This window comes from Chitinimonas koreensis (genome assembly GCF_014353015.1).
In the GTDB taxonomy this organism is placed as follows: Bacteria; Pseudomonadota; Gammaproteobacteria; order Burkholderiales; family Chitinimonadaceae; genus Chitinimonas; species Chitinimonas koreensis.
Map to the genome: position 1 here is coordinate 3487725 of NZ_CP060704.1, position 115088 is coordinate 3602812.

At 64.3% G+C, this 115088-nt stretch carries 102 protein-coding genes, 1 tRNA gene and 2 pseudogenes (1 of these 105 only partly in view); 41 read left to right on the forward strand and 64 right to left on the reverse strand.

Translation table 11 applies throughout. The annotated features are described in order from the left end of the window. Positions 1–843: 843 nt before the first annotated feature. The 9 genes from H9L41_RS25785 to H9L41_RS14470 form a co-directional block, all read right to left on the reverse strand. Complete coding sequence (locus H9L41_RS25785; protein WP_308419515.1) at positions 844–2037, reverse strand: methyl-accepting chemotaxis protein; 1194 nt, start codon at positions 2035–2037, stop codon at positions 844–846. Then, positions 2001–2474: a PAS domain-containing protein gene (locus tag H9L41_RS24925; protein ID WP_265583790.1), complete on the reverse strand. Its 474-nt coding sequence runs from the start codon at positions 2472–2474 to the stop codon at positions 2001–2003. Before H9L41_RS24925 ends, H9L41_RS25785 begins: the two co-directional genes overlap by 37 nt. A 205-nt stretch (positions 2475–2679) precedes the next feature. Next, on the reverse strand, positions 2680–3147 hold the full coding sequence (locus H9L41_RS14450) for a HipA domain-containing protein (RefSeq protein ID WP_084299672.1): 468 nt from the start codon (positions 3145–3147) through the stop codon (positions 2680–2682). A gap of 20 nt (positions 3148–3167) precedes the next feature. Continuing rightward, entirely contained in the window at positions 3168–4343 is a 1176-nt protein-coding gene (locus H9L41_RS14455) for a DUF3322 domain-containing protein (RefSeq protein WP_308417290.1), read from the reverse strand. Then, positions 4343–5725 (reverse strand): ATP-binding protein, encoded by a 1383-nt coding sequence (locus tag H9L41_RS25790; RefSeq protein ID WP_308419516.1) that lies wholly within the window; start codon positions 5723–5725, stop codon positions 4343–4345. Before H9L41_RS25790 ends, H9L41_RS14455 begins: the two co-directional genes overlap by 1 nt. Continuing rightward, the gene (locus tag H9L41_RS25795) at positions 5674–7170 is read right to left on the reverse strand and encodes an ATP-binding protein (RefSeq protein WP_308419517.1); all 1497 of its coding nucleotides are present in this window, start codon (positions 7168–7170) and stop codon (positions 5674–5676) included. Before H9L41_RS25795 ends, H9L41_RS25790 begins: the two co-directional genes overlap by 52 nt. Continuing rightward, on the reverse strand, positions 7071–7730 hold the full coding sequence (locus H9L41_RS25800) for an ATP-binding protein (protein ID WP_308419518.1): 660 nt from the start codon (positions 7728–7730) through the stop codon (positions 7071–7073). Before H9L41_RS25800 ends, H9L41_RS25795 begins: the two co-directional genes overlap by 100 nt. Next, positions 7723–8271: a DUF4194 domain-containing protein gene (locus H9L41_RS14465; protein WP_308419668.1), complete on the reverse strand. Its 549-nt coding sequence runs from the start codon at positions 8269–8271 to the stop codon at positions 7723–7725. The genes H9L41_RS25800 and H9L41_RS14465 overlap by 8 nt, the downstream gene beginning before the upstream one ends. 139 nt (positions 8272–8410) lie before the next feature. After that, positions 8411–9982 carry a DUF3375 domain-containing protein gene (locus H9L41_RS14470; protein ID WP_308417292.1) on the reverse strand — a complete coding sequence of 524 codons (1572 nt, stop codon included), beginning with the start codon at positions 9980–9982 and terminating at the stop codon, positions 8411–8413. Positions 9983–10437: 455 nt separating this feature from the next. On the opposite strand from H9L41_RS14470, the gene H9L41_RS14475 reads away from it, so the two are divergent. Further along, positions 10438–10884 (forward strand): SRPBCC family protein, encoded by a 447-nt coding sequence (locus tag H9L41_RS14475; protein WP_028444429.1) that lies wholly within the window; start codon positions 10438–10440, stop codon positions 10882–10884. Positions 10885–11454: 570 nt separating this feature from the next. Then, positions 11455–14703, forward strand: coding sequence for a di-heme oxidoredictase family protein (locus H9L41_RS14480; protein ID WP_157461768.1), 3249 nt, complete (start codon positions 11455–11457; stop codon positions 14701–14703). Positions 14704–14793: 90 nt separating this feature from the next. Here the strand turns inward: H9L41_RS14480 and H9L41_RS14485 are convergent, their stop codons facing one another. From H9L41_RS14485 to H9L41_RS26495, 5 genes are all read right to left on the reverse strand, one after another. Beyond that, positions 14794–15660, reverse strand: coding sequence for a HEPN domain-containing protein (locus tag H9L41_RS14485; protein ID WP_051318624.1), 867 nt, complete (start codon positions 15658–15660; stop codon positions 14794–14796). Positions 15661–15714: 54 nt separating this feature from the next. Next, on the reverse strand, positions 15715–16068 hold the full coding sequence (locus tag H9L41_RS24930) for a hypothetical protein (protein WP_265583791.1): 354 nt from the start codon (positions 16066–16068) through the stop codon (positions 15715–15717). Positions 16069–16341: 273 nt separating this feature from the next. Continuing rightward, positions 16342–17514 carry a hypothetical protein gene (locus tag H9L41_RS14495; RefSeq protein ID WP_187523432.1) on the reverse strand — a complete coding sequence of 391 codons (1173 nt, stop codon included), beginning with the start codon at positions 17512–17514 and terminating at the stop codon, positions 16342–16344. Positions 17515–17590: 76 nt separating this feature from the next. Continuing rightward, a complete protein-coding gene (locus H9L41_RS24935) occupies positions 17591–18337 on the reverse strand; it encodes a PD-(D/E)XK nuclease domain-containing protein (RefSeq protein WP_506256281.1) in 747 nt (248 codons plus the stop codon). Continuing rightward, positions 18307–18501 carry a PD-(D/E)XK nuclease domain-containing protein gene (locus H9L41_RS26495; protein WP_506256282.1) on the reverse strand — a complete coding sequence of 65 codons (195 nt, stop codon included), beginning with the start codon at positions 18499–18501 and terminating at the stop codon, positions 18307–18309. The genes H9L41_RS24935 and H9L41_RS26495 overlap by 31 nt, the downstream gene beginning before the upstream one ends. A gap of 248 nt (positions 18502–18749) precedes the next feature. On the opposite strand from H9L41_RS26495, the pseudogene H9L41_RS26225 reads away from it, so the two are divergent. Continuing rightward, positions 18750–18926, forward strand: a pseudogene (locus tag H9L41_RS26225) (hypothetical protein); the annotation flags it as partial. A gap of 444 nt (positions 18927–19370) precedes the next feature. On the opposite strand, the gene H9L41_RS24940 reads toward H9L41_RS26225, so the two are convergent. The 4 genes and pseudogenes from H9L41_RS24940 to proA all read right to left on the reverse strand — a co-directional run bounded on the left by H9L41_RS24940 (position 19371) and on the right by proA (position 25995). After that, complete coding sequence (locus tag H9L41_RS24940; RefSeq protein ID WP_265584059.1) at positions 19371–20117, reverse strand: DUF3320 domain-containing protein; 747 nt, start codon at positions 20115–20117, stop codon at positions 19371–19373. Positions 20118–20174: 57 nt separating this feature from the next. Further along, positions 20175–20429 (reverse strand): annotated as a pseudogene (locus H9L41_RS26230) (PDDEXK-like endonuclease domain-containing protein); the annotation flags it as partial. Continuing rightward, positions 20393–21112 carry a DEAD/DEAH box helicase gene (locus H9L41_RS24950; RefSeq protein ID WP_265584060.1) on the reverse strand — a complete coding sequence of 240 codons (720 nt, stop codon included), beginning with the start codon at positions 21110–21112 and terminating at the stop codon, positions 20393–20395. The gene H9L41_RS24950 and the pseudogene H9L41_RS26230, both read right to left, overlap by 37 nt. Continuing rightward, complete coding sequence (proA, locus tag H9L41_RS14510; RefSeq protein ID WP_265583793.1) at positions 21001–25995, reverse strand: anti-phage protein ProA; 4995 nt, start codon at positions 25993–25995, stop codon at positions 21001–21003. The genes H9L41_RS24950 and proA overlap by 112 nt, the downstream gene beginning before the upstream one ends. Positions 25996–26150: 155 nt before the next feature. Here proA and H9L41_RS14515 point away from each other — a divergent pair, with 155 nt between their 5' ends. Next, positions 26151–27353: a Fic family protein gene (locus tag H9L41_RS14515; RefSeq protein WP_308417293.1), complete on the forward strand. Its 1203-nt coding sequence runs from the start codon at positions 26151–26153 to the stop codon at positions 27351–27353. A 176-nt stretch (positions 27354–27529) separates the two neighbouring features. Here H9L41_RS14515 and H9L41_RS14520 read toward each other — a convergent pair whose 3' ends face one another. The 14 genes from H9L41_RS14520 to H9L41_RS26240 all read right to left on the reverse strand — a co-directional run bounded on the left by H9L41_RS14520 (position 27530) and on the right by H9L41_RS26240 (position 40630). Beyond that, entirely contained in the window at positions 27530–28723 is a 1194-nt protein-coding gene (locus H9L41_RS14520; protein ID WP_084299676.1) for a DUF3322 domain-containing protein, read from the reverse strand. Then, on the reverse strand, positions 28720–32109 hold the full coding sequence (locus tag H9L41_RS14525) for an ATP-binding protein (RefSeq protein ID WP_028444433.1): 3390 nt from the start codon (positions 32107–32109) through the stop codon (positions 28720–28722). The genes H9L41_RS14520 and H9L41_RS14525 overlap by 4 nt, the downstream gene beginning before the upstream one ends. Beyond that, entirely contained in the window at positions 32102–32779 is a 678-nt protein-coding gene (locus H9L41_RS14530; protein ID WP_028444434.1) for a DUF4194 domain-containing protein, read from the reverse strand. The genes H9L41_RS14525 and H9L41_RS14530 overlap by 8 nt, the downstream gene beginning before the upstream one ends. Before the next feature lie 24 nt (positions 32780–32803). Continuing rightward, positions 32804–34258 (reverse strand): DUF3375 domain-containing protein, encoded by a 1455-nt coding sequence (locus H9L41_RS14535; protein WP_028444435.1) that lies wholly within the window; start codon positions 34256–34258, stop codon positions 32804–32806. 21 nt (positions 34259–34279) lie between these two features. After that, positions 34280–35149, reverse strand: a complete 870-nt coding sequence (locus H9L41_RS14540) for a nucleotidyl transferase AbiEii/AbiGii toxin family protein (RefSeq protein WP_034605844.1) — start codon at positions 35147–35149, stop codon at positions 34280–34282. Continuing rightward, entirely contained in the window at positions 35140–35994 is an 855-nt protein-coding gene (locus tag H9L41_RS14545; RefSeq protein ID WP_245589151.1) for a type IV toxin-antitoxin system AbiEi family antitoxin domain-containing protein, read from the reverse strand. Before H9L41_RS14545 ends, H9L41_RS14540 begins: the two co-directional genes overlap by 10 nt. 206 nt (positions 35995–36200) lie before the next feature. Further along, positions 36201–36377: an HAD hydrolase-like protein gene (locus H9L41_RS26235; protein ID WP_169730126.1), complete on the reverse strand. Its 177-nt coding sequence runs from the start codon at positions 36375–36377 to the stop codon at positions 36201–36203. A gap of 78 nt (positions 36378–36455) precedes the next feature. After that, entirely contained in the window at positions 36456–36830 is a 375-nt protein-coding gene (locus H9L41_RS14555) for an HAD family hydrolase (protein ID WP_157461772.1), read from the reverse strand. Beyond that, the gene (locus H9L41_RS14560; protein WP_308417296.1) at positions 36815–37384 is read right to left on the reverse strand and encodes a 3'-5' exonuclease; all 570 of its coding nucleotides are present in this window, start codon (positions 37382–37384) and stop codon (positions 36815–36817) included. Before H9L41_RS14560 ends, H9L41_RS14555 begins: the two co-directional genes overlap by 16 nt. Before the next feature lie 42 nt (positions 37385–37426). Then, positions 37427–38335: a Mu transposase C-terminal domain-containing protein gene (locus tag H9L41_RS14565; RefSeq protein ID WP_169730127.1), complete on the reverse strand. Its 909-nt coding sequence runs from the start codon at positions 38333–38335 to the stop codon at positions 37427–37429. Next, positions 38296–38700 (reverse strand): TnsB C-terminal domain-containing protein, encoded by a 405-nt coding sequence (locus H9L41_RS14570; RefSeq protein ID WP_187523433.1) that lies wholly within the window; start codon positions 38698–38700, stop codon positions 38296–38298. The genes H9L41_RS14565 and H9L41_RS14570 overlap by 40 nt, the downstream gene beginning before the upstream one ends. Positions 38701–38753: 53 nt before the next feature. Then, positions 38754–39359 (reverse strand): hypothetical protein, encoded by a 606-nt coding sequence (locus H9L41_RS14575; protein ID WP_187523434.1) that lies wholly within the window; start codon positions 39357–39359, stop codon positions 38754–38756. An 82-nt stretch (positions 39360–39441) separates the two neighbouring features. After that, positions 39442–39957: a hypothetical protein gene (locus H9L41_RS14580; RefSeq protein WP_265583794.1), complete on the reverse strand. Its 516-nt coding sequence runs from the start codon at positions 39955–39957 to the stop codon at positions 39442–39444. A 502-nt stretch (positions 39958–40459) separates the two neighbouring features. Beyond that, positions 40460–40630, reverse strand: a complete 171-nt coding sequence (locus H9L41_RS26240) for a helix-turn-helix domain-containing protein (protein ID WP_265583795.1) — start codon at positions 40628–40630, stop codon at positions 40460–40462. Positions 40631–41068: 438 nt separating this feature from the next. On the opposite strand from H9L41_RS26240, the gene sbcD reads away from it, so the two are divergent. From sbcD to H9L41_RS14610, 7 genes are all read left to right on the forward strand, one after another. Then, a complete protein-coding gene (gene sbcD / locus H9L41_RS14590) occupies positions 41069–42070 on the forward strand; it encodes an exonuclease subunit SbcD (RefSeq protein ID WP_308419519.1) in 1002 nt (333 codons plus the stop codon). Continuing rightward, positions 41962–42288 (forward strand): exonuclease SbcCD subunit D C-terminal domain-containing protein, encoded by a 327-nt coding sequence (locus tag H9L41_RS25805; RefSeq protein WP_308419669.1) that lies wholly within the window; start codon positions 41962–41964, stop codon positions 42286–42288. The genes sbcD and H9L41_RS25805 overlap by 109 nt, the downstream gene beginning before the upstream one ends. Further along, positions 42285–43409, forward strand: coding sequence for an AAA family ATPase (locus H9L41_RS24955; RefSeq protein ID WP_265583796.1), 1125 nt, complete (start codon positions 42285–42287; stop codon positions 43407–43409). The genes H9L41_RS25805 and H9L41_RS24955 overlap by 4 nt, the downstream gene beginning before the upstream one ends. After that, positions 43364–45706, forward strand: a complete 2343-nt coding sequence (locus H9L41_RS14595) for an SbcC/MukB-like Walker B domain-containing protein (protein WP_265583797.1) — start codon at positions 43364–43366, stop codon at positions 45704–45706. Before H9L41_RS24955 ends, H9L41_RS14595 begins: the two co-directional genes overlap by 46 nt. A 110-nt stretch (positions 45707–45816) precedes the next feature. Further along, positions 45817–47046: an ABC-three component system protein gene (locus tag H9L41_RS14600; RefSeq protein ID WP_034605847.1), complete on the forward strand. Its 1230-nt coding sequence runs from the start codon at positions 45817–45819 to the stop codon at positions 47044–47046. Then, complete coding sequence (locus H9L41_RS14605; protein ID WP_051318630.1) at positions 47036–47695, forward strand: ABC-three component system middle component 1; 660 nt, start codon at positions 47036–47038, stop codon at positions 47693–47695. Before H9L41_RS14600 ends, H9L41_RS14605 begins: the two co-directional genes overlap by 11 nt. Then, entirely contained in the window at positions 47670–49991 is a 2322-nt protein-coding gene (locus H9L41_RS14610; RefSeq protein ID WP_034605927.1) for an AAA family ATPase, read from the forward strand. The genes H9L41_RS14605 and H9L41_RS14610 overlap by 26 nt, the downstream gene beginning before the upstream one ends. A gap of 293 nt (positions 49992–50284) precedes the next feature. On the opposite strand, the gene H9L41_RS14615 is transcribed toward H9L41_RS14610, so the two are convergent. The 3 genes from H9L41_RS14615 to uvrB form a co-directional block, all read right to left on the reverse strand. Then, positions 50285–51343 carry a ribonucleotide-diphosphate reductase subunit beta gene (locus H9L41_RS14615; RefSeq protein WP_308419520.1) on the reverse strand — a complete coding sequence of 353 codons (1059 nt, stop codon included), beginning with the start codon at positions 51341–51343 and terminating at the stop codon, positions 50285–50287. A 260-nt stretch (positions 51344–51603) separates the two neighbouring features. Continuing rightward, complete coding sequence (locus H9L41_RS14620; protein WP_051318631.1) at positions 51604–54519, reverse strand: ribonucleoside-diphosphate reductase subunit alpha; 2916 nt, start codon at positions 54517–54519, stop codon at positions 51604–51606. Between the two features lie 802 nt (positions 54520–55321). After that, a complete protein-coding gene (gene uvrB / locus H9L41_RS14625) occupies positions 55322–57340 on the reverse strand; it encodes an excinuclease ABC subunit UvrB (protein ID WP_028444442.1) in 2019 nt (672 codons plus the stop codon). 137 nt (positions 57341–57477) lie between these two features. Between uvrB and H9L41_RS14630 the strand changes: the two genes are divergently transcribed. After that, the gene (locus H9L41_RS14630; protein WP_187523436.1) at positions 57478–59571 is read left to right on the forward strand and encodes a putative bifunctional diguanylate cyclase/phosphodiesterase; all 2094 of its coding nucleotides are present in this window, start codon (positions 57478–57480) and stop codon (positions 59569–59571) included. 206 nt (positions 59572–59777) lie between these two features. On the opposite strand, the gene H9L41_RS14635 is transcribed toward H9L41_RS14630, so the two are convergent. Then, positions 59778–60650 carry a head GIN domain-containing protein gene (locus tag H9L41_RS14635; protein WP_028444443.1) on the reverse strand — a complete coding sequence of 291 codons (873 nt, stop codon included), beginning with the start codon at positions 60648–60650 and terminating at the stop codon, positions 59778–59780. Between the two features lie 228 nt (positions 60651–60878). Further along, the gene (gene cysB / locus H9L41_RS14640) at positions 60879–61817 is read right to left on the reverse strand and encodes an HTH-type transcriptional regulator CysB (RefSeq protein WP_028444444.1); all 939 of its coding nucleotides are present in this window, start codon (positions 61815–61817) and stop codon (positions 60879–60881) included. Between the two features lie 167 nt (positions 61818–61984). On the opposite strand from cysB, the gene H9L41_RS14645 reads away from it, so the two are divergent. The 19 genes from H9L41_RS14645 (at position 61985) to H9L41_RS14730 (ending at position 79621) form a co-directional block, all read left to right on the forward strand. Then, entirely contained in the window at positions 61985–62764 is a 780-nt protein-coding gene (locus H9L41_RS14645; RefSeq protein WP_157461776.1) for a sulfite exporter TauE/SafE family protein, read from the forward strand. A gap of 65 nt (positions 62765–62829) precedes the next feature. Beyond that, entirely contained in the window at positions 62830–63549 is a 720-nt protein-coding gene (locus H9L41_RS14650; RefSeq protein ID WP_028444446.1) for a phosphoadenylyl-sulfate reductase, read from the forward strand. A 74-nt stretch (positions 63550–63623) separates the two neighbouring features. Beyond that, a tRNA-Ser gene (locus tag H9L41_RS14655) sits at positions 63624–63714 on the forward strand. 186 nt (positions 63715–63900) lie between these two features. Beyond that, on the forward strand, positions 63901–64431 hold the full coding sequence (locus tag H9L41_RS14660) for a hemerythrin domain-containing protein (RefSeq protein WP_034605850.1): 531 nt from the start codon (positions 63901–63903) through the stop codon (positions 64429–64431). Next, positions 64428–65630, forward strand: coding sequence for an NnrS family protein (locus tag H9L41_RS14665; protein WP_028444448.1), 1203 nt, complete (start codon positions 64428–64430; stop codon positions 65628–65630). The genes H9L41_RS14660 and H9L41_RS14665 overlap by 4 nt, the downstream gene beginning before the upstream one ends. A gap of 158 nt (positions 65631–65788) precedes the next feature. Then, complete coding sequence (locus H9L41_RS14670; protein ID WP_308419521.1) at positions 65789–67921, forward strand: nitric-oxide reductase large subunit; 2133 nt, start codon at positions 65789–65791, stop codon at positions 67919–67921. Then, positions 67918–68061: a hypothetical protein gene (locus H9L41_RS25810; RefSeq protein ID WP_308419522.1), complete on the forward strand. Its 144-nt coding sequence runs from the start codon at positions 67918–67920 to the stop codon at positions 68059–68061. The genes H9L41_RS14670 and H9L41_RS25810 overlap by 4 nt, the downstream gene beginning before the upstream one ends. A gap of 19 nt (positions 68062–68080) precedes the next feature. Beyond that, on the forward strand, positions 68081–68551 hold the full coding sequence (locus H9L41_RS14675; RefSeq protein WP_028444450.1) for an RrF2 family transcriptional regulator: 471 nt from the start codon (positions 68081–68083) through the stop codon (positions 68549–68551). A gap of 70 nt (positions 68552–68621) precedes the next feature. Continuing rightward, positions 68622–70064, forward strand: coding sequence for an oxygen-independent coproporphyrinogen III oxidase (hemN, locus tag H9L41_RS14680; RefSeq protein ID WP_028444451.1), 1443 nt, complete (start codon positions 68622–68624; stop codon positions 70062–70064). Between the two features lie 121 nt (positions 70065–70185). Beyond that, entirely contained in the window at positions 70186–72171 is a 1986-nt protein-coding gene (locus tag H9L41_RS14685) for a ribonucleoside triphosphate reductase (RefSeq protein ID WP_028444452.1), read from the forward strand. A 56-nt stretch (positions 72172–72227) separates the two neighbouring features. After that, positions 72228–72371 carry an anaerobic ribonucleoside-triphosphate reductase gene (gene nrdD / locus H9L41_RS14690; RefSeq protein WP_265583798.1) on the forward strand — a complete coding sequence of 48 codons (144 nt, stop codon included), beginning with the start codon at positions 72228–72230 and terminating at the stop codon, positions 72369–72371. Then, positions 72331–73083 carry an anaerobic ribonucleoside-triphosphate reductase activating protein gene (locus H9L41_RS14695; RefSeq protein WP_028444454.1) on the forward strand — a complete coding sequence of 251 codons (753 nt, stop codon included), beginning with the start codon at positions 72331–72333 and terminating at the stop codon, positions 73081–73083. The genes nrdD and H9L41_RS14695 overlap by 41 nt, the downstream gene beginning before the upstream one ends. A 145-nt stretch (positions 73084–73228) precedes the next feature. Beyond that, positions 73229–73411, forward strand: a complete 183-nt coding sequence (locus tag H9L41_RS14700) for a type II toxin-antitoxin system HicA family toxin (RefSeq protein ID WP_028444455.1) — start codon at positions 73229–73231, stop codon at positions 73409–73411. Between the two features lie 11 nt (positions 73412–73422). Next, positions 73423–73815 (forward strand): type II toxin-antitoxin system HicB family antitoxin, encoded by a 393-nt coding sequence (locus H9L41_RS14705; protein ID WP_028444456.1) that lies wholly within the window; start codon positions 73423–73425, stop codon positions 73813–73815. A gap of 234 nt (positions 73816–74049) precedes the next feature. Then, positions 74050–74727, forward strand: coding sequence for a Crp/Fnr family transcriptional regulator (locus tag H9L41_RS14710; RefSeq protein WP_028444457.1), 678 nt, complete (start codon positions 74050–74052; stop codon positions 74725–74727). A gap of 80 nt (positions 74728–74807) precedes the next feature. Next, a complete protein-coding gene (locus tag H9L41_RS14715; protein ID WP_028444458.1) occupies positions 74808–76424 on the forward strand; it encodes a methyl-accepting chemotaxis protein in 1617 nt (538 codons plus the stop codon). 95 nt (positions 76425–76519) lie between these two features. Next, positions 76520–76843: a DUF2249 domain-containing protein gene (locus H9L41_RS14720; protein ID WP_187523437.1), complete on the forward strand. Its 324-nt coding sequence runs from the start codon at positions 76520–76522 to the stop codon at positions 76841–76843. Beyond that, the gene (locus H9L41_RS14725) at positions 76840–78189 is read left to right on the forward strand and encodes an aldehyde dehydrogenase family protein (protein ID WP_034605852.1); all 1350 of its coding nucleotides are present in this window, start codon (positions 76840–76842) and stop codon (positions 78187–78189) included. Before H9L41_RS14720 ends, H9L41_RS14725 begins: the two co-directional genes overlap by 4 nt. A 46-nt stretch (positions 78190–78235) precedes the next feature. Further along, positions 78236–79621 carry an FAD-binding oxidoreductase gene (locus tag H9L41_RS14730; protein ID WP_028444460.1) on the forward strand — a complete coding sequence of 462 codons (1386 nt, stop codon included), beginning with the start codon at positions 78236–78238 and terminating at the stop codon, positions 79619–79621. A 48-nt stretch (positions 79622–79669) separates the two neighbouring features. Here H9L41_RS14730 and H9L41_RS14735 read toward each other — a convergent pair whose 3' ends face one another. From H9L41_RS14735 to H9L41_RS14785, 11 genes are all read right to left on the reverse strand, one after another. After that, on the reverse strand, positions 79670–80722 hold the full coding sequence (locus H9L41_RS14735; protein ID WP_187523438.1) for a hypothetical protein: 1053 nt from the start codon (positions 80720–80722) through the stop codon (positions 79670–79672). 201 nt (positions 80723–80923) lie between these two features. Next, entirely contained in the window at positions 80924–82306 is a 1383-nt protein-coding gene (locus tag H9L41_RS14740; protein WP_028444462.1) for a 4Fe-4S binding protein, read from the reverse strand. Then, positions 82303–83097, reverse strand: coding sequence for an FTR1 family iron permease (locus tag H9L41_RS14745; protein WP_028444463.1), 795 nt, complete (start codon positions 83095–83097; stop codon positions 82303–82305). Before H9L41_RS14745 ends, H9L41_RS14740 begins: the two co-directional genes overlap by 4 nt. A gap of 7 nt (positions 83098–83104) precedes the next feature. Next, positions 83105–83428, reverse strand: coding sequence for a cupredoxin domain-containing protein (locus H9L41_RS14750; RefSeq protein WP_028444464.1), 324 nt, complete (start codon positions 83426–83428; stop codon positions 83105–83107). A 12-nt stretch (positions 83429–83440) separates the two neighbouring features. Next, a complete protein-coding gene (locus H9L41_RS14755) occupies positions 83441–83977 on the reverse strand; it encodes an iron transporter (RefSeq protein ID WP_034605854.1) in 537 nt (178 codons plus the stop codon). A 919-nt stretch (positions 83978–84896) separates the two neighbouring features. Further along, a complete protein-coding gene (locus H9L41_RS14760) occupies positions 84897–85364 on the reverse strand; it encodes a putative zinc-binding protein (protein ID WP_084299684.1) in 468 nt (155 codons plus the stop codon). Positions 85365–85380: 16 nt separating this feature from the next. Then, on the reverse strand, positions 85381–85791 hold the full coding sequence (gene ubiT / locus H9L41_RS14765) for a ubiquinone anaerobic biosynthesis accessory factor UbiT (RefSeq protein ID WP_028444466.1): 411 nt from the start codon (positions 85789–85791) through the stop codon (positions 85381–85383). Continuing rightward, positions 85788–86678 carry a U32 family peptidase gene (locus tag H9L41_RS14770; RefSeq protein WP_028444467.1) on the reverse strand — a complete coding sequence of 297 codons (891 nt, stop codon included), beginning with the start codon at positions 86676–86678 and terminating at the stop codon, positions 85788–85790. Before H9L41_RS14770 ends, ubiT begins: the two co-directional genes overlap by 4 nt. Then, positions 86669–87682 carry a ubiquinone anaerobic biosynthesis protein UbiU gene (gene ubiU / locus H9L41_RS14775; protein ID WP_034605857.1) on the reverse strand — a complete coding sequence of 338 codons (1014 nt, stop codon included), beginning with the start codon at positions 87680–87682 and terminating at the stop codon, positions 86669–86671. Before ubiU ends, H9L41_RS14770 begins: the two co-directional genes overlap by 10 nt. Positions 87683–88031: 349 nt before the next feature. Beyond that, a complete protein-coding gene (locus H9L41_RS14780) occupies positions 88032–89291 on the reverse strand; it encodes a hypothetical protein (RefSeq protein WP_028444469.1) in 1260 nt (419 codons plus the stop codon). Beyond that, positions 89288–89728, reverse strand: coding sequence for a hemerythrin domain-containing protein (locus tag H9L41_RS14785; protein ID WP_028444470.1), 441 nt, complete (start codon positions 89726–89728; stop codon positions 89288–89290). The genes H9L41_RS14780 and H9L41_RS14785 overlap by 4 nt, the downstream gene beginning before the upstream one ends. Positions 89729–89918: 190 nt before the next feature. Here H9L41_RS14785 and H9L41_RS14790 point away from each other — a divergent pair, with 190 nt between their 5' ends. Then, a complete protein-coding gene (locus H9L41_RS14790) occupies positions 89919–90530 on the forward strand; it encodes a YitT family protein (RefSeq protein ID WP_028444471.1) in 612 nt (203 codons plus the stop codon). Between the two features lie 20 nt (positions 90531–90550). Here the strand turns inward: H9L41_RS14790 and H9L41_RS14795 are convergent, their stop codons facing one another. Then, entirely contained in the window at positions 90551–91219 is a 669-nt protein-coding gene (locus tag H9L41_RS14795) for a response regulator (protein ID WP_028444472.1), read from the reverse strand. 16 nt (positions 91220–91235) lie between these two features. Then, the gene (locus tag H9L41_RS14800) at positions 91236–93173 is read right to left on the reverse strand and encodes a type IV pili methyl-accepting chemotaxis transducer N-terminal domain-containing protein (RefSeq protein ID WP_034605858.1); all 1938 of its coding nucleotides are present in this window, start codon (positions 93171–93173) and stop codon (positions 91236–91238) included. 160 nt (positions 93174–93333) lie between these two features. Between H9L41_RS14800 and H9L41_RS14805 the strand changes: the two genes are divergently transcribed. Next, positions 93334–93714 (forward strand): SirB2 family protein, encoded by a 381-nt coding sequence (locus tag H9L41_RS14805; RefSeq protein WP_028444474.1) that lies wholly within the window; start codon positions 93334–93336, stop codon positions 93712–93714. Positions 93715–93773: 59 nt separating this feature from the next. Here H9L41_RS14805 and moaD read toward each other — a convergent pair whose 3' ends face one another. The 13 genes from moaD to H9L41_RS14870 form a co-directional block, all read right to left on the reverse strand. Further along, a complete protein-coding gene (moaD, locus tag H9L41_RS14810) occupies positions 93774–94040 on the reverse strand; it encodes a molybdopterin converting factor subunit 1 (protein WP_028444475.1) in 267 nt (88 codons plus the stop codon). Then, positions 94037–94570 carry a molybdopterin-guanine dinucleotide biosynthesis protein B gene (mobB, locus tag H9L41_RS14815; protein ID WP_028444476.1) on the reverse strand — a complete coding sequence of 178 codons (534 nt, stop codon included), beginning with the start codon at positions 94568–94570 and terminating at the stop codon, positions 94037–94039. The genes moaD and mobB overlap by 4 nt, the downstream gene beginning before the upstream one ends. Continuing rightward, a complete protein-coding gene (locus tag H9L41_RS14820; protein ID WP_028444477.1) occupies positions 94567–95235 on the reverse strand; it encodes a carbonic anhydrase in 669 nt (222 codons plus the stop codon). Before H9L41_RS14820 ends, mobB begins: the two co-directional genes overlap by 4 nt. Position 95236: 1 nt before the next feature. Then, positions 95237–96235, reverse strand: a complete 999-nt coding sequence (gene moaA, locus H9L41_RS14825) for a GTP 3',8-cyclase MoaA (protein ID WP_028444478.1) — start codon at positions 96233–96235, stop codon at positions 95237–95239. A gap of 402 nt (positions 96236–96637) precedes the next feature. Then, positions 96638–97180: a hypothetical protein gene (locus tag H9L41_RS14830; RefSeq protein ID WP_265583799.1), complete on the reverse strand. Its 543-nt coding sequence runs from the start codon at positions 97178–97180 to the stop codon at positions 96638–96640. A gap of 135 nt (positions 97181–97315) precedes the next feature. Then, positions 97316–98062 (reverse strand): peptidylprolyl isomerase, encoded by a 747-nt coding sequence (locus tag H9L41_RS14835; protein WP_028444480.1) that lies wholly within the window; start codon positions 98060–98062, stop codon positions 97316–97318. A 46-nt stretch (positions 98063–98108) separates the two neighbouring features. After that, positions 98109–98792: a respiratory nitrate reductase subunit gamma gene (gene narI, locus H9L41_RS14840; RefSeq protein ID WP_028444481.1), complete on the reverse strand. Its 684-nt coding sequence runs from the start codon at positions 98790–98792 to the stop codon at positions 98109–98111. Between the two features lie 17 nt (positions 98793–98809). Continuing rightward, the gene (gene narJ / locus H9L41_RS14845) at positions 98810–99454 is read right to left on the reverse strand and encodes a nitrate reductase molybdenum cofactor assembly chaperone (protein ID WP_028444482.1); all 645 of its coding nucleotides are present in this window, start codon (positions 99452–99454) and stop codon (positions 98810–98812) included. 76 nt (positions 99455–99530) lie between these two features. After that, positions 99531–101099 (reverse strand): nitrate reductase subunit beta, encoded by a 1569-nt coding sequence (gene narH / locus H9L41_RS14850; protein WP_028444483.1) that lies wholly within the window; start codon positions 101097–101099, stop codon positions 99531–99533. Next, on the reverse strand, positions 101096–104833 hold the full coding sequence (locus H9L41_RS14855; RefSeq protein ID WP_028444484.1) for a nitrate reductase subunit alpha: 3738 nt from the start codon (positions 104831–104833) through the stop codon (positions 101096–101098). Before H9L41_RS14855 ends, narH begins: the two co-directional genes overlap by 4 nt. Positions 104834–105308: 475 nt before the next feature. Continuing rightward, entirely contained in the window at positions 105309–105620 is a 312-nt protein-coding gene (locus tag H9L41_RS14860; protein WP_028444485.1) for a hypothetical protein, read from the reverse strand. Positions 105621–105961: 341 nt separating this feature from the next. After that, positions 105962–107347: a NarK family nitrate/nitrite MFS transporter gene (locus H9L41_RS14865; RefSeq protein ID WP_028444486.1), complete on the reverse strand. Its 1386-nt coding sequence runs from the start codon at positions 107345–107347 to the stop codon at positions 105962–105964. 54 nt (positions 107348–107401) lie between these two features. Next, complete coding sequence (locus H9L41_RS14870; RefSeq protein ID WP_034605859.1) at positions 107402–108673, reverse strand: MFS transporter; 1272 nt, start codon at positions 108671–108673, stop codon at positions 107402–107404. Positions 108674–109095: 422 nt separating this feature from the next. Here H9L41_RS14870 and H9L41_RS14875 point away from each other — a divergent pair, with 422 nt between their 5' ends. The 7 genes from H9L41_RS14875 (at position 109096) to H9L41_RS14905 (ending at position 113815) form a co-directional block, all read left to right on the forward strand. Next, positions 109096–109536: a BON domain-containing protein gene (locus H9L41_RS14875; protein WP_028444488.1), complete on the forward strand. Its 441-nt coding sequence runs from the start codon at positions 109096–109098 to the stop codon at positions 109534–109536. A gap of 173 nt (positions 109537–109709) precedes the next feature. Continuing rightward, positions 109710–111149, forward strand: coding sequence for a cardiolipin synthase (gene cls, locus H9L41_RS14880; RefSeq protein WP_084299688.1), 1440 nt, complete (start codon positions 109710–109712; stop codon positions 111147–111149). Between the two features lie 906 nt (positions 111150–112055). Further along, positions 112056–112253 carry a CsbD family protein gene (locus H9L41_RS14885; protein WP_028444490.1) on the forward strand — a complete coding sequence of 66 codons (198 nt, stop codon included), beginning with the start codon at positions 112056–112058 and terminating at the stop codon, positions 112251–112253. A 118-nt stretch (positions 112254–112371) separates the two neighbouring features. Next, on the forward strand, positions 112372–112533 hold the full coding sequence (locus tag H9L41_RS14890) for a DUF1328 domain-containing protein (RefSeq protein WP_028444491.1): 162 nt from the start codon (positions 112372–112374) through the stop codon (positions 112531–112533). Positions 112534–112608: 75 nt separating this feature from the next. Next, entirely contained in the window at positions 112609–112905 is a 297-nt protein-coding gene (locus H9L41_RS14895) for a DUF883 family protein (RefSeq protein ID WP_028444492.1), read from the forward strand. 11 nt (positions 112906–112916) lie between these two features. Then, the gene (locus H9L41_RS14900; RefSeq protein WP_034605860.1) at positions 112917–113483 is read left to right on the forward strand and encodes a ferritin-like domain-containing protein; all 567 of its coding nucleotides are present in this window, start codon (positions 112917–112919) and stop codon (positions 113481–113483) included. A 65-nt stretch (positions 113484–113548) separates the two neighbouring features. Next, the gene (locus H9L41_RS14905) at positions 113549–113815 is read left to right on the forward strand and encodes a hypothetical protein (RefSeq protein WP_028444493.1); all 267 of its coding nucleotides are present in this window, start codon (positions 113549–113551) and stop codon (positions 113813–113815) included. A gap of 198 nt (positions 113816–114013) precedes the next feature. Here the strand turns inward: H9L41_RS14905 and H9L41_RS14910 are convergent, their stop codons facing one another. Beyond that, positions 114014–114913: a LysR substrate-binding domain-containing protein gene (locus H9L41_RS14910; protein ID WP_028444494.1), complete on the reverse strand. Its 900-nt coding sequence runs from the start codon at positions 114911–114913 to the stop codon at positions 114014–114016. An 89-nt stretch (positions 114914–115002) separates the two neighbouring features. Between H9L41_RS14910 and H9L41_RS14915 the strand changes: the two genes are divergently transcribed. Further along, positions 115003–115088 carry the 5' end (the start) of a DMT family transporter gene (locus tag H9L41_RS14915; RefSeq protein WP_265583800.1) on the forward strand. Its footprint extends 745 nt past the window's final position, so only the first 86 of its 831 coding nucleotides appear in the window; the start codon lies at positions 115003–115005; its stop codon lies off the right edge, out of view.

Here is a 115088-nt window from a genome sequence, read left to right on the forward strand (position 1 = left end):
GTCGCGTTCTCGAAACCGATCCATGGCCGGCAGGTCTTGCGAGCCCATCCCGCGATACGGGACTGCGCGCGGCAACCATGCCGATCGGGGCCTTCGCCAACGCCCCGGACCGATTCCTGTGCAACCGTTCCTCCGTCCATTTTTATATATTTTTTCTTATTTGCTTAGCGCAAAAATAAGTAAGGCGGACTATACAGAAGCGCTATGGCAAAGCAATGCGCATGACTGACGCATTGCAGCATCTGTTGCGTCCATGCAGAACGCCAGGAGCGAGGCGGGGCGCGGGTTACAGGCGGGTGGTGACGAGCAGTACGCGGCCTGGCCGACATGACAAACGGGAATTTTCAACCTGATTCCGGACAGGATTTTACGGATTTCACGACCCGGTTCGATTGACCGGTCGCTTGATCGGTTTTATCGATCAATTGAATACCGAGCGGGAAAATATGGGACTTACATACTTAATTTCCTAAGCGCGCCTAGTGCCAATTAGCCCCTCTCCCGTGCGCGGGAGAGGCACCCGTTTCTGCCATGCAGAAACGGGGAGGGGCGCCCGGCGTAGGGTGAGGGCTGGTTCATCAAACCACAGCCCTCATCCGGCCCTCCGGGCCACCTTCTTCCAAGACCGGGCAACTTGGACTGCCGCCCGCGCGCGGGAGAAGGGTTGAGATTGCTCGACGGCTAGTGCATTTATAAAGAGGCAAGTCTCAACGCCTGATCGAGAATCGACTTAAGCAGACCGTCGATTTTCGGGTCGCCACGACACCGCCCAGCAGATGGATTTGCACCACCTTCCAGCGCAACGAGGCGGCCGGCCATTACCTGGCCGCCGCCCGCCCGGCGTCAAACCTGGTACTGCCGCACCGACCGGCGCATCCGTTCGAGCATGTTCTCGAGCGTGCCGACCCGGCCCATGGCCTGCTCCACCGTCACCACGTTCTGTTCGGTCATCGACGCCACCCGCTCGACGCTGCGCGCCAGCTCCGACATGGCGCGGCCCTGCTCGCCGGCCGAATGCGAGATGTCGGTCACCATGGCCGCCGTGCCCTGCATGTGCTGGTTGATGCGCAGCAGCGCGTCGCGCGCCGCCTGCACCAGCTCGACGCTGGCGCCGACCTGGGCCGCGCCGGCGTGCATGCCGCCGACCGCACGTTCCGAGTCGCCCTGGATGGTCAGGATCAGCGCATCGATCTCGCCGGTCGCCGCACGGGTGCGCTCGGCCAGCTTGCGCACTTCGTCGGCCACCACCGCGAAGCCGCGGCCCTGTTCGCCGGCCCGCGCGGCCTCGATCGCCGCGTTCAGCGCCAGCAGGTTGGTCTGGTCGGCGATCTCCTTGATCACGCCGGCGATGCGGCCGATCTCGGCCGAGCTCCTGCCCAGGTCCTCGACCTGGCCGGCGGCCGACTTCACCGTCTCGGCCAGCAGCAGGATGCCCTCGCTGGCGCGGATCGACAGCTGTTCGCCCTCGCTGGCCGCCGCGCGGGTCTGGCCGGCCACCGCCTGGGTCTCGACCGCGTTGGTCGCCACCTCGTGGATCGACACCGTCAGCTGCTCGACCGTGGCGGCGGCCGACGAAGTCGCGGTGTTCTGCACCTGGGCCGACTGCTCGATGCCGCGCACGCCCTCGCCGACGTCGCCGGCCGCCTCGCGGACGTGGGCCAGCGCATCGTCGACCGCCTGCACCGTAGCCTGTACCGAAGAGACGAAGGACGAGGCCATGCGGCCGATGTCGCCGACCAGGTCCGCCCGCTCCATGCGGACGCGGGTGGTCAGCTTGCCGGTCGACAGCACCTCGCCGAAGAAGCCGGCGATGGTCTGCAGATCGGCCTGCAGCCGCGGCAGGAACCAGGCCAGCAGGTAGATCGCCAGCGCCAGGCCCAGCGCCAGCAAAGGCCAGCCGGCCAGCCCGGGCGCGACCAGGCCGGCATGGCTGGCCGCCCAGAACAGATTGCTCAGCAGCATGAAGCCGCCGATCAGGCCGAGCTGCCCGCGCAGCCCGGTCAGCGCCGCCAGCCAGGCCGGCCGGTTGGCCACCACCCGGCCCTGCTCGATGCGGATGCTGCGGTCGCCCCGCGGATGCGCGCATAGGCGGCCGAGGCCGTGGCGATCTGCTCGCGCGTGGGCCGGCCGCGGATCGACTGGTAGCCGACCACCCGACCGTCCTCGCGTACCGGCGAGGCATTGGCGATCACCCAGTAGAAGCCGCCGTCGCGGCGCCGGTTCTTGACCAGGCCGCGCCAGGGCCGGCCGGCCTTGAGCGTGCGCCACAGGTCGGCGAAGGCCTCCTGCGGCATGTCGGGATGGCGGACCAGGTTGTGCGGCTGGCCGACCATCTCGTCCTGGCGGTAGCCGCTGATCTCGGCGAAGGCCTCGTTGGCCTCGACGATCACGCCGCGCAGATCCGTGCGCGAGTAGATGAACACCCCTTCGGGTACGACCGTCTCGATGTTGGTGACGGGGAAATCGTTTCTCATGATGGCTCTCCTGGTCCGTTGGCGGCTGCACGGACCGGCGGACCGTGGCCGCGCCGGCGGCACCTCGCGGGGAAAGGCGGTGGCCGGCTGCAGAACGAACTCTAGCGATCGCCGGGCGGCGCGGGAGCTAGGTCGGCTACGGGGAGGGGGCTGGGGAATTGCCGGGGTCGGGTGGCGTATGAGGCGGCATGGGCCAGGTGGCAGGCTACTTCCCCAGCGAGCCGAGCCAGACCGTGATCCGCTGCAGCGTCATCGCCCTGAACGCCGTGGGCAGCAGCCGTTCGTAGTCGGCCAGGCCGGCCCGCATCGCGGCCAGGAAATCATCCAGCGCCTGCCCGATCTCCTGCTGCGCATCGAAGCCGAAGCGGCGCGGATTGGCACACAGGCGACCGCGGGAGATGCGCTTGTCCGCGACGTCGATGCCCATCGACAAGGTCGCGGGCGTCTCGACCGGGTTGGGTACGACGTCGAAGGCCGGCGCCAGGCGCCAGCGCCGCTGCTGGTGCCGGTAGATCGCGGCGTGGTTGCGCGGATGTCCTTGCGCCGCTTCTCGATGGCGTTGCCCCAGGCTTGCAGGCGATAGCCGATCTTGGGATGGATGTTGTCCGCGTTCAGGCTGTTTTTGGGCGTCTTCGGTGATATGAGTAACCTCATTGAGCTCAATGCAATCCATATCACCACCCCGACAAGCCATCACCGACGCAACCGGCCGAGCGCTCCGCTCACCCAGTCGAAGCCCACGTGCTCCTGTTCCAGCCGCAGGCCTGCACGGATGCGGTCATCCCGCAGCGCGTCGTACAGATCCTGCTCGTCCCACGTGAGCCGGCGCAGGTCGCTGCGTTTCGGCGCGTCCTCGTATCCCCACAACGCCGCATGCGCATCCAGGGTCGCTCGATCCATCAGGAACGAGGCGGCATGGGGAAAGTAGCCGCGAAACTGATCCAGGATGGCGAAGCCGTGGGTATCGATGTCGCCCCAGTAGTGGATTGCGCATCGCTCCAGCCAACGCGCCCCGGCCAGCGCCTCCCAGCCGTAGCCGGAGCCGAATATGACCAGCGCGCCGGGAACGTTCGGCAATGCCAGGAAATTGGCTTCGTTTTCCGTGATGAACACCTGCCGTACATCCAGCGCCAGCCGGCTGAAGCTGTCCGCATCCAGGGCGATGTCCGGGCAGGAGGTGCCGGGTAGCGCATGAACGTCCGGGTCGAGTATCCGGAAGCGGATGCGCAAGGGTTTCTCTCGAAAACCGTATCGGGCCTCGAACCGGGCAACGCCGGTCCTTGCCGCATCCACGCAGTCCGTCGGCAGGGCCAGATCGAACAGTTCGGCCAATACGGAACGGTGCGCCTCGATGAACTTGGTGTGCACGCCCGGCACGTTCACCTGGCGCAGATAGAGGCCGGGACGCGGATGCGCCCTCAGCCAGTCCACCACCGACAGCAGCCGCGGCCATTCGCCGGCCAGCTCGAGCGCCTGCAATGGCCGCCTTTCCAGCCAGGGCAGCAGCGAGGGATGGCTCTGCCGGCTCGTTTCGATGAGCACGGAGAAACGCGCCCAATCGCGCCGCTTCCCGATCCAGCCGACGGCGTCTTCGATCGAATCGACCCAGACGCTTGCGGGAAGCCGCTGCAAGCCCTGCACCCGGTGACGCACCTCCTGCCACTCCAGCCGGAACGGGAACCCGGCGGCCAATTCCGATACCCATGCCCGCACGGCTTCGAAACGATCCGTCAGGTCGGCCGACCCCGGCCCCTTGAGCACCAGCCGCAAGGGGAAGCGCGACGCGCCGCTCACTGCATCGCGCAGCAATTCACCGCGTTCCCACAACCGCAGCAGCTGAACCTTCAGATCATTGGGCGAGGTCCACATCAAGGGCTCGCCTCGGCGCTGCGCGGCGCCATGGCCGCTTTCTGGAGCCGATATTCCTCGATGGACAGATTGCGCAGCTTCGAAGCCCTGCCCCCTTCGTTATGCACGAACCCGACGCTGGAAACGTACGGCTCGATGATGTGGATCTTCTGCAGCGGGGTGACGATCAGCAATTGCAGATTGAGCTGACGGAACAGTTTCAGGCCATATTGCGCCGACTCGTCCGAGCCCCGCCCGAACGCCTCGTCGATGACCACGAAGCGAAAGGAGCGCGAGCGCACCGCACCCCATTCCAGGCCGAACTGGTAAGCCAGGCTGGCGGCAAGGATGGTGTAGGCCAGCTTTTCCTTCTGGCCGCCGGATTTGCCGCCCGAATCCGAGTAATGCTCGTGCTCGGCACCGTCGGCGCGCCAGCGCTCGCTGGCGGCGAACAGGAACCAGTTGCGTACGTCGGTCACCTTCGCCGTCCAGCGGCGGTCCTGCTCGGACAAGCCTTCGCGCCCACGGAACCGGTCGATGACCGCCTTGACCTGCAAGAACTTGGCCTCGGAGTACTGGGCCTCGTCGGAACCGGTCACCGCCCCTTCGGTACAGGCACGCAGTTCCTGCTGGAAATCGCGGATCTCCGCATCCGGGCTGTGCTGGAATTCCAGCACGATATAGCGGCCGACGTTGTAGTCGATCTCGCCCAGCGACTTGTTGATGTGGGCGATGCGTTCCTTGATCGTCTCGCGCTCGCGCGCCAGCTGGGCGTTGAAATTGGCGATCTCGTTGATGGTGTTGACGTTCAGGAGTTCCTTGAAGCGGGCGACGAAGCGCGGCAGATCGTCGCGATTCAGCTGCGCGAGCAGGTTTTCGTACTCGAACGCGGCTTCCAGGCTGGCATCGATCTCGGCGGTCTCCAGCTTGAACTCTTCCTTGAACGAGGCCATCGCCTTGATGATCTTCTCGGCCAGCCGGTTCACCGCCTTGGTTTCATTGTCGATCCGGGCTTGCAGCCAGCCGCGCAGGTCCTGCTCGCGGTTGTCGCAGGATTCGACCGTCAGTTGATGCTCGCCCAGCGCTTCGGCCCGCAAGGCTTCGAGCGTATCGGCCAAGGAAGCGTCGATGACGGCGCCGCGGATCAGCGACTCGGCCTGTTCGCGCAGCGATTGCGCGGCGGCTTGCCGCTGAAGCACGTCTCCGCGTTTCTCGAGTGCGAGCCGCAGGCCGTCTTCGGTGGCTTTCAGCGCCTGCCGCTGCGCCTGCAATTGTTCGTTCAGCTGCTTGAGAACATCGGAGGCCCGTTCCAACTGGCCGCGTTCGTCCTCGAGCGCGGCGATCTCCGCCACTACGCTGCGCCAGTCGAGCTCTTCGAAGCGGGTGAATTCCTGCAGGCCCACCAGGGCATCGCGCCGGCCTTGCAGCTTTTTGAGTTCCGCCTTGATGTCGCCGATCCGCCCCCTTCTTCGCCCAGATGGATTTCGAGCAGCCGGCGCTTCCCCTCCAGCGCGGCGATCTTGGCGTCGTTGCTCCAGCCCAGCACATAGCGGCTGCGATCGTCGATGCGGCGGCGATCGTCCTTCTCGTGCCGGCCGGTCGGATCCTTGATCTGGCCCGCGCGGGTGATGGCGCGCTGCTCCCGGCGGAACTGCTCCTGGGTGGCGCAGCAGGCCACGTCGAAACGCTTGGCGAGCTCCTGCTCCAGCCAGTCGTAATAGGGCGAATCGGGCTTGACGGCCAGCTTGCGCACCAGGGAATCCCGATGCAGCTCCGGCAACGCGTCGGACTTGCGCGGCCGGACGTGGAAATAGACCAGGCGCCCCTGCAGGTGGCTGTCGTCCACCCATCCGGCCACGGCCTTGTAGTGCGCATCGGGCACCAGCAGCGCCAGGCCGAAGCCGCGCAGCAGGCGCTCGGCCGCGCCTTCCCAGTCGCGCTCGTCTTCACGGACCTGGATCAGTTCGCCGGCGAACGGCATGTCCTCGGTCTTCAAGCCCAGCGCCGCGCACAACTCGGTTCGAATCCGGACCTGCTGATCGTCGATATTGCTGCGCCGCTTCTTCAAGCTGTCGATTTCGGCCGTCAGTTGATCGTGCTCCGACTTGCCCTGGCGCAGGGTCACGGTGTGATCGGTCAGCTCGTTCTGCAGGTCGGCTTCCCGGTTCTCGACGTCGTCGCGCCAGATCTTGAAGCGCTCCCGCTGCGCGGCGAAGGCCTCGTCGTCGGCGACGACCGCCTCCCCCAGCACGGTCGCCAGTTCGTCGTAGCGCGTCGCCTTGATGCGGCGCGCATCGCGCACCTGCCCCTTCCTGCCGATGTCGACCGCCAGCCGTTCCAGCCGGTCGCCGCCATTGTCGCTGATCGCCTGCCTGAGCCCGTCGATCCGGAGGCTTTGCTCCTCGCGGCTGGCATCCAGCCTGCCGACCTGGCCATCGACCTTGCCCAGTTCGTCATTCAGCAGACCCAGGCGCTTGACCAGCAAGCCATGCTTCAAACCGGCGAAATGCACGCGCAGGCTGTCGCGGCAGTGGCGCAGCCGGTCGACCTCGATCAACAGCTCGCCGTGGCGCTTGCCGTCGGCCACCAGCGGCGTCAGCAGTTCCACCTGCCGTTGCGCCTTGAGCACCGCCTGATGGGCGCGGTTGAGATCGTCGAAATGCCCGATCAGGGCCTGCACGCGCGGCGCGACCTCGAACGGCTCCAGCATGTGGCTGCGCACGAAATCGGTGAGATTGCCCACCGATTTCATCGATACCGTCTGGTGGAACAGCTCCAGCGCCTGGTCGTTCTCGATGCCGAAACGGCGGCGGAACCAGGCGGCGTAGGGCGGAAAGCTGTCGTGCAATTCGGCGCCCGCTCCGCGCAGCTTCTTGCGCAAGGCGGCGATGTCGCTGCCGAAGTCGGCGAAATCGGCGGCGATGGCCAGCCCTCGCTCCGCCCCAGGAAGAACCGGGCGGGCTGGCCCTGGGCGTCCTTCATCCAGAACACCTGGGCCAGGCTCACGGTCTGGTCGTAACCCGCGTTGTGGAATACCCCGAGGATGACCGAATAGCTGTTGTGGTCGCGCAAGGACACGGGCTTGGCCGTCCCGGTCACCTCGTTGCGCTCGGACTTGTAATGCCCGAGCACGTAGGAGCGCAAGGTGCGCTCGCGGCTGTCGGCGCCGGCGGCCTTGTTGTAGGCGATGCGCTGGGCCGGCACCAGCAGGGTGGTGATGGCGTCGACCAGCGTGGACTTGCCCGAGCCGATGTCGCCGGTGAGCAGCCCGTTCCTGCCGTCCAGTTGCAGGGTCCACACCCGGCCGTCGAAAGTGCCCCAGTTGAGCACTTCCAGCCGGACCAGGCGAAAGCCGGACAATGCATCGTCAACCGCAAAGTCCAGGTCGAACGACGGCGCCTCATGCATCGCGCGCCTCCTTGCCGGAGCCGGCGCCCGACAGCGCGGACCGGTATGCCGCCAGCCGGGCGTCGAAATCGGCCAGCCATTGCGCGTCGACGAAGGCCTTCAGGATGCGGCGCACCTCGAAGCTGGCCGGCCCCGCGGCAGCGCCACCGGCCGGCTTGAGCCGGTGCAGGAAACCCAGTTCCACCGTCTTGTTGACGACGGTCTCGATCTGGTCGATCAGCCTGGCTTCGTTGGGACCCTCGGGCAGGAACACCCGGACCAGTTCCACGATCTCGTCGCGGCTCAGGACCAGCCGGGTGTCGCCGCCGCCGGCATCGAACTCGGCGAGCTTCTTGCGCAACAGGGCCAGCAACAGGCTGACCGGAAACGACAGGGGCCGCCGTGCGATCAGGCGCGGCAGGCGCGGCGCCGGATCGTCGTCCGGCGGCTCGGGCCGGCTCTTGAGGAAGGCATACCCCTCCGCTTCGTCCAGCACCAGCTCGAGGTTCAGCACGGCCACGTAGTCGCGCACCCGGGACTGCAGGTTCAGCAGCGCCCCCAGCTGCGCTCGTCGCTCTCGCGGTAGAGCACACCCTTGAGCAAGCCGATCAGCAGTGCCGACAGATCGGGCGCCGGTGCCGGCACGCCGGCATATTCCTCTTCCATCCGGATAGGATCCTTTATGTTCTGATTTCCCGGGTTCAGCGCATGAAAACGAGCCGGGGCAAGTGGGCGGAACGGACGACGGATTCGCCGTCGCTATCCGGCGCCGACCATTGGATGGGTTCCGGCACCTCTTCGACGACGACGGTGGCGAAGACGTCGCTGCCCAATTGCAGATAGGTCACCAGCTCGGCCAGTCCTTGCTCCAGCGGCTGGCCGTCCACCAGCTCCCGCAAGGTGATCTGCGCCTTGTCCTGCAAGGCCTGGCGGATATGGCGGATCAGCCGCATCTTGTCCACCACCACCTGCTCGAACAAGGCACCGGCATCGATCTCCTCGTCGCCCGCCAGCAAGGCCAGGCCGGCGATCACCGGCTTCGTGGCCGGCGTGAACAAGGGCCGTTCCATCGCCAGTTCGATATCGGCCTGCGCTTGGGCCATCTCCATGACCTGGCCTGCGGGCGATGCCTCGCGCAATGCGAGAGCCTTGCTTTCGATGCCGTGCAGGATGTCCATGATGCGGCGGTTCTCCAGCCAGGCCTGGTCGTCCAGGAAGCGGCGCAGCTGCTGCGACAGGGCAGCCACGGTGCGCTGGGTGTGCTCGCCGGCTTCCATCCAGTCGTAATGCATGCGGCGCGTACGGGCATCGGGTTGCAGCGAGGCCACGGCCGGCAAGGCCAGCACCTGTTCCAGCAGCCCGGTCAATTCCTCCTGCCGCCGGCTGGACAGCAGGAAATCCCAGAAAGCGCGGAAGCTCTTGCCTTGATCAGAGTCGGCGATGGCATCGCGCTCGCCCATGATCTCTTCCAGCAGCATCCCCTTGCTGCCTTCCCACAGGGCGATGCGCTCGCGCACCCGGCGATCCAACTGGCGGAAGTTGTGCTCGACCTCGCGAAAATCGGCGAGCAGCTCGCGCGCACCCTGCATGAATTGCTGGAAGCGGTCCTTGATGGCCGTGTCGTCCAGCAACGGCATATCGCCGGCCAGCACCCGCGAGATCTCGGCATCGATCTCGTCGCGCTTGCGGTGCAGATCGGCGATGCGCCGGGCCGGATCGGCCTCGCTGCCCTCGCTCATCTGCTTGAGCAAATCGAACAGCGTGAGCAGGCGCGACTCCGTCCCGACGAACTGCCGTTCCGACAGTTGCGCCAGCCAGGCGATGGCTTTCTCGGTGGCAGGCGTCAAGTCGAACTGCGCTTCGTCGGTACCCGGCTTGTAGAACTTGCGCAGCCAGCCCTTGTCGGCAGCTGCCCAATCGTTCAGGTAATCGAGCGCGGGCTTAGGGAAGGCCGTCTCGCCCAATTGCAGGCGCAGGGCGTACAGCTCGTCCTCGAGCGATTCGGCCAGATCCGCGGCCGCCGCCACGCGCATATTGGGTGCGATGAAGACGCGGTGCAGAAAGCTCGCCACCAGCGGGGCATGGTCCGAGCACAGCAACCTCCAGGCGGGGTGGTGGGTGCGCAGCGCGTCGAGGGTAGCGAAGTCGAGGGTCATCGGTGACAGCCCTCGCGCACCAGCCTCATCGTCTGCCCGGTCGGATTTCTGCGGCAATCCAATGCCATCTCGACCATGCCCTGTCATCACGTTGGATTCATCATGGGCAAAGGCCATCGAGGGCCCTCCCCGGAATGCGGCTCGTAGGCACCAGACCGGCCTTCCTGCCCGTTCGAAAAGTGTATTGAAGCACCGGTCGCCCAGCAAAGCCCAGCAGGTTCGATCCGGCTCATTCGAGAGCGGGGCCGAACTCATCTCCGGCGATAGGCCGGGCCACGCAGCCATATGGTCGGAGCCGTGACGTGACGGCGACTCGAGCCGGCCCGGCTTGATTTTCCCTATGCGGTGCATTAGCACTGAACGACATTCGAACCGCAGACCGTCGAGCCGATCCAAGCCCGGCCGCGCGCACGATCCCCGGCTCGCGAAGTCCATCCCCCTAGCCATCCGGACGCGGGTCGCCACGCGAACGCCGGCCTCGACCGGTTGCGAGCGGCACATGGCGCAGAAGCATCGCGCAGCGATCACCACCGGATCGATCGAATCCCATCCCCCACGACAGGAGTTTCAACATGGCAACCGGAACCGTCCGCCTCCACCGCGTGCTGCGCACCAAACCCGAGAAGCTCTACCGCGCCTTCCTCGACGCGGCCGCGATGGCCAAGTGGCTGCCGCCCTACGGCTTCACCTGCACGGTCGACCACCTCGAGCCGACAGTGGGCGGCAGCTTCCGGATGTCGTTCGAGAACTTCTCGACCGGCCAGGCGCATTCCTTCGGCGGGCAGTACCTGAAGCTGGTGCCCGGCGAGCTGATCCAGTACACCGACAAGTTCGACGACCCGAACCTGCCGGGCGAGATCCTGGTCACGGTGACGCTGAAGGCCGTGTCGTGCGGGACCGAGCTGAACATCGAGCAGAGCGGGCTGCCGGAAGTGATCCCGGTCGAGATGTGCTACCTGGGCTGGCAGGAATCGCTGGCGCAGCTGGCGACGCTGGTGGAGCCCGATATTCCGGGCTGACCGCGGCGCGGCAGTGCCTGCAAACGAAAGGGACGCGATTGTGCGTCCCTTTTCAATGGGGACTTACATAAGTCCCTAAGCACACCGAGAGCCAATTAGCCCCGCTCCCGTGCACGGGAGAGGCACCCGTTTCTGCCATGCAGAAACGGGGAGGGGCGCCCGGCGTAGGGTGAGGGTTGGTTCTACGAAGAACAGCCCTCATCCGGCCCTCCGGGCCACCTTCTCCCGCGCGCGGGAGAAGGATCGCGTGCGACTCGGCGGTTAGGGACTTAAAGGGATAAATCCCTCTTCATGGCGACCCTTGTACGTAGCCAGTGCTGCCACGCGACTACATCGCCAGCGTCGATGCTCAACCCAAAGCGATTGCCATCAGCACATAAGGCGGAGTTGTCCGAAGTTCATCTCACACCACGACCCAGCACCCACGCAACAACACAACGGTATTTTTACTTCATCAGAGAACGCTGAATAGATAATTCGATGTCATAGAACTGCTCTATGCTCGACTGATACGCCACCAGGGCCGCCACCCCTGGAACCCTTATGGCGCCGAATCGGAGGAGTATGGAGATGCAAATTTCGAACCTGTGGACAAGCGTCGGCAAGCCGACGCTGCTGGCCCTTGCGCTGGCCCAGGGCCTGACGGCCTGTAGCGGCGGCGGTGACGACGCCGCCCAGCCCCCGGATGCGGCGGCTGCGCCGCCGGTCCAGGCCAAGGTCGCCGCCGCCGGCGCGCCGCAGAACGCCCAGGCCACCGCGGCCGAAACCGCGCTGGTCCCGGTGGCCGCCAGCGCCAGCAGCCAGGAGCGCGGCGACCTCGGCGCCGGCAAGGCGATCGACGGCAAGCTCGACACCCGCTGGGGCAGCGCCTTCAGCGATGCGCAATCGCTGACGCTGGACTACGGCAAGATCGTGGCCATCAGCCGCGTGCAGATCGACTGGGAGAACGCCCACGCCCAGAGCTACCAGCTCCAGGTCTCGAACGACGGCAGCGCCTGGACCACCGTGCGGACCATCAGCGGCAGCGCCGGCGGCGTCGAGAACCTGCGCGACCTGAACGCCAGCGGCCGCTACCTGCGCGTGAACGGCCTCAAGCGCGCCACCCAGTACGGCTATTCCATCCTCGAGATCCAGGCCTATGCCGGCTCGCCGGCCAGCCCGACGCCGACCCCGGTCCCCACCCCGACGCCGGTCCCGCCGACCACGCCGGTCCCGACCCAGCCCGGCGAGCCCGGCGCGGTGCTGGTGCCCGTCAAGGCGACCTCGTCGCCGACCGAGAACGGCGGCCTCGGCGCCGGCCAGGCGATCGACGGCAACCTCGCCACCCGCTGGGCCAGCAAGGCGCAGAACGACGCCTGGCTGCAGCTGGACTTCGGCGCGAGCCGCGAGATCGGCGCCCTCAAGCTGGTGTGGGAGAACGCCTACGGCCTGGAATACGAGATCCAGACCTCCGAAGACGGCGCGAAATGGACCCCGGTGCGGCATGTGTACGAGGGCAAGGGCGGCACCGAGGAGCTGCTCAACCTGCGCGCCAAGGGCCGCTATCTGCGCCTCTTGGGCGTGAAGCGCGCCACCCAGTACGGCTACTCGCTGTTCGAGATCGAAGTGCGCGCGCCCGGCCCCGCCAACACCCTGCCGCTGCGCACGCCGGTGGCCTACGTCAACCCGGTCGGCAACGAGGCGATCGTGCCGCTGCACAAGCCGCAGCCGCCGGTCGAGACGCTGCAGTTCAGCCTGCCCGACGGCACGCTGGTGACGCGCTTCGGCGTGCGCGGCCTGGCCCGCCACGGCCGCGAGCGCGGCGAGGAGTGGAACGAGGCCGGCTACGGGCCGAACGAGACCGTCGACGCGCAGGGCAACGCGGTCGACAAGGGGCCGGGCAACTTCCTGACCTTCGTGCCGCAATACTTCAAGAACCGCACCTGGGGCTTCGAGATCGTCGACGACAGCCGCGTCGCCGGCGTGACCCGGCCCCGGCTGCGGGTCAACCAGTACTTCCCGCAGGCCCAGCTGCCCGGCGGCGTGGCCTGGTTCCGCGCCTTCGACCGGCCCGGCGTCACCGGCTACGGCTGGATGGCGCCGGGCGAGCTGGCCGACAAGAGCCTCAAGCTCTGCCCGCCGGTGGCCTACCCGCCCAACGGCAAGCTGCTCAACGCCAACGTGCTGAACAACGGCTGCAGCCTGACGGTGGACGGCTACCCCGGCCACGGCGACATCGGCGCCGACGGCCTGCCCAACGGCAAGCACGTGCCGGGCCGGCCGCTGGCGGTCGGCGACGTCATCGAGGTCTCGCCCTCCTTCTTCTCGACCAAGGAAGTGATGCAGGCCATCGGCGACAGCGGCGGCATCCGCTACTACGCCGGCGAATGGACCTACGTGGTCGGCGTCGGCCTGCGCCCGTCCTACGGCGTGCAGCCGCGGCTGATGAACGCGCCGCTGCCGGCCGAGACGCTGTCCGGCGGCGAGGGCTCGGTGTCGTACAACTACTCCGACAACGGCGCCTTCATGTTCCAGCAGCCGCACAACCACGCCGGCATGCAGAACATGCAGCGCTTCGTCGAAGGCCGCCGGCTGATCCATACCGACTTCTTCACCGGCAAGCACAAGGAGAACGGCAACGACGACTACACCGCGGCCAAGGGCAAGGCCGGCCCCTTCTTCAACCAGGCCCGCTGCGTGAGCTGCCATACCAACAACGGCCGCAGCACGGCGCCGGTCGACCTCAACCAGCGGCTGGACGGCATGAGCGTCCGCACCGCGCAACTGGGCAAGGACGGCAGGCTCTACCCGCATGCGCTGTACGGCGCCAGCGTGCAGATGAACGCCAAGTCCGCCGCCGGCACGCCGCAGGACTGGGGTACCGGCGTCCGCGTCGCCGGCTTCGAAACGCGCACCGTCCAGCTCGCCGACGGCACGCGGGTCGAGCTGCGCAAGCCCAGGCTGGGCTTCGAAGGGCCGGTGCCGGAGCTGTACTCGCTGCGCAGCGCCCAGCCGATGATCGGCGCCGGCCTGCTGGAAGCCGTGCCCGAGGCCGACATCCTTGCCCGTGCCCGCAGCACGCCGGACGCCGACGGCATCAAGGGCACCGCCAATTACGTGTTCGACCCGGAAACCGGCCAGGTGCGGCTGGGCCGCTTCGGCTGGAAGGCCGCCCAGGCCAGCCTGCGCAGCCAGGTCGCCTCGGCGCTGCTGCACGACATGTCGGTCACCTCGCCGGTCTACCCGCGCAAGTCGTGCCACGCCGGCGTGGCCGACTGCCGCGGCGGCGCGCGCGAGCCCGGCGTGAGCGAGGAGGAACTGCGCAAGGTGATCGACTACCTGGCCCTGCTGGCCGTGCCGGCCCAGCGCAGCCTGCCGAGCGGCTTCCCGCGCGGTGTCGCCCCGCTGCCCGAGCACAACGTCAACGCCGCCCAGGTGCAGGCCGGCCGGCGCCTGTTCGCCAGCGCCAACTGCACCGCCTGCCACACGGCCGAGATGAAGACCGGCAACAATCATCCGTTCGCCGAGCTGCGCAACCAGACCATCCGGCCCTATACCGACCTGCTGCTGCACGACATGGGCGACGGGCTGGCGGACCACCTGCCGGAAGGCAAGGCCAGCGGCCGCCAGTGGCGGACGCCGCCGCTGTGGGGCATCGGCTATACCGCCAAGGTGCAGGAGGACGAGAAGAAGGTCGGCTACCTGCACGACGGCCGCGCGCGCACGCTGCAGGAGGCGATCCTGTGGCACGGCGGCGAGGCGACGCGGAGCCGGCAGCGGTTCGAGGCTTTGTCGATGCAGGATCGGGAGGCTTTGTTGGCTTTCTTGCGGTCGCTGTGAGGCGGGGATATTGGCCGGCATGGCATACGAACAAAAGGGACGCGATTGCGCGTCCCTTTTTCATGTGCCGCTAGTGCCCGCAGTGGCGCCCTATTCCGCCCGATCGACGAATCCGGCGATCGTCTCGGGGCAATGCTGCTCGGCCAGCGCGCGCAGCAGTTGCACGCGTTCGGCCAGCCAGGCCAGCTCCTCGGCCGTGATGCGGTAGTTGGCGTCGTAGCGGCCGTCGACGTAGGCGTCGCGCAGCAGTTCGAAGCGGCGCACCTCTTCGGGCTGGCCGGTCGGGAAGACCGGCAGGTAGCGCGGATCGATCGCGTGGACCATGTCGCCAAGGTCTTCCAGATCGTGGGTGCGCGGCTTGTAGTGGGTGTAGACCAGCAGGATGCAGCAGTAGAGACGTTCGCAGGCTTGGTGGAGCAGGAAGGCCGCGGTCGCATAGGCGCTTCGGTCCCGCATCACTTCGTAGGTCACGAAGAATTCGTCGGCCCTGGTCATGTATTGCTCCAGAGCCTCCTGGGCCAGCACACGCCGTTCGGCCGACGTCAGCTCCTTTGGCTTATCGAGCTTCAGCTTGCCGTTGTCGTGAAGGACGATGCCTTCCTTGTAGATGTCGACGTAGAAGTAGCGCGCCTTGGCGAGGCAGGCGTTGACGTGGTGGATGTCCTCGTAGATCAGGCTGACCGGCGTCCCCACCTGCCCGCGCAGCACCTTGCGGATCGACTCCTTGCGCCGCATCCGCCGCACTTCGTGATCGTTTCGCACCACCAGCATCAGGTCGAAATCGCTCTGGTAGCGATAGAACGGCGTCCCCGGCTCCGGCACCTCGACCCAGTCACCGCGTGCGTAGCTGCCGAACAGGATGATCAGGTCGGGCTGGAGCTGCTCGCGGATGATCTCGACAGCGGTTTGGAGTTGGTCGCGTTTGCGGGTGGGGAGGTGGTCGAGGGTAATGTTCATGGCGTAAATTGATACATAGAAATGCAAAAGTCATATAGAAAGAGTACAACTCAACTATAAAAAGTCCGACAAATCCATTTCAATCAAATTCACTAACTTAGGCGTTATCTTCCCACTTATTTTTACCAACCCAGTAGATCCAAATGAAACCTGCCCTCGAATCCCTTCATATATCACCTCAAACACAGCAGATTCAATCTTATAATTCACCCCATCAAGTAAATTCATATTCTCAACAACCATACCTTGCTTAGATGCAAATTCCATACGTGCAACCACATCATCCTTAATTACAGCGCCAACCACCTTTAAACCAACCAATTTACTTGCACCCACTTGTTCAAAGAGGCTAGTTACTTTGCCGCCATTAAAGGTTATTGGCTTTACTGTGAATCCCAGCCCAACCAATTCCTCAAGAGAATTTAATAAGTCACGAATATTTCTCCCTGGATTTTCGACTCTTAAATAGAGGCCACCATCGGCACTTATGAGTGCAAAATCCGTAAAGCTTATACTTGATACCAGCTCATAAGCCGGAACCCATCCTCTTCCAACTTAGTAACAATAACATTGGTGCGCCAAAAAAAGCGAAATCTAGGCAAACCAAACTCACTCTCAGCAAGAGCAAATCCAAAGCCCACTCCAGCGGTGAAGGGCACTGCCCCGATTAGCTTACTTAGATCACCGGCACCACTGGGAATACGAATATAGTACCAACGATATCTTGTTTGCATTACACCCCCCAGCATCCAGGATATTATATTCCTCTTTAAGAGAAGAGATTAAGGATCGCGCCCTTGCCTCAATAACACGAGAAATCTTATCGATCTCTTCTTTAGTTGGTGTACGCTTTCGTGAAGAAATCTTCCCATTTTCCAGAGGAAATACGCCACTCAAAATAAACGAAAAACCAGTACAGTCCTTTGGATTAGCAAAAACTGCTTCAATGTCATAAACATGACCATCATTCATTGCCTCGGTTGCCAGCCATCCCATCTTAACGATGTAATAGTCATCCTCATCCAATAATTCATTAAGAAGTTGAGACCGAGATACACCACTCCCTCGTAAAAAGACGCGTTCAATGTGCGCACCCTCATCTTCTTCATTAGTATCTTCCCCATCCTTTAAATCTTGGTCTGGTTTGGGCTTATATACATACACATCAGTTACATCGCGTCTACTGTAACCAGGCAAAGACATAGCCAATTCATGAAAAAACTTCGATCTTAATTTTACTGAAGGAATATCAAACAATGATACCGCAACCCTCGACAATGGCGCATCAATCACTTTCTCCACCTTCCCGAGAAGGGAGTCTCGAGCTTGCTCTAAAAAATCATTGTGCGTATTTCTAACTACAAATCCTTTCTCAGTTTTTTCAAACTCAATAATCCCATCACGAACTTGCACTTGCGCAAACTCGCTCCTCTTATAATCAACTGTTGAATATTGAACCTCAACAGTTAGTTTTTCTTCGTGACGAGTAATTTGTACCACATCACCAGCGCTTTCCATCTCTACTTTCAACTGTTCGATTGCAATGAGTAACTCATCAGTACTGAGTAGCTCATCAGTACTACTTGTGCCAATCACATCCATCGTAGTAATACGTTCACGTCTAGGCACGACGCCCAAACGAGATGCAATCGCTCGATGATCATAATAATCATGAGTTAACCTGGAAAAATAACGGGCCAAATCCTCTCGAGGTGTTTTCTTCCCTATAACAATATTTCTTCTCTCAAAAAGCTTCAGGACTGTAGGAACATCAACCTTATGCTGATTTAGCGCATCAAAAACATTCTTATCAGTTGCATAATAGAGCGAAGGACCATGTGTGCTTTTTCTCATTCTCGCCACCCCAAATCACCTGGATTGTAGGTACTAGTTACGCTAGCAATTCGATCAATTTCAATCTTGTTTAGAATCAGTTCCCGTGCAGGATCAAACCCCACGCTTTAACGTACCTTTTCTTTGCCAAGTGAAAAATGCTCTTCAGGTCATTCGGTGCATCTTCACGTGTAACACGAATTCTAATATTCTCTCCCGACTCTAACATTTGATAACGAGAGAGACTGTCGAGAAAATATTCGAACTCCTCTGAATCCTTCGCTGGCGCATTATAATAAATCAGATAGCCTTTATTACAGTCCTCAACGGAGTCGTGTTTGATTATGAGGTATGGACTTGTCAATGCTTCAATTGTTGCAGGCTGTTGCCATACATCTCCCTGACGCCGAGTCATTACCAAATCAGGATAATAAAATGTATACTCCTTAGGTAGTTCATTCTCAGCCTTCAATCGAAGCATATCGTTAGCTATATTATAGAGCCGCTGAATATCCCTGGGACCAAAATAATGCAATATAGCTCCCGGCGAAATTGGCAACGCAAAGAGATCGATCTTATCTATCACTTCATAAAATGGCTTATCGTAGCCATTGTCATGATTATGCATGAATAATAAACCCCGGACCTCATGCGGTTCCGCATTATCAACAGAGTATTTCTCACGCCATTTGGATGAGTTCCTAGCACAATCTATAGTCATACAAAGCGACTTAAAAGCTTTACGAAGTGCGGTTGATGTAAGCGAATCCTTCGCATAGCTCTTCAAGTCAGTATGAAGATAGATATTTTTCCCTAGATATGGATCCCTATAAATGAATACCACATCGCCTGGATGAGTCGATTTGCTCGTCCCCCATCTCCCTTATGCTCTGAATTCGAGCATTCAAAATTATCATCCCTCTTCGAATGGGCTTCCCATAAGAAATGTTTAAATATATCCTTTGAAATCTTAACAGCAATATCACCAATATTGATTGTTTCTGCCACAGCATCCTCCTTAAATTTGAAACCTTCTGTGGTTAACTAGGCGCCGACTCGCCATCCGAGCTGTTCCGTAGCGTTCACTGGACAGTACGAGCCTAAATCATTTTCGTCAAGTATTGATGAGTAACCATTCTCCTCCCAAGGATAAAAATAGATGAGTAAAAAACGACGGATAGCCCCTTGAGAAGCACTTTGATAATTACTGGGTCTATGCGCTAGTCGCTCAAAAGGATCAAGAGAAAGCTTGCTATGTAGGTCAAAGCATAAATTTGAAACGTCGATTTCAAGAGCATTTGAAGCGTCACAACAAGAATACGTGCTCATCCGATCTCTTCCAATGGGCTATCGCTCGTATTCTGCCTATTAGAATAATTCTTCCATCCCAAGCAGATAATGCATTCAATGCTCATCTCTTAAAATTTTCATAGCTGCGCGGAGCTTTAAATTCAGGCTACGAAGCACCCGGAATAGAAAGATGGGGGCGCGTCCCACATAAGGTTCGAATCGTAGCCAAGCCGATACGTTGGGAGCATATTGACTGTAGCGCTTGGCCCATTATAGGAGGACTTGCAATGCAGCAGCTTCTTAGGGAAACTGCACATACAAACAGAATAATCCCCATACCCCACATTGAGCAGCACTTGTAAAATCTCCAAATAAAAAGCCTTGCATATGCAAGGCTTTTCAAATCAGACAACATCGGGCGACAGACAATTTTTCATTCGCACACTATAAAAATCAGTACCTTAGCCACAAGAACGACATCCACCTCTGCGAGATGGCGACACACAATTTTTCATTGCCAGCAGAATACGACGCATAATTTTTCACTCGCGTCACCGTCCTCTACATTATGTGCCGCCACTTTCCGCTCAAGCAGTTATCGCACGGATTGCGGCCTCCAGTCGTGGGCGACTAGCTGCCCGAAGTTTCATGAGCCCAAGCTGTCTTGCCATCTGCACCAGCGTCCACTCTTCACCTTTGGTCGGATCAAACACTAGGGTGGCAAGGGATCGAAGCTCTTCGGCGCAAACCTCGTCAATCGCCCGCTGCTGCTCGTCGGCCGGTGGCCGCCACAATACCGTCGAGCCTGGAGCCGTTGTTTCGGGCCAGTAGAAAGTACCAACCTCTTCTTCAGATGTTTTGCAGCACTTGCGGGCAACTTCCTCTACGCGCTCCACGATCCTGCTTCCCGTGCGCTGCCATCCATGAGCTCTGCTGATCCGGCGCGCCAACACCGCATCAAGGACTGGTCCTTCTGTCGCGACGATCAGCGCGATCATCTCGGCCAGTACAGGCTCGTATGACAGGTCAAAAAAAGCATCAGCGTTCGTAGTTGTTGCGAAATGAGAAAGGTCTGTCTCTACAAATGCCATCTGTGGACGGCTCGCACTTCCTACCGCTTTTGCAGCTGCATTGCGAGCATACTGTTCTTCTGCATGGGCCTCGCCCAAGGGCAGCTTACTTGTAGTGGGATCGCTTGATGCCGGCTTTTGCGCATCGCTGGAAACAGTGGGGCTATTTACCTTAGCGATTGCGGCGTCAGCAGCCTGCTTTGCGGCCTCCCTTTCTTCTTCGAGCGCACGCCGTGCTCGGCTTGACGCCAGCAATGTCTTCAACTGCTGATCCAAACGATCTAGCGTGCCCGGTCTATCCACCCACCAATCCGTCGACCATACGCGCAAGATCTCCCAGCCAAGACCTCTGAGGACTTGCTCCCGCAATTTGTCTCGGTCTCTAGCAGTGGCGGAGCGGTGGTAAGTTGCGCCATCACACTCAAGACCCGTCAAGTACGTGCCACGCGCATCTGGATGAACCACCCCGAGATCAACACGGAACGCAGATGCACCGACTTGGGTATGCAATTCCCAACCCCGCGCGGCCAACGCTGCTGCTACGGCCTCCTCAAAGGGGCTCTCAAAGTCTCCCAAGCTACCGCGTGTAACTTCTGCCAGCGCCCGGGACCTCTCTCCGCAAACTCCAGGAAGTGCTTCAAGTCTCGGACACCGTGCGCCTGAGTGCGGGACAAATCCATCTGCTCCGACTTGAGGCTGGAGAACACTCGCAGTTCTTGGCGAGCTCGTGTGATAGCTACGTTCAAACGGCGCTCACCGCCGTCACGGTTCATCGGTCCAAAATTCATTGACACCGCACCGCTCGGGTCTGGGCCGTATGTAATCGAGAAGTACATGATGTCCCGCTCATCACCTTGAACACTTTCCAAATTCTTGACGAACAAAGGTTCAAGCTCAGCCTCCGAGAAATACGGCTCTAGAGAGGGATCCTTCCGCCGCTCTTCATCAAGTAAATCTTCGATGAGCTTTTGTTGCTCGGTATTAAACGTCACGACACCGATAGTCAGCTCAGACTCACGGAATCCTGGAGACTTAAGGCGAGCGACAATGTCCGCAACCAGCGCCTTAGCTTCCGGTTTGTTGATTCTCGCGCCGCCCTTCTCATACACCCCGTTGGTGAAATGAAAACTCACCGCACGATCTTCAGTTACCGGTGACGGGAACGTGACCAAGCCACCGCCGTAGTAGCGATGGTTTGAGAATGCGATAAGGCTTTCATTACGGCTTCGGTAATGCCAAGACAAATTGAGAGTTGGCAAGTTGGCACCAAGGCACTCATCGAGAATGCTCTCCATCTCGCCTTCAACATCTTCATCATCGGAGGAAGATTCCGCCCTATCGAAGAAGGCTGTGGGGGCAATTGCTTGGGATCACCCACCATCACCACTTGCTTACCACGAGCAATTGCACCAATTGCATCCCAGACTGCAATCTGAGAGGCCTCGTCGAATACCACGACATCAAATTGCTCAGTATCTGGCGCGAGGAACTGGGCAATTGAGAGCGGGCTCATCAACAAGCAAGGAGTGAGCTTGGTCAGTGCAGATGGAATGCCGCTGATGAGTTCGCGCAGTGGCAAATGTCCGCGCTTCTTGGTGATCTCTCGGCGCAGCAAACCCCACTCAGAATTTCGCGTGACATCGTCTTGAGAAGGAAGACCAGAACACAAACTCGCACGCACCCAGGCGCGGGTTAACTCAGTGAACTTCTCATCAAGGCGACGGAAATCAGCGATGCGTTTCTCATGCTCCGCAGAAACGAAGGTTCGAATTACCGGTTCATTGTCCACGACGGCATTCAACCACCAACGGCAGTAGTTCGTCTCAAAAGCGGTACGAATAGTGCCGAGCTCTACCCTTTTAGCTTCTATGCTGGCTACCAAAGGCTCTAAGCCAATAGAAACCGCTTGTTGCCTGACTTTCCTCCATGCGCACCACGCATTCAGCTTTGTTTCCTGCTGGAGAATCGCATTGCAATGAGTAAGCAAGGAGGCAAGATCGGTCTCACTAAAATCAGCATGCCCTTGCTCTGAAAAACTACCTTGCTGTGCTAATTGATCGATAGCCGGCTGAAGCTTGGACCAAGCGACCATGTACTTCTGACCAGCCGCCACGACGGGACCGTCGTGATCGAGCAGTGCATTACCATTAACGACCAGATGTTGAAGCGCAGAAGAGATGCTCGGAATGTCTGCAGGGCCTGCCGCGAGATTAGCAATCGCGGTAGCGATTGCCCCCTGAAAACTAACAGCCCTGTCCACCTCATGGATATCCGTTTCGAGATCACGCCAGAGCCCGCCAGTCGCGTCTTTTAGCTCTGAAAAAGCTTTGAGCTTACTTTCGACTGAAGCGCGGAGGCGTAATGTCGTGTGGTCTTGGTAAAAGCGCTGACCGCAGATGCCCTGTGCAACTTCGGGGATATCCTCCTCCAAATAGCCACATGGACGAATCACTTCCAGTCGCTTGGCAAACTGAAGCGCCGCCTGCAAGGCAGATGCGTTGGTATCAAAACCTTTCCAAAGCCCATCCGTCTGCGTTTCCAGTCCGGTGAATTCATTGACTGCTTGATCGAGCTCGGCCAGCTTTCTAAGCTTTTGCACTTCAAGTGCAAGTCCCTCGCCCGCTCGTCCTGCAGCCAGCACGTCCAACCCATCGTCGGACCATGTCCCACGTTCACGGGCCGCTTTCAACGCATCTTGAAGCTTTAAAGCGGCACGCAAATGCTCAGGTCTGGATTTCAATCCCTGCCATAGTCCAACTACTTCAGGACCAATATCTAGTTTTGCAATCTCACTTCGGGTATCTCGGATACCAACAAGCGCAGCCAAGTCATCTGAGACATTGGGCTCGCCTTGCCCTGCGACCAATGCCTCAAGCGCTTGCCGCACCTTCCGCTTCCCAAGCCAAGACATTGGCCAAAGAGACTGCTCAGCCTTTGCGAATTCGCGCTGCAGTTGGTACACGTTTAGCTGCTCAATACCGTCCGTGTAACGTACGGATAGTCTTTTCTCCAACTTGCCAATCTGTTCAAACAGGTCAATGCCTTTACGCAGACCATCTTGTGTTTCACGTGGCCAGGGTAATGCGAGCGCGCTATGGACTTCGCGTCGCTGTGCCAACACGCCCAGCGCCGCTTCCACATTTGCAGTTAACGTAACTGGCCACCCAGAGGACAGTTGCTTTGTCAGTGCATCGTGCTCTACGAGTAGTTTGCTCCCCTCCTGAAGTCGCTCTGAAATCACCTTTGCGTCAGGTCGGAATACAAATCTCCAGTCTTTCCCTGCTGCTTGAGGCAAAGCACGAGAGAGCGCAGCCAATGCAGCACGCGGCCGCTTGGTTAGAACCACAGCAGAAAGGACAATGACGTCGAGAAAACTCAGCGCGGCCGAACGGACGTTTTCGGCAATGGGAATCACCGCCTTTGCTGCATCGATCAGTGCCTGTTGCCAGGTTGGCGACCAGTCGCCGTTCTGAATCGGCGAGAGCGGCCCTGATGCCAACGCTTGTTGACCAACAGCCGAAGCGTTTACCTCAAGGCGATCAACCACGTCTCTTAATGTGTCAGTGTCCTTCACGCTATGCGCTGCGTGAGACGACCAGGAAAGCCCTACAACGGGGACATCAACACCCTCAACGACTATACCGATGGCCTCATAGATGCTACGACCATTGCTATGCCGATGATGCAGGCGCTCAACATAACCGTTCAGCTGTTCGCGCAAGGTCTTCAGTCGCTCGGCTTCTGCCTTCCAGGCATCAGCATCGATCACGCCTTGCGCCTCCCACGATGTTTTTAGCTGAGCCAAGACGTCAAGTTTTCGGGCTTTGCTGGAATGCAGCTCTAGGCAGAACTCGCCCAATTTCACCTCACGAAGTCGTCGATACACTACGTCCAGTGCGGCAATCTTCTCCGAGACAAATAGAACCCGTTTACCTTCTGCAAGGCATTGGGCGATGAGATTGGAAATCGTCTGGCTTTTACCCGTACCAGGTGGACCAATAAGGACGAAGTCTTTGCCTCTAGCAGCCGCCATTACTGCCGATAGCTGAGAGGAGTCAGCGGGCAAGGGGCAGAAGGTGTGTTCCGGCCCAAAATCACGATCCAACGTTTTGGGACTCGGGAAACTGGCATGTCCCGCATAGGGATCACGGGGCGTATCGATGAGATGCTTGACGACAGGGTTGAGCCTTAGCTGATCAGTGCGCTGTACCAGGTCAACCCACATCAGGTATTTGGCAAATGAGAACATGGATAGCACCACGTCCTCTGAAACCTCCCAACCCTTGATATCTTTAATGGCTGCAGAAACAGTTCGCCAAATCTTGGCGATATCCAATCCCGACTCATCACGATCTAGCTCTCCCTCTTTGATGCCGAGCTCGAGCTTAAAGTCTTGTCGCAACATCTCGACGAGCGTTGGGTTAAAGCGAGGCTCGTCGTCGTGAAGTGTCAGGGTAAATCCAGATCGGACACTTTTACGTTGCAGCGTAACGGGAATGAGGATGAGGGGCGCCCGATACTTGTGATCGGGTTTGTCATCTCGAGTCCAGTTCAGGAAGCCGAGCGCCAGGAATAGCGTGTTTGCGCCACCCTCTTGCAAAGTCGTTCTTGCTGCTCGATACAGCTCAACCAGACGAACATCCAACTCTTCCTGAGCAAGCCCGACAAAAACTTCTCGCCGTTTAAGCGCATCCAGTGCATGTGCCCTGCGAAGATTCTCACGCTCGCGACTTTCATGGATGGCTTGGTCTCGAAGGTCGGAGCCGTCCATCAGATCGGGGCGAGTCAGTAACTTAATTTCTTTCCCATCTGCGACCAAATCCTCAAGCGCGCCAGGGTCCGGAGCCTCCAGCTTCAAGGATTTCTTTCCGGCCCTAAAATTCAGCAGATTGTTACGGAGAGAGAGATCAAGCAGTTTGCGTTGCCAGCGCGCCAAACGATCCTTGGGATCCAAGGACGCAACATCCTGAATGTCATCATCCTCATCCGGCAGTTCAGGCGCCTCCTCAAAAGGCGCCACCCCGCTTGATTCAGGTGTTTCTGTCTGTGCTGCGACAACTTGAGCGTCAGTACTTGCAAGGGGCTTGATACGTTGGAGCCGCGCTCGACGAACATCAACCGCCAGCTCAAAAGACTCTGCTTTTTCTTCTGCGATCTGGCCTGCGCCATGCTCAGTGGCGTACAGAAAACTTACGGGCGGACGCTGCGTAACGAGCGTCGTCTCGAAAAGCACTAACTCCTTAAGCTTTACCCGTTTACGCAATGCGGTCACATCATCAACGACCGCTGTTGAGAACTCTTCCGCCTTTAGCCATACGCCGGCGAAAGCGTGTCCTCGCGTAAATATGAGAATGGGGTTTAGCCCTGCCTGCTCGATGGCGGAGCAAAACAGCAACGTAAGATCGAGACAGGTGGCAAGCCCAGAGTCGGCAATCTGCCCAGAAGAACGAATCTTCTGACCAGTGTGCTCAAAGCTTGCTGGCGGCAGCGCATAGTCGAGCTTCATGGCCACAACTGCACCCCAAATCGCCGATGCAAGCTCCCAGGCTCGCTTTGCCCCGCCCTTGTATCCATCCAGGGCGGCATCTTTTCCGTGCTCTCTCAGTACGTCAGCCGCCTTCTTCAACAGACGGTCAATCGCTGGCTCGTTCGGCTGGACGAATGCCGCAACCATATCCGGCATGTATGCAATGCCACCCCATTGATTTCGGGGCAGCAGCTCTACCGTCTTGCTCACCGTGGCAGGCTGATCGGGAGCTTGAGCCTCAACGTGCCGGAGGGTGATTGTTACCGTTGCCTGCTCAGCCTCGGTCAAGCGACTAAACAAAACACCGTCTAGCTGAACATCTAGATCTTGTAGTCGATAGGTCTGGCCTGCGCCGACCGAGTCTAAGCGCCAAGTTCGTGGCTTTACAAAGGCGGGGATCGCTTCGAGAACTACTTCGAGCGCTTTCGAATCCTGCTCCAACGTGCTGACGACGCGAAGCTCTCGAATGAGAGGGACAGCGTTTTGGAAGTCAGCTAAGTTCAGCTTGGCCGCGAGTGCTGCCTCGATTTTCAGTTCACGAACGACCTCTTGCTGAGCCGCTTCTGATTGCTCTTCGACTGGTTTCCCTTGGGAATCCATTGCGATTTCTGCCATGCGCATACCCCTGACGTCATTTCCACACGGGCCGTCTGGGCCCTCCTCAAGTGCGACTTATAAGTTTTCACCTTAAGTCAGTCTTCTAATGCTTAGAACCAGTGTATTCAAGCACCTTGCATCAGCAAAGCCCAATATATCTGGAAGCCCCATCATTGCGACGCGCCACCTTCATTCGACGCTGTTTTTGCGGTGAATGGCTTGCCTACGCGGTGAATGACCACCATAATCACCGCATGAATAGCGGCGATTATCTCTACATTTGGCAGGCTTCCGACTGGCCCCGCTGGCGCTACGATCTCGCAGCGTTGGCTGAGCCAATGGCGCGGGTCAGTCATGCTCAAGGGCTGCTCTTAGGTCGATTAGCCGACATAGGCTTTGGTCTGCGCGACGAGGCCTGCTTGGCTGCGCTGACGGATGACGTCCTCAAAACCAGCGAGATCGAGGGCGAACACCTGAACGTCGCTTCGGTACGTTCTTCCATCGCTCGCCGTCTAGGGGTGGACATCGGCTCTCTCGCACCCGTTGATCGCCACGTTGAGGGTGTCGTGGATATGGTGCTCGACGCCACGAGCAACAGTGCTCGCCCACTCACCACAGAACGCCTCTTCGCATGGCATGCGGCGCTGTTTCCAACTGGGTATTCCGGTCTTAGCAAGATCAGCACCGGTATATGGCGGGATGACGCCCATGGGCCTATGCAAGTGGTGTCAGGTCCAGTCGGGCGCCAAAAGGTGCATTACGAAGCGCCGCCTGCGGAGTACCTTGCATCAGAAATGGAGCGCTTTCTATCCTGGATGAATGACCCCAAGGCCACGGAGCCGGCCTTGATCCGCGCCGGACTGGGCCATCTGTGGTTTGTTACCTTGCATCCGTTCGATGATGGCAACGGCCGCATTGCCCGTGCTATTGGTGATCTGCTGCTGGCCCGTGCTGATGGCAGCCCACAGCGGTTCTATAGCTTGTCCGCGCAGATCCAGCGCGAGCGCAAGGCTTACTACGATATGCTGGAACGCACGCAGAAAGGCACGCTGGATGTCACCGAGTGGCTGCTGTGGTTCTTCCAGATGCTGGGTGAAGCGGTAAACCACGCCCATGGGATGCTGGATGCCGTGCTGGTCAAGGCCCGATTCTGGCAGCGGCAGCAAGGCACTCCCTTGAACGCACGCCAGATCAAGGTACTCAACCGCCTACTGGATGGGTTTGAAGGCAAGCTCACCACCAGCAAGTGGGCCACGCTGGCGAAGTGCTCTTCCGATACCGCACTGCGGGATATCAACGAGCTACTTGAGCAAGGTGTGCTGCAACGCTCAGAGTCAGGGGGACGTAGTACCAGCTATGAGTTGAAGGCCGACTAGGCTAGCGCAATTTACTCGGGCTAGATACGGTATCGATACCGTATTCGCCCTTTCTCTCGAGAACACTCGCGTCAACGGTGACATCAACCATACCCGTAACACCAACGGTCGATACGACACCGCCTACAGCTGTAGAAAACTTCGATGCCCAATCGGATATTGACCTGCTCAGCTTGCTAGTAAAGAAACGACGCACCAAGAAGTTGGCTGAGCCGACTACTCACCCAATTGAAGCCTATCTGCTCCTGCTCTAACCGCAGTGTCGGGTGAATACGGTTATCACGCAGATCGTCATACAGCGCTCGCTCGTCAGCGGTCAGTCGTGCCAAGTCTACTGTCGACGGACTGTCCTCTTTACCCCAGACTACTTTGTGTGTATCCAGCGTTTCTCGATCCATCAGAAACGAGACAACATGGGCAAAGTGGCCCCGCAGTTGATTGAGAATGGCAAACCCATGGGTATCGATATCACCCCAGTAATACACGGTACAATCGTTGAGCCATTTTCCACATGCCAGTGTCTCCCAGCCGTAGCCAGCACCAAAAATGACGATAGATTCTTCTACGCGCGGAAAGGCAAGAAAGTTGATCTCGTTCTCGGTGATAAACACCCGTCGTACCGGCAGTTGAAGGCGGCTGAAGCTCTCCGCATCCAATGCAATATCTGGACACTCCATCCCACAAATGGCTTGTACTCTGGGATCAAGCACCCGGAAACGGATTCGGGTCGGCTTGTCCAAAAAGCCGTAACGGCCAGCAAACTGATTGACACCTGATTTTGAGTAACTCACTGCATCTGCAGGCAATACAAGATCAAGCAGATCGGTAAGCACAGCACGATGTGCTTCGATGAACTTGGTGTGTACTCCAGATATGTCGACTTGGCGCAGGTAAATTCCAGGACGTGGATGCGCCTCTATCCACGCCACCACCGCCAAGAGTTTCGACCAATCTTCTGCAAACGTCAGGGCCTGCAAAGGCTTTTTTTCCAACCACGGTAATAAAGCCGGCTGGCACTTTCTTGTTTCGGAAACAATTGCTTCAAAAAGCTGCCATTCATGGCACTTGCCCAACCAGTGCACTGCAGCCTCAACGGTGTCCACCCATACACTTGAAGGCAACCTTTGCACGCCTTGAACTCTGTGGCGAACCTCCTGCCAATCCACGCGAACCGCATCAATCGCCATGAGTTCTGCAACCCATGCCCGCACAGCTTCAAAATGATCAGTAATATCCGCCGACCCTGGTCCTTTAAGCGTAAGGCGTAACGGAAAGCGGGAATTGCCTGATACAACATCCCGTAGCAGCTCCCCTCGCTCCCAAAGACGTATCAACTGTGCCTTTAGCTCCTTTGGACCAGACCACGTCATTGCATCGGCTCCGTCGCTGACTGCGTAATTAGCGTTTTCTGAGCACGATATTCCTCAATGGAAAGGTTGCGCAGCTTGGATGCCCGTCCGCCCTCGTTGTGCACGAAACCGACGCTGGACACATAGGGTTCGATAATGTGAATTTTCTGAAGCGGCGTCACGATCAGTAATTGCAGATTGAGTTGCCGGAACAGCTTCAAGCCATATTGGGCGGACTCATCCGAACCACGTCCGAAGGCCTCATCAATTACCACGAAGCGGAAGGAGCGAGAACGGACCGCCCCCCACTCCAAACCAAACTGGTAGGCCAAACTGGCAGCCAAAATGGTGTAGGCCAGTTTCTCTTTTTGTCCGCCCGACTTGCCGCCGGAGTCTGAGTAATGCTCATGCTCGCTGTTGTCCTCTCGCCAGCGTTCACTCGCGGCGAAAAGGAACCAGTTACGCACATCGGTGACCTTCGCTGTCCAGCGGCGGTCCTGTTCAGATAAGCCTTCGCGGCCACGGAAACGGTCAATGATGGCCTTGACCTGCAAGAACTTTGACTCGGAATACTGAGCATCATCCGAGCCCGTGACGGCCCCCTCTGTGCACGCACGTAGTTCTTGTTGAAAGTCGCGGATCTCGGCATCGGGGCTGGCCTGGGATTCCAGCACGATGTAGCGGCCGGGGTTGTAGTCGATTTCGCCTAACGATTTGTTAATGTGCGCGATGCGCTCCTTGATGGTTTCGCGCTCCCGCGCCAGCTGGGCATTGAAGTTGGCAATTTCGTTAATGGTATTGACGTTGAGCAATTCCTTGAAGCGCGCGACAAAGCGTGGCAGGTCGTCGCTATTCAACTGCGACAGTAGATTTTCATACTCAAATGACGCTTCGAGGCTGGCATCCATCTCAGCCGTCTCCAGCTTGAACGCCTCCTTAAATGAAGCCATGGCTTTGATGATCTTCTCAGCCAGACGTTTGAGCTTCAGGTCTTCTGCGTCAATTCGTGCCTGCAACCATGTGCGCACGTCCTGCTCGCGGTTGTCGCAGGACTCAACCGTAAGTTGGTGTTCTCCCAACACTTCGGCGCGTATAGCTTCGAGCTTTGCCAACCATGCATCGTCAATCACAACGTCCTGCAGCAGCTCGGCAGTTTGCTGTCGAAGCTCTTGCGCATCAGAGCGTCGCTGGTCCACCTTGGCGCGCTTTTCACGCGCGGCCTGCAGTTCTTCCCATGTTTCTTTCTGCGCTCTCTGCAAGGTACGCAGGTTGTCATTCAGCTGTTTGAGCACATCCGACGCTGATTCCAGCCGACTGCGCTCATCGACTAGTTGTGCTATCTCAGTAGCGACACTAGCCCAATCCAGCTCCTCGAAGACCGTAAACTCCTCAAGACGAGTCAGCGCGTCGAGACGGCTGCTAAGTCCATCACGCTCTTTCTGGATAGCAGCAACTTGACCGCCGACCTCACCGAGCTGAGTTTCAAGTTGGCGGCGCTTGGCCTCCAATGCTGCAATCTTGGCGTTGTTGCTCCAGCCCAATACATAACGACTTCGATCATCGATGCGGTGGCGATCATCTTTTTCGTGCCGGCCACTCGGGTCCTTAATCTGGCCCGCGCGCGTAATGGCACGCGTCTCGCGGCGAAACTGCTCTTGCGTGGCGCAGCATGCCACATCAAACCGATGAGCAAGTTCGCGCTCCAGCCAATCGTAGTGCGGTGAGTCTGGCTTAATGGCCAGCTTGCGGACCAAAGAATCACGATGTAGGTCTGAGAGTTCAACGGACTTACGGGATCGCACATGGAAGTACACCAGGCGGCCACGCAACTGAGCTCCATCCACCCATTCGGCCACATTCTTGTAATGCGCATCCGGCACCAGTAGCGCTAGCCCAAAACCGCGCAGCAAACGTTCGGCAGCACCTTCCCAATCGCGCTCGTCCTCGCGAACCTGGATCAATTCACCAGCGAACGGCATGTCTTCCACGTTCAATCCCAGCGCCGCACACATTGCGGCGCGGATTTGAATTTGCTGGTCGTCAATGTTGCTGCGCCGACGCTTGAGGCTATCTATTTCGGCGCTTTGTTGCTCGTGCTCCAGTCTGCCCTGGCGCAATGTCACGCCGTGTTCAGTTAAGATGTTTTGCAGATCGGCATCGCGGTTACGTGCCTCTTCGCGCCAGCTTTGATATTTGCCACGCTGCGTGGCAAAGGTGACAGCGTCTGTTGCCTGCGGCTCGCCAAGTACATCGGCCAACTCAGCATAACGAACGGCCTTGGTCTTGCGCGTATCCCTCAATTGCTCCTTTTTGCGAATCTCGAGAGCAAGACGTTCCAGCCTGTCACCGCCATTCTGATTGATGGCCTGCTTCAGCTCTTCAATCCGCTGACTTTGATCCTCATGTGCTCCATCGAGTTTTTGCACTTGAGCATCCACACGCTCCCACTCTTCCACGAGTAAACCCAAACGTTTGTCGATCAGGCCAAGTTTCAGGCCCGCGAAATGGGAGCGCAGACTATCTCGGCAACACCGCAAATCGTCGACCTCCGCCGCCAAACTGCTGTGGCGGCCGCAGTCCGCGATTAACGGCGTGAGCAACTCAACCTGCTGCTGGGCTTTCAGTACAGCTTGATGGGCACGATTGAGGTCATCAAAGTGCCCGATCAAGGCCTGCAGGCGGGGTCCCACCTCAAAAGGTTCGAGCATATGGCTGCGCACGAAATCCGTCAGATTGCCCACTGACTTCATCGATACCGTTTGGTGGAACAACTCCAGTGCCTGATCGTTTTCAATGCCAAAGCGCCTGCGGAACCAGGCCGCATAGGGTGGAAAGCTATCCTGCAATTCAGCACCCAGCCCGCGCAGCTTCTTGCGCAGTTGGGCAATGTCTGACCCGAAATGTGCGAAGTCGGCTGCAATGGAAAGCGCACGCTCCACCCCCAAAAAGAACCGCGCTGGTTGCCCCTGCGCTTCCTTCATCCAGAACACCTGGGCCAGCGTCACCGTCTGGTCGTATCCTGCATTGTGAAATACACCGAGAATGACGGAGTAGTTGTTGTGGTCACGCAGGCTCACCGGCTTGGCTGCGCCAGTAACTTCATTGCGCTCGGATTTGTAATGCCCGAGCACGTAGGATCGCAGCGTTCTTTCCCTGCTGTCCGCCCCCGCAGCCTTGTTGTAGGCGATCCGGTTGGCAGGCACCAGCAAGGTGGTGATGGCATCAACCAGCGTGGACTTGCCCGAGCCGATATCACCGGTCAGCAGCCCATTCTTACCATCCAGTTGCAGCATCCACACACGGCTGTCGAAGGTGCCCCAGTTGAACACCTCCAGCCGAGTGAGCCGAAAACCCGACAAGGTGTCATCCGAGCAGAAGTCGAGGCCTAATGATTGCGGATCAGTCATGGCCTGCTCCTTCCTTGGTGTTTGTCACACCTGCAAGCTGAGACTGGTATACGGCCAAGCGTGCGTCGAATTCGGCCAGCCATTGGGCGTCGACAAAGGCCTTCAGAATGCGCCTTACCTCGTATGTCGCCGGCCCGGACGCAGCGCCACTGGCAGCTTTGAGTTTTTGCAGAAAACCCAGCTCGGCCACCTTGTTGATCGTGGTCTCAATCTGGTCGATCAACTTGGCTTCATTCGGGCCATCGGGCAGAAACACCCGCACCAGTTCCACGATGTCGTCGCGAGAGAGCACCAGCCGCGTATCCCCACCTCCCGCATCAAACTCGGCCAGTTTCTTGCGCAGCAGTGCTAACAACAAACTCACAGAGAATGACAAGGGGCGGCGTGCCACCAAACGTGGTAAACGCTGAGACGCATCATCGTCGACAGGGTCAGGGCGGCTTTTCAGGAAGGCATAGCCTTCTGCCTCGTCCAACACCAAATCTAGGTTCAGCACCGCCACGTAATCACGCACACGTGCTTGCAAGTTCAACAGTGCCGCCCACTGGCGTTCATCGCCGTCTCGGTAGAGTACGCCCTTGAGCAAACCGATCAGCAACACTGACAAGTTAGCGTTTGGTGCAACCGTCGGTTGCTCCGTCGGTGCTGTATTCCAGTATTCCTCTTCCATCCCTGTTTTAGCTCTTGTTTTTGTTCAACGCATGAAAATTACACGTGGTAGTCGTGCACTTCGAATGACAGTGTGACCATCCGCAGCCGCAGTCTGCCAGCTGACAGGCTCGGGGGTATCTTCATCTACTACGGTATTGAACGCGTCGCCGCCTAACTGCAAATAAGCGACGAGCTCAGCTAGCCCCTGTTGCAAAGGCTGGATAGTCACCAGCTCACTTAAAGTAATCTGCGCGCGGTTCTGCAATGCATGCCGAATGTGACGCAGTAGCCGCGCCTTATCGACAACCACTTGATCGAACAGAACCGAAGGGTCGATGTCTTCATCACCCGCTTGCAACGCTAAATCGGCAATCACTGGCTTGATAGCTGGGGTGAACATGGGCCGCTCCATCGCCAGCTCGATCTCTGCGTTGGCCTCGGCCATTTCCATCACATTGCCGGTTGGAGACTCAACGCGAAGCGCCAGCGCCTTGCTCTCGATGCCATGCAGGATGTCCATGATGCGGCGGTTTTCCAGCCAAGCCTGATCATCCAGAAAGCGGCGCAATTGCTGTGACAAGGCAGCGACGGTGCGCTGAGTATGTTCGCCCGCCTCCATCCAGTCGTAGTGCACGCGGCGCGTGCGGGTATCAGGGTTTAGGTCCGCCACAGCGGGCAGTGCAAGCACGCGATCCAGCAACTCGGTCAATTCTTCCTGTCGCCGGCTGGAAAGCAGAAAATCCCAGAAGGCGCGAAAGCTCTTCCCCTGATCGGAATCAGCAATGGCATCGCGCTCGCCCATAATGTCTTCCAGAAGCGCGCCCTTGCTGCCTTCCCATAGGGCGATACGCTCGCGCACGCGGCGATCCAACTGGCGAAAGTTATGCTCTACTTCTCGGAAGTCGGTTAGTAACTCGCGTGCGCCCTGCATGAACTGCTGGAAGCGATCCTTTACCGCCGTATCGTCTAGTAGCGGTACATCGCCCGATAACACCCGGGCAATTTCGGCATCGATCTCATCGCGTTTTTTGTGTAACTCGGCAATGCGCTTAGCCGGATCGGCCTCGCTGCCTTGACTCATCTGCTTGAGAAGGTCGAACAGCGTGAGTAAACGCGACTCGGTTCCTACGAACTGCCGCTCGCTGAGCTGCGCCAGCCAAGCGATGGCCTTCTCGGTGGCAGGCGTCAAATCGAACTGCGCCTCGTCTGTTCCGGGGCGGTAGAACTTGCGCAACCAGCCCTTGTCGGGCGCGGCCCAATCATTCAGATATTCCAGTGCGGGCTTGGGGAAGGCAGTTTCACCCAAGTGCAGGCGCAAGGCGTATAGCTCATCCTCAAGCGCCTCAGCCAGGTCAGCCGCAGCCATTACCCGCACGTTGGGAGCCACGAACACCCGCTGCAGAAAACTTGCTACCAGCGGCGCATGGTCCGAACGCAGTAGCCGCCATGCAGGGTGATGGATGCGCAGAGCTTCAAGTGTGGAAAAATCGATGGTCATTATCGTCCATCTTCCTAGTTTTCACGCCCTACCCCAAGGCAGTGAGCAATAGAGCTGTTGGACCTTCTTTATGGACTCATCAAAAGAAGGCAGCTCCCCGTTAACCTCCGCCTTCAAATCGTCGTACCCCTCCTTAGCCATGCAGATAACCGCTTCATCGTGCATCGACCGCGGTCCAGGTTCGATCTCTTTACTACGACATGATTCCACGAGTATTTCGAAAATGCGGGCCAAATCTGATTCACTCAACCCGCCCACCGAATCAAGCAAAAAACAAATATCGTACACATCCTGGCGGCGATTTCTTTTTCTTATAGGCTGCTGCAACAGGGATCTTAATTTTTCCGCTATTACATTATGTAGACTATAAGTCTTAATTGTTGCACCACCGTCCAGATGCACGAACTCACACTCAAAAACCACTTCGTTGTAGCTGTAGTCTATTTCAACCACTTGCGGAGAATTTTTAACGGCAAGACGTTTCATTGCCCCAGCATTACCTATATCGGCATAACCAATTTTTAGCGCCAGAGTTTGGTGAGTCTTATTCTCACCCTTGGGTTCAATTTTATAGGACTGCACACGGCAAGCTGTTCCGTAACTTAAATGCTCTTCCGCGACTGCCAACTGCTGGGCCAATTTTTCAATCAGTTGCTCAGCACCAAGAGCGGTATAAGATTCATTTGTGGAAAAATCGATATCTCGAGTATGACGCGAGCTTTCATAACATATCGCCATGAGGAGACCACCTTTCATGACCATTTTTGCTTTTAAGTCAACTGAAAGTCCAATGGCATCTAAGATAATATGCACAGCCTCTCGAAAACCTCGCTCAGAGGCATTTGCAGCCTGCGACACCCAATGTTCAATATTAACCTGTTTCAAAGCCATTCCTCGCCGAATTCATTCTTTTGCAAGGAAGGCACATTTATAGAGAGCTTCCAAGTATCCGAATAAAAAGACGCATACTCACCCTTTGGATCAAGAACGCGAGACCCCCCCCGCTGTGCTTTAATTTTCCACCCTTCTATTCGGGGATGATTAAAACCACAAACCTCAGCCAAGAGAAAGCCAGCCCTAACTTTTTCTATAGACTTACCATGGCGCTCAATTTCTTCAACAATAAGCGGCAAGTAACGGGAGGCGCTTTCTCGATAGATGTCTATTACATGCTGAATCCCACCGCAGTGATCTGGCTCGCGTACCATATCCAGAAAGGTACGCCCGACAGTAGCAACCCTAATGGAGGGGGAGGCAATAGTTTTGAATGCGCCTCGACTTGAACGCCGCAACAACTCTACGCGCATGCCTTCTATCCGCTCAGGAAGTTGCCACTTCAGAGATGGCAACTTTGCTGCCTGATGGGCTTCATAGTTTTGAGCCAGCTCTTTAGACATTCGCTCCTTAGCCTGCTCCTTCCATTCCTTACTAGGCGGGGTGGTCAGATAAAGAATCTTAGAAAAGCGGTCAGTAATGCCATGAACCTCCATCGCGCTCAAATGAGTTACATAGGCGAAAGGATCTACGGCACACGCCACCTCCATCGGCAACGGCTTCGTGCGGCCGAACAGATGAAAGACCGTGCCAGGAAGAAAATCTTTACTTGGAGAAACCAACCGGAAAGAACCTATGCACTTAAGAACGGCCTTGTAAAGAGAGGACAGAAGCTCTGGCGTCAAGCCCATCGCATGACTCTCCCTGCAAACCAGCGCACTAAGCTCATAGCTGGTGACCACTGGCCGCTCCCAGCCAGCCAGACACTCCGCCACAGCGTCAACCACGACAGAAAGAGTTTTCTCATCCACAGTATGTACAATCGTCGTCCTAAGGACGACGATTGTACATACTGTAAAATAAATTATCAAACCGGCCATCTTGACAAATAAAATCAGCTCCGCTATGCTTTGTCCTAAGGACAAAGCATAGCGGAGCTGATGTCGATTTAACCCTGTCTGTACTGCCAAACTAGGTGTCTAAATAGTGGCTCCAGACGACTCCCTCTGTGCCCCTTTATCAAGCACGCTTGCATACCAATGCTCCACGGGCCACCTAAATCTGCCTCGACCGAATCACCCACAAAAAGCACCTCTTCAGCTGCACAGCCTAACTGCTGCAGCACATAGGCATAGATTCTCGGGTCCGGCTTGATCGCCCCTACTTCGAAGCTCCAGGCGTAGCAGTCGAGGGGTAGGCCGAGCTAAGCCACGATTGGTGCAGCGTAAGGCTCTGCAAGGTTTAAGCACAGCGCAAGCTTGAGTCCACGGTCACGCAGCGTCGCCAAGGTGCCGTTGACGTCATCGAACAATCGAATGCTCGATAGCTCTGCCTGCAGATCAGCTTCTAGTTGCTGATGCAAATCTTCCGGCAGGGAAACACCGAGTCGGGCAGCCACCTCTGGGAGACTGCCGCGTTGTGCCATGACCAGCGCGGCATCATCGGCCTGCGGCTCCCGTCCTTGTTCCTCGGCATAGCATAGCAGCCGCTTGAATGGAGCGCGGCGATCCCGGATTTCCGCCAGGGTGCCATAGACATCGAACACCACCGCCCGGATGGGTTTCAGTACGGTCGCCATGCTGCCCTACGCTCATCCCTGAGCAATCGATCACCGGTGATCCACGGCAGCATACGAGCGATATTGAGCGCATCGTCCAAGGCCCGATGATGTGCACCCTGCAATTCCAACCCACAAATGGTCAGCGCGCGCGACATGCCGACTTCCTTGCCGACGCGCTGTAGCTTGGTGAACTGCTTTTTGGCGTTGATGTGAGGTAAGGGAAGCGGGTTGGCGATGCCATGACGGGCGATCTCAAGATCGATCTGCTTGCGATCATAGGCACCCCAGCTCATCCACACCGATTCGGCTTTGGCGTGTCGCAAAGCAAATGCCTTCACCGCCTCGCTGATCTCGGCAAAGGTCGGCGCGGCATCGATGTCCTGCTGCCGGATACCGGTCAGTTGAGTGCAGAACTCCGTGAGCACCGGGCGTTCAATGGGGCGCACGAACGACTGAAACTGGTCGACGACGCGGCCATTCGACTCGGCCCAGCACGCACCGATCTCGATGATCTCCATCGCATGCGGCGGGATCGCACCGTCGTTACTGCATGTTGCTTCCAGGTCGATCACCAAGATCACATTCAGCCCCCTCTCTTCTTCTGGCGATTGCACTCATGCACTCAGCCATTGCCAGATGATTGCGCCCATCAAAAAGAAAATCCCCACCACGACCAGCAGGGCCACCAAAGCCACGATCAGCTTGCGGAAGGTGTAGCCCAGGCAGAACAGAATTAGCCCGGACAGCAGATAGATCACCTTGGCGGTCGTGGTGTGTGCCATGAAGTACGCTTCGGGCGTTGCGATGACGGGACTGGGCGCTGCCACAGCTGGACGGCGTGGTTTTGCTTCCGCTATCTGGGTCTGCTGCTGCAGCGCATTGGTCTCGCGCCGCTGGCCATTGGTGAGCTTGCGGAGACGTTTTTTACCGATTTGGCTGGCGCTGCGGATGTCATCCAGCAAGCGAGCGCGAGCCAGTGCATTCGCATTGGGGCCAAGCTTTTTGAGATCGGCCTGTGAGAACGACTTTTTGATGCGCATCGACTCGGCATGCATATAGCAATCGAGCCCGACCGTGTACTCGGGGTCGGTCGATTCAGCGAGGATGAAGGTATCTTTTTCGGCAGGATGTTGAATCAACACCGAGTGCAGGTTCAGATCGTTAACCAGCACCGTCACCCGGTCCATGCCTTGGGCCTGCAACGTCGCCAAAGCGTGCGAGAAATACTCAATGCCATCGACCTGTACCCGGCCATGCTGGACGGTGCGCATCACCGGGCGGCGCGCCAGTACATCGACATCGTCAGCCGACAGCGAGAGGGGCGCGATCACCTTGGCCTGCTCTTCCCAAGCCAGAATCGGTGCGCGGCCAGTGCGGCTATGGACCGTCTGGTGGTAGACCTCGTTGACCCATTGTTCGATCAAGTCGGCCACTTGGTTCAGCGTCAGGCACGCGTGCTTGGCCGAGTCGTAGTCTCCCCGCGCTACGGGGTTCGAGAAGGTCGTCCCCGCCAGCTTCTGCACCACCCTCGGGTCAAGATGTAGAAGAAGCGCTCGATGTGGGCCTTGCCGTTCGGGTCTCGGATTTGTGCTGGCGAAATGATGATGGCCAGCGCTTCACACACCCTGATGAAAGCACTGTTTTTAAACTCGATGCCGTTGTCTGGAATGATGAGGATGGCAACACCGCCCGGCAGGCCGCGATTTGGCCGGGTCAGCATGTCGCGAAGCGCTGCTAACGCGGTCGCGGCACTGGGCGGGTACAGGCTGATGTGCATGCCCACCACGGCGCGTGTGCACACATCAATTAGGCAGGTCAGATATGGCCGCCCCAGCACCTCCCCGCTATCCGGATCGACGACCTGGATGTCCAGTTGGTGGGTATCCAATTCAACAACCGAGAGCAGCGCGCCTGCTCGACGTGTTCTGCCTGCCGCACGGGCTATCCGGTTCGCGGCAAGCTCACCGCGCTGGGCGCGGGCGACGACATAGGGTCAAGCTGCTTGAGCCGGCGTTGAATCGAGCGTAGCGTCGGCACGCGAATATCGGTGTGGAATGCAGAGCACAAGCCCGATTCAGCCAATTTGCCGACCACATAGCTGCGAATATCGACCGCGCTGGAGCGCTCAGGTTTTAAATAAATCTGCTGTATCGCCTCATTGATAAGCACCTCGATCTCGGGATCGAATTGCAAGGCGTAGTTGCCTGATCCCCTCTTCCTGAGCAAGCCCTGTTCGCCGTGCAACTCAAAGGCCCGCAGCCAATAAATGACAGCCCTGTCTGTAGGTGGGGCTGGATCATTCAGCTCAGCAGCAACCTGCTGGATCACGGCATTGAGTGCTTTGCGCGCTGTCGGATGTGACAGTTGGCGCAGCACCGCCTCCACATAGCGATGCTTGCGAACCAGCGCCGGCGCATTGTGCTCGTGGACGGTACGCCGCACCGACTCGCTCTTCACCTTAATCTCGTTACGCTGTACGAGTTCAGCGAAGTGAGCCAAGGGCGTTTTGTGCTGATGACCGCCCGCTGCGGCGGCATAACGCACCATGCCTCGAGCCACGAAGACGACTTCAAACTCGGCACCATGTAACTCGAAGCGCAGTCCGACCTGGGGTCGATGACAGTAGCAGTCATAGTGCACCCTCCAGCTCGATTTCCTCCGGCGCATGCCAGTGCCGATGGAAGGCCAAGTAGTCCGCCAACTGTGCCGGAAAGCCGGCTTCGATTAGATGGCGATGGGCCTGCGCAAGCGAAGTTGGCTGAAATGCAGTCAGCGCTTCCGCGCCCAATTGGACTTGAGCGGGTGTCCACATTTGCAGATGCCCGCGCACGTAGCGCTGCAGCAGCCATTCCAAGTGCTTCCGACTCGGAAGCTGCGTCGCATCCACCAGCCGAAAAGGCACCTGCGCTGGATGCAACACGCTGCTGATCAGCTCACACCGGTCCAGATACGCTCGGGATAGATGGGTTATTGATGGCTTGACCTCGTGCAGTTCGAAACCACCCGTTACCAACTCAACCAGAACATCGGGGAACGCCGATTGGCCAGCCGGCAATGCGATGTGAACTGCCTGGGTGCGATAGCGCAGTACCGCTGGCGAGCGTTCCAGCACGACCGCGTAGGCCAGCTCCAGCTTGCTCTCCAACGGAATGGCACCGCCCGATTTGCGGCTGGGGAACAGCGAGGTGCTCCGACCACGCGCACCTTGGTGGATACGCCGCACCCCATGCAGAGTATTGGCGACCGTGGGGAATGCCGAAACGCGGCATCAATCTGGGCCAGAATCGGCCGGGCAGCCTCATTCGAGGCGTGAAGTAACTGCTGGCAAGGTATGCCAGCACCGTGCTGCAAAAGCATAGTGTCTCCCGAAGAAAGCGCGCCAAAGCACGGCCAGACAAGGCCTCTGGAGGGCGTGCATCAGCGCGGCCCGCCCGGAGTACGGGCGTGACTTGACGACGGGCTGCGTTCGGAAGACACTTTGGGTGCGAACCAGTTGTAGTGTCTTCAGATACCGCAACCGCAGACGGACCCGAAAGGGTCCGTTTGTGTCTGTGGGTTCAGTTCAGTGTTTGATCTGCGTCTTGTCGCTTCCCCCTACTGAGCAACCTGGTTCATCAGGCTCAGGTCCTGTTCCAAAAGTCCCCTCTTCATTCCCAGCGCAACGGCAATACGGTGGCTCTGCCCCGTGTGGGGACATGCCGCGACCGCAACACCTGGTACACCAAGGTGGGATTGAAACCGTTATGACGCGCCCATTCCGCAACAGAGATCCCGCGTAGACGGAATTCCTCAAGCACGTCTGTAGTGGTCCGAATCATGTGCGTGACCTCCGATTTATGAAGTTCCTAAAGAAACTTACCCGAACGTCAAATCAGCCTCAAGTATTTGATGTTATTAGTTTTTTATCATCACACCTTTCTAGGCTGCCGCTAAAAATGGCTGTTCAAATTCTGGTGTTTGCTATCTAGACGCCCGACTTTATTCAAGCTGCCAGCCCCGGAAATCCGGGGAATGACGCATCTCCTAGGCTTGGAGACAGCCCAGCCAGCATCTATGATCGTTAACTAATGATTAGCCGACAGAGCTAGCGTAGGGAGGATGTCCATGCAGGCAAATCGCGCCTTGCTTCTACCGGGCCCCATCAGCGCCCAATGTGCCCAATCAGCGCAGCACACCGTGCACGTCGCACGATGCCTGGCATACCTCGTTCCATCCATTCCCTTGTATATCGCGCCCCAGCCGGTGCAGGTTTAAGCATGCGCATACTGCATACATCCGACTGGCATCTGGGCCAGCACTTCATGGGTAAGACCCGACAAGATGAGCATCAGGCCTTTGTCGCCTGGTTGGTCGATCAGGTCGAGGCGCATCAGGTCGATGCGGTTCTGATTGCTGGGGACATCTTCGATACCGGCGCACCGCCCAGCTACGCGCGGGAGATCTACAACGCGCTCATCGTCAGCCTGCACGACACAGGTGCCCAGCTTGTCGTGCTTGCAGGCAATCACGATTCGGTGGCCACGCTAGGCGAGAGCAAGCATTTGTTGGCTCGCCTCGGCACCCATGTCATTCCCGCTGTTGCCGACTCGCTGGAAAGCCAGCTACTCGTTCTCAAGAATCGCGCAGGCCAAGCCGCCGCATTGCTGTGCGCAATCCCCTTTATTCGCCCCCGCGACGTCATGCAGAGCCAAGCCGGACAGAGCGCGGAAGAGAAGCAACTGAGCCTGAAAGAGGCCATCCACGCCCATTACCAGCAGCTGTATGCGCTAGCAGAAGCACGCCGAACTCAATACGAGACCCGTTTGCCAATTGTCGCCACCGGCCACCTGACCACAGTAGGTGCCAGTGCCAGTGAATCGGTACGCGAGATCTATGTGGGATCGCTAGAGGCCTTCCCCACCGCCGCATTCCCACCAGCTGACTACATTGCACTCGGCCATATCCATCGGCCCCAAAAGGTGGGGGGCTGGAACATATTCGCTACTGCGGCTCGCCTATCCCGCTCAGTTTTGATGAACTCGGCCAGCGCAAAGAAGTGTTGCTGGTGGATCTGGACGAAACGGGCTTGCAGCATGTCACCGCCCTCCCCGTGCCCCTGTTTCAGCCGCTTGCCAGTGTCAAAGGCACCTTGGCAGAACTCGGCCCAGCCATCCAGGCCGCAGCGGAATCAGCACTGCCGGGGCATCCCACGTGGCTGGAGGTCACAGTTAAAGGCGATGACTATCTGTCTGATCTACAGCCACGGATTCAAGCCTTGACCGAAGGCTTGCCGGTTGAAGTGCTGCGCATTCGGCGAGATCGCAGCGAAGTCGCTGCCCGGCTACACGCTGAGGCCAAGGTCACGCTGGATGAGCTCAGCCCGGACGATGTCTTTGCCAAACGGCTGGAACAGGAAGAGCTACCTGAAGCGTTGGCCCAGCAACTCAAGCAGCGCTACCAAGGCATTGTGGCGCTGCTGCGCGAGGGGTCGGCATGAAGATCCTCACCCTGCGCCTGAAGAACCTCAATTCGCTCAAGGGTGAGTGGAAGATCGATTTCACCCAGCCTCCCTTCAAGGACAACGGGTTATTTGCCATTACTGGCCCAACCGGGGCCGGTAAGTCCACCCTGCTGGATGCCATCTGTTTAGCGCTGTATCACGAGACGCCAAGGCTCAAAAACGTCTCCGCCTCCTCGAACGAAATCATGACCCGGCACACGGCCGACTGCCTAGCCGAGGTGGAATTCGAAGTGAAGGGGCAGATTTACCGCGCATTCTGGAGTCAGCGGCGTGCACGCGATAAAGCCGATGGTGCACTTCAGGCTCCCAAGGTCGAGCTCGCAGATGGTGATGGCACCATCCTGACGAACCACAGCAACGACAAACTCAAGCGCATTGAAGCCATTACTGGCCTCGACTTTGGACGCTTCACCAAATCAATGATGCTGGCCCAAGGTGGCTTTGCGGCCTTCCTGAACGCCAATGCAAACGAGCGGGCCGAACTGCTGGAAGAGCTGACCGGCACCGACATCTACGGGCAGATTTCGCAGCGTGTGTTTGAACAGGCGCGCGATGCGAAGAACGCGCTCGATCAACTCAAGGCCAAAGCCGACGGTGTAGAGCTGCTGCCCGACGACAAGCGCCAAGCGATGCAGACGCAAATCGCCGAATTCACGGAGCAATTGGCCTTACTGCAAAGCGAACTCGGACAATTGCAACAGCTGCGCCAATGGCGCCTGCAGCTGGCGCAAGCAGAACAAGCCACGCTGAGTGCCAAGCAAGCGGAAGACGCCGCCATCGGCGCACTGCAAGCAGCACAGCCACAACTACAACAGCTGGAAATCAGCGAGCCTGCAGAAGCGATCCGTCCAACCTTTGAAGCTTGGCAAGACGCTGACAACCGTCTGCAGCGCACCCAAGCTGGCTTGAGCGCGGCTCGGGAAACGCTGGCTTCCACGCGACAACAAGCGATCACCGCTCACTGGCAGGCAAAGCTGGTTGCAGATGGATTGGCCGAGCGCGAGGCACAACTCTGGCACGCGCAAAAGGACAGCCTCGAACAGCTGGAAGCATGGCAGACCGCACACGCCCACTTCGCCGCTTTGGGGAAAAACTAAATGGCTGGCAGGTTGAACATCGGCAGCTAGAGCAAGCCCGCCAAGCGATCTCGGCCCTTGAGGCACAACGGCAGAAGCAAGCCCAAACCCAGGCCGAGGCCACGGCACAGATTGCTGACCAACGTCAGACCCAGCAGCAAGCGCAATCGCGCCATGCAGAAAGCCAAAACCTCGTCGCCGCTGCGGAGCAGCAACTCAAGCAGCAGTTGAACGGCAGCACACTGCAAGCGCTGCGTGAGCACTGGCAACGCACACAGGAACAGGTGATTGCCTGGCAACAAATCAGCGCCGTGGCCGAGCAACTGCGCCGGATCAGCAAGCAATGCAAGGAGCAGGAAAGCGATATCGCGGCGGCTAACCAGCAATTGCTGGAGCGGCAAGCCGCCTTGGATACAGCCCGGAATGACTATCGCCAGCGAAAAGAGCAGGTAGAGGACAAGCGCAAGCTGCTCGAACAAGAGCAACGTATTCAGAGCCTGGAGGCCCACCGTGCGACCTTGCAGCCCGGTGAGGCATGCCCACTGTGCGGCTCGCCCGAACACCCCGGTGTTCATCGCTATCAGCAGCTCGATATATCGGCCACCGCGCTCGCACTTCAGGATAAAGAAACGGCACTGCAGCAGGCGCTAGAAGCTGGCCAGGCGATTAAAAGCGAGATCGATCAACTAACCGGTTGCCTAGCGCAGTACCAGCAAGCACTAACCGGGCTGGTTCAAACCCAACAAGAAATCCAAACCAAGTGGGATTCAGCAGCTCCCGCCCTAGGGCTAGCAGCAACGGCTTGGCATGCGCCCGATTTGCTGGCGCAAGGGCTAGAAGACAGGGCACGGCAGGAAGCCACGCTAAAAGCCAACCTTGAGCAAGCCGAGACGGCACAGCAAGCCCTGATGAAAGCCCGCGAAAGCGAGGCAGCACATGCTGCGCAGCGACAAGCTGCAGACGCGCAATTGGCACTACTGCAACAAACACATGATCAAGCTGCCCAGCGCATTAACGAGCTTGAGCAGCAAATTGCCAAGGATGCAGCAACCCAGCAGCAAGCGGCCAAGGACCTCAGCGCCGCCATTGCTGCTTCCGGCTTTGCCCCAACCGATGATATGACCAGCTGGCTGGAAAGCCGCCAGCAAGACTGGCAAAGCTGGCAAGCGCAGCAGAAAGCACTGCAACAACAAGCCATTAACCTGCAAAAGCAGCAGCAGCGCAGCGAACAAGCCAACGGCCATAAAGAGGCATGGCAAACACGCTGGGACAAACTAGCCGTACCTGCGCCACTGCAAGAAACAACCATCGTAGCCAGTGAAGCACTGCTGGCGCAGTTCGCCACGCAAGTCGAGCAACTCACATCGCAGATCGCAACCTTGCAGGGCCAGGAAGCGCAATTGGCCGCAGATTGGCAAAACCAGCTGCAACTAGGCGAAGCCGCAAAAGTCACCTGGTTAGCGGCTTTGGCGCACAGCCCTTTTGCCGACCAAGCCACCTTCGCGCAAGCGCTGCTACCCGCAGAAGCCCGCCAACAGCTACTCACCTTGCGCCAACAGCTACAGCAAGCGCTCGAACGCAGCCAAGCCGTACGGCAAACAGCGGCTGCGGCGCTGCTCCAGTTGCAAGAACAAGCACTCACCCCGCTCGACCTTGCCGAGCTAGAGACACAAATCACAGCGCAGGATACACAACGGCAAACCATTTACGCAGAACAGGGTGCGCAACAGGCACTGTTACGCGACGACACACAGCGCAGAGACAATCAGGCCGTTCTGTTTGAGCAGATTGCCGCGCAAAATACTGACGTGGATATCTGGCAGCGACTCAATAGCCTGATCGGCTCTAAGGAAGGCGACAAGTTCCGCAAATTTGCCCAAGGGCTGACGCTAGACCACTTGATGCATTTGGCTAACCAGCATTTGGGACGGCTGCATGGCAGGTATTTACTGCAGAGAAAATCGACAGGTGAATTAGAGCTGGAGATTATAGACATCTGGCAAGCAGATGTACGTAGAGACACTAGAACGCTATCTGGTGGTGAGAGCTTTTTGGTAAGCCTGTCATTGGCACTAGCACTAGCTGACTTAGTTAGTCACAAGACGTCAATTGATTCTTTGTTTCTAGACGAAGGTTTTGGCTCACTTGATGAGAATTCTTTGGAGATTGCACTAAATTCATTGGATGCAATAAACTCCTTAGGAAAATCAATCGGGGTAATAAGCCACATTGAAAGCGTTAAAGAAAGAATCAATATACAGATATCCATAGATCAAGCTTACGGAATAGGAACTTCGAGTCTAAATATCCGCACTTAAATTTCTGGCCAGTAGTAGCCATTAAAGATATCAACAACCAAACTCCAGCCCTGCTTAGGTTTAGTTCAAAACTGTGCAGCCATGTCTGACAATTGTAGGAGGCGTCATTAGTGAGCGAAGAAAATTACCCTGGAAGTGCGATTTCCTCTTGGAGTGGCTTTGTCTACCAAGGGAAAGTTGCTCTATATCATAGTCTGACACTTATGAACGAAGGCGATCTGGACTTTGAGCTGCAGCTAGATAGCACCGATGACTTTGCGATCTACAAAAGAAACAAATTAGTTTCAACTCACCAAGTAAAAGCTAAAGTTGGGAACTATCGTTCAATATACGAAAAAGCTCTAGAGAAATCAGGGGAAATATCTGGTGATAGGATTCAAGGCACTCAACGGTATTTTCACATCTCCGTAGAGATAGATGACACCTCTGATTTTACCGCCACCAGCAAAGAAACTGTCAAATTCTATGAATATGGCAAGAAAAAATACTGCGGCCTTGGCGAAATAGAACAGCTAATCATCAATAAAATTAAAGAATTCTGCAACAAGAAAAACAAGGACTCAATAGTAAGCGAAAACAATGTAAAGCTAAATTACTGCTTGATGTCAGAGAAGATCAACTCAAAGGCCATAGAAATTCACAAGAAAAACCAAGTTGAAGGCGTGCCCGAAAATGAAGCCGCATATAAATGCAGAATTAGTTCAACCGAAATAATAAATGACTTACTAAATCACAATCCATATACTGACGTTGAGTACTTCGCCGTTGAATTACGGAAAGAACTCTATGATCACCTAGAGATGATGCTAGACGACGCCCTACCATCAATGACTGATGTTCAATATCAGAGAGCACGAGATTTGTTTGATTATATACAGAAGCTGGAATCAGATGACTTAAAACGCTTATGTCAGATAGTCAAACCATCGGAGAACTTCTCAAAAATTCAACAAATGGATATCGAACGCTACTCCGAACTCATCAATACACTTTGCGTGGAACCAATTTTTAGTGAGCTACCTCATTATAAAGATGATCAGAAAATATTTTACTTACCCACGGCAATATCAATAAATAACGATAAAGAAGGTCAGAGATGCGCAGAGCACATAAGGCATCAATTATCAAACAACGAAACGCTGGTAAAAATATTATTTGAATACAGCAATTTAATTGCATGCCACGCAGCGAAATCCTTTTCGATAGACTCCGGAATAACAGTAAATGTAGATCCTGAAAAAATTGCAAAAGAAGATAACAGAGAAAACCGAATAACGAAAGCACTTAACATAAGTGTTCTTACAAAAAATGACGCCGAGAGAAAACTAAATGCTCAGTAATATAATACATGCCGCCCTTGAAGAGAATCACTTCTCTTTGATCGATAAGGGAGAGTTGACGCAATACTATATTCGCGAGAATGGCGAATCCGTCAGGTTTTCCATCCTACACCAAATGGAAAAATTACCAAGCCCTGAAGAGCTAAATATAGAAATTACGCAGAATGCACCAAAAAGTTTTTTAAACAATTCAGCCTTCAGAAAAAACTGTGACTTGATATGCATCGTCAAACTTAAATCTCTTTCAGACTTCAAAACCATCGAGGATGCAATATTTTCCATCGAAGAAGATCCATACCACTATAAAAAATACGTCTTATATTACAGTGCATCCGAAGAGGAAATTACAAATAACCTAAGCTACACAGACATCATAAAAACGATATCTGACAAACAAAAATTCGACGAATATAAAAGCGACCCTTTGGCACCGTCAATTTACAGTATCGCAGCAAAAATTTTTATAAAGTTGCCTTTCCTGCAACTTCCATTCAAAAAGCGCGAACTGGTTCCGCTGAAAATTCAGGCACAGGAAGCGGTTGACAACTCGGAATTGACGACTCAGTATGAATTAATTCAGCGCGATTTAGAAATTCAAACCCTAATAGAGACATTGGTTAATCATGAACTGGAAAATATCTCGAATTGAAATTGCAAGCTTTAAAGCTTTCAAAAAGCTAAGCTTGAATGTAGATAGCGCATCACTTCTAACACTGGATGGCCCCAATGGATTTGGCAAGACCAGTATTTTTGATGCACTTGAACTGCTATTCACAGGAAAGATCGAGAGAGTTAAGCGTCTTTTCTCAAAAATAATGGTCTTAAACCAACTCCATTACCAAGACAACTTATATTGGAATATTAGATCAATCAATCATGACCTATATATAAAAGTGGAGTTTACATGCAATGAAGAAAAGTTAGTTTTAGCGAGGCATGCCCGCGCAAATGCTCGTCGAACAGATACAAATAGAGCTGATAAATTCTCGCAATTTTCGCTCTACCAACTTGAGGATTTTAGCTCAAGCAACTTTTCGGAAAACAATGCTCGAGATGAAAGCTTCATAGAAGAAGTATTTGGTGAAAACTTCCAAGCCAACTACTCATTCTTGAATTACCTGGAGCAAGGGCAAAATGAGTATTTATTTTCCACAAAAGTCGATCGTAGAAAGGATGAGCTCGAGGGACTAATTAATACATCCGCAATCAATTCAGTCATAAGCAGATGCAAGGAGGTAGAGCGCGGACTTACCCAAAAAGCAAAGACACATGAGACAAAAGAGCAAGAGCTGGTGCGCACCAGTGACTCTCTCCGTACTTTATTGGAAATAGGGCTAGAAGGCGTAGAGTATAAGCAGCTCAGTACTAGCGACACTCAGCCTGGATGGGACAAAGAGGAATTATTTCCTAGTTACTCCAAAGAGATACATGATGCCTATCTCAACGAGTTGTTTAATCTTTCCGAGCTTATACCACTGAAGCAAGCCATCAAAATCAGAGTGGAAAATGACAAGATTGAATCATATATAGCACATAACAATGAGCTACTGAAAGTCGTAGCTCAGCTGGGAAAGACAATTGGCAAACTGAACGAACTAGATACGACTAAGAATGCGCTCGATTTATTAAATTCTGCTAAAAGCATTCTACTGAAGGGGGCGATGACCATAAAGCTGTCTGAACTTGAAAGCATTCAAGACTGGGATCCTCGCGAGTTTAGAGGCCTTGATGATCAGATCAGAATGCGAGATGAACTAATTAAGATAACCACATCAAGCACGGCGGCTTCTGCTGAAATTGAAAGACTAAAAGAGCGCCTTATTGCTGAGCATCAAAAACTAGTCAAAGATGACAAAGACTGCCCATTATGCGGAGCAGACTGGGGCTCCCATCAAGCACTATTAGATGCAATTGAAGAGAGGGCTTTATCCATTCAAAGCTCATTAAACTCGGACGGAAAAAAGCTACTTGAAACCTCAAACACTATAGCAAAAGCCATAGAAATTCTTGCTGAACGAAATGGGGACTATTTATCAAAAGCTAGTGCAGCATATGATTCCGAATTGCACTCAGTACTTACAAAACACAAGGAAAAAATCAGCAAGATTCAAGAGTTAATCATCCGACTTGAAGCTAACGATTACATAGTTCAAGACACATACAGCGTTGATCCGACGGAGATCGAAAGACGCCTAGCCACATTAATCACCACAATTCGCTCCAAAAAGAAACAGGAGTTAGCCTCCTTACCAGAACATTGGAGAGTTACGCTTAATAACGCCTTCAAGAGCGAAAGCGATTTCTACCTTCTAGAGACAAATGAAATCGATAGGAAAATAAAATACATCTCCCTAAAAGCAAATGAGTCGAAAAGCAAGGAGCTTAACAAGTGCATCTTGGAATTGAATAACATTCGCAAAGTAAGGATGGCCACAACAACAGCCAAAGAAAAAATCACCAAACTCAAGAATGAACTAATTAGGATTGAAAAATCCTACTCCGACCAAACCATTTCCGAGATAGAGCTTATATTTCATATTTACAGCGGAAGGCTTATACAAAACTACCAGCGTGGACTTGGTTTGTTTATAGAGAGCCGCGATGGAAAACAACTGCGATTTTCTACTGCCGAGAGTTCTGGGCATGATGCAATTCTTTCCATGAGCTCCGGCCAGATTTCTGCGCTTAGTTTAGCGTTCTTCTTTTCACTTAATAAAGTGTATTCCCGAGTTCCAATAGTAATGATTGACGACCCATCTCAATCACTGGATGAGATTAACATAGCCTCTCTTACTGACTTACTTCGCTGTGAGCTTAATGATCGCCAGCTAATTGTATCTTCACATGAGGAGGAAATTTCTTCTTACATGAGGTATCGCTTTGCAAGAGCGGGCTTGGCTACTTTGACGCTTAATATGCAAACAATCGCGAAGGAAGTTAGTTAATCTACTTCTGTAACTTACAAAATCCATGCCAAACCTCTCCGCATTTTGACTTTAAGCCCTATTTTCATTGATTGAATTTTCCCAGATTGGGCAAGTCATGTATTACATGCAGCTGGCGCACCATGCGTCCCTCGATAAAATATTATGCGTTGGAAATGGCAAACGGCTATTGCTGGACAAAAGTAAGCCCCGCGACAGCGGGGCCTCTTTAAAAAGAATGAAAACTGTGTGTCGTCGGATGAAAAATTATGCGTCGTAAATGAAAAATTATCTGTCGCCCGACGAACAAACATTTAATCCCAGCTCAACGCCCCACCCGACTGATACTCAATCACCCGCGTCTCGAAGAAGTTCTTCTCCTTCTTCAAATCAATCATCTCACTCATCCAAGGGAACGGATTCGTCGCCCCCGGGAACATCGGCTCCAACCCAATCTGCTGCATCCGCCGATTGCAGATGAAGCGCAGGTAGTCCTTGAACATCGAAGCATTCAGCCCCAGCACGCCGCGCGGCATGGTGTCCTCGGCGTAGGCGTATTCGAGCTCGACCGCCTTCTGGAACAGCGCGACCAGGCTCTGCTTGAATTCCTCGGTCCACAGGTGCGGGTTCTCGAGCTTGATCGTGTTGATCAGGTCGATGCCGAAGTTACAGTGCATCGATTCGTCGCGCAGGATGTACTGGTATTGCTCGGCCGCGCCGGTCATCTTGTTCTGGCGGCCCAGCGACAGGATCTGCACGAAGCCGACGTAGAAGAACATGCCTTCCATGATGCAGGCGAACACGATCAGCGACTTGAGCAGCTGCTGGTCCGCGGCCGGCGTGCCGGTCTTGAAGTTCGGGTTGGTCAGCGCGTCGATGAACGGGATCAGGAAGTCGTCCTTGTCGCGGATCGACTTGATCTCGTGGTAGGCGTTGAAGATCTCGGCTTCATCGAGACCCAGGCTTTCCACGATGTACTGGTAGGCGTGGGTGTGGATCGCCTCCTCGAAGGCCTGGCGCAGCAGGAACTGGCGGCATTCGGGCGCGGTGATGTGGCGGTAGGTGCCGAGCACGATGTTGTTGGCGGCCAGGCTGTCGGCGGTGACGAAGAAGCCCAGGTTGCGCTTGACCACGCGGCGCTCGTCCTCGGTCAGGCCGTTCGGGTTCTTCCACAGCTCGATGTCGCGCTGCATGTTGATTTCCTGCGGCATCCAGTGGTTGGCGCAGGTGGCCAGGTACTTCTCCCAGGCCCATTTGTACTTGAACGGCACCAGTTGGTTGACGTCGGTGCCGCCGTTGATGATGCGCTTGTCGACGGCGCTGACGCGGCTGCTGCTGTGCGATTGCACGCTGGCGGTGTTGTAGTCGGCCACGGCGGGGGCGCTCTCGAAACTGTATTGCGCTTGGACCGGTGCGGCGGGCTGAGGTGCGGCCGGGCGGGCGGCTTGCGGCTGTTGCGGCGCGGCGGGGTGTCGTCCCAGGACAGCATGGCGGGTAACTCCTGTATGCATGGGGCCATGGCGGCGCAGCGCGCCACCATGGCCGGTCTTCGTTCGGTCGGGTTTGCCTGGTTCAGGCTCGGGCGGGGCCGGCGATCAGGCGAACGAATCGCCGCAGCCAGCCCCACAGGGCCTTACTGGCAAGCCTCGCACTCGGGGTTGTCGATCGAGCAAAACTTGGCGCCTTCTGCGGCGCCGTCTCCCGCTGCGTAGCTCGACGACGGGGCGGCCGCCACCGGCGCCGCAGCCTTGCTCACACCGCCGGCCACCGGCACGGCGTTCAGTTCGCCGCCGCGGCCGGTCGACTTCTCGGCGCTCGATGCCGACAGCGTGCGCAGGTAGTAGGTGGTCTTCAGGCCGCGCACCCACGCCAGCTTGTACAGGTCGTCCATCTTCTTGCCGCTGGCGCCGGCCATGTAGATGTTCAGGCTCTGCGCCTGGTCGATCCACTTCTGGCGGCGCGAGGCGCATTCGACCAACCAGCTCGGGTCGATCTCGAAGGCGGTGGCGTAGAGGTCGCGGATGTCCTGCGGCACGCGGTCGATGCGGGCCAGCGAGCCGTCGAAGTACTTGATGTCGCCGATCATCACGTCGTCCCACAGGCCGCGCGTCTTCAGCTCGTCCACCAGGTGCTCGTTGATCACCGTGAATTCGCCCGACAGGTTCGATTTCACGAAGATGTTCTGGTAGTTCGGCTCGATCGAGGCCGATACGCCGACGATGTTGGCGATAGTCGCGGTCGGGGCGATCGCCAGGCAGTTGCTGTTGCGCATGCCGTAGGTGGCGATGCGGCTGCGCAGCTCGGTCCAGTCGAGCGAGGCCGAACGGTCGACTTCGAGGTAGCCGCCGCGCGCTTCGCCCAGCAGGTCGATGCTGTCCTGCGGCAGGATGCCGCGCGACCACAGGCTGCCGGCGTAGCTCGGGTACTTGCCGCGCTCTTCGGCCAGCTCGGTCGAGGCCCAGTAGGCGTGGTAGGCGACCACTTCCATCGAGGTATCGGCGAACTCGACCGCGCCCTGGCTGGCGTACGGCGTGCCCAGGAGGTGCAGGCAGTCCTGGAAACCCATGATGCCCATGCCGACCGGACGGTGCTTGAGGTTGGAGTTGCGCGCCTTCTTGACCGGGTAGTAGTTGATGTCGATCACGTTGTCGAGCATGCGCATGGCGGTCTTGACCGTGCGCTTCACCTTGTCGCCGTCGAGCACGTACTTGCCGTCGGCGCCGCGCACCATGTGGTTCACCAGGTTGACCGAGCCGAGGTTGCAGACGGCGATTTCGGTGTCGTTGGTGTTCAGCGTGATCTCGGTGCACAGGTTGGACGAGTGCACCACGCCGACGTGCTGCTGCGGGCTGCGGATGTTGCACGGGTCCTTGAAGGTGAACCACGGGTGGCCGGTTTCGAACAGCATGGTCAGCATCTTGCGCCACAGCTGCAGCGCCGGGATGCGCTTGAACACGCGCAGCTCGCCGCGGTCGGCCTTGGCTTCGTACTTGAGGTAGGCGGTCTCGAATTCCTTGCCGTACAGGTCGTGCAGGTCGGGCGCTTCGCTGGGGCTCAAGAGCGTCCAGTCGGCGCCTTCCATCACGCGCTTCATGAACAGGTCGGGGATCCAGTTGGCCGTGTTCATGTCGTGGGTGCGGCGGCGGTCGTCGCCGGTGTTCTTGCGCAGTTCGAGGAATTCCTCGATGTCGGCGTGCCAGGTCTCGAGGTAGGCGCAGACGGCGCCTTTGCGCTTGCCGCCCTGGTTCACCGCCACGGCGGTGTCGTTCACCACCTTGAGGAAGGGGACGATGCCCTGCGACTTGCCGTTGGTGCCCTTGATGTGGCTGCCGAGCGCGCGCACCTGGGTCCAGTCGTTGCCGAGGCCGCCGGCGAACTTGCTCAGCAGCGCGTTTTCCTTGAGGCCCTCGTAGATGCCGTCGAGGTCGTCGGCGATGGTGGTCAGGTAGCAGCTGGAGAGCTGCGAGCGCAGCGTGCCCGAGTTGAACAGGGTCGGGGTCGACGACATGAAGTCGAAGGTCGACAGCACGTTGTAGAACTCGATGGCGCGCGCTTCGCGGTCGATCTCGCGCAGCGCCAGGCCCATGGCGACGCGCATGAAGAAGGCTTGCGGCAGTTCGATGCGGGTGCCGTGGATGTGCAGGAAGTAGCGGTCGAACAGCGTCTGCAGGCCGAGGTAGTCGAACTGGTAGTCGCGCTCGTGCTTCATCGCGGCGCCGAGGCGGGCCAGGTCGAACTGGGCCAGTTCGGGGTCGAGCAGCTCGGCCTCGATGCCCTTCTTGATGAAGGTCGGGAAGTATTCGGCGTAGCGGGTCGCCATGTCCTCGTGCGTCACTTCCTCGCCCAGCACTTCGCGGCGCAGGCTGTGCAGCAGCAGGCGGGCGGTCACGCGCGAGTAGGCCGGTTCCTTCTCGATCAGCTGGCGGGCGGACAGCACGGCGGACTTGCGCACTTCCTCGGCCGGCACGCCGTCGTACAGGTTCTTCAGCGTCTCGCCGACGATGTGCTCGGCGTCGGTGATGGTCTCGAAGCCCGAGCAGGCCGATTGCACCAGCGCGCGCAGGCGGGCCACGTCGAGCGGCTTGCTGACGCCGTCGTCGTTGACGTTGATGCCGGCGGCGGGCGCGTGGTCGGCCTCGCCCTTGGCCAGCCGCTCCTGGTGGCGGCGTTCGCGGTACAGCACGTAGGCGCGGGCCACGTCGTGCTCGCCCGAGCGCATCAGCGCGAGCTCGACCTGGTCCTGGATGTCTTCGATATGGATGGCGCCGCCTTCGGGCTTGCGGCGCATCAGGGCGTTCACCACCGAGTCGGTGATCCGCTGCACGGTCTCGCGCACCGAGGCCGATTGGGCCGCCGCGCCGCCGTGGGTGGCCAGGAAGGCCTTGGTGACGGCGACCGAGATCTTCATCGGTTCGAACGAAACGACCGAGCCGTTGCGACGGATGATCTTGTATTCGGCGACCTGCTGGGTCGCGGCCGCGCCCTGGCCGGCGCCCTCGTGCGGGTAGCTGGTGCGGGCGCTGCTGGCGGTATCGGTGGTGGTGTACATGTCGATTCGATCCCCTTGTACTGACTTGGTTTGGACCGCGTTCCGGCAGGAGGATGCCGGGAACGCGCCGGAGTGGATGGACCGGATGGCGCAGGACGCCGTCGGTCGTTTATCTGGCCAGCCTGGAGCCGCCGTTGCGGCATGCCCGATGCATGGCCTGGGCTGCGCACCGTAAAAGTCTCACGCCGGAAAGCCCGGCGCGGGGTGTGCATAAACCTGTGTAGAAAATGTGAAGAAACACAACATCTAGTGTTTTCTGACTGCTTCAACCACTAATTCTAGTGGTCGAGGCGGTCGCTCGCAACACCTCGCGCATTCCCCTTGTGGGGACTGGACTTGGCGGGGGTCGGGGCGGCGGAGCGGGCGGGAAAGCGGGTTCGGCGGGGCCGGACGCGCGGCCGGGAGCGCTGTGGATAAGTCAGGTGCGCGAAAGAATATGACGAACGGGAGTGGTCTGGACGGGCATTCCCGGCCGAAAACCGTCCTGTAGGAGCGGCTTCAGCCGCGAGTGGCCGAGGCGCACCGAACACGATTCGCAGGTCGGGCTTTACGCCCGGCAGCGACCTTGGCCGACAGCGCTGCCGGGCATGAAGCCCGACCTACAGAAGCAGGGGGGACAGCCCCAAACGACGCGGAGTGCCGATAAGTCCCTCTCCCGTGCACGGGAGAGGGTTTGGGCGAGGGCCGGTTCGTCAAACCACCAGCCCTCATCCGGCCCTCCGGGCCACCGCGGGAGAAGGGAAAATCAAAGCGCAAGTCCTAAAGCCAAGCCAATGGACGCGCCCTACCCCGCCGGCCCCCCTCAGGCCGCTCCGAACACCCGCTCGCGCAGCTTGTGCAGCTGGTCGCGCAGTTCGGCCGCCTTCTCGAATTCGAGGTTCTTGGCCGCTTCCATCATGGCCTTCTCGATCGACTTGAGCTCCTTGGCCAGCGCCTTCTCGTCGAGCTCCTCGAGCATCATCCGCTGCTTGCGCTCCAGCCGCGCGGCCTGGGCCTCTTCCTCGTCGTAGACGCCGTCGATGATGTCCTTGATGCGCTTGACCACCCCGCGCGGCACGATACCGTGTTCCTCGTTGAAGGCCATCTGCTTGGCGCGGCGCCGCTCGGTCTCGTCGATCGCCTTCTTCATCGAATCGGTAATGCGGTCGGCGTAGAGGATGGCGGTGCCGTTGAGGTTGCGCGCGGCGCGGCCGATGGTCTGGATCAGGCTGCGCTCGCTGCGCAGGAAGCCTTCCTTGTCGGCGTCGAGGATGGCAACCAGCGACACCTCGGGGATGTCCAGGCCCTCGCGCAGCAGGTTGATGCCGATCAGCACGTCGAATTCGCCGAGCCGCAGGTCGCGGATGATCTCGACCCGCTCGACCGTGTCGACGTCCGAATGCAGGTAGCGCACCTTGATGCCGTGCTCGCCGAAGTAGTCGGTCAGCTGCTCGGCCATCCGCTTGGTCAGCGTGGTCACCAGCACCCGTTCGCCGATCGCGCTGCGCTTGCGGATCTCGCTCATCAGGTCGTCGACCTGGGTGCCGACCGGCCGCACCTCGATCACCGGGTCGACCAGGCCGGTCGGCCGCACCAGCTGCTCGACCACCTGGCCCTGGTGCTTGCGCTCGTAGTCGGCCGGGGTGGCCGAGACGAAGACCGTCTGCGGCATCATGCCCTCGAATTCCTCGAACTTGAGCGGCCGGTTGTCCAGCGCCGAAGGCAGGCGGAAGCCGTAGTCGACCAGGTTCTCCTTGCGCGCGCGGTCGCCTTTGTACATGGCGCCGATCTGGCCGATCATCACGTGGCTCTCGTCGAGGAACATCAGGCTGCCCGGCGGCAGGTAGTCGATCAGCGTCGGCGGCGGCGAGCCGGCCGGCTTGCCCGAGAAATGCCGCGAGTAGTTCTCGATGCCCTTGCAGAAGCCCATCTCCTGCAGCATCTCCAGGTCGAACTTGGTGCGCTGGTCGAGCCGCTGCGCCTCGACCAGCTTGTGTTCCTTGTAGAAGAATTCGAGCCGTACCCGCAGCTCTTCCTTGATGGTGTCCATCGCCCGCATCACGGTGGCGCGCGGCGTCACGTAGTGGCTCGACGGGTAGACGGTGAAGCGGCCCAGCCGCTGGCGGATGTGGCCGGTCAGCGGGTCGAACAGCTGGATCTGCTCGATCTCGTCGTCGAACATGCCGATGCGCACCGCCAGGTCGGCGTTTTCGGCCGGGAACACGTCGATCACGTCGCCGCGCACCCGAAAGGTGCCGCGGCCGAAATCCATCTCGTTGCGCTCGTACTGCATCTGCACCAGCCGCTTCACCAGCTCGGCCTGCGGCATCTTCTCGCCCTCGCGCACGTGCAGGATCATCTGGTGGTATTCGCTCGGATCGCCGATACCGTAGATCGCGCTGACGGTGGCGACGATGATGCAGTCGGGCCGCTCGAGCATCGCCTTGGTGGCCGACAGCCGCATCTGCTCGATGTGCTCGTTGATCTGCGAATCCTTCTCGATGAACAGGTCGCGGCTCGGGACGTAGGCCTCGGGCTGGTAGTAGTCGTAGTAGGAGACGAAGTACTCGACCGCGTTCTCGGGGAAGAACTCGCGGAATTCGGCGTAGAGCTGGGCCGCCAACGTCTTGTTGGGCGCCATCACGATGGCCGGCCGGCCGATGCGGGCGATCACGTTGGCCATGGTGTAGGTCTTGCCCGAGCCGGTCACGCCGAGCAGGGTCTGGTAGCGCAGGCCGTCTTCGAGGCCCTCGACCAGCTGGTCGATCGCGACCGGCTGGTCGCCGGCCGGCGGGAAGGGCTGGTGCAGGCGATAGGGGCTGTTCGGGTAAGTGACGATCATGGCCGGCTCCAGGTTAAGCGCTCGATTCTAGCGCGAGGCTCGCTTCGGGGTCTTCGTCCCGCCGGGGCCGCGAAGGTTGCATCGCCGCCCGGCCGCGCCAGGCCTTGTGCGGGCGGCACAGGAATCGGCTAAAGTGGATGGATTCCCCATTGGCCGCCCGTTTCGATGCAGGAAACCGCCCCTCCTCCGCCCAGTGGTCCTATACCGCCGCGCTGCTCAACCGCTTCGGCGATGCGCTGCTGGCATTCGACAAGCAGCTGGTCTGCCGCATCGCCAATGCGTCGGCGCTGGAGCTCCTCGGCACCTCGGCCGATCACGTCACCGGATTGCACGCCCGCCAGGTCTACCCGCCCGAGCACGTCGACCGCGTGGTGGCGCAGCTCGAAGCCGCGCTCGGCGGCGAGGTGAGCCGCACGCGCGCCTGGCGCGATCTGCCCAGCGTGGGCCGCCGCTGCCTCGACGCCCGGGTCGAGCCCTGCCTCGACGCCGACGGCCGCATCGTCGGCGCGCTGCACAGCGCGCGCGACGTCACCGAGGTGGCCGAGGCCGAAGAACGCGCCCGGCTGGCCATGATGATGTTCGAGCACACCACCGAGGGCCTGATGGTGCTCGGCGCCGACCGCCGCGTGCGGTTGGTCAACCCGGCCTTCTCGGCGCTGACCGGCTATCCGCCCGGCGAGGTGCTCGGCGAGCGGCCCGACCTGCTGGTGGCCGGCGGTACCCAGAACCACAATCCCTACCTCGACATCTGGCACGCGCTCGAATACGACGGCACCTGGCAGGGCGAGGTGATCTACCGCGGCCGCGACGGCAAGCTGCTGCCGACCTGGCAGACGGTGGTACGGGTGCGCGACGGCGAGGGCGACCTCGAGCACTACCTGGCCATCTTCACCGACCTGAGCGAGCGCCAGCGCTTCGAGCAGCAGCTCGAGCGGCTGGCCTACTACGACGTGCTGACCAGCCTGCCCAACCGCGCGCTGCTGTCCGACCGGATCGCCCAGGCGATCTCGCGCGCCGAGCGCACCGGCGGCGGCCTGGCCCTGCTGTTCGTCGACCTCGACCGCTTCAAGGTGATCAACGACACGCTGGGCAACAGCCAGGGCGACCGCCTGCTGCGCGCGGTATCGCAGCGGCTGGGCGAGGCGGCCGACGACGGCGCCACGGTGAGCCGCTACGGCGCCGACCAGTTCCTGCTGCTGCTGCCCGAGCTCGGCAGCCCCGACCAGGCGGCCACCCAGGCCGGCCGCCTCTTGCTGGCGCTGGCCGCGCCACACGAGGCCGGCGGCCAGACCCTGACGGTGACCGCCAGCATCGGCATCGCGGTATTCCCCGACGACGGCGAGGACCGCGAGACCCTGGTGCAGCACGCCGAGACCGCCATGCAGGCGGCCAAGCGCGCCGGCCGCAACACCTTCCGCTTCTTCACCCAGGACATGAACCAGCGCAGCGCCGAGTTCCTGCTGCTGGAGAACCACCTGCGCCAGGGCCTGGCGCGCGACGAGTTCCGCCTCTACTACCAGCCGCAGATCGACCTGAAGACGCGCAAGGTGATCGGCATGGAGGCGCTGATGCGCTGGCGCCATCCCGAGATGGGCCTGGTGCCGCCCAACCGCTTCATCCCGGCCGCCGAGGAATCGGGCCTGATCGTGCCGCTGGGCCGCTGGGCGATGAAGGAAGCCTGCCGCCAGAACAAGGCCTGGCAGGCGGCCGGCCTGTTGACCGCGCCGGTGGCGGTCAACGTGTCGGCGCGCCAGTTCGCCGAGCAGCTCGACGAGGTCGCCGCCGAGGCGCTGGCCGAGGCCGGCCTCGCGTCCGAATGGCTGGAGCTGGAGGTGACCGAGAGCACGCTGATGGACGACGTCAACGAGGCGATCCTGACGCTGGGCAAGCTCAAGCGCATGGGCGTGCGGCTGGCGATCGACGACTTCGGCACCGGCTATTCCTCGCTCAGCTACCTCAAGCGCTTCCCGCTCGACAAGCTCAAGGTCGACCGCTCCTTCGTGATCGACATCCTCGACGACCCGGACGATGCCGCCATCGCCGGCGCCATCGTCAGCCTGGCCAAGAACCTGCGCCTCACGGTGATCGCCGAGGGCGTCGAGACCGCCCAGCAGCTCGACTTCCTCGAACAGCTCGGCTGCGACGAGATGCAGGGCTTCCTGGTCGCGGCGCCGCTGCCGGCCGAGAAGGTGGCCGACTTCCTGGCCGACTGGCATTCGGGGAAGGTCTGACTGCCCGCGGCGTTTTCTTGCAGGAGCGGCTTCAGCCGCGAAGGCGCAGTGATCTCTTCGGCGATTCGCGGCTGAAGCCGCTCCTCCAGGATCGCCCTGGACCTCCGTCGATGCCCTTGCCTGCTCGGCTTAAAACGACAAAACCGGCCTTTCGGCCGGTTTTGTCTTGCTGCATGCCCGGTCGCGCAGGCGCCGGTCGCCGGGCGCTATTCCTCGACCGACAGGTTCTTGCCGCTCAATTCCTGCTTGGCCGGCGAGCCGTGCACCGTGAGGTCGCCCGAGCCGCTGGCGCGCGCCTTGACCGACTGCTTGGCGTAGGCCTCGATATTGCCCGAGCCGACCAGCTCGAGCTCGGCGTCCTCGGCCTGCAGCTGGCCCAGTTCCAGGTCGCCCGAGCCCATCACCTTGCCGCTGAGCGTGCGCGCGGTGCCGTTGGCGCTGACGCGGCCCGAGCCGTTCACCGCGACCTCGAAGCGCTCGACCTCGATGCGGCCGAGATCGACGTCGCCCGAACCCATCAGCTCGACCTTGGCCTGGCTCGGCATCAGCCCGTCGCCGGACAGGTCGCCCGAACCGACCAGCCGCAGCGTGAGCTTGCCGACCTTGCCGCCGAGCCGGGTATCGCCCGAGCCGGTGCTCTCGACCGCCAGGTCGCCGCCGGCCAGGCCGGCGAGGTCCACGTCGCCCGAACCGGTGTGCGTCAGCGCCTCGACCGACGGCGTGACCAGGGTCACCTTGAACGGGTGGTTGGTCGAGAAGCTGCCCTCGGTGCGGATCGTCAGCGTGTCGCCGGTCTGCTCGGTATGGATCATGGACAGCAGGTTCTCGTCGGCCTCGACCGTCAGGCTCGGCGTCGAGCCGATGCGGATGTCGACGTCCACGCTGCCGGTGGCCTGCACCTTCTTCACCGCGGCGACCGTGCGCGTCTCGGACTTGATCGTGCCGTTGCCGTGCACGCCGCCGACGCTGCCGATCGAGACGTGCACCTTCTTCACGTCGCCGCTCTTCTCGTCATGGTCGACATCGATGCTGCACGCGGCGAGCGGCAGGCAGAGCACCAACAACAGGCTGGTTCTCATGGTGGTCCTCTCCAAGTAAACATTCTTGACGGTATGTTATACCCGGAAGGCGGAAATTGCACGACCGGCCGTCCTCTCTGTGGCGAGCACCGCAAAAAGAGGCGGCGCCCTTCGGTCTCTCCAAAGCAGGTCGGACTCCAGTCCGACGACGATCGCAATCCGGCGGCGTCGTCGGACTGGAGTCCGACCTACAGGTACGAAGCGGTGAGAAAGCGCCGTCAGCGCCCGTTATTCGTCGTCGCCGCGGTTGTTCAGCGCGCGCTCCACGATCGGCCGCGACAGGTGCGGCGCGAAGCGCTCGATGAAGGCATAGGTGTAGCCGCGCAGGTAGGCGTCGCGGCGGATACCGATATGGGTGGTCGACGGCTCGAACAGGTGGCTGGCGTCGATCGCGAACAGGCCGACGTCGCGCTGCACGTCGAAGGCCATGCTGGCGACGATGCCGATGCCCAGGCCGAGGCCGACGTAGGTCTTGATCACGTCGGTGTCGATCGCGGTCAGCACCACGTTGGGGGTGAGCCCCGCTTCCTCGAACGAGCGGTTGATCTTGGAACGGCCGGTGAAGGCGAAGTCGTAGGTGATGATCGGGTACTTGGCCACGTCCTCGATGCGCAGGCGGCCCTTCACGTCGAGCAGCGGATGGTTGTCCGGCACGATGATGCTGCGGTTCCAGGCGTAGCAGTCGAGCATGGCGAGCTCGGGGAACTGGTCGATGCCCTCGGTGGCGATGGCGATGTCGGCCGAGCCGTCGAGCACGAATTCGCAGATCTGGGTCGGGCTGCCCTGCTTGATCGACAGCTTCACGCCCGGGTAGCGCGTCATGAAGTCGTGGATGGTCGGCGGCAGCGCGTAGCGCGCCTGGGTGTGGGTGGTGGCCACCACCAGGCTGCCTTCCTGCTCGTTGACGAATTCCTCGGCCACCCGCTTGAGGTTGCGCGCCTCGCGCAGGATGCGCTCGGAGATGGCGAGGATCTCGCGGCCCGGCGCGGTCACGTCGACCACCCGCTTGCCGTTGCGCACGAAGACCTGCACGCCGAGCTCGTCCTCGAGCAGCCGGATCTGCTTGGAAATGCCCGGCTGCGAGGTGTGCAGCGCCTCGGCGGCATCCGAGACGTTGAGGCCCTGCTTGGCGACTTCGACGAGGTAACGCAGTTGTTGTAGTTTCATGTCCCACCCTGGAATCCCGGCCCGCACTGCCGACGCGCGCCCCCGCGCCGCCGGTCCCGCCGCAGCCGAACGAAATAACCCTGCTTTATAAAATCTTAACACATCAGTCTTTTATGATTATTTGGACCGAGCGCTAACATCGCGGTCTTTGTCTCAGGCTGGACCCGATGGATTTCGCCTACGTACTCTCCGGGCTCGCGGTTGGTTTCATCGTCGGCCTGACCGGCGTGGGCGGCGGCTCGCTGATGACGCCGATCCTGCTGTGGTTCGGCATCAACCCCGCCACCGCGGTCGGCACCGACCTGCTCTACGCCGCCATCACCAAGGGCGGCGGCGTGCTGGTGCACCAGCGCGCGGGCAATATCGACTGGAAGATCGCCGGCTGGCTGGCCGCCGGCAGCCTGCCCGCCTCGCTCGCCACGCTGGCCGTGCTGCACCTGTGGCACCCCGACGTCGCCACCCTCAACGCGCTGATCAAGCAATCGCTGGGCATCGCCCTGGTGCTCACCGCGCTGGCCATCCTGTTCAAGCAGCGCCTCTTGGCGCTGACGCGCAACCCGGCCCGGCGCGAAGCCTCCGCCGCGGCCGGCCGCGCCCGCTACGCCGGCCAGCTGGCCACCGGCGTGCTGCTCGGCGTGCTGGTCACGCTGTCGTCGATCGGCGCCGGCGCCATCGGCACCATCGCGCTGTTCCTGCTGTTCCCGCTGATCCCGACCGCCCGCCTGGTCGGCACCGAGATCGCCCACGCTGTGCCGCTGACGCTGGTGGCGGGCCTGGGCCACGCCGGCCTCGGCAACATCGACTGGTACCTGCTGGGCAACCTCCTGTGCGGTTCGCTGCCCGGCATCTGGATCGGCAGCCACCTGACCGGCCGGGTGCCCGACGGCGCGCTGCGGCCGGCGCTGGCATTGATGCTGGCGCTGGTCGGCCTCAAGCTGATGTGGTGACGCCACCCGACCGTATTCCCCTGACCGCCCGCAGAGGCGGCGACCCCGTCATGGAGCCCCGAACCATGGAAACCGTCCTTCCCCCGGCCCTCGAGGCCAAGCTCGCGCACACCGTCGCGCAGCTGCAGCGCATCGCCGCCGAACACGCGCCGGCGGTGTTCGCCAATTCGCTCGGCGCCGAGGACATGGTGCTGACCGACCTGATCGCCCGCCACGGCATCGCGATCGACATCTTCAGCCTCGACACCGGCCGCCTGCCGGCCGAGACCTACGACCTGATGCAGCGGACCGCCGAGGCCTACCCGGCGGTGCCGGTGAAGGTCTACTTCCCGCGCGCCGAATCGGTCGAGGCCTACGTCAACGTGCAGGGCATCAACGCCTTCTACCAGTCGATCGAGGCGCGCAAGGAATGCTGCCGCATCCGCAAGCTCGAGCCGCTGGCGCGCGCGCTGACCGGCCGCCAGGCCTGGGTCACCGGCCTGCGGCGCGAGCAGTCGACCACCCGCACCGACATGCAGGAACAGGAATGGGACGCCGGCAACGGCCTGCAGAAATTCAACCCGCTGCTGGAGTGGACCGAGCGCGAGGTGTGGGACTACATCAAGGCCTACGCCGTGCCCTACAACGCGCTGCACGACCGCCACTACCCGAGCATCGGCTGCGCGCCGTGCACGCGCGCGATCGCGGTCGGCGAAGACGTGCGCGCCGGCCGCTGGTGGTGGGAGAACCCGGAGAACAAGGAGTGCGGCCTGCACGCCAAGGTCAGCATGCTGCCGCCGCGCTGAGGCGAGGCCGGACGGCCGCGGACGCCGCCGATTTGCGGCGCCCCGGCGCTTGCGGCATAATGCGCACCCTTCGCGGAGAGATGGATGAGTGGTTTAAGTCGCACGCCTGGAAAGCGTGTATAGGTTAATAGCCTATCGGGGGTTCGAATCCCCCTCTCTCCGCCAGCATTCGAAGAAAAGCCCTGAACGATTTCAGGGCTTTTGCTTTTCCCCCCGCCCTACCCCGCCTGGCCGCGGCGATCTCCAGCCGCGCCCCGCCGCCGTTCCATCGCCGATTCCTTGATCGCGGACAGATCGCCGCCGCCCGCCCGCGCGGACAATGTCGCCATTCCATCCTGCGACGAGCCCGCCATGCCCAATCCCGGCCCCGATCTCGCCCCCGATCTCGCCCCCGGCTTCGATCATCCGGTCGAGCTCCTGCTGAGCTGCCACGACAAGGTCCGGCGCTTCGCCGGGCTGAGCCTGCGGCTCGACCTGCACCTGGCCCGCCACGGCACCGACGAGGAGGCCGCCACCGCGGCGCGCAACGTGTTGCGCTATTTCGACCTGGCGGCGCCGCTGCACCATGCCGACGAGGAGGAAGACCTGTTCCCCGCCCTGCGCCGGCTCGGCGACCCCGCGCTCGATGCGGCGCTGGCGGCGCTCGAAGCCGAGCACGGCGAGCTCGACGCGCTGTGGCGGGCGGTGCGGCCCTGGCTCGAGGCCGTGGCGCAGCAGGGCCTGCCGGTGCGGCCGGCCGAGCTCGACGAATTCGCCCGCCGCTATCCCGACCATGCCCGGCGCGAGGAGGGCGAACTCTACCCGGCCGCGCAACGGCTGGCACCCGAGGTGCTGGCCGCGATCGGCCGCAACATGCGGCAACGCCGGGGAGCGCGGACATGAGCTTGACCGTGTTCGAAACCGCCGCCCCGACGCCGCGATCGGCCATCCGCCGCCTGCTCGAGGTGCCGCACCGGCTCTACTTCAGCGCCGGCGTGCTGGCCGTGCTGACCCTGGCCGCCTGGTGGGCCGTGCGCCTCGCCGCGCCGGCCGGCGGCGGCTACCCGGCCATGCTGGTGCATGCGCTGCTGATGCCGCTCGGGGTGTTCCCGCTGTTCATGCTGGGCTTCATCTTCACCGCTGGCCCGCGCTGGCTCGACGTGCCGGCTCCGGGCCGGCATGCGCCGCTGGCGCTCGGCTACTTCAGCGGCCTGCTGTTGGCGCTGGCCGGCTTCGGCCGCGGCGGCAGCTGGCCGGCGGCCGGCCTGCTGCTGATGCAGCTGAGCTGGAGCTTGGCGGCGCTGCGCTGGCTGCAATGCATCGGCCGCAGCCGAGCGGCCGACAAGCGCCATGCGCTGCGGCTGTTCTACGCCATGCTGGCCGGCTCGGTCGCGCTGATGCTGGCGCTGCTGTGGGTGCGCTCGGGCGAGGGCATGCTGTGGTGGCAATGCCGCCAGCTGACGCTGTGGGGCTTCCTGCTGCCGGTGTTCCTGATCGTCTGCCACCGCATGATCCCGTTCTTCACCCATTCGGCGCTGCCCGCCATTGCGCCGTGGCGGCCGGCCTGGCTGCTCGACGGCTGGCTGCTGGCCTGCGCCGGCCTGGCCGTCGTCGGCCTCGCCGGCGTGCCACAGCTGGAAGCGGCGCTGGCCTTCGCGCTGGCGGCCAGCCTCGGCTGGGCGAGCTGGCGCTGGGGACTGGCGACCAGCCTGGGCAACCGGCTGCTGGCCATGCTGCACCTGTCGTTCGCCTGGCTGGCGCCGGCGCTGCTGCTGCAGGGGCTGGCCGCGCTCGGCCTGCAGGTCGGCGCAGCGCCGGCCCACGCGCTGGGAATGGGCTTCTGCTGCACCATGCTGGTCGGCTTCGTCACCCGCGTCAGCCTCGGCCACAGCGGCCGCCAGCTGCAGGCCGACAACGTCTACTGGGCGATCTACCTGGGGCTGCACGCGGTGGCGCTGCTGCGCGTCGCGGCCGCCCTGTTCGGCCTGCCGCCGGCCTGGCTGCACCTGGCCTCGGTCGGCTGGCTGCTGTTGATGCTGGCCTGGGCCTGCCGCGTGCTGCCGATCTACTGGCGCGCCCGCGTCGACGGCAAGCCGGGCTGAAACCGTCCCTTTCCGCAACTCGAAAAACCGCGCCACGGCGCGGTTTTTTCATGGGCTTGAGCGCGGTCAAGAAAACATGCACTGCCAATGCAACTTCAAATCGCGCGCCGTAGGATGACCTGCATCGCCATCCCGATCCCAACCCCTGCGAGGACATCATGAAAGCTTCACGCCGATTGTGGCGCGCGCTCGCCGTCATCTTTCTCCTATCGTTCGCCGTGCTCGGCTGGATCGGCCGCGAGATCTATCTCGCGGCCCCGCCGATCCCGGCCCGCGTCGTCGACGCCGACGGCCAGACCCTGTTCAGCGGCGAACAGATCCAGCGCGGCCAGGAAGCCTGGCTGGCGGCCGGCGGCCAGCAACTGGGCTCGGTCTGGGGCCACGGCAGCTATATCGCGCCCGACTGGTCGGCCGACTGGCTGCACCGCGAGGCGCTGGCGCTGCGCGACGAGCTGGCGCTGCAGCAGTTCCGGCAGCGCTTCGCCGAACTCGACGCCGACGGCCAGGCGATGATCGCCGCCCAGCTCAAGGCCGAGCTGCGGCGCAACCGCTACGACGCCGCCAGCGGCACGCTGACCGTCAGCGCCGAACGCGCCCGCGCCATCGCCGCCCAGTCCGCCCACTACCGCGGCCTGTTCGGCGACGATCCAGCGCTGGCCAAGCTGCGCGAGCAGTACGCAATGACCGCGCCGGCGATCGCCGACCCGGCCGACCGCGCGGCGCTGCCGGCCTTCTTCTTCTGGAGCGCCTGGGCGGCTGCCACCGACCGGCCCGGCGAGAGCGGCCTCTCCTACACCAGCAACTGGCCGCACGAGCCGCTGGTCGACAACCGGCCGACCACCGGCAACGGCGTCTGGTCGATCGCCAGCGTGATCCTGCTGATCGCCGGCATCGCCGCCATGGTGTGGTTCCACATGGCCGGGCACGAGGAGGCCGACCCGGCCGCGCCCAAGCGCGACCCGCTGTTCGACCTGGTCGCCACGCCGTCGATGCGCGCCACCCGCAAGTACTTCTACGTGGTGATCGCGCTGTTGCTGGTGCAGATCGGCATGGGCGTGGTGTCGGCCCACTATGCGGTCGAGGGCCAGAGCTTCTTCGGCCTGCCGCTGGCCGAACTGCTGCCCTTCGTGGTCAGCCGCACCATCCATACCCAGCTCGGCGTGCTGTGGATCGCCACCGCCTGGCTGGCCACCGGCCTCTATATCGCGCCGGCGCTGTCGGGCCGCGAGCCGCCGCTGCAGAAGCTCGGCGTCGACCTGCTGTTCTACGCGCTGCTCTTGATCGTGGCCGGCTCGATCGCCTGCGGCTGGATCGGCTCGCTGCAGCAGCTCGGCACCACCTTCAGCTTCTGGCTCGGCAACCAGGGCCTCGAATACACCAGCATGGGCCGGGTCTGGCAGTACCTGCTGTTCGTCGGCCTGTTGTTCTGGCTGCTGCTGATGGGCCGCGCGCTGTGGCCGGCGCTCAAGCGCCCGGGCGAGAGCCGCGGCCTGATCGCCATGGTGTTCCTGTCGGCGGCCTGCATCGGCGGCTTCTACGCCAGCTCGCTGATGTGGGGCCGGCACAGCCACTACTCGATGATCGAATACTGGCGCTGGTGGCTGGTCCACCTGTGGGTGGAAGGCTTCTTCGAGGTGTTCGCCACCGCCGTGATCGCGCTGATCTTCACCCGGCTGGGCCTGATCCGTGCCGCCACCGCCAACTCGGCCATCGTGCTGGAAACCATCGTGTTCCTGTTCGGCGGCATCCTGGGCACCCTGCACCACCTCTACTTCACCGGTACGCCGACCTCGGTGATCGCCGTCGGCGCGATGTTCTCGGCGCTCGAAGTGGTGCCGCTGGCGCTGATCGGCCTCGAGGGCTACCGCACCTACCGGCGCAGCAAGGCGGCGCCGTGGGTGGCCGGCTACCGCTGGCCGATCCTGTGCTTCGTGGCGGTCGGTTTCTGGAACTCGGTCGGCGCCGGCCTGCTCGGCTTCGCCATCAATCCGCCGATCGCGCTCTACTACGTGCAGGGCCTCAACATGACCGCCGCCCACGGCCATGCCGCGCTGTTCGGCGTCTACGGCATGCTCGGCATCGGCCTCCTGCTGTTCTGCCTGCGCGGCCTGTCGCCGCGCGCGCAGTGGCACGACGGCCTGGTCGGCAAGGCGTTCTGGCTGCTCAACGGCGGGCTGGCGATGATGGTGTTCATGTCGCTGCTGCCAGCCGGCATCTACCAGGCCTGGGCCAGCGTCAGCGAGGGCTGTGGTACGCGCGTTCGCCCGAGATCGTCCACTCGGCGGCGATGACCGCGCTGGTCTGGCTGCGGGTACCGGGCGACATCGTGTTCGCCTGCGGCGCGCTGCTGCTGGCGCTGTTCGCCTGGAAGCTGCTGCGCAACGACCGCGCGCCGCGGCCGGCCGCGGCGCTCAAGCCGGCCAAGGGCTGAAGCAGGCAGCGAGGCCGCCATGCGACTGACCCAATTCAGCGATCACACCCTGCGGCTGCTGATCTACCTGGCGCTGCACGGCGACCGGCTGGTGACCATCCAGACGGTCGCCGAGGCCTACGACGTGTCGGTCCATCACCTGACCAAGGTGGCGCACCAGCTGGTGCGCCGCGGCCTGGTCCAGGCGCTGCGCGGCAAGGGCGGCGGCATCCGGCTGGCGCGTCCCGCCGCCGAGATCGCGCTCGGCGACGTGCTGCGCTCGGCCGAGGGCGGCGCGGCGCCGGTCGGCTGCGCCACCTCGGACCGGCGCTGCCGCCTGAGCGCCGACTGCCGCCTGGCCGGCGTGCTGCACGACGCCTTCGAGACCTTCTACGCGGTGCTCGACCGGACCACCCTGGCCGACCTGGTCGAGCGGCCCGGCCCGCTGCAGCGCCAGCTCGGCATCGTGCCGCCGTCCGGCGGCTGCCGGCCGGCCCGCGAAGCGGTTTGATCTCCCTCAACGCAGCGCGGCGGCCGGCCGCCCATACTGGCCGCCTCGCCCTCCCCGATCGCCTGCCATCATGAACGCACCGTATTCCCCGCCGCCCGGCGGCCGCGACGACTTCGACGTCCAGGGCCTGCAGTTCGACAAGGCCCTGATCGAGCGGCTGGCCGGCAACGGCCCGCGCTACACCTCCTACCCCAGCGCCGACCGCTTCCACGACGGCTTCGGCGAGGCCGAATACCGCGCCGCGGTGGCCGAGAATTTCCCGGCCGGCGCGGCGCGGCCGCTGTCGCTCTACCTGCACATCCCGTTCTGCGACACCATCTGCTACTACTGCGGCTGCAACAAGATCATCACCAAGAACCGCGCCCACGCCGAGGTCTACCTCGACTACCTCGAGCGCGAGATCGCGCTGCAGGCGCCGCTGTTCGCAGGCCGCGCCCGCATCGAGCAGATGCATTTCGGCGGCGGCACGCCGACCTTCCTGTCCGACGCGCAGCTGGCGCGGCTGATCGGCACGCTGCGGCGCCACTTCGACTTCGCCCCGGCCGCCGAGGGCGAGTACTCGATCGAGATCGACCCGCGCAAGGTCGGCCCGGCCACGGTGGCGCGGCTGGCCGAGCTCGGCTTCAACCGCATGAGCCTGGGCGTGCAGGATTTCGACCCGGCGGTGCAGCGCGCGGTCAACCGCATCCAAAGCGAGGAAGAGACGCTGGCGGTGATCGAGGCGGCGCGCGCCCACGGCTTCCGCTCGATCTCGATCGACCTGATCTACGGCCTGCCGCTGCAGACCCAGGCCGGCTTCGGCGCCACGTTGGACAAGGTGATCGCGGCGCGGCCCGACCGGCTGTCGGTCTACCACTACGCCCACCTGCCGCACCTGTTCAAGACCCAGCGCCAGATCGACGAGGCCGAGCTGCCCTCGCCGAGCGCCAAGCTCGACCTCCTGGGCCTCGCCATCGCCCGGCTGACGGCGGCCGGCTACGTCTACATCGGCATGGACCACTTCGCCCTGCCCGGCGACGAACTGGCGGTGGCGCAGCGCGCCGGCACGCTGCAGCGCAACTTCCAGGGCTATTCGACCCGCGACGACATCGACCTGCTGGCGCTGGGCGTATCGGGCATCGGCAAGATCGGCGCCAGCTACAGCCAGAACGTGCGCGGCACCGACGACTACTACGCGCTGCTCGACGCCGGCCGGCTGCCGCTGCTGCGCGGCATCGGCCTGTCGCGCGACGACGCGCTGCGGCGCGGCCTGATCCGCGAGCTGATGTGCCAGTTCGAGCTCGACCTGGGCCGGATCGAGACGCAATGGGGCATCCGCTTCGCCGACTATTTCGCCGCCGAGCTGGAGCGGCTGGCGCAGCTGGCCGCCGACGGCCTGATCGAGCTGGACCCGGCCGGCGGCCGCCTGCGCGTGCTGCCGCGCGGCCGGCTGCTGGTGCGCAACGTGGCCATGGCGTTCGACCGCTACCTGCAGCAGGGCCAGCCGCTGCGGCGCTATTCCAGGACCCTCTAGAACGCCTCGGCCGGGCCGGCTTGACCGCGGTCAAGCGTTTGGCAAGCAGCGGCGCCGGACCGGCCAGAACCACAATATCTAGTAGTAGGATGGCTTATCAGCTACTAGATGGAGTGTTTCGATGTCGATGCAGGTCATGAAACGCGACGGCCGCCCGGCCGCCTTCGACGCCGCCAAGATCACCGCGGCGATCGCTGCCGCCGGCCGCGCCACCGGCGAATTCGACGAGGCGGTGGCCGAGCTGCTGTGCCGCCGCGTCTGCGCCAGCCTAGCCGGCGAGCCCTGCCCGCAGATCGAGGCGATCCAGAACCGGGTCGAGGAGATCCTGGTCGCCGCCGGCTGCTGGCGCACCGCCCGCGCCTACATCGTCTACCGCGAGCAGCACGCCCGCCTGCGCGCGCTGGCCCATACCCTGGTCGACGTCGAGAGCGCGATGGAGGAATACCTCGAGCAGCGCGACTGGCGCGTCAACGCCAACGCCAACCAGGGCTACAGCCTGGGCGGGCTGATCCTCAACGTGGCCGGCAAGGTCACCGCCAACTACTGGCTCAGCCACGTCTACAGCCCCGAGGCCGGCCGCGCCCACCGCGAGGGCGACCTGCACATCCACGACCTCGACATGCTGAGCGGCTACTGCGCCGGCTGGTCGCTGCGGCAATTGCTGACCGAGGGCTTCAACGGCGTGCCGGGCAAGGTCGAGGCCACGCCGCCGCGCCACATGTCGGCCGCCATCGGCCAGATCGTCAACTTCCTCGGCACGCTGCAGAACGAATGGGCCGGCGCCCAGGCCTTCTCCAGCTTCGACACCTATATGGCGCCCTTCGTCCGCCGCGACGCGATGAGCTACGCCGAGGTCAGGCAAGCCATGCAGGAACTGGTCTACAACCTCAACGTGCCGAGCCGCTGGGGCACCCAGACGCCGTTCACCAACCTGACCTTCGACTGGACCTGCCCGGCCGACCTGCGCGAGCAGATCCCCTACGTCGGCGGCGAGGAGATGCCGTTCAGCTACGGCGAGCTGCAGGCCGAGATGGACCAGATCAACCGCGCCTACATCGAGGTGATGATGGCCGGCGACGCGCGCGGCCGCGCCTTCACCTTCCCGATCCCGACCTACAACATCACGCCGGACTTCGACTGGGACCACCCGAACAGCGCGCTGCTGTTCGAGATGACCGCCAAGTACGGCCTGCCCTACTTTCAGAACTTCCTCAATTCCGACCTCGAGCCGCACATGGTGCGGTCGATGTGCTGCCGGCTGCAGCTGGACCTGCGCGAGCTGCTCAAGCGCGGCAACGGCCTGTTCGGCTCGGCCGAGCAGACCGGCTCGGTCGGCGTGGTGACGGTGAACTGCGCGCGGCTGGGCTATCTGCACGCGGGCGACGAGGCCGGCCTGATGGCCGCGCTGGACCGGCTGCTGGAACTGGGCCGCGACGTGCTGGAGACCAAGCGCAAGGTGGTGCAGCGCTACATCGACCAGGGCCTCTACCCGTATACCCGGCGCTACCTGGGCAGCCTGCGCAACCACTTCAGCACGCTCGGGGTGAACGGCATCAACGAGATGATCCGCAACTTCAGCGGCGACGCCGACGACATCACCGGCGCCGCCGGCCACGCGCTGGCGCTGCGCCTGCTCGACCGCGTGCGGGCGCGGATGGCCGAGTTCCAGCAGGCCACCGGCCACCTCTACAACCTCGAAGCCACCCCGGCCGAGGGCACCACCTACCGCTTCGCCCGCGAGGACCGCAAGCGCTGGCCCGCCATCCTGCAGGCCGGCACCGCCGAGCAGCCCTACTACACCAATTCGAGCCAGCTGCCGGTCGGCCATACCGACGACCCGTTCGAGGCGCTGGCGATGCAGGAGGCGCTGCAGGGCCGCTACACCGGCGGCACCGTGCTGCACCTCTACATGAACGAGGCGGTGTCGAGCGCCGAGGCCTGCAAGCAGCTGGTGCGGCGCGCGCTGGCCAACTTCCGCCTGCCCTACGTCACGGTGACGCCGACCTTCTCGATCTGCCCGCGCCACGGCTACCTGAGCGGCCGCCACGAGTTCTGTCCCAAGTGCGACGCCAGCCTGCTGGCGCAAGCCGAAACCTGCTGCAACTGACCAATCCCAGGAGAAACCATGACCGCGACCACCCTCGAACGCCCCGGACCACCACCGTGCCGGACGACAGCCGCCGCACCCGCTGCGAGATCTGGACCCGGGTGATGGGCTACCACCGCCCGGTCGGCTCGTTCAATACCGGCAAGCAGGGAGAATTCAATGAGCGCCGCTTCTTCCACGAACCGCCCAGCGCGCGCTGACGCCATCCCGATCCGCCTGGTCGCGCCGGCGCCGGCCGTGGTCGGCGCCGGCGAGCCGGCGGTGGCCGGGCTGGTCCCGTTCTCGAGCGTGGACTGGCCCGGCCGGCTCAGCGCCGTGCTGTTCATCGGCGGCTGCCCCTGGCGCTGCCGCTACTGCCACAACCCGCACCTGCAGACGCGCCACGCCGCCTACCGCTGGGCCGAGCTGTACGGCTGGCTGGAAAGCCGGCGCGGCCTGCTCGACGCGGTGGTGTTCTCGGGCGGCGAGCCGCTGTCGGAAAGCCGGCTGCCCGAGCTGATGGCGGCGGTGAAGTCGCTCGGCTTCCAGGTCGGCCTGCACAGCGCCGGCATCTACCCGGGCCGGCTGGCGACGGTGCTGCCGCTACTCGACTGGGTCGGGCTCGACATCAAGGCCCGCGCCGACGGCTACGACGCGCTGACCGGCCGCAGCCGCAGCTACTGGCCGGCCGCGGTCAGCCTGGAGATGCTGCTGGCCTCGGACTGCGCGTTCGAATGCCGCACCACCTGGGACCCGGAATGGCTGAGCGAGACCGAACTCTTGGAGCTGGCGCGCGAGCTGGCCGAGCGCGGCGTGCGCCACTACGCAGTACAGGCGCGCCGCAGCAGCCCCGGCGCGGTCCCGGCCGCCTGCCTGAGCGACGACACGCTGGACTTGCTGCGCGAGTGGTTCGACGGCTTCGACTATCGCTGAGGCGACTGCCAAGGGTGACTATCATGGAGGCGCTGGTGCCGCGGACTCGGCCGCATCGTCATTGCGTTGATCGAGGTACGTAACACGCCATGTAGCGTCAACGAGGCTTGTTGGCGCCGCCTTTCTGGTAGTTATAATAACCACCATGGACAGCAAGCAAATCATCAAGCAGCTTGAGGCGGATGGCTGGTTCCTGGCCCGAGTGAAGGGCTCGCATCACCAGTTCAAGCATCCGACCAAGCCTGGCCTGGTGACGGTCAAGCATCCTGACGGCGACATTCCCGCCGGCACGCTGAACTCGATCCGCAAGCAAGCGGGATGGAAATAGAGAGGCTCACCATGCGTTTTCCCGTAGTACTGCATACCGATGACGGCGTCCGCTACGGCGTGACGGTGCCCGACCTTCCCGGCTGTTTTTCGGCCGGCGATACCTTCGACGAGGCGCTCGACAGCGTGGCCGAAGCGATCGACCTCCACCTCGAGGGCCTGGTCGAAGAAGGCAGCGAGGTGCCGGTAGCCGGCGCGATCGCCGAGCATCGCGCCAACCCCGAATACGCCGCCGGCGTGTGGGCCGTCGTCGAGGTGGACGTGACCCGCTTCGACGGCAAGGCCGAGAAGATCAACATCACCTTGCCGCGCCGCTTGCTTGCGCGGATCGACGAATACGCCCGTGCCCACGGGTCGACGCGGTCGGGGTTTCTCGCAGATGCCGCGCGGGCGGCGATGCGGTAAGCGCACACGAAGGCACGCTCGTCGAATCCGACGAAGCGGAATCAGAGAAAGGCCGGGGCTCCCCGGCCTTTTCCATTGGGCGATGCCAGCATTGAACGGTGTCGACTTCGGCAAGATCGGGTCAGGCAGGCACCGCTTGCCGCCTGCCGACCTGACTAGCCATTCCGGCCGATACCGCCGCGCCGGGTCGCGCCCTAGCATGAGTCCGTCCTCGCCCACCCACCGGAGCCCGCCATGGCCAACCGACTCGATACCGGCGCCCTGCTGGGCCACCTGCCGCTGTTCCGCAACCTGGACGCCCGCCAGCTGGCGCTGATGGCGCGCGCCTGCCAGGAGGTGCGCATCGCCAAGCACGGCTTCGCCTTCCAGCGCGGCGATCCGGCCAACGGGCTCTACGTGGTGGCGGTCGGCACCATCAAGCTGGCCATCCCCTCGCCCAGCGGGCAGGAGAAGGTGCTCGAGTTCTTCACCGCCGGCCAGGCCTTCGGCGAGGCGGTGATGTTCCTCGACAAGCCCTACATGGTGCAGGCCCAGGCGCTGGAGGACACCCTGCTGCTGTGGATCGACAAGCAGGACATCTACGCCGCCATCGACCACGATCCCTCGTTCGCCCGCCGCATGCTGGCCGGCCTGTCGCTGCGGCTGCACGCGCTGGTGCAGGACATCGAGGCGGTCAACCTGCAGAACGCCACCCAGCGGGTGGCCGGCTACCTGCTGCGGCAGCCGCGCGAGGACGGCCAGATCCACCTCTCGGTCAACAAGAACGTGGTGGCCTCCAAGCTCGGCCTGACGCCGGAGACGCTGTCGCGCCTGCTGGGCCAGCTCAGCGGCAAGGGCTATATCGCGGTCGAAGGCCGCGACGTGCAGCTGCTCGACGCCGCCGCCCTGGAGGCCCTGCTGTACGGCCGCTGAGCGGCCGCCGGGCAAGCGGCCCGCAGAGCGCCGCACGCCGATACCGACACCGCGGGAGGAAGCCACGCCGGGTCCCGCCCATGAAACGCAATCTTCCCGTCCACGACCTCGAAACCGTCCTGCCCGACGGCGAGTTCATCTATTCCCGCACCGATCTGAAGGGTGTGATCGTCGAGGCCAACGAGGCCTTCGCCCGCATCAGCGCCTACGACCGCGCCGAGATGATCGGCCGGCCGCACAACCTGGTGCGCCACCCGGACATGCCGGCCGAGGCCTTCGCCGATCTGTGGTGCGACCTCAAGGCCGGCCTGCCCTGGCGCGGCGTGGTCAAGAACCGGCGCAAGGACGGCGGCTACTACTGGGTGATCGCCAATGCCTCGCCGGTGCGCGAGGACGGCCGCATCGTCGGCTACCAGTCGGTGCGCAGCCGGCCCGGCCGCGCCGAGATCGCCGCCGCCGAGGCGGCCTACGCGCGCATCCGCGCCGGCGACGCCACGCTGGCGATCGAGCATGGCCGGGTGGTCGACCGCCGCCGCGCGCGGCTGGCCGGGCTGCTGTCGCTGCGCGTGCGCCTGCTGCTGGCCGCGCTGCTGCCGCTGCCGGCCTGCCTGGCGGTGCTGGCGCAGGGCGGCGCCTGGCCGCTGCGGGCGCTGGCCGCCGTCGCGCTGGCCTACGCGCTGCATCACCTGCTGGCCTACCTGCCGGCCTTGCAGCGCGACCTGGCCGGGCTGTCGGACTGGCTCGGCGGCCTGCTCGGCAGCGGCGACCTGCGCCACCGGCTGACGCTGGAACGGCACGATCTGGTCGGCGAACTGGGCCGCCGGGCCGACCGTTTCGCCTCGTCGATCCAGGCCACCGTGCAGGGCCTGGGCGACGTCGCCGGCCAGGTCGGCTACGCCGCCGGCGAGGTCCATGCCGGCATCGGCGACACCGCCGACGCGGCCCGGGTGCAGCACGCTGCCTGCAGCTCGGCGGCCGCCGCGATCGAACAGGTCACCGTCTCGATCGGCGCCGTGGCGGCCCACGCCCAGGCCACCCAGGACGCCGCCGAGCAGGCGCAGCAGGCCTCGCTCGCCGGCCATCGCATCGCCGAAGCCGCCAGCCGCGCGGTGGCCTCGCTGGCCGAGACGGTGCGCGGCTCGGCCGGCCAGGTCGAATCGCTGGGCCAGCGCTCGGACGAGGTCAGCCGCATCACCGCCACCATCCAGGGCATCGCCGAACAGACCAACCTGCTGGCGCTGAACGCCGCGATCGAAGCCGCCCGCGCCGGCGAGCAGGGCCGCGGCTTCGCGGTGGTGGCCGACGAGGTGCGCAAGCTGGCCGAACGCACCCGCCAGGCCACCGGCGAGATCGGCGCGCTGCTGCAGGACATCCGCGACCGCACCGGCGAGGCCGTGCTCGGCATCCGCCACGGCGCGCGCCAGGCGGCCGACGGGGTCGGCCTGGCCGGCGAGGCCGCCGCTGCGCTGCAAAGGATCGAGGCCGAGATGGCCGGCACGCTGCGCATGATCGGCGACATCTCGCAGGCCACCGCCGAGCAGCAGGCGGCGATGCACCAGCTGGCCCGGGACATCGAGCGCATCGCCGGGCTGACCGAGCGCAGCGTCGCCCAGGTCGGCCAGACCGGCGCGCTGGCCGGCTACCTGCATGCGGTGGTGGCGCGGCTGCGCAAGGCGGTCGGGCAGTACGAAATCTAGGCGCCGGCCGCGCGGGGCTTGTCCTCGCTCAAGGCGGCCGGCCGCAGGCGGACCTAGCATCGGGCCACCATCCACTCGTTTCCACGGAGTCCGCCATGTCCGGCATCGTCAGCGAACAGACCTTCCTCTTCGACGCCCGCGGCGTCGCCAAGCGCTTCCGCCACGCGGCGATCTTCGGCGCGCTCGAAGCGCTGCGCGAGGGCGAGACCATGCGTTTCGTCAACGACCACGACCCGCTGCCGCTGCTGCAGCAGATCGGCCAGCGCTACCGCGACCAGGTGCGCGTCCACTACGTCGAGCACGACGAGGCGCAGGTGGTGATCGACTTCTCGGTGCATCCGCAGCATCAACATCAGCATCAGGCCGCGTCCGGCGGCTGCGGCGGCGGTGGGGGCTGCGGCTGCAGCGGGGCTGAGTGAGCGCCCCCTCGCACGGCGCCGCCTTCGTCTCGCGCGATCCGCGCAGCGGCGAGGTGTTCGCCGCGCGCGCCGCCTGGCCGGCCGAGGCGCTCGGACTGGCGCTGTCGATCGCCGAGTCGGCCCAGGCCCGCTGGGCCGCGACGGCCGCCGAGGCGCGCGCCGCGCCGCTGCTGCGGCTCGCCGCCGCGCTCGAGGCGGCCGCGCCGGCGCTGGCCGCCAGCATCGGCCGCGAGATGGGCAAGCTGCCGGCCGAGGCCGCCGACGAAATCCAGCGCGCCGCCAACTGGTGCCGCTTCCTGGCCGAGCGCGCGCCGGAATGGCTGGCCGAGCAGCGCAACGGCACCGGCCGGCTGCGACGCCGGCCGATCGGCCCGGTGCTGGCGGTGACGCCGTGGAACTACCCGGTCTGGCAGATGCTGCGGCCGCTGGCCGCCGCGGTGGCCGCCGGCAACGCGGTACTGGTGAAGCCGGCGCCCGGCGTGGCCCGCACCAGCGCGCTGGTCGAGGCGATCTGCCGCGACGTCCTGCCGCCCGGCCTGGTGCAATGCCTGTGGCTCGACCAGGCCGGCACCCGCCGCGCGCTGGCCGATCCGGCCGTCGCGATGCTGGTCTGCACCGGCAGCGAGCGCACCGGCCGCCGGCTCGGCGCGCTGGCCGGCCGCCACCTCAAGCCGGCCGTGCTCGAACTCGGCGGCAACAATCCCTGCCTGATCCTCGACGACGCCGACCTGGCCGCCGCGGCCGCCGCGGCGGCCGAAAGCCGCTGCCTCAACGCCGGCCAGGCCTGCACCGCCGCCAAGCGCTTCATCGTCCACCAGGCGGTCGCCGAGCGTTTCGTCGAACTCCTGTGCGAGACCATGGCGCGCTACCGCTGCGGCGATACGCTGGCGCCGCTGGCCAATGCCGCGCAACGGCAGCGGCTGCAGACCCAGGTCGACGCCAGCCTGGCCGCCGGCGCCCGCTGCCTGCTCGGCGGCCGGGCCGGCGGCGGCCGCGGCGACTACTTCCCGGCCACCGTGCTGGCCGAGGTGCAGCCCGGCATGGCCGCCTTCGACGAGGAGCTGTTCGGCCCGGTCGCCGCCGTCACCGTGGCGCGCGACGACGACGAGGCCGGCTGGCTGGCCGGCGCCGTGCGCCAGCAGCTGGCCGCCGCGGTCTGGAGCGCCGACGCCGCGCGCGCCGAGCGGCTGGCCGGGCGGCTGCGCGCCGGCGTGGTCTGCTTCAACCGCCGCACCGGCAGCCGCTTCGAGCTGCCCTTCGCCGGCAGCGGCGCCTCGGGTCACGGCAGTACCCTGGGGCAGGACGGGCTGCTGGCCTTCACCCAACCGGTCGGCTGGCTGGCATGAAGCGCGCCGGCCGTCCAAGCTGCTTCATCCTTCGTGCGAGACCGCCATGACCCATCCCCTGCTGGCCGAACTGGCCACCTTCCTCCCGCCCGCCGGCCTGGTCGTCGACCCTGGCCGGCTGGCGCCGCGACTGATCGACGCCCGCAAGCGGCTGCACGGCCAGGCGCTGGCGCTGGCGCTGCCGGACAGCGCCGACCAGGCGGCCGAGATCGTCGACCGCTGCCGCGCCCACGGCGTGGCCATCGTGCCGCAGGGCGGCAACACCGGCCTGGTCGGCGGCGCCACGCCGATGCGCGCGGACAGCCTGCTGCTGGGCTGCGACCGACTGAACCGCATCCGCCAGGTCGACCCGGCCGGCTATGCGCTGACCGCCGAGGCCGGCTGCATCCTCGACGACATCCGCGCCGCCGCCGAGGCGGCCGGGCGGCTGTTCCCGCTGTGGCTCGGCTCCTCGGGCAGCGCCCGCCTGGGCGGCCTGGTCGGCACCAATGCCGGCGGGCTGCAGGTGCAGCGCTACGGCACCACCCGCGAACTGGTGCTCGGCCTCGAGGCGGTGCTGCCGGACGGCCGCATCCACCGCGGCCTGCATACGCTGCGCAAGCGCAACGTCGGCTACGACCTCAAGCAGCTGTTCATCGGCGCCGAGGGCACGCTGGGCTTCGTCACCGCCGCCACGCTGCGGCTGTTCCCGGCCGAGCGCGGCCAGGCGGTGGCGATGGTGGCGCTCGACGACGCCGCGCAGGTGCTGGCGCTGTTCGACCGCGCCAAGGCGGCGGCCGGCGAGGTGCTGACCGCCTTCGAGATGATCGACCGCTCCGCGCTGACGCTGCTGGCGCGGCATTTCGCGGCGGTCGCCCAGCCGTTCGCCGAGCCGCCGCCCTACGCCGTGCTGATCGCGCTGAGCGGCGGCGAGGCCGACGCCGTGCTGGCCGAACGGCTGGCCGAACTGCTGCTGGGCGCCGGCTGCGACGACGCGGCCGTGGCGCAGGACGGCAGCCAGGCCAAGGCGCTGTGGGCGCTGCGCGAGCTGATCCCGGCCGCGCAGGTGCGCCAGGGGCCGTCGATCAAGCACGACCTGGCGCTGCCGATCGGCGCCATCCCGGCCTTCCTGGCCGAGGCGGCCGGGCTGCTGGCGCAGCGGCTGCCCGAGGCGCAGCCGGTGGTGTTCGGCCACGTCGGCGACGGCAACCTGCACTTCAACCTGTCGCTGCCGCCCGGCAGCGAACAGGCCGAGCTCGAGACGCGCGCCAACCTGCTGCTGTTCGAACTGGTGGCCCGCCACGGCGGCGACATCAGCGCCGAGCACGGCATCGGCCGGTTGCGCATCGCCACGGCCGACGCCTGCCACGATCCGGTCGAGCGCAGCCTGATGCGGCAGATCAAGGCGATGCTCGATCCGGACGGGCTGTTCAATCCGGGAGTGCTGCTGTGAAGGGCCGGCTCGGGTCGAGCCCGCGATCCGGCGACGGCCGCCCGCGGGCTAGACCACCAGCAGGCCGGCACCCCATGCCGGCCATGCCGAGTGCCCAGCCATCCACGACAGCGCGGCCGCGCCTAGCCAGGCGGCGGCCGCAACCACCGCCCTGCACTTGCCGACCGCTGCGCACAACGCCGGCAAAGCCAGCAGGCCAGGCAGGCCGAACAGCACTTGCGGCAAGCCGGCTCGCCCGGACACCGACGGCGCCCATCCCGTCGCCATCGATCCGCCCATGAGCCAGGCCACCGCGACACCCAGCAGCGAGCCGGCAACCAGCACGACCAAGGACCCGGCCAGAAAGCCGGCCAGCCGCCGTGCAGCGGTACGCAGCACCCGTGCCGGGCTCGGCCGGCGCCAGGCCGGCAGCGTCGGCCGCGGCAGCGGCGGCCATCCGGGCCGGCCGGGCCAGCAGGCCTGCGCCGATAGCGCGGCGACCAGCGCCGCGGCCAGCCCCGCCAGGTAGCCGGCCAGCGCCGCCGGGCCGCCCCAATCCGGCCAGAACACCGCAGCCGGCAGCAGGCAAACCGGCCAGCCGGCGACGGCCTGCGGCAGCAAGGCGCAGGCCGTCGCGCGCTCGGCCGCGTTGCCGCAGCGGCGCGGGACGGTCGATTCCGCACCGGCCAGCATCGGCGCGAACGCCCTCCCCGGCAGCCGCAGCGTCCACAGCGCGCGGTCGATCAGGCAGGCGACGCGGGCCAGGTAGCCGCAGTCGCGCAGCATCGCCAGGATCAGTTCGAACGCGATCAGCGCCGGCAGCCAGATGGCCAGCAACCTCGATCCGCCGGCCAGCACGGCGGCCGCCGGTCGCAGGCTGGCCGGCACTGGCAGGAGCGCGGTCGCGCCCAGCGCATCGGCCGTCGCCACGACCGCCGGCACGGCGGCGGCGCCGAGCCGTAGCGCCAGGTCGGCGGCCAGGCCGAACACCAGCAGCGCGATCGGCAGGCCCAGCCGGCGGTGCAGCAGCCAGCGGTCGGGTCCGCCGCGCCAGGGCTGCGGGCAACAACGACGGTGGAGAAGTCCGCAGGGACGGGTGGAGTGCGGAACACAGCGGCGCATCCGGTGAGATCGACGGCGGACACTCTAGCCAGCCGGAGCCGCGCTGGAATTGACCCGACTCAAGCGTTTGGCCGGTCTTCGGCGATTGTCGGAACGACGGCGATTCCGACACGGACGCGCGCCCGGCGCTCGCCATGCAGGTCGGGCTTCATGCCCGACCTACGGGAACCGATCGGCGCTCGTCGTCCGAAGCGCCGGCCACTAGATATGCAGCAGAGGCCGCCACGCCGCCCCGACCAGCACCAGCGCCGGCACCAGCATCGACAGCGCCGCCAGCCGTTGCGCCGGGCGCCGGTCCGCCATCTGCCGCCAGGCCAGCCCCAGGCTCCACGCCAGGCCGAGCGCCAGCAGGCCGGCCTGCAGCGTCGACTGGCCGTGCAGCGGGTAACCGAGGCCGCGCAACTGGCTCAGGCTGGTGGCGGACAGGCCGACGAACAGCCCCAGCCCGGCCAGCGGCGTCAGGCTGTAGGCCAGTTGCAGCCGCCGCGGCCGCCAGTCGGCGTCGAGCCGGCGCGCGGCCCAGCCCAGGCACAGCCACAGCGCGCTGCCCAGCGCCAGCGCGACCGCCGCGATGTAGCCGACGATCAGCAGGCCGTCGAGCCAGGTGAAGCTGTCGTTGAGCGCCGGGTAGTGGGTGAGCAGCCACCACGGCGCGTCGTCGGCCAGCAGGCCCAGGCCGGCCTCGCGCTCGACCAGCCAGCCGGCCAGCGCCTGCCGCACCGCCACGAAGCCGCGGCTGCCGCTCCAGCCGAAGGCGCCGACCGCGACGCCGATCAGGCCGTACAGCAGCAGCGCCACTTCCCACGGCTGCGCCTGCTCGGGCCGCAGCCGGGCGATCTCGCGGCCGGGCGGGCGGGCCGCCAGGTGCACCGCGCCGCGCTGGCCGGCGCAGCGGCCGCACTGGTGGCACTGGCTGGCGCTGTCCATGCGGCGGATGTCGATCAGCGGCGCGCAATTGACCGGGATGAGCGGGATCGGCGTGGCCGAGCGCGCCGGCCGGGCATCCCAGGCGGCGCGGTCGACCTCGTAATGCAGCGGCGCCAGCCGGGCCAGCAGGCCGAACACGCCGCCGACCGGGCACAGGTAGCGGCACCAGACGCGCTTGTTGCGGCCGTACAGGTAGCCCACCGCCATCGCCGCGGCGGTGGAGCCGCCCAGCACCAGCAGCGCCGGCCGCGGATATTGATAGACGCTGACCAACTGGCCGTAGACGGTGGTGAGCACGAAGGCCGCCAGCGGCCAGCCCGGCCACTTGAGCCAGGCCGGCGCGCGGCGGCCGCGGCCGTGGCCGCTGGCCCACTCCGACAGCATGCCCTCGGGGCACAGCAGGCCGCACCAGCTGCGCCCGAGCAGCAGCATCGAGGCGATCACACCGGGCCACCACAGGCCCCAGAACGCCAGCTGCGCCCAGCCGGCCAGGTGATCGAGCAGGCCGGCCTCGGCCGGCGGTAGCGGCAACAGCGCCGGCAGCACCAGCAGGATCGCGTAGACGGCGACGACGGCCCACTGCACGGCGCGGATCGCGCCGCCGTGGCGGCGCAGCCAGAGTCCGGCCCGGGTCAGCCGGGCGCCGCCGGTGGTCATGCCCGGCTCGAGCGCCGTAGCCAGGCGAGCGCCAGCAGCCAGTAGCCGGCCAGCGCCAGCAGCGGGCTCAGCGCCGGATGGGTGCGGTAGCCAGTGAAGCCGGCCAGCAGGCGGCCGAAGTCGCCGCCGTCGTCGAGCAGCCAGCTGCTGTCCCACAGCTCGTCGACCAGGGTGGGCAGATGGCCCAGCATGGTCAGCTTCTCGACCGCGGCCAGCAGCAGCGCGCCGCCCAGCAGCAGCAGCAGCGTTTCGCTGATGCGGAAGAAGGTGCGCCACTGCAGCCGGCGGCCACCGTGCTGCAGCAGCCAGTAGGTCGCCGCCGCCAGCGCCAGGCCCAGCAGCAGCGTGAGCGCCAGCTGGCCTACCGGCAGCCGCTCGAGGCCCAGGCCGTAGAGGAACACCACCGTCTCGCTGCCCTCGCGCGCCACCGCCAGCGCCGCCAGCAGCGCGACGCCCGGCCCGGCCCGGCCCGCCAGGCCGGTTTCGAGCGAGCGCCGCAGTTGCGGACCCTGCCGCCGCATCCATACCGCCATGTGCACGATCAGGCCGCTGGCCAGCAGCATCATGCCGAGCTGGACCCACTCGAGCGCCTCGCCGGCCAGGCTGGCGAACAGGCCGAGCAGGGCGGCGGCGAACAGCGCCGACAGGCCGCAGCCGGCCGCCACGCCGGCCCACAGCCAGCGCAGCGCGTGGCGCGCGTCGCCGTGCCGGCGCAGCCAGGCGTGCAGGATGCCGATCACCAGCAGGGCTTCGGCGGATTCGCGCCAGAGGACGAACAGGGCCTGGATCATGGCGGGCTCATTGCAGCGACAGCACGTACTGGCCGCCGCCGGGATGGAATTCGTCGATGAAGGCGTAGTCGCCGGGCTTGAGCGGATTGAGCACCACGAAGGAGCGCGCGCCCGGCGCCAGCACCTTCTCGACCCGCAGCCGCAGGTTCTCGAACTCGACCGGGCCGGGACCGGCGTTGATCAGCACCAGCTTGATGCGCTGGCCGGCCGGCGCGACCTGGCGCGCCGGGCTGAGCCGGCCGCCGGCCGCGGTGACGGTGTAGGTGGGCAGCTCGGCCGCGGCGGCGGCCGCGGCGACCAGTGCCGGCAGGAGGGCGCGCAGGATGGGCATGGCGGCGACCGGCTAGTAGCCGCCCTTCTTGCCGGTGCCGGCGAATATGAAGGGGTATTTCAGCGTGAACGGCGCGAACCAGGCGGCCACGCCGGTCTCCTTGTCGACGTGGCGGCCAAAATGGGCGCCGCCGGTGCCGGGCGGCAGCACCTTCAGCGTGAGCAGGTACTTGCCCGGCCCGGCCAGCTTGACGTTGTCGCCGTAGTGCGGCCCGTCGCTGGCCACCATGGCGTGCATGTCGCCGTCGGCGACCGGCTTGCCGTCGCGGCTCAGCTGGTACTGCACTGTCAGGCCGGGCACCCAGCTGCCTTCGGGGAAGCCGTTGGCGTTGTCGGCCAGTGCGTGGATGTCGGCCTCGAGGTGGATGTCCGACTCGGCCGCCGGCCGCATCATGCCGGCCGGCTCCATCCGGATCGGCTGCAGATAGACCGCGGCGACCTCCAGCCCGCCGCCGGTCTGCGGCCTGCCGATCGGATGTTCCAGCGCCTGGGCGGCGCCGTGCAGCAGCAGCATGGCGAGCGGAAGCAGGCGGACGAGGGGGCGGCTCATGGTGCGTTTCCTTGGTGAGAATAGTTATCGTTAGTGTGCCGAGGCCGGGGTGGGGCGGCCTTGTTCCAGGTCAAGGAAGTGGGAGGATGGGGTGGGGAACGGCCCCGGGGAAATGGGCGTGGGCCTAGAACGGCGGGGAGAGGGGCTGGATGAGGGATGCGCGCGCTGGGCGCGATACGGGCAGCCGCGCGCTGCACCTCCCTTCTCCCGCGCGCGGGCGGCAGTCCAAGTTGCCCGGTCTTGGGAGAAGGGGGCCCGCAGGGCCGGATGATGGGCTGGTTCATCAAACCGCAGCCCTCACCCTACGCCGGGCGCCCCTCCCCATTTCTGCATGGCAGAAATGGGTGCCTCTCCCGTGCACGGGAGAGGGGCTTTAAGACAGTGCCGCCAATGACCTGCATTCGATCCTGAACCGTCGCTCCCTCACCCTGCCCTCTCCCGGGGGAGAGGGTGGGACAGTGAAGCGTCACGGTCGGTCGTCATGCTGGCATTGCCAATACCACTTCGAATTCGAACCGCAGCCACGTCCGAGTGCCCTGTCGTCCCCTCTCCCCCGGGAGAGGGCCAGGGTGAGGGAGCGCCCTTCGAGCACCGCACTGCCGGTCGGGCGCCCTTCCCTTCTCCCGCGCGCGGGAGAAGGTGGCCTGGAAGGCCGGATGAGGGCTGGTCCATCAAACCGCAGCCCTCACCCTACGCCGGGCGCCCCTCCCCATTTCTGCATGGCAGAAATGGGTGCCTCTCCCGTGCACGGGAGAGGGGCTTTAAGACAGTGCCACCACTGACCTGCATTCGAGATCCTGAACCGTCGCTCCCTCACCCTGCCCTCTCCCGGTGGGAGAGGGTGAGGTAGTGAAACGCCACGGTCAGTCGTCATACGGGCATTGCCATGACTTTCCGCTGCATTCAAATCACAGCCGTGTCAGCCCGCGCTGTCGTACCCCGCCGCCACCGGCACAACGGGCACAGCCGCCATCGACGCAGGCTCCCCTGCCCGTACACCCTCCGCTCCCCTGCCCGCCACCCGCCGTAGATCGCGCGCAGCGGAGCTGACTGTCAGCCACACCGCCTGCCGCTCCTCGTCGGCGCAGTCGCTGTGATAGCGCTTTTTGGCGCCGAGCCGGTTCAGCACCAGATGCACGTCCGGCTGCACGCCGGCATTGCCCAGGCAGGCCGCCACGCAGGCCAGCGCACAGCCGTCGAGCGCCAGGATCGGCCGGCCGCTGCGGGCCAGCTTCACCAGCATCGGCACACCGCCGCCGACCCCGCTGATGCAGGACATCTCGGCCTCGCCCTGGCGATCGAGCGCGATGGCGAGGTCGTTGGCCAGCTGCGCCACGCTGGAGCAGCCGGAACAGGCATAGACGAGCGGACGTTCGAGCGGATTCATGGCGGTCTCCGGCGGTTCAGGGCATCAGCCAGGCCGGCCGCTCGGCGGCGTCCAGCCAGTTCTTCACGATCAGTCCCAGCTCGGTGTCGCCGCCGATCCGTAGCCGGCGCTGGAAGAACAGCGTGTCGGCGTCGGTCTCGCCGCGCAGCAGGCCGAGGAAGTCGGCCGCCTCGGCGCCGAGCTCGAGATCGGCCGCGCCGCCGCCCCAGTCGGGCCGGAAGGCGCCGCCGCGGCAGCGGAACGGAATGCGCAGGCCGAGGCCGGTCAGCTCGATGGCGAAGCGGCGGCCGTCGAGCTCGGCCGGCGGCCGCAGCCAGCCGAGCCGGTGCGCCAGCGCGAGGCCGGCGGCGAAATGCAGCGACAGAACAGGCGGCGGCAGGCGGCGGCCCAACCGGACCAGCGCGGCGGGCGGACGGGGCAGCTTCATGCGGCCTCCTGCCAGGCGATGCCGGCGCGGCCGTGCCAGTAGCCGTTGCAGCGGCCGATGCCGGGCGGCGGCGACACCGTCCCGGCCGGTTCGCCGCGGCGCACCCGGTCGAGCGCGGCCACCGCCTCCAGCGTGCACTGCGACTGGGGGCTGACGCGCCAGACCGCGACGCCCAAGGCGGCCAGCTCGGCGGCCTGGGCCAGCAGGTCGAGGCATTGCGCCGACTGGGTCTGGATGCCGTTGATGGCCAGGAATTCGCCGGCCTCCTGGGTGCGCAGGTCGAGCCCGTCCGGGTAGTCGATGCAGCGGAAGCCGCATTCGTCCTTGCGCAGGTGGAAGTGGCGAGCGGTGAAGCAGCGCGCCGAGAAGGCCAGCGGCATGCGGCCCCACACCATCGCCTCGGCCTCCAGCCCGGCCGGCTTCTCGGCCAGCAGCGCGGCCAGTCCGGCGCGATCGAGTTCCAGCGGCGCGACGAAGCGGATGGCGCCCTGCCCGGCCAGCCAGGCCAGCGTGGCGCCGTGATAGGCGTTCAGGTGCGGGCCGGCGACGAAGGGCCGGCCGCCGAGCGCGCGGATCGCGCCGACCTCGCCGACCTCGACCGGATAGTCGGCCTGGGCTGCCAGCCGGCGGATCTGGCCGATCTCGGCAACCGATTCGACCAGGGTCGGGCTGGACAGCAGCACGGTCTTGCCGGCGGCGCGCAGGTCGCCGGCCAGCGCCAGCCAGTCGGCCGGCCGCAGCTCGTGGCGGCGGCTGCACACGGTCTCGCCGAGGTAGACGATGTCGGCCGCGCTCCGCGCCGCGGCGGCATAGAAATCGAGCACCGCCTGGCGGGGCCAGTAGTACAGCAGCGGGCCGAGCGCGATCCTGCAGGCGGTCATTTCCATGGTCGGTCGAACGCTCCCTGGGTGGTTTGCGAACCTTCGGCATGGCGCGCCAGGCGGGCCTGCCAGTCGGGCTTGACGGCATAGCGGGCCGGCGCGAGATGGGCGGCATCGAGCGCCGCGCGCAGCGTCGCCACCACCTGGGCCACATAGGCCGGGCTGCGCTGGCGGCCTTCGATCTTGATCGCGCGCACGCCCATCTCGGCCAGCCGCGGCAGCAGCGCCAGCGCGTTGAGGCTGGTCGGCTCCTCCAGCGCGTGGTCGGCCCGGCCTTCCACTTCGAAGCGGCCCTTGCACAGCGTCGGGTAGGAGGCCGGCTCGCCGGGCGCGTAGCGGTCGATCAGGATGCCGCTGAGCCGCGCGTCGAGCCGGCCGTCGCGCTCGTGCCAGCGCACCGCGTGGGCCGGCGAGCAGACGCCCTTGTTGTTGGGCGAATCGCCGGTGGCGAAGCTGGACAGCAGGCAGCGGCCCTCGGCCATCACGCACAGGCTGCCGAAGCCGAACACCTCGATCTCGACCTGGGTCTGCCGCGCCAGCCGGTCGACCTCCTGCAGCGTCAGCACGCGCGGCAGCACCACCCGGCGGATGCCGAACTGCTCGCGCATCAGCTCGATCGCATCGGCATGGGTGGCCGAGCCCTGCACCGACAGGTGCAGCCGCAGCTCGGGATAGCGCTCGCGGGCGTAGACCAGCAGGCCGGGGTCGGCCAGGATCACCGCGTCGGCGCCCAGATCGTGGGCGGCGTCGACCGCGGCGCGCCACTCATGGGTGCGGCCCGGCTGCGGGAAGGTATTGATGGCGAACAGCACCTTGCGGCCGAGCTTGCGGGCCAGCGCCACGCCGCTGCGGATGTCGGCCTCGCTGAAGTTGAGCCCGGCGAAGTTGCGCGCATTGGTGGCATTGCGCAGGCCGAGGTAGACCGCGTCGGCGCCGGCCTCGAAGGCCGCCTTGAGCGCCGCCAGGCTGCCGGCCGGGGCCACCAGTTCCATGGGTTGTGAGGTGTGCATGGCGGGCAGTCTAGGCAGGCGGCCGGCAGGCGGCCTTGTCCTGGGTCAAGGCTTGGCGAAGGGTACGATTGGCAGGAAAAATGGGGCAAACCGGACTGGCATTCAACCGCCCGGGCCTGGAGGCAGAAAGCAGATGACTCGTGGTTCGATGATTGGAATCCAAACCGCAGGCGTATGAGATGGCGCTGTCTCCCCCTCTCCTCCCGGGAGAGGGCCGGGGTGAGGGAGCGCCGGTCGAATCAATCACTGACAGCGCTATGCTGAACCGCCGCTCCCTCACCCTGCCCTCTCCCGGGGGAGAGGGTGGTGCAGTGAAACCTCGGCCAACGCATCAACCTCGACTGGCGCATCAACCTCGCGGCCGCAAGCGCACGAATTGCCCCAGCACGTGCAACAACATGCCGCCCAGCAAACCCTGCGAAACCGCGAAGGCGATCCCCGCCGGCCCGGCCAGCCGATCGGGCGCCAGCGGCAACGCCAGCAAGCCCGCCCACGCCAGCAGCACCAAACCCACCTGCACACGCTGCACCGCCGGCGGCAGCAAGGCCTGCATCGGCGGCACCCGCACCCGCGCCGGCAGGCGCTTGCGCAGGTGCAGCCAGGCCAGGAAGGGAATGATCTTGCCCAGCATGGCGTTGACCGGCAGCACGCCGCCGCCGACCAGGGCCAGCACGCCGATCCACCACGGCAACGGCCAGGCCGCCGGCAGCCACGGCGCGGCCAGGCCCAGCAGCGCGGCGGCCAGCCAGGAAAACGCCGCGGCCAGCCACAGCGGCCAGGCCGGGTCGTGGCGCCGCCGCGCAGCGAGCACTGCGTAGCAACCGATCGCGGCCAATGCGGCCAGGGCCAGCAGCGCCAGCGGGCGCCACGGCAGAAGCTGGCCGGCCAGCTCGGCGAACCCGGCCAGCAGCGGCAGCCAGACCGCCCACGGCAGCAACCGCTCGAACACGGCCGACGGCCGCGGCGCCTGCCAGAACATCGGCAGCACGGTGGCCGCCACGCCGGCCAGCAATACCGCTAGCCAGCCGCCCAGGCCCCAGGCCAGGTGCAGGTCGAGCAGCGTGGCCAGCGGCAGCGCCCAGCCATAGCCGAACACGCCGGCCAGCGCCGCGCCCAGCGCCAGCGTGGCCGCCAGCGCCCAGCCGACGCGGCGCAGCACCCGGGTGCTGGGATTGACCACCGCCACCCGCCGGCCGGCGATCGCCAGCAACAGCGCCACCGTGCCGAGCCCGGCCAGCGCCACGCCGCCGGCGAGGCTGAAGCCGCGCGGATCGCCGCCGATGAAGCCCCAAGCTAGGCCGGCCGCGGTCGCAATGCAGCACGGCGCCACCAGCGGCGAGACATGGCGCGCGGCCGGCACCGGCACGCCGGCCAGCACCGGCAGCAGCTGGAACAGCGCGCCGAGCATCACCGGCAGCAGCATGCCGACCGCGACGACATGCACCAGCGCCAGGCTCAGCGGCGCGAAGCGGTGCGGCAACCCCTCGACCGGGCCGAAGGCCAGCAGCAGGCCGGCCGCGATCCCGACCCACGGCGCCGGCAACAGGCAGCCGAACACCACGCTGGGCGCCGGCGCCAGCTCGAAGTCGAGATTGGCCGGCGCACTCATGCCGGCTGGGCCGGCGCCGGCTCGGCCAGCAGCGCCGCCAGCCCCGGCACCCGCGCGCGGCACAGCGGGTAGAGCACGTTCTCTTCCTTCACGTTGTGCTGCTGCACCAGGATGAACAGGGTGTCGAGCTCGGCCTGCAGCGCCGCGGCGTCCTCCAGCAGCAGGATGCTGCGGCAGTTCTCCAGCAGGTCGCGCATGGCTTCGTGCTCTTCGCGCATCACCGCGGTCGGGCCGTGCACGATGCCGGTGGCCTGCTCGAAGGCCGGGAACAGCCGTTCCTCCTCCAGCTCGAAATGGCCGAGCATGGCCTGCTCGGCCTCATGGAAGTGGTCGCGCGCGGCCGGCCAGTCGGCCCGGCGGGCGGCGGCCTCGACCCGTTCCAGCAGGTCGTCGCAGGTATGGTGCTCGTGGATCAGGCGGGCGATGGCATCGGTCATGGCGCGGATTCCGGGTAGGGACGAGGACGCCATGCTAGGCCTCGGCCCAGGCGCTCCGCCTTGACGGCGGGCAAGCGCCGCGGCGACGGCCGCGGCCGGCTTGATCCGCGTCAAGCTTCGGCCGGATCGGCCGCGGCGGCCCGCGCCGGCCCGCCATAATGGCGGCGCCCCCTCCTCCGCCGGACCCGCCATGACCACCGCCGCCGCCACCGCTTCCCATGCCTGGTTCGAAGACCTGCAGGCGCTGCTGATCGGCGGCCTGTTCGTGGCCGTGTCGGTGCTGCTGCTGCGCGAGGCCGGCCTGTTGACCGGCGGCACCGCCGGGCTGGCCTTCCTCGGCCACTACCTGAGCGGGCAGCCGTTCGGCGCGGTGTTCTTCGCGCTCAACCTGCCCTGCTACCTGTTCGCCTGGCGCGCCATGGGGCCGGTGTTCACGGTCAAGACCTTCGCCGCGGTGAGCCTCCTGTCGGTCTACAGCGAGTGGCTGCCGCGCTTCATCCGGCTGGACGGGCTCGACCCGGCCTTCGCCGCCGTGCTGGCCGGGCTCCTGGCCGGCACCGGCCTCTTGATCCTGGTGCGCCACCGCGCCAGCCTCGGCGGCATAGGGGTGCTGGCGCTCTACCTGCAGGACAAGCGCGGCTGGCGCGCCGGCCAGCTGCAGATGGCGGCCGACGGCCTGATCCTGTGCGGCGCCTTGCTGGCGCTCGACGGCCGCCGCGTGCTGCTGTCGGTGCTCGGCGCCGCGGCGATGAACCTGGTGATCGCCGTCAACCACCGGCCCGGCCGCTATACGGCGATCTAGGCGGCGATCCAGCTAGCGATCTAGGCCGCGCCGTCGCCGATGCCGTGCTCGACGGCATACACCGCCACCTGCACCCGGCTGGTCAGGTTCAGCTTCTTGAGAATGTTCTGGACGTGGATCTTGACCGTGCTCTCGGCCACGTCGAGTCGGCGGGCGATCTGCTTGTTGCTCTCGCCGCGCGCCAGGCACTGCACGATCTCGCGTTCGCGCGCAGTCAGCCGGTCGCGCTCGGCGGCGGGGCCGGCGCCGGCCGCCGGCCCCGCCGGCTGGGCGCGGAACTGGGCCACCAGCTTGGCCGTCATGCTGTCGGCGATCACCGGCTCGCCGCGGTGCACGCGCCGCACCGCGGCGACCAGCGCCTCGGCCTCGATGCTCTTGATCAGGTAGCCGCGCGCGCCGCTGCGCAGCGCCTGGCCCAGCTCGTCGGCGTCCTCCGACACGGTCAGGATCAGCACGGCGGCGTCGGGCAGGTCCTGCACCAGGAGCTGCAGCGTCTCCAGGCCCGACAGGCCGGGCATGTTGAGGTCGAGCAGGATCACGTCGGGCGCGAATTCCTTGGCGCGCTTGACGCCCTCCACGCCGTCGGCCGCCTCGGCCACGATCTCCAGGTCGGTCTCGCGCTGCAGCAGCTGGCGCACGCCGGAGCGGAACAGGCTGTGGTCGTCGATCAGCAGGATGCGGATGGTCATGATCTTTCCCAGAGGTTCAGGCGACTTGGCGTTCGGATTGCGGCAGCACCAGCCGGACGCTGGCGCCGGCGCCGGGCCGCGCGTCGAGCTCCAGCACGGCATGCAGCCGCGCCGCGCGCTCGCGCATGATGTGCAGGCCGACGTGGCGCTCGCCGCGGCCGGCCACCTCGGCCGGATCGTAGCCGCGGCCGTCGTCGCGGATGGTCAGCTCGAAATCGCGATGATTGCCGATCTGCACCGTCACGTGGCGCGCCTGCGCATGCTTGCGCACATTGGACAGCGCCTCCTGCAGGATGAACAGCACCTGCAGCTGCTGCTCGGGCGGCAGCGGCGCGCCGTCGAGCTCGTTGATCGTCAGCGCCGCCTCGATGCCGGCCTGGCGGCGGAAGCGCGCCACGGTGTCCTCGACCGCGGCGCGCAATTCGCCCTGGCCGAGCTTGCTGCGGAAATTGAGCAGCAGCTCGCGCACGTCCTGGTAGCTCTCGTCCACGCCGGCACGCAGCATCGGCGCGATGAAGCGGATCTCGCCGAGGTCGCCGCGCGCCACCGCGCCGTCGAGCATCTGCAATTGCAGGTTCAGGAAGTTCAGCCCCTGGGCGATGCTGTCGTGCAGGCCCTGCGCCACCAGGCCGCGCTCCTCGGCCACCGCCAGCTGGCGCGCCTTGGCGCCGAGCCGGCGGTTGTCCAGCGCCACGCCCAGGTGCTGGCCCAGCGTCTCCAGCAGCTGCGCCTCGGCCGCCGGCACCTCGTGGCTGCCGCGGAAATGCAGCGAGAAAGCGCCGAGCACCTCGTCGCCGGTCACCACCCGGAACACCGCCAGGCCCTTGAAGCCCTCCCTGGCGCAGTTGTACTCGACCTGGCGCGGCAGCTTGCGGAAGTCGCGGATCACCACCACGCCCTCGCGGGTCGCCTCGCCGCAGAAGCAAGCGTCGATCTTCATGCAGTGCTCGGCCTCCTCCAGCGCCTCCGACAGCCCTTCCGACACCACCAGGTGCAGCTTCTCGCCGAGCGGGTCGATCACCCGGATGCTGCCGCCGTCGGCGTCGAACTGGCGCATCACCCGCTGCAGGAAGCCGCGGCACAGCGCGTCGATATCGCAGGGCTGGTTGAGGAAGGCGGCCATGTCGTACAGCGCGCCGAGTTCGCGGTTCTGCTGGGCCAGCTGGGCGGTCTTGCGCTGCACCCGCTCCTCCAGCTCGCGGTACAGCTCCGCCAGCTCGTCGGCCATGCGGTTGAAGCCCTGCGCCAGCACGCCGAACTCGTCGCGGCTCTCCACCGGCAGCCGCACGCCGAATTCGTGCGCCGCCATGCGGCGCAGGCCGTCCTGCAGCTGCATCACCGGCGAGATGATCCACAGGTAGAGCAGGTAGATCACAGCCAGCGTGCCGATGCAGGCGATGCCGATCAGCACTGACTGCGACAACCGCAGCAGGGTGGTCTTGCCGGCGTTGTCGACCTCGATCATGTGCACCAGCGCGTCGGCCTCGGCGACGAAGCCGGGCAGCGCGGCCAGGTAGTCGGCCTGGCCGCCGCCGGCCAGCGCGTGCTCGGCGGCCGGCTGCAGGCGGGCCTGCCACAGCTGCCGCACCTGCGCCATCTGGGCGCGGATCGCGTTGCCGGCCGGCAGGAACAGCGGCCGCGACGGCACGCCGCGCTGCAGCTGCTGCAGGGTGTCGGCCAGCGCCGCCAGGTCGTCGCGCGCCTCGGCCGCGTGCACCGGCCCGGCCTGCAGCAGGACGACGCCGACGCGGCTGGCGCGCATGCGCAGGCTGCCGGCGTCGTTGATGGCGGCGCCGGCGCCTTCGAGCTGCCAGGACAGCCACAGCGTCCAGCCGATCATGCCGAGCACCACCAGCAGCGCCGCCAGCGCGCTGGCGACGATGCGGGTGGACAGCCGGTGCCGCAGCGAGGGCAGCTCCGCGGCCTGGGCCGGGTTGTTACCGGATCGATTCATCACCTGTGTCCTCCTTGCCGGCCATCGTGGCGGCTTGCCGCGAGTGTCTGCCCGCCCGGCCGCGATCGCCTTGATCCAGTGCAAGGCGGCCATGCCGCGGCCGCCCTATCCTTGTCGTATCGCCGGTCGTCGCGCCGGCTCGTTCACTGCATCCGCATCCATGAGCTACCTCACCATCCGCCACCTGCACATCGCCTGCGCGCTGCTCAGCATCGGCCTGTTCGCCCTGCGCGGCGGGCTGGCGCTGGCCTGCATCGACTGGCGGCGCTGGCCGCCACTGCGCTGGCTGCCGCACCTCAACGATAGCCTGCTGCTGGCCGCCGCGGTCAGCCTGGCCTGGCTCAGCGGCCAGTATCCGTTCCAGCAGGCCTGGCTCACCGCCAAGGTGATCGCGCTGGCGGCCTACGTGCTGCTGGGCAAGCGGGCGCTGGCGCCGCAGCTGCCGGTCTCGCGCCGGCTGGCCTGGCTGGCCGCGGCGCTGGCCTGCGTGGGCTACATCGTCGCGGTGGCGGTGACGCGCAGTCCGCTACCCTTCCTTTGATCCCGACCTTCGTTCCGGTCACCGCCGGTGCCGTACGGCACCGGCGTCTTTCGATTCATTCAGCCGCCGGTCACCGGCGGGAAGATCGCCACCTCGGCGCCGGCCGCCAGCGCGGTGTCGTGCCTGGCCATGTCCTGCTCCACCGCGACGCGGAACACCCGGCCCTCGGCCAGCTCGGCGGCCCAGGCGCCGCCGCGGGCGCGCAGCAAGGCCAGCAGGCCGGCCACGTCGGCGCAGCCGGGCGGCAGCGCCAGCACCTCGCCGTCGAGGTCGAACGCCTCGCGCAGGCGGGCGAAATACAGGATGCGGATGGTCTGGAGCGTCATGGCCTTTCCTCCGTCGGGGCGGGAGCGGGCGGCCGGGCCAGCGCCAGCCGGGCTTCGATGAACACGGCGATCGCCTCGGGCTGGTTCAGGTCGAGCAGCGGCAAGGGACAATCGAAATGGCGGTCGCTGGCGACGGCCAGCAGGCCGGGCAGCAGCGGGTAGAGCGGCGGGTGGCCGTGGTCCGGCCGGTAGACCTCCAGCCGCGGGATCGCGCACTGCTTGAAGCCCTCCACCAGCGTCAGGTCGGCCGGCGCCAGCCGCGCCAGCTGTTCGTCCAGACCGGGTTCCGGCGCGCCGCGCAGCTCGTGGAACAGCGCGTAGCGGTAGGGCGAGGCCAGCAGCACCTCGGCCGCGCCGGCGGCGCGGAAGCGCGCGCTGTCCTTGCCGGCCGGTTCCAGCTCGACGTCGTGGTGGCTGTGCTTGATCACGTTGACGCGCAGGCCGCGCGCCGCCCAGATCGGCAGCAGCCGTTCGATCAGGGTGGTCTTGCCGCTGCCCGAGCGGCCGACCAGGCCGAAGACGGCGTTCATCGCACCTCCTCCAGCAGCGGGCTGACCAGCGGCAGGAAGGCGTCGGCGCGCGGCGAATAGGCCAGCAGCGCGCCGGCGTCGAGATCGAAATACCAGCCGTGCAGCGTCAGTTCGCCGGCCTCCAGCCGCCGCCGCACCCAGGGGAAGGTCTCCAGGTTGCGCAGCGAGACCAGGATGGCGGCCAGCTCGCAGGCGCGGCGCTGGGCGGCGGTGCCGGCGTCTGGCATTTGCCGCATCACCTGGCGGCGGGCCGGCTCGGCGATGCGCACCCAGCGGCCGATGAAGTCGGGCCGCGCGGGGTCGGCCGGCTCGGCGAAGCGCTGCTCGAACAGCGCGCGGATGCCGCCGCACTGGGCGTGGCCGAGCACGATGATGCGCGACACCGCGAGCTGGTCGACCGCGAACTGGATCGCCGAGGACACGCCCTGGTGGCTGCGGCCGATCTCGCACGGCGGCACCAGGTTGGCGACGTTGCGGATGGTGAACAGGTCGCCCGGATCGCAGCCGAGCAACTGGGCCGGGTCGACCCGCGAATCGCAGCAGCCGATCAGCAGCGTGCTCGGGTGCTGGCCCTGGCGCAGATCGCAGTAGAGGGCGGGGTCGACCGCGAAATACTGGCGCTGGAAGCGCTGGAAGCCGTCGATGAAACGTTCGAGGTCGTGCATCTCAGCCCCCGGTCTGCGCCATGAAGCGGACGATCTTGGCCGGCTGGCTGCCGAAGTCGTGCCGCTCGGGCTTGGCGGCGATGCCGGCCAGGATGGCGGCGGTCAGTTCGCCGTCGTCGGCGCCGGCGCGCATCAGGGCGCCGAGCGGCACCCGGTCGTCCTGACCCAGGCAGAGGTAGAGCGTGCCGTCGACGCCGAGCCGCACCCGGTTGCAGGCGGCGCAGAAATGCTGCGACATCGGCGTGATCACGCCCAGGCTCATGCCGCCGGCCGGCGCCACCCAGTAGCGGGCCGGTCCGGCGCCCTGGCCCTTGATCTCGGGCAGCAGGCCGAAGCGTTCGGCCAGCCGCAGGCCGAAGGCGCTGAGGTCGATGCCGCGCGCGGCGCGGCCGGTGTCGCCGACCGGCATCGGCTCGATCAGCCGCAGCACGAAGCCGTGCTCGAGCGCGAAGCCGGCCATGCGCACCACGTCGTCCTCGTTGACGCCGGCCTGCACCACCATGTTGAGCTTGATCGGCGCGAAGCCGGCCGCCTTGGCCGCGGCGAGGCCGGCCAGCACGTCGGCCAGGCAGTCGCGGCCGGTGATGCGGGCGAAGCAGCCGGGGTCGAGCGTGTCGAGGCTGACGTTGAGGCGCCGCACGCCGGCCGCCTTGAGTGCCGCCGCATGCTGCGCCAGCCGGGTGCCGTTGCTCGACAGCGACAGGTCGTCGAGCCCGGGCAGCGCCGCCAGCGCGGCGGCCAGCCCGGTCACGCCGCGCCGCAGCAGCGGCTCGCCGCCGGTGAGCCGTACCTTGCGCACGCCGAGCCGCACGAACAGGCCGACCAGCCGGGCCATCTCGGCGTGGGACAGCCAGTTGGCCGGCTCCTCGTAGCCCTTGAAGCCCTTGGGCAGGCAGTAGGTGCAGCGCAGGTCGCAGCGATCGGTCACCGACACGCGCAGGTAGTCGATGCGGCGCCGGTAGGGGTCGATCAGGACGGGCGGGGTGGAGTCGGCGTTCATGGCGGCAACCGGGGGAGTCTTGCGTCCATTGTCCGCAGTGGCCGGGGCGGGGGTATTCGCTGGTGGGACTAGTTATTTCGGCGGGGCGTGGGGTGAAGGAGTGCTGGTCGAATCCATCACCGGTAGCGCTGACTGAACCGCCGCTCCCTCACCCTGCCCTCTCCCGGGGGAGAGGGTGGCGCAGTGCAGCGTCGCGGTCGGCCCTTCATTCATGCGGCGCCATACCCTTTGCTGAACTTCAAACCACAGCCACGTCAGATCGCGCTGCCGTTCCCTCTCCCTCCGGGAGAGGGCTAGGGTGAGGGAGCGTCCGTCGAATGCTCACTGCCTGCCGAACGCCGCGTGCTTCCTTCTCCGCGCGCGGGAGAAGGTGGCCCGGAGGGCCGGATGAGGGCTGGTTCATCAAACCACAGCCCTCACCCTCCCGTTTCTGCAAGGCAGAAACGGGTGCCTCTCCCGTGCACGGGAGAGGGGCCTTTCTAGGTCCGCGTCAGGCTTGGGCCGTTCGCGGCGGAGGCATCCGCCAAACCCGCGGCTCACCGCAACACCAGCAACTCCCCTCCCGATCGAACGCCAGCAAGCCCTGCAGCCGGCCATGGCGCAGCCCTCGACCATGCGATGCAGCTGCCGGTCGATTTCGACTTCGCCCGGCCCCTGCCCGCCGCGGCCGGACAGGCTGGCGGCGAACATCAGCTGCCAGCGCCGGCCCAGCCGCTGGCCCTCGGCCTCCTCGCGCAGCGCGGCGAAGTCGGACAGCTCGTCGGGCGACTTGTCCACGCACATCAAGGGCGCGATCGCGCCGCCATGGCCGGCGGCGTAGGCCGCCCGCTGGGCCGCGTCGGCCTGCTCGGGCAGCTCGCCGGCGGCGAATACGAACAGCAGCCGCTGCGGCTGGTCCTGCGTGCGCGCGGCGTGGAGGAAATCGGTGTAGGAGGCGATGGACATGGCGGGTTCCAATGAAATGGCCACCCTGCGCGGGCAACCGGTGCGGCGGCGGCGACCGGTGCAGCAATGGCCGCCGTGGCGACAATGACGGCAATGGCATCCGTGGCAACGACGGCGGCGGCCGAGGGCTGGACTTCACTGCACCAGCAGGCTCTCGGCGCCCTCGAGCTCGATGCCCTCGATGCGCGCGCGGCCGACCAGCAGCTGCAGGTACTGGCGCCAGGCGGTGTCCTGGCTGGCCTGGTGCAGCGCGGCGGCGATGGTCTCGGCCACCCGCTCGTAGGGCAGCAGCCGGCCCTCGGCGCGGCGGCCGGTGCGCACGATGTGCAGGCCGAAACGGGTTTCGAGCAGGCGCGGCAGGATCTGGCCGGGCTGCATGGCGAACAGCACCCGCTCGAACTCGGGCACGGTGTCGCCGCGGCCGAGCTGGCCCAGGTTGCCGCCCAGCTCGCCCGACGGGCAGTTGGACAGCGCCCGCGCGCGCTCCTCGAAGCGCTCCGGCTCGGCCAGCAGTTCGGCCAGCGTGCGCTCGGCCAGCGCGCGCAAAGCCGCCAGCGGCACCCGCAGCGTGACCTGGAACAGGATGTGGCCGGCCTCGACCAGCTCGCCCACGGTGAAGTGCTCGGGATGCTGGCGGTAGTGGCGCCGGCAGGTCTCCTCGTCGGGCAGCGGCACCGGCGCCTCGGCCGCCAGCAACGCGGCGATCGCCGCCTCCTCGCCGGCGGCCGGCAGGCCGAGCCGGTGCGCCTCGTCCAGCAGCACCCGCCGCAGCACCAGCGCGGTGGCGGCGCGCCGCAGCGGGTTGGGCGCATCGCGGTGGCCGGGCAGTTCGCGTTCCATGTCGGCGTCGCTCAGTTCGACGCCATTGACGATGACGGGCATCTCGCTCTCCTCGCGAGGCACGGCGCCGCGCGGGCGCCGCGGGGGTTCAGCGCGGCCGCACCAATTGCCAGGCGCGGCCCAGGTAGCCGACCGAGGCGAAGCCGCTCCAGACGTGCACCAGCCGGGTGAAGGGGAAGATCACGAACAGGCTCATGCCCATGAACAGGTGGGCCTTGAACAGCCAGTGCGCCTCGGCGACGAAGGCGGCAGCGTCGCCGCGGAAGGTGATCACGTGCTGGGCCCAGCTCATCAGCAGCACCATCATGTGGCCGTCCATATGGCCGGCCGAGACGAAGATGGTCGACAGCCCGAGCAGCAGCGTGGCCAGGATCCACAGCAGCAGCACCTTGTCGCCGAAACGGGTGACCGCGCGCAGCCGCGAGTCGCCCAGCCGGCGGTGCAGCAGGATGGCCAGGCCGACGAGGCACAGGCCGCCCATCACGCCGCCGGCCGCCATGGCGAAGCCCTGCTTGAAGCCGTGGCTGACGCCGAGCGCGTCCCACACCGCCACCGGCGTGAGCAGGCCGGCCAGGTGGCCGAAAAAGAGGCCGATGATGCCGACGTGGAACAGGATGTTGCCCAGCCGCAGGTTGCCGCGGTGCAGCAGCTGCGAGCTGTCGCTCTTCCAGCCGTATTGCTCGCGCTCGAAGCGCGCCAGGCTGCCGAACAGGAAGATGGCCAGCGCGATATAGGGGTAGATGCCGAAGACGAACTGGTGCAGGTAGCTCATGGGGATGCTCCCGGGATTCAATGCGCGCGCGGCGCGTGGGGATGGAAGCGGACGGTGTGCAGGCCGCCCGGCTGCGGCCGGAGCAGCGGTTCGACGCCGTCGGCGCCGGGGCCGAAGGTCTCCAGCGCTTCGTCCATGTCGCGCACCGGCGGGTCGGTCCGTTCCTGCGGCACCACCGGCGTGAGGCTGCACAGCACGGCGAACGCCGCGCCGTAGGGGCTCTCGTCGCGCGCCAGCCGGCGGCCGATGGCGGCCAGCACGTGGATCGCGTCGCCGAGCAGCGCCTGCGCCAGCTCGGGCTCGACCAGGCTCAGGTATTCGAGGAACAGCGGCACGTGGTCGGGCAGCTCGGCCACGCCGGGCTCGAAGCCGTGGCGGCGGTATTCCTCGAGCAGGTCGACCATGGCCTGGCCGCGGTCGCGGCTTTCGCCGTGGACGTGCTCGAACAGGTGCAGCGAATGGGCCGGGTTGCGGTCGAAGGTGGCGACGTAGTTCTCCTGCAGCGCGATCAGGCCGTGGCCGGCCAGGAGATCGGTCAAGGGTTGCAGCGCGTCGCGCGCCGCCGGGTGTTCGGCCAGCGCCGCGTCGATCTCGGCGCGGGCGTCCAGCAGGTCCTGCTCGGGGTAGCTCAGCAGGGCGGACAGGATGCGGTAAAGGCTCATGGCGTGCTCCTCGAAGCGGACTGGGGAAAGCGGCACGGCGCGACGTACCGGACGGCCGGCCGCCCTCCCCGGCCGCTTACTCTTCAGTGGTCACCGGCTGTTTGCGCGACTTGGGCATGTCGACGAAGATCACGCTGCCCTGCGGCTTCTTGCCGAACAGCGAGCCGTCCGACGTGCCGCCCGAGCAGCCGTTGCCGAAGGTGAAGCCGCAGCTGCCCTTGTCGTTGAAGCTGTCCTCGACCAGTTCCTTGTGGCTGGTCGGGATCACGAAGCGGTCCTCGTAGTTGGCGATGGCCATGGTCTGGTACATGTCCTCGACCGTGGCGGGGTCGAGCCCGACCCGCTGCAGCAGCGCCGCCTCGCCCTGGCCGCGCAGCACCTCGCCGCGCTTGTAGGCGCGCATCGCCAGCATCCGTTCGAGCGCGGTCACCACCGGCTTCTCCTTGCCGGCGGTCAGCAGGTTGGCCAGGTAGCGCACCGGGATGCGCAGCGACGAGACGTCGGGGATGATGCTGTCGCCGAAGGTGCGGTGCGGCATGCGGCCGGCCTCGGCGGCCGACTGGATCGGCGACAGCGGCGGGATGTACCAGACCATCGGCAGCGTGCGGTACTCGGGATGCAGCGGGAAGGCCACCTTCCATTCGCAGGCCATCTTGTAGACCGGCGACTTGCGCGCCGCCTCGAGCCAGCTGTCGGGGATGCCCTGCCGCCGCGCCTCGGCGATCACCGCCGGCGAATGCGGGTCGAGGAAGACCTTGAGCTGCGCCTCGTACAGGTCCTGCTCGTCGGCGGTGGCGGCCGCCTGCTCGATCAGGTCGGCGTCGTACAGCAGCACGCCGAGGTAGCGGATGCGGCCGACGCAGGTCTCGGAGCAGACCGTGGGCTGGCCGGCCTCGATGCGCGGGAAGCAGAAGGTGCACTTCTCGGCCTTGCCGCTCTGCCAGTTGTAATAGATCTTCTTGTAGGGGCAGCCGGAGATGCACATGCGCCAGCCGCGGCACTTGTCCTGGTCGACCAGCACGATGCCGTCGTCCTCGCGCTTGTAGATCGAGCCCGACGGGCAGGAGGCGACGCAGGCCGGGTTCAGGCAGTGCTCGCACAAACGCGGCAGATACATCATGAAAGTGTTCTCGAAGGTCGCGTACATCTCCTTCTGCACGCCTTCGAACAAGGCGTCGCGGCTGCGCGAAGCGAACTCGCCGCCGAGGTCATCCTCCCAGTTCGGGCCCCACTCGATCTTGTCCATCTTCCTGCCGGTGATCACCGACACCGGCCGCGCGGTCGGCGGCGTCTGGCTCAAGGGCGCCTTCTTCAGGTGCTCGTAGTCGTAGGTGAACGGCTCGTAGTAGTCGTCGATGGCCGGCAGGTTGGGGTTGGCGAACAGGTTGGCCAGGATCTTCAGCCGGCCGCCCTGGCGCGGCTCCAGCCGGCCGTCGGCGCGGCGGCGCCAGCCGCCCTTCCATTTCTCCTGGTTCTCCCATTCCTTCGGATAGCCGATGCCAGGCTTGGTCTCGACATTGTTGAACCAGGCGTACTCGACGCCATCGCGGCTGGTCCAGACGTTCTTGCAGGTGACGGAACAGGTATGGCAGCCGATGCACTTGTCGAGGTTCAGCACCATGCCGACCTGGGCGCGGATCTTCATTTGGCGACTCCTTCTTCGTCCTCGATGCGCGGGCCTTCGAGCCACGCCACCTTCTTCATCTTGCGCAGCACCACGAATTCGTCGCGGTTGCTGCCGACCGTGCCGTAGTAGTTGAAGCCGTAGGCCTGCTGGGCGTAGCCGCCGATCATGTGGGTCGGCTTGAGCACGGTGCGGGTCACCGAGTTGTGGATGCCGCCGCGCTTGCCGCTGGTCTCGGCGCCGGGCACGTTCACGATCTTTTCCTGGGCGTGGTACATCAGGCACATGCCCTGCGGCACGCGCTGGCTCACCACCACCCGGGCGGTCAGCGTGCCGTTGACGTTGAACACCTCGACCCAGTCGTTGTCGACGATGCCGGCCCGCTTGGCCTCGGCCTCCGAGATCCACACGTGCGGGCCGCCGCGGCTCAGCGTCAGCATGCGCAGGTTGTCCGAATAGGTGCTGTGGATGCCCCACTTCTGGTGCGGCGTGATCCAGTTCAGCACCAGCTCGTGCTCGCCGTTCGGATGGCGGCCCAGCATCGGCGCCACGGTGCGGGTGTCGATGGCCGGCTTGTAGACGCAGCTGCCCTCGCCGAAATCGAGCATCCAGCGGTGGTCCTGGTAGAACTGCTGGCGGCCGGTCAGCGTGCGCCAGGGGATCAGCTCGTGGACGTTGGTGTAGCCGGCGTTGTAGCTGACCTCTTCCGATTCCAGCCCCGACCAGGTCGGCGCCGAGATGATCTTGCGCGGCTGGGCCTGCACGTCGCGGAAGCGAATCTTGTCGTGCTCGCGGCCGACCGCCAGGTGGCTGTGGTCGCGGCCGGTGATCTTGCCGAGCGCCTGCCAGGCCTTGACCGAGACGTGGCCGTTGGTCTCCGGCGCGAAGGTCAGGATCATCTCGGCCGCGTCGATCGCGGTCTCGAGCCGCGGCCGGCCCTGGCTCACGCCCGGCTCGGTCACCGTGCGGGTCAGGCCGGCGATCTCCTGCACCTCGTGGCCGGTATCCCAGCTGATGCCCTTGCCGCCGTTGCCGAGCTTGTCCAGCAGCGGGCCGATCGAGGTGAACTTCTTGTAGATCGCGCGGTAGTCGCGCTCGACCACCGTCATGTTCGGCGCGGTCTTGCCCGGCACCAGCGCGCATTCGCCGTGCTTCCAGTCGCGCGGCTCGAGCGGCTGGCCCAGCTCGCCCGGGGTGTCGTGCAACAGCGGCGTCAGCACCAGGTCCTTGCGGGTGCCGAGGTAGTCGCCGCCGATCTCGCTGAACTTGCGCGCCAGCAGCTTGTAGATCTCCCAGTCGGTCTTGCTCTCCCACAACGGTTGCACCGCCTCGCTCAGCGGGTGGATGAAGGGGTGCATGTCCGAGGTGTTGAGGTCGTCCTTCTCGTACCAGGTCGCGGTCGGCAGCACGATGTCGCCGTAGAGGCAGGTGGTGCTCATGCGGAAGTCGAGCACGGTCAGGAGGTCGAGCTTGCCCTCGGCCGCCTGCTCGCGGTAGCGCACCTCGCTGGGCCGGATCGCGTCGGCCTCGTCGCCGAACAGCGCGTTCTGGGTGCCGAGCAGGTATTTGAGGAAGTACTCGTGGCCCTTGCCGCTGGAGCCCAGGATGTTGGAGCGCCAGACGAACAGGTTGCGCGGGAAGTTGGCCGGGTTGTCCGGGTCGTCGCAGCTCATGTTGAGCCGGCCGGCCTGCAGCTGCTCGGCGGCGTAGGCGACCGGATCCTTGCCTGCCGCCAGCGCGGCATCGACCACGTCGAGCGGATTGGTTTCGAGCTGCGGCGCCGACGGCAGCCAGCCCATGCGCTCGGACTTGGCGTTGAGGTCGATCAGGCTCATGTGGCCGTAGCGCGCGCGGTCGGCGGTCGGCGACAGGATCTCGTCGACCTCGAGCTTCTCGTGCCGCCACTGGCTGGTGTGGGCGTAGAAGAAGCTGGTGCCGTTCATCTGCCGCGGCGGCCGCGACCAGTCGGTGGCGAAGGCCAGCGGCGCCCAGCCGAACTGCGGCCGCAGCTTTTCCTGGCCGACGTAGTGGGCCCAGCCGCCGCCGCTCTGGCCGACGCAGCCGCACATCATCAGCATGTTGATGATGCCGCGGTAGGTCATGTCCATGTGGTACCAGTGGTTCAGCGCGGCGCCGACGATCACCATGCTCTTGCCGCGGCTGTCGTGGGCGTTCTGGGCGAACTCGCGGGCGACCTGGATCACCAGTTCGGGCTTCACCGAGGTGTGCTTCTCCTGCCAGGCCGGCGTGTAGGGCACGTCGTCGTCGTAACTGCCGGCGACGTTGCCGCCGCCGAGGCCGCGGTCCAGCCCGTAGTTGGCCAGTTGCAGGTCGAAGACGGTGGCGACCAGCGCCTCGCTGCCGTCGGCCAGCGCGATGCGCCGGACCGGCACGTTGCGCACCAGCAGTTCGTCGTGCTCGCCGCCGAAGTAGGGAAAGCCGACGCCGGCCACGTCGTCGCGGCAGTCGATCAGGCTCAGCAGCGGATCGACCGCGCGGCCGCTGCCGCCGTCCTTCAGCTCGAGGTTCCAGCGGCCGACCTTGGCGCCGCCGTCGACCTTGTCCTCGCCCCAGCGGAAACCGATGGCGCCGTTGGGCACCACCAGCTCGCCGGTGGCGGCATCGATCTGCAGCGTCTTCCAGTCCGGGTTGTTGGCCTCGCCGTGGTCGCCGGCCAGGTGGGCGGCGCGCAGGAAGTGGTCGGGCACCAGGCAGCCGTTGCGCTCCTTCAGCAGCACCAGCATCGGCATGTCGGTGTACTGCCTGGCGTAGTCGCGGAAGTAGGCCGACTGGCCGCCGAGGTGGAATTCCTTGAGGATCACGTGGCCCATCGCCATCGCCAGCGCGGCGTCGGTGCCCTGCCTGGGCGCCAGCCAGATGTCGCCGAACTTGACCATCTCGCCGAAGTCGCTGGAGATCGCCACCGTCTTGGTGCCCTTGTAGCGGACCTCGGTATAGAAGTGGGCGTCCGGCGTGCGCGTCATCGGCACGTTCGAGCCCCAGACCAGCAGGTAGCTGGCGTTGTACCAGTCGGCCGATTCGGGCACGTCGGTCTGCTCGCCCCAGATCTGCGGGCTGGCCGGCGGCAGGTCGCAATACCAGTCGTAGAAGCTCAGGCAGACCCCGCCCAGCAGGCTCAGGTAGCGCGCGCCGGCGGCGTAGCTGACCATCGACATGGCCGGGATCGGCGAGAAGCCGACCACCCGGTCGGGGCCGTACTGCTTGATGGTGAAGGCGTTGGCGGCCGCGATGATCTCGGTGGCGGTATCCCAGTCGGCCCGCACGAAGCCGCCCTGGCCGCGCACGCTCTTGTAGCGCGCCGCCTTGGCCGGGTCCTGGCTGATCGAGGCCCAGGCCGCGACCGGGTCGAGCGTCTTGCGCGCCTCGCGCCACATCTCGATCAGCCGGCCGCGGATCATCGGGTATTTCACGCGCTGGGCCGAATAGACGTACCAGCTGTAGGAAGCGCCGCGCGGGCAGCCGCGCGGCTCGTGGTTGGGCAGGTCGGGCCGGGTGCGCGGATAGTCGGTCTGCTGGGTCTCCCAGGTGATCAGGCCGTTCTTCACGTACACCTTCCAGCTGCACGAGCCGGTGCAGTTCACGCCGTGGGTGGAGCGGACGATCTTGTCGTGCTGCCAGCGCGAACGGTAGCCGTCCTCCCACTTGCGGTCCTCGTCCACCACCGCGCCGTGGCCGTCCGCGAAGGTGGACTGCACGCGCGACATGAACTTCAGTCGATCCAGAAAATGACTCATCGTTGTTCTCCATGGCGGCCACCCGCGGCGGCCCCGGCTGCGATTGGGACGCTGCCAATTTAGGGCCTGGCCGGATGGCGGCCCATTCATCGGTGGAGGAAGATGGCGAAGGCAGTCGGACTAGGCCGGCTAGGTCGGAAGGACTAGTCCGGCGACGATGCAGCACGGCCGTGTCGCGGCGCATTCAGGCCGGGACGGCCGTACGGGGGCGTTCGCGTCGGGGCGGCGGAGCGGAAAGAAAAGGATTCGAAGGGATCGGCGCGCGCGGCGGCGACACCTGCAGGAGCGGCTTCAGCCGCGAAGGGTGGAACCCGCCATGGCGGTGGATGAAACAGCCATTCGCGGCTGAAGCCGCTCCTACGAAGGGCGGGCCGCCCGGCCAAGGTAGGTCGGACTTCAGTCCGACGGCGTCGCCGATCGATGCCGCAGTCGGACTGAAGTCCGACCTACCAAGCCGGCTCGACCGGAACGGTGCCTATGGCGTACCGGCGGCGGGAAACAGCAGCGCGAAGCTGGCCGGGCTGCCGGCCAGCAGGTCGAGCCGCTCGGGCGCCGGCTCGGGGCAGGCGATCGCGCCCAGCGCCCTGGCCAGCTCGGCGGCGGCCGGCGAGAAGAAGACGGTCACCTCGCAGTGCAGATGACCGTCCGATTCGTGGCGGGTGAACACCGCCATCGCCGGCGGATGGCCGGCGGCCGCATGCATGGGGCGGAACAGCTCGGCGATGTCGTGCATCGGCAGGTGGGCGCTCATGCCGTCGCCGAGCGATTTGCAGTACCACGCGTCCATGTTCGCCACCCGATCGATTGGGGATTTTTCAGCTAAGTGCGCTCGTTATAGCCCCTCTCCCGTGTACGGGAGAGGGGTTGGGGGCGCCCGGCGTAGGGTGAGGGCTGGTTCTACGAAGACCAGCCCTCATCCGGCCCTCCGGGCCACCTTCTCCCGCGCGCGGGAGAAGGGGAACGGCGGCGCAGGCGGAAAGGCTGCGTTCGATGCATAGCGCGCTGCGTTTAGCCCCTCTCCCGTGCACGGGAGAGGGGTTGGGGTGAGGGCTGTGGTTTGATGAACCAGCTCTCATCCGGTCCTTCGGGCCACCTTCTCCCGCGCGCGGGAGAAGAGTCGAAACCGCCTCAGCACGGCATCGGCGCATTGCGCCGCGCATACCACCACCAGGTGATGACCACGCAGCTCAGGTAGAAGCCGATGAAGCACAGCAGCGCGGCCTCGACGCTGCCGGTCAGCTCCAGCGAGGTGCCGAAACTCTTGGGGATGAAGAAGCCGCCGTAGGCGCCGATCGCGCCGGAGAAGCCCAGCACCGCCGCCGCTTCCTTGCCGGCGTCGGCGACGGCGCGGCGCTCGGCCGCTTCGCCCTGCCCTTGCGCCGCGCGCTGCCGCTCGGTCAGGAAGATCACCGGGATCATGCGGAAGGTCGAACCGTTGCCGATGCCGGTCAGCGCGAACAGCACGATGAACATCGCCAGGAAGCCGTAGAAATCGCCGCCCTGGCCGCCCTGCGGCAAGTAGTGCAGCACGCCGAGCACCGCGACGATCATGGCGGCGAAGGTCCACAGCGTGACGCGGGCGCCGCCGAGCTTGTCCGACACCCAGCCGCCGAGCGGCCGCGCCAGCGCGCCCACCAGCGGGCCGAGGAAGGCATAGGCGGTCGGATCGATGCCGGGGAACTGCGACTTGGTCAGCATCGCCAGGCCGGCCGAGAAGCCGATGAAGGAGCCGAAGGTGCCGACGTAGAGCCAGCACATCAGCCAGTTGTGCTTGCGCTTGAAGATCACCGCCTGGTCGGCGAACGAGGCGCGCGCGTCGGCGATGTCATTCATGCCGAACCAGGCGGCGATGCTGGCGACCGCGATGAACGGCACCCAGAAGAAGCCGGCGTTCTGCAGCCAGATGTTCTTCTCCACGCCGCCCTGGGCGAACTGCTGCGGCTCGCCGCCGAAGGCGCCGAACAGGCCGAATGAGATCACCAGCGGCACCGCGAACTGCGCCAGCGACACGCCGAGGTTGCCGATGCCGGCGTTGAGGCCGGTGGCCAGGCCCTTCTTCGACTTGGGGAAGAAGAAGCTGATGTTGGCCATGCTGGAGCTGAAGTTGCCGCCGCCGAGGCCGCACAGCAGCGCCAGCACCAGCAGCGTCGGGAAGCCGGTCGACGGATCGCGCAGCGCGAAGCCCATGCCGATCGCCGGCACCAGCAGGCTGGCGGTCGAGATGGCGGTCCAGCGCCGGCCGCCGAAGATCGGCACCAGGAAGGAATAGAAGATGCGCAGCGTGGCGCCGGACAGCGCCGGCAGCGCGGTGAGCCAGAACATCTGGTTCTTGGACAGCTGGAAGCCGGCCTTGTCGAGGTTGACCACCACCACGCTCCACAGCATCCAGACGCTGAAGGCCAGCATCAGCGCCGGGATCGAGATCCACAGATTGCGGTTGGCGATGCGCGCGCCGCTTTGCTGCCAGAAGCCGAGGTTCTCCGGCTCCCAGCGTTTCAACACATGGGCAGACATGTTCACACTCCCGGGAAAGGGGCGCCTGCGCGCCCCGCAGTTGGAATCGAGGGCTCAGGCGGACCGGGTCTCCAGCGCGCGCAGATCGCGCTCGGCGCGCTCGGGCCGGAAGCTGAAGTGCATGAAGACCAGCGCGACGCAGACGGTGCCGTACAGCAGCATGAAGGCGCTGGAGCGGATGCCGGTCAGGTCCAGCAAGAGGCCGAACAGGATCGGCAGCACGAAGCCGCCGAGCCCGCCGGCCAGGCCGACGATGCCGGACACCGCGCCGATGCGGTCGCCGAACTCGTCGGAGATGAACTTGAAAACGGAGGCCTTGCCGATCGCCATCGCGATGCCGACGGTGAACAGCAGCGCGGTGAACAGCGTGGCGTCCAGGCCGATGTGGAAGGTCTGCGGGCCGCCGACGGTGGCGATGGTGAACCGGGTCTGCGGATAGCTGAGCAGGAAGAAGGCGACCCAGCACAGCCACATCACCCACCAGGTGGTGCGGTAGGCGCCGTAGCGGTCCGAGATCCAGCCGCCGAGCGCGCGCAGCACGCCGCCGGGCAGCGAGAAGCAGGCGGCCAGCAGCGCGGCATGCTTCATGTCGAAACCGTATTCGCCGATGTAGTACTGGGTCATCCACAGCGCGAGGCCGACGTAGCCGCCGAACACCACCGAGTAGTACTGGCAATAGCGCCACACCCGCGGGTCGCGCAGCATGCGCAGCTGGTCGGCGATGCCGCTAGTGGACTGCACCCGGTGCTCGGGCCGGCTGGCCGAGAAGCACCAGAACAGCAGCGCGGTGACCAGCATGGCGGCGGCGTAGACCTTGGGCACGATGGTCCAGCTGCCGCCGGCCGCCACGATCAGGCTGGGCGCCACGAACTTGGTCAGCGCCGAGCCGGAATTGCCGGCGCCGAACACCCCCATGGCGAAACCCTGGCGCTGCCTGGGAAACCAGCGCGCCACGTAGGGCGTGCCGACCGAGAACGAGCCGCCGGCGAGGCCGACGAACAGCGCCAGCACGAGGAACTGCCAGTAGGCGGTGGCGTAGCTCATCAGCCAGATCGCCGGCACGGTGGACAGCATCAGCACGAACAGCACGATGCGGCCGCCGTAGCGGTCGGTCCAGATGCCCAGCGGCACGCGGACCAGCGAGCCGGTCAGCACCGGCATGGCGGCCAGGAGGCCGAATTCGGTCTCGTTGAGGCCGAGCTGGCGTTTGATCGGGATGCCCAGCACCGCGAACATCATCCACACCGCGAAACAGACGGTGAAGGCGAAGGTGCTGGATATCAGTACGGAAGTCGCCTTGCCGCCGGCCGAAGGATCGTCGCCCATTTTCGTGCTCCCACGTTCGTTCTGGATCGTGGAGGCCAGCTTATGGGGCGGGCTGCCGGCCCACCATTCGCCGGGCGAACGGGTGGCCGTAGGGCTTTCTGACTAGTCACTGCGCGGGCGATGGCGGATGGCGGCATGGCGGACGCCCGCCGGGCCGACCGGCCGCATCGCGGCGGTCACGCCGCCACCGCCGCGCGCAGCAAACTTTACAAACCAGCCTGTAATTTCTTGCGCCGCGTCCCCTGCCCTTCCACCGCCGCACCGCGCGGCGGCTTCGGCCGGTCGTCCGCCGTCGATCCAGCCGCCACGCGGCCTGCATGTCCGTCCTCGCAATGGATGAATCCGCCAGGCATGGCGCTTGCTGCCACCACGGGCATCGAGTCGCCGACCGGGCTCGTCCATTACTCAACAGGAGGTCTCCCATGCAACGCTCGCCACTCTTCCCCGTCCTGCTGGCCGCCGCGCTGGCCACCCTGGGTCTCGCCGGCTGCGACCGCCGCCCCGCCGACCAGCCGCCGCCCACCACCGACACCGCCCCGGTGGCGCCGACCGACGTCCCGACGCCGATGCCGAGCAGCGACATGCCGCCGGCCGACGGCAGCAGTGCCGGCGCCCAGATCGAGAATGCCGGCGAGAAGGCCGGCCAGGCGATCGACGACGCCACCGTCACCACCAAGGTCAAGGCCGCGCTGGCCGCCGACGCCGGCCTCAAGACGCTGAAGCTCGACGTCGACACCAAGGACGGCGCGGTCACCGTGCGCGGCAACGTCGATTCGCAGACCACCGCCGACAACGTCGCCCGCGTCGCCCAGGGCGTCGAGGGCGTCAAGAGCGTGAACAGCCAGCTCACCGTCAAGCCTTGACGGACTGACCGGCGCCGATCGGGCGCGGCAGGCTCCTCGCGCCTGCCGCCCTGCGGCACGGCGGCGATGCGGCGCACCGGAAGGAGCGCCGCTCGAGCGGACGTGGCGGTATCGATACCGGCGATCCCGGGATGCCCGCGGACCGAACGCAACGGCAGGCAGGAGAACCGGCCATGCACCCCGAATCGCGCTTGCACGGCGCCTGGCTAGCGACCCGGCGTCACTGGCTGCTGGCCGCCGTACTGGCCCTCGGCCTGCTCGCTTCCTGCGTCGGCTGCGCCAGCCTGCCCGAGCTGCACGAGCAGGCCCAGGCCGCGCCGGTCGCCACCCCGCAGATGCGCGGCGCGCACGGCGTGCTGCCGCAGGCCCAGCGCGCGGCCATCCTGGCCCGGCTCAAGCGCGAACGCGGCGACATCGACATCCTCGAACGCCACGTCGCGCTCGAGGGCGCGCTGGTCGGCAGCCCGCTGGTGCTGGGCAACCGTACCACCCTGCTGCTCGACGGGCCGGACACCTATGCGGCCATGTTCAAGGCGCTCGAAGGCGCGCGCGACCACATCAATCTCGAGGTCTACATCTTCGAGGACGACGAGATGGGCCGCCGTTTCGTCGACCTCCTGCTGGCCAAGCAGGCCGAGGGCGTGCAGGTCAACATCCTGTACGACAGCATCGGCTCGCTCGGCACGCCGGCCGCCTTCTTCGACACGCTGCGCCAGGCCGGCGTGCGGGTGCTCGAATTCAACCCGGTCAATCCGCTCAAGGTGCGCAAGGAGTGGCTGCTCAACAACCGCGACCACCGCAAGCTCTTGATCGTCGACGGCCAGACCGCCTTCCTCGGCGGCGTCAACATCAGCCACGTCTATTCCAGCGGCAGCAGCTTCTCCCGCAGCCGGCCCAAGCCTGCGGCCGACGGCAAGCCGGTCACGCCGTGGCGCGACACCCATCTGCAGATCGACGGCCCGGTGGTGGCCGAATTCCAGAAGGCCTTCCTCGACACCTGGCAGCGCCAGCACGGCGAGCCGCTGCCGGCGCGCAACTACTTCCCCGGCAGCCCGCCGCGCGGCAACGACCTGGTGCGCGCGGTCGGCAGCCGCGCGGCCGACGACCACAGCCTGCTCTACGCCGCGCTGATCTCGGCCATCGTCAGCGCCGAGCGGCGGGTCTACGTGACCAACGCCTACTTCGTGCCCGATCCGCAGCTGGTGCAGGCGCTGCAGGACGCCGCCCGCCGCGGCGTCGACGTGCGGCTGATCCTGCCCGGCAAGACCGATTCGTGGATCACCTACCATGCCGGCCGCTCGCACTACGCCGAGCTGCTCGAGGCCGGCGTGAAGATCTACGAGCGGCGCCATGCGCTCCTGCATGCCAAGACGGTGATGATCGACGGCGTCTGGTCCAGCGTCGGCTCGACCAATCTCGACTGGCGCAGCTTCCTGCACAACGACGAGCTGGACGCGATCGTGCTCGGCGCCGGCTTCGCCGACCGGCTCAAGGCGGCCTTCCTGCGCGACCAGGCCGAGTCGCAGCGGATCGGCGCGGAGGAATGGGCGGACCGGTCGCCGATGCTGCGCATCAAGGAATGGAGTGCGCGGCTGTTGGAATATTGGTTGTAGTCGCTTGAATATGGATGCGCCGGTTGAGCACGACCTGCAGCGACAGCGCCCGGCAAAGCCGGGCGTTTGCCTTTGGAGCGGGCTGAACCGTTGGGCGCTCCCCTGATTCATCCCTACTCCCCCGCCCTCGCCGCCGCGAGGGAGCCTCGCTGACGCTCGTCAGTGACTCTATGAACCCGACAGCTAGGCATCGCGCTGCCAGACATGACGACCGACCACAACGCTTCACTGCCCACCCTCTCCTCCCGGGAGAGGGCAGGGTGAGGAAGCGACGGCCCAGGATGAAATGCAGGTCATTGGCGGCACTGCGTTAAAGCCCCTCTCTCGTGCACGGGAGAGGCACCCATTTCTGCCATGCAGAAATGGGGAGGGTGAGGGCAGGTTCTACGAAGAACAGCCCCATCCGGCCCTCCGGACCGCCTTCTCCCGCGCGCGGGAAAATTGGAAGGGGCAGCATTCAGCTAGCAGTGAGCATTCGACAGGCGCTCCCTCACCCTAGCCCTCTCCCGGGGGAGAGGGGACGACAGCGCGGACTGACGTGGCTGCGGTTTGAATGAGGGGTTTGGCAACGCCAAGCATGACGACCGACCGCAAAGCCGCACTGCCCCACCCTCTCACCCCGGGAGAGGGCAGGGTGAGGGAGCGACGGTTCAGGATGAAACGACAGTCATGACAACACGATCGACAAAGCCTCTCCCCTGCTCATCAAGCCCCTCCCTCGCTCGCAGAATTTACACCCCGTCCCGGTAACTCTTACTGCCCGCCACCCCGCAAAGCCCGCAAAAGCGCCGATCTCCGTCGTTTTCCGGCCTGGCACAGCGCTTGCAAAACCGTACTCAGCCAGGACATCGGTTCAGGCCGACGGAAACGTCATCCACCCACCCGATCCGTGCAAAGGAGTACGACATGAACTGGGACCGCATCGAAGGCAACTGGAAGCAAATGACCGGCAAGGTCAAGGAACAGTGGGGCAAGCTGACCGACGACGATCTCGACGTGATCGCAGGCAAGCGCGACCAGCTGGCCGGCAAGATCCAGGAAAGCTACGGCATCACCAAGGACGAAGCCGAGAAGCAGCTGAACGACTGGGAACGCCGGATCTGAGCGTGACCGGTCCGGCGCGGCGGCGGCCCTCGCCCCCGCCGCGCCGCCCACTCCCGACCGCGGCCGCAGGCCCGCTCGCCGTTGACGGCGGCCGCGGTCCATCAGAAGGAGAGACACCATGCTGCATTACGCCGCCGTCTTTTTCGTGATCGCCCTGATCGCCGCCGTGTTCGGCTTCGGCGGTATCGCCGCCGGTGCCGCGGAGATCGCCAAGATCCTGTTCTTCATCTTCCTGATCGTGTTCGTGGTCACGCTGGTGATGGGCCTGTTCCGCCGCTAGCGCCACGCCCCTCGCCCGCCGCCGGCCGGCCGATCGAGGCCGGCCGGCGCCGCCCACCGAACAAGGAGCAACAGCATGACCACCCCGTCCACCCCCGCCAAAGAACAACTGAAGACCGACCTGGGCCAGGTGAAGTCCGACCTCGGCCAGGTCGTGCAGGAAGCCCGCGCCGCCATCGCCGGCGCCACCCACGACGCGATGCACAAGCTCGGCTGCACGCGCGACCAGCTGGCCGACCGCTATCACAGCATCGAGCACGCCAATTACCAGTACGTGGTCCGCCATCCGGGCCGCAGCCTGGCCGCCGCCGCCGTGATCGGCATCGCCATCGGCTACCTGCTCGGCCTGCGCCGCGGCGGCGGCCAGGATTGAAGGAGATCGCCATGGCCACCCCGATCCTGAGCGACGTCGCCACGCTGCGCGCCCGCGCGCGCCAGCATCTCGAGCAGGGCGCCGTCACGCCCGGCTACCAGGCCGACGTCGACGCCGTGGTGCAGCTGCTCAACGAAGCGCTCGCCACCGAACTCGTCTGCGTGCTGCGCTACAAGCACCACTACTTCATGGCCACCGGCCTCAATTCCGACAGCGTGGCGGCCGAGTTCGCCGAGCACGCCGGCCAGGAGATGGAGCACGCCGACCAGATCGCCCGCCGCATCGTGCAGCTCGGCGGCACGCCCGACATGGCGCCGGACACGCTGACCGCGCGCAGCCACGCCGAATACGTGGTCGGCGGCTCGCTGGTCGACATGATCCGCGAGGACCTGGTGGCCGAACGGATCGCCATCGACAGCTACCGCGAGATGATCGCCTGGCTCGGCGAGCGCGACCCGACCACCCGCCGCCTGCTGGAGGACATCCTGGCGGTCGAGGAGGAACACGCCGACGACCTGGCCGGCCTGCTCGACACCGTGCAGCCCGCCATGCCGGCCGCCCTGCTGATGCCGCACTGAACGCGCCGCGACGGTCCCGGCGGCCGCGGCGGCATTCGACCCAACGAACAGGAAAGGACACCACCATGACCCGCAACACGATCGCCCTGGCCCTGGGCGCCGGTCTCGGCGCCTTCATCGCCAGCGTCTGGTGCGTCGAGCGCCGCACCCTGGCCGAAGACCGCAGCCGCAAGCGGGTGCCGAAGGCCGAGCTGCACAACTGGGAGGGCGAAGGCGGCAACGTGCCCGACGTGCCGACGCCGACCGGCAGCTCCAGCACGCTGTCCTCGGCCACGCCGCCGCGCACCGCGGCGCCGCAGTCGCGCAATGGCGGCGGTAGCACCACCCATTGAGCAGGCCGTCAGCGGCATCGCCGGCCAGTCCTACGGCGCTCCGCCGCACAGCCCTCGCTGCCCGTCGCATGACTGCAGGAGCGGCATCGGCCGCGAATGGCGATCGTTCCAGCGTCGTCGTTCGCGGCTGAAGCCGCTCCTACGCCTCTTCCGCGCCGGCCGCCGATTCGAATCGCACGACCGCGATCCGCCGCCGGTTCAATCCAGTCCCGCCAGAAACCCCGCCAGCGCCCTGACCGTCGGCGTCAGCGACGCCCACTCGCGCACGCAGATCTTCAGCTCGCGCTCGGCCCAGTCGTCGCTCAGCGCCACCAGCGCCAGCCCCATCGCGTCGCGGTAGCCCTGGCCGGTGCTCTCCGGCACCAGCGCCACGCCGGCGCCGCCGAGCACCAGCCGGGCGATCGCGGCGAAGCTCGGCGCGCGGGCGCGCACGTGCAGTTCCAGCCCGGCCAGCGCGGCCATGTGCTCGACGAAGCGCTGCATGGCGCTGCCGTCGGGCAGGCCCACCAGCGGATGGCGCGTCAGCTCGCGGAAGCTGCAATCCGGCCCGGCCGCCAGCGCGTGGCCCGGCGGCGCCAGCACCGCCAGCCGGTAGCGGCCCAGCGGCAGCACCACCAGGCCGGGCGACTCGTAGCCGCCGTCGATCACGCCCAGGTCGGCCTCGCCGCGCTCGACCGCCTGCGCCACCTCGCGGCTGGGCCGCTCGACCAGCGTCACGTCGAGATAGGGATGCTCGGCCAGGAAGCGGCCCAGCGCAGCCGGCAGCACCGTGCTGTTGGCGGTGGTGTTGGCCCACAGCTTCAGCTGCTCGCGCCGCTGGCCGGCCAGCCCGTCCATCGCCGCCTGGGCGTCGTGCGCCGCGCGCAGGATGCGGCGTGCATGTTCGAGCAGCGCCTCGCCGGCCGCCGTCGGCCGCACGCCGCCGGCATGGCGCTCGAACAGCGCCAGGTCGAGCCGATCCTCCAGCTGGCGCAGCCGGCTGCTGACCGCCGACAGCGCCAGCGGCAGCGCGGCCGCCGCGCGCGACAGGGAGCCGGCCTCGGCGACCGCGATCAGCACGCGCAGGTCGGTCAGATCGAAGCGCTGGGGTTTCGTCATCGACGCAGGCCTCTTCGAAAAACAGGCATTCTCCGCCGCCCAGCAGCCGACGACAATGCAGCCATCCCGCTGATTCGACGCCCATCGCCATGTCCGACGCCCAGACGCTGCCCTTCGCCGATCCCGCAACCGAACCGTGGTACCACGACGGCCGCATGCTGGCCATGCTGTCGGC

Bases quoted from the DNA above. Each gene is read 5' to 3' on its own strand.
- H9L41_RS24925 (WP_265583790.1), bottom strand. From the start codon at position 2,474: ATGAGAAACGATTTCCCCGTCACCAACATCGAGACGGTCGTACCCGAA.
- H9L41_RS14790 (WP_028444471.1), top strand. From the start codon at position 89,919: ATGACCACCGCCGCCGCCACCGCTTCCCATGCCTGGTTCGAAGACCTG.
- proA (WP_265583793.1), bottom strand. From the start codon at position 25,995: ATGGCAGAAATCGCAATGGATTCCCAAGGGAAACCAGTCGAAGAGCAA.
- narJ (WP_028444482.1), bottom strand. From the start codon at position 99,454: ATGAGCCTTTACCGCATCCTGTCCGCCCTGCTGAGCTACCCCGAGCAG.
- H9L41_RS14885 (WP_028444490.1), top strand. From the start codon at position 112,056: ATGAACTGGGACCGCATCGAAGGCAACTGGAAGCAAATGACCGGCAAG.
- H9L41_RS14855 (WP_028444484.1), bottom strand. From the start codon at position 104,833: ATGAGTCATTTTCTGGATCGACTGAAGTTCATGTCGCGCGTGCAGTCC.
- H9L41_RS25810 (WP_308419522.1), top strand. From the start codon at position 67,918: ATGACCGCGCTGGTCTGGCTGCGGGTACCGGGCGACATCGTGTTCGCC.
- H9L41_RS14695 (WP_028444454.1), top strand. From the start codon at position 72,331: ATGAGCGCCGCTTCTTCCACGAACCGCCCAGCGCGCGCTGACGCCATC.
- narI (WP_028444481.1), bottom strand. From the start codon at position 98,792: ATGAGCTACCTGCACCAGTTCGTCTTCGGCATCTACCCCTATATCGCG.
- H9L41_RS14890 (WP_028444491.1), top strand. From the start codon at position 112,372: ATGCTGCATTACGCCGCCGTCTTTTTCGTGATCGCCCTGATCGCCGCC.
- H9L41_RS14710 (WP_028444457.1), top strand. From the start codon at position 74,050: ATGGCCAACCGACTCGATACCGGCGCCCTGCTGGGCCACCTGCCGCTG.
- H9L41_RS14525 (WP_028444433.1), bottom strand. From the start codon at position 32,109: ATGACTGATCCGCAATCATTAGGCCTCGACTTCTGCTCGGATGACACC.
- H9L41_RS14675 (WP_028444450.1), top strand. From the start codon at position 68,081: ATGCGACTGACCCAATTCAGCGATCACACCCTGCGGCTGCTGATCTAC.
- H9L41_RS14660 (WP_034605850.1), top strand. From the start codon at position 63,901: ATGCCCAATCCCGGCCCCGATCTCGCCCCCGATCTCGCCCCCGGCTTC.
- H9L41_RS14665 (WP_028444448.1), top strand. From the start codon at position 64,428: ATGAGCTTGACCGTGTTCGAAACCGCCGCCCCGACGCCGCGATCGGCC.
- H9L41_RS14530 (WP_028444434.1), bottom strand. From the start codon at position 32,779: ATGGAAGAGGAATACTGGAATACAGCACCGACGGAGCAACCGACGGTT.
- H9L41_RS14900 (WP_034605860.1), top strand. From the start codon at position 112,917: ATGGCCACCCCGATCCTGAGCGACGTCGCCACGCTGCGCGCCCGCGCG.
- H9L41_RS14820 (WP_028444477.1), bottom strand. From the start codon at position 95,235: ATGCACGACCTCGAACGTTTCATCGACGGCTTCCAGCGCTTCCAGCGC.
- H9L41_RS14865 (WP_028444486.1), bottom strand. From the start codon at position 107,347: ATGTCTGCCCATGTGTTGAAACGCTGGGAGCCGGAGAACCTCGGCTTC.
- H9L41_RS14470 (WP_308417292.1), bottom strand. From the start codon at position 9,982: ATGGCCTTTGCCCATGATGAATCCAACGTGATGACAGGGCATGGTCGA.
- H9L41_RS14785 (WP_028444470.1), bottom strand. From the start codon at position 89,728: ATGACCGATGCCATCGCCCGCCTGATCCACGAGCACCATACCTGCGAC.
- H9L41_RS14475 (WP_028444429.1), top strand. From the start codon at position 10,438: ATGGCAACCGGAACCGTCCGCCTCCACCGCGTGCTGCGCACCAAACCC.
- H9L41_RS14480 (WP_157461768.1), top strand. From the start codon at position 11,455: ATGCAAATTTCGAACCTGTGGACAAGCGTCGGCAAGCCGACGCTGCTG.
- H9L41_RS14755 (WP_034605854.1), bottom strand. From the start codon at position 83,977: ATGAGCCGCCCCCTCGTCCGCCTGCTTCCGCTCGCCATGCTGCTGCTG.
- narH (WP_028444483.1), bottom strand. From the start codon at position 101,099: ATGAAGATCCGCGCCCAGGTCGGCATGGTGCTGAACCTCGACAAGTGC.
- H9L41_RS14780 (WP_028444469.1), bottom strand. From the start codon at position 89,291: ATGAGTGCGCCGGCCAATCTCGACTTCGAGCTGGCGCCGGCGCCCAGC.
- H9L41_RS14870 (WP_034605859.1), bottom strand. From the start codon at position 108,673: ATGGGCGACGATCCTTCGGCCGGCGGCAAGGCGACTTCCGTACTGATA.
- H9L41_RS14835 (WP_028444480.1), bottom strand. From the start codon at position 98,062: ATGCCCGTCATCGTCAATGGCGTCGAACTGAGCGACGCCGACATGGAA.
- mobB (WP_028444476.1), bottom strand. From the start codon at position 94,570: ATGAACGCCGTCTTCGGCCTGGTCGGCCGCTCGGGCAGCGGCAAGACC.
- H9L41_RS24955 (WP_265583796.1), top strand. From the start codon at position 42,285: ATGAAGATCCTCACCCTGCGCCTGAAGAACCTCAATTCGCTCAAGGGT.
- H9L41_RS14455 (WP_308417290.1), bottom strand. From the start codon at position 4,343: ATGTGGACCTCGCCCAATGATCTGAAGGTTCAGCTGCTGCGGTTGTGG.
- H9L41_RS14700 (WP_028444455.1), top strand. From the start codon at position 73,229: ATGGACAGCAAGCAAATCATCAAGCAGCTTGAGGCGGATGGCTGGTTC.
- H9L41_RS14860 (WP_028444485.1), bottom strand. From the start codon at position 105,620: ATGGACGCGTGGTACTGCAAATCGCTCGGCGACGGCATGAGCGCCCAC.
- H9L41_RS14730 (WP_028444460.1), top strand. From the start codon at position 78,236: ATGACCCATCCCCTGCTGGCCGAACTGGCCACCTTCCTCCCGCCCGCC.
- H9L41_RS14830 (WP_265583799.1), bottom strand. From the start codon at position 97,180: ATGTCCATCGCCTCCTACACCGATTTCCTCCACGCCGCGCGCACGCAG.
- cysB (WP_028444444.1), bottom strand. From the start codon at position 61,817: ATGAAACTACAACAACTGCGTTACCTCGTCGAAGTCGCCAAGCAGGGC.
- H9L41_RS14630 (WP_187523436.1), top strand. From the start codon at position 57,478: ATGGATTCCCCATTGGCCGCCCGTTTCGATGCAGGAAACCGCCCCTCC.
- H9L41_RS14670 (WP_308419521.1), top strand. From the start codon at position 65,789: ATGAAAGCTTCACGCCGATTGTGGCGCGCGCTCGCCGTCATCTTTCTC.
- H9L41_RS14760 (WP_084299684.1), bottom strand. From the start codon at position 85,364: ATGAATCCGCTCGAACGTCCGCTCGTCTATGCCTGTTCCGGCTGCTCC.
- H9L41_RS14645 (WP_157461776.1), top strand. From the start codon at position 61,985: ATGGATTTCGCCTACGTACTCTCCGGGCTCGCGGTTGGTTTCATCGTC.
- H9L41_RS14745 (WP_028444463.1), bottom strand. From the start codon at position 83,097: ATGATCCAGGCCCTGTTCGTCCTCTGGCGCGAATCCGCCGAAGCCCTG.
- ubiU (WP_034605857.1), bottom strand. From the start codon at position 87,682: ATGCACACCTCACAACCCATGGAACTGGTGGCCCCGGCCGGCAGCCTG.
- H9L41_RS14535 (WP_028444435.1), bottom strand. From the start codon at position 34,258: ATGACCATCGATTTTTCCACACTTGAAGCTCTGCGCATCCATCACCCT.
- H9L41_RS14650 (WP_028444446.1), top strand. From the start codon at position 62,830: ATGGAAACCGTCCTTCCCCCGGCCCTCGAGGCCAAGCTCGCGCACACC.
- H9L41_RS14705 (WP_028444456.1), top strand. From the start codon at position 73,423: ATGCGTTTTCCCGTAGTACTGCATACCGATGACGGCGTCCGCTACGGC.
- H9L41_RS14450 (WP_084299672.1), bottom strand. From the start codon at position 3,147: ATGGATTGCATTGAGCTCAATGAGGTTACTCATATCACCGAAGACGCC.
- H9L41_RS14595 (WP_265583797.1), top strand. From the start codon at position 43,364: ATGGCAGACCGCACACGCCCACTTCGCCGCTTTGGGGAAAAACTAAAT.
- H9L41_RS14905 (WP_028444493.1), top strand. From the start codon at position 113,549: ATGACCCGCAACACGATCGCCCTGGCCCTGGGCGCCGGTCTCGGCGCC.
- H9L41_RS14685 (WP_028444452.1), top strand. From the start codon at position 70,186: ATGTCGATGCAGGTCATGAAACGCGACGGCCGCCCGGCCGCCTTCGAC.
- H9L41_RS14805 (WP_028444474.1), top strand. From the start codon at position 93,334: ATGAGCTACCTCACCATCCGCCACCTGCACATCGCCTGCGCGCTGCTC.
- H9L41_RS14495 (WP_187523432.1), bottom strand. From the start codon at position 17,514: ATGAGAAAAAGCACACATGGTCCTTCGCTCTATTATGCAACTGATAAG.
- H9L41_RS25800 (WP_308419518.1), bottom strand. From the start codon at position 7,730: ATGCATGAGGCGCCGTCGTTCGACCTGGACTTTGCGGTTGACGATGCA.
- hemN (WP_028444451.1), top strand. From the start codon at position 68,622: ATGAACGCACCGTATTCCCCGCCGCCCGGCGGCCGCGACGACTTCGAC.
- H9L41_RS14605 (WP_051318630.1), top strand. From the start codon at position 47,036: ATGCTCAGTAATATAATACATGCCGCCCTTGAAGAGAATCACTTCTCT.
- H9L41_RS14720 (WP_187523437.1), top strand. From the start codon at position 76,520: ATGTCCGGCATCGTCAGCGAACAGACCTTCCTCTTCGACGCCCGCGGC.
- H9L41_RS26240 (WP_265583795.1), bottom strand. From the start codon at position 40,630: ATGATTCGGACCACTACAGACGTGCTTGAGGAATTCCGTCTACGCGGG.
- H9L41_RS14715 (WP_028444458.1), top strand. From the start codon at position 74,808: ATGAAACGCAATCTTCCCGTCCACGACCTCGAAACCGTCCTGCCCGAC.
- H9L41_RS14740 (WP_028444462.1), bottom strand. From the start codon at position 82,306: ATGACCACCGGCGGCGCCCGGCTGACCCGGGCCGGACTCTGGCTGCGC.
- H9L41_RS14875 (WP_028444488.1), top strand. From the start codon at position 109,096: ATGCAACGCTCGCCACTCTTCCCCGTCCTGCTGGCCGCCGCGCTGGCC.
- H9L41_RS14800 (WP_034605858.1), bottom strand. From the start codon at position 93,173: ATGAATCGATCCGGTAACAACCCGGCCCAGGCCGCGGAGCTGCCCTCG.
- H9L41_RS14750 (WP_028444464.1), bottom strand. From the start codon at position 83,428: ATGCCCATCCTGCGCGCCCTCCTGCCGGCACTGGTCGCCGCGGCCGCC.
- H9L41_RS14635 (WP_028444443.1), bottom strand. From the start codon at position 60,650: ATGAGAACCAGCCTGTTGTTGGTGCTCTGCCTGCCGCTCGCCGCGTGC.
- H9L41_RS14735 (WP_187523438.1), bottom strand. From the start codon at position 80,722: ATGCGCCGCTGTGTTCCGCACTCCACCCGTCCCTGCGGACTTCTCCAC.
- H9L41_RS14555 (WP_157461772.1), bottom strand. From the start codon at position 36,830: ATGGCGACCGTACTGAAACCCATCCGGGCGGTGGTGTTCGATGTCTAT.
- H9L41_RS14895 (WP_028444492.1), top strand. From the start codon at position 112,609: ATGACCACCCCGTCCACCCCCGCCAAAGAACAACTGAAGACCGACCTG.
- H9L41_RS14620 (WP_051318631.1), bottom strand. From the start codon at position 54,519: ATGTACACCACCACCGATACCGCCAGCAGCGCCCGCACCAGCTACCCG.
- uvrB (WP_028444442.1), bottom strand. From the start codon at position 57,340: ATGATCGTCACTTACCCGAACAGCCCCTATCGCCTGCACCAGCCCTTC.
- H9L41_RS14485 (WP_051318624.1), bottom strand. From the start codon at position 15,660: ATGAACATTACCCTCGACCACCTCCCCACCCGCAAACGCGACCAACTC.
- H9L41_RS14610 (WP_034605927.1), top strand. From the start codon at position 47,670: ATGAACTGGAAAATATCTCGAATTGAAATTGCAAGCTTTAAAGCTTTC.
- moaD (WP_028444475.1), bottom strand. From the start codon at position 94,040: ATGACGCTCCAGACCATCCGCATCCTGTATTTCGCCCGCCTGCGCGAG.
- cls (WP_084299688.1), top strand. From the start codon at position 109,710: ATGCACCCCGAATCGCGCTTGCACGGCGCCTGGCTAGCGACCCGGCGT.
- H9L41_RS14575 (WP_187523434.1), bottom strand. From the start codon at position 39,359: ATGGTGCGTTATGCCGCCGCAGCGGGCGGTCATCAGCACAAAACGCCC.
- moaA (WP_028444478.1), bottom strand. From the start codon at position 96,235: ATGAACGCCGACTCCACCCCGCCCGTCCTGATCGACCCCTACCGGCGC.
- ubiT (WP_028444466.1), bottom strand. From the start codon at position 85,791: ATGAAGCTGCCCCGTCCGCCCGCCGCGCTGGTCCGGTTGGGCCGCCGC.
- H9L41_RS14520 (WP_084299676.1), bottom strand. From the start codon at position 28,723: ATGACGTGGTCTGGTCCAAAGGAGCTAAAGGCACAGTTGATACGTCTT.
- H9L41_RS14540 (WP_034605844.1), bottom strand. From the start codon at position 35,149: ATGGCTTTGAAACAGGTTAATATTGAACATTGGGTGTCGCAGGCTGCA.
- sbcD (WP_308419519.1), top strand. From the start codon at position 41,069: ATGCGCATACTGCATACATCCGACTGGCATCTGGGCCAGCACTTCATG.
- H9L41_RS14795 (WP_028444472.1), bottom strand. From the start codon at position 91,219: ATGACCATCCGCATCCTGCTGATCGACGACCACAGCCTGTTCCGCTCC.
- H9L41_RS14770 (WP_028444467.1), bottom strand. From the start codon at position 86,678: ATGGAAATGACCGCCTGCAGGATCGCGCTCGGCCCGCTGCTGTACTAC.
- H9L41_RS14910 (WP_028444494.1), bottom strand. From the start codon at position 114,913: ATGACGAAACCCCAGCGCTTCGATCTGACCGACCTGCGCGTGCTGATC.